Here is a 112,418-nt window from a genome sequence, read left to right as displayed (position 1 = left end):
GATCTATCTGATCGGCAGCCTGGCGCTGAACCTCGGGTTCTGCTGGCATGGCTGGTTGCTGAAGTATTCGGATCGACCCGGTCAGGCGATGCGCACCTTCCGCTTCTCCATCTATCACCTGATGTTGCTGTTTGGTCTGCTTATTCTGGATCACCACTGGCTGTGGCGGCTGTCGTAGGGGGAGGCATCTGGCAGGGGATTTGGGTCGTTGTTTGCGCATTTAGGCTGGCCCCGGGGCCAGCCTGAATCATGTTCAGAGCTTGACCATGATGTGGCGCGGCACCGTGTAATCCTCCAGGGCGTAGAGGGAGAGATCCTTGCCATAGCCGGACATCTTCATGCCGCCGTGGGGCATCTCCGAGGTGAGCATGAAGTGGGTGTTGATCCAGGTGCAGCCATATTGCAGGTGGCTGGCCACCTTGCTGGCCAGACTCAGATCCCGGGTCCAGACCGAGGAGGCGAGGCCGTAGTCCGAATCGTTGGCCCACTGCACCACCTGTTCGGCATCGTTGAAGCGGGTCACCGACACCACGGGGCCGAACACCTCCCGCCGCACTATTTCATCCTCCTGACGGGCATGGGCTATCAGGGTCGGCTCGAAGAAGAAGCCGTTGCCGGCGCGGATCTTGCCGCCAGTCGTCACCTCCACGTGACCGCTGCTCTGGGCCCGCTCCACGAAGCTGGCGACCCGGTTGCGCTGGCGGTCGGAGATGAGCGGCCCCATCTCCACCCCTTCTTCGCGCTGTCCTCCCACCTTGATAGAGGCCACTGCCTCCGTCATGGCGGCGACGAACTTGTCGTAGATCTTGCCCTGGGCATAGATGCGGCAGGCGGCGGTGCAATCTTGCCCGGCGTTGTAGAAGCCGAAGGTGCGAATGCCGGCCACCACCGCCTCCAGATCCGCATCGTCGAAGATGATGACGGGCGCCTTGCCACCCAGCTCAAGGTGGGTGCGCTTCATGGTGCGGGCGGCGCTCTGCAGTATCTTCTGGCCGGTGGCGATGTCACCGGTCAGCGACACCATGCGCACCAGCGGGTGTTCCACCAGCGGCGCCCCCACGCTCTCGCCCCGGCCACAGACGATGTTGATGACGCCGCGCGGGAAGAGCTCGCTGGCGAGCTCGGCGAGGCGCAGGGCGGTGAGCGGGGTCTGCTCGGAGGGTTTGAGCACCACCGTATTGCCTGCCGCCAGCACTGGTGCCATCTTCCAGGCCGCCATCATCAGCGGGTAGTTCCAGGGGGCTATGCTGCCCACCACCCCTATGGGATCGCGGCGGATCATGCTGGTGTGCCCCTCGATATACTCCCCCGCCAGCGGCCCTTGCAGGCAGCGGGCTGCCCCGGCGAAGAAGCGGAAGCAGTCCACCACCGCCGGCAGCTCGTCATTGAGCACCGCCAGATAGGGCTTGCCGCAGTTGAGGGATTCGAGTGCCGCGAACTCTTCGGCGTGGCGTTCGATGGCATCGGCCAGGCGCAGCAGCAGGATGCTGCGACTTGCCGGGGTGGTGCGGCTCCACTGGGCGAAGGCGCGCTGGGCGCCGTTCACCGCCCGGTTCACCTGCTCGAACGACGCCTCGGGCACAGAGGCGATCAGCTCCCCGGTGGCGGGATTGAGGATAGGCTCGGCCTGGCCGTCACCGGTCACGAACTGGCCGTCGATCAAGAGTTGGGTAGAGAATTTCATGGTTGCATCCTTGCGCAGGCGTTGAGTCATTATTTGCCACTGCCGGCGACGTCCTGGCCGTCGCGGGTGAGGTAGTAGGCAAGCAGAATGGGAATGGTGGTCACGGCCACTATGATGAGGGCCACCACGTTGGTGACGGGTCTGTCACGGGGACGGATCAGCTCCTGATACATCCAGATGGGCAGCGTGGTCTGCTGGCCCGCGGTGAAGGTGGTGACTATCACCTCGTCAAAGCTCAGGGCAAAGGCCAGCATGCCTCCCGCCAGCAGCGCGGTGGCGAGGTTGGGCAGGATGACATAACGCAGGGTCTGGAAGCCGTCGGCCCCGAGATCCATGGACGCCTCTATGAGGGACTGGTTGGTGCGGCGAAAACGGGCCAGGGCATTGTTGTAGACCACCACCACGCAGAAGGTGGCGTGGCCTATGACTATGGTCCAGAAGCTGAACGGGATCTCCATCAGGCCGTAGGCGGAGCGCAGCGCTATGCCTGTGACTATGCCGGGCAGGGCGATGGGCAGCACCAGCAAGAGCGAGACCACCTCCTGGCCGAAGAAACGGCTGCGGGCTATGGCTCCCGCCGCCAGGGTGCCGAGCACCATGGCCGCCAGGGTCGCCAGCCCGGCCACCTCCAGCGACAGCTGGATGGCGCGCCACACGTCGGGGCGGTTCAGGGTCACCTCGAACCACTTGAGGGTGAGTCCGGGGGGCGGAAACTGGTAGCTCTTGCTCTCGCTGGTGAAGGCGTAGAGGAAGATAAACAGAATGGGAAAGTGCAGGAACAGCAGACCGCCGATGGCCGCGTACTTGAGCAGGCCGGAGGGCTGGCTGCCATGATCCTGTTTTATTGAGGTATTAGAGCGCATCGAAGGCCCCCAGACGTTTGGCAATGGTCAGGTAGATGGCGATGATGAGGATGGGCACCAGTGAGAAGGCGGCGGCGAAGGGCAGGTTGCCCGCCGTGCCCTGCTGCATGTAGACCACCTGGCCTATATACATGGTCGAGTTGCCTATGATGCCGGGAATGATGTAGTCACCAAGGGTCAGGGAAAAAGTGAAGATGGAGCCCGCCACCACGCCGGGCAGTGCCAGCGGCAGTATCAGGGTGCGGAAGGTCTGGGCCGGAGTCGCCCCCAGATCGCTGCTCGCCTCCAGCAGGGAGCGCGGAATACGCTCCACCGCCGCCTGAATGGGCAGGATCATGAAGGGCAGCCAGACGTAGACGAAGACGATGAAGGTGCCGAGTCGCGAAAACGACAGGGAGGGGCCGCCAATCATCGGCAGGGAGAGGATGCCATCCAGCAGCCACTCCAGCCCCAGGCTGTCCGCCAGCCAGCTGATCACCCCTTCCTTGGCCAGGATCAGCTTCCAGGCATAGACCCGCACCAGATAGCTGGACCAGAGCGGCAGCATGATGCCCACGTAGAACAGCGCCCGGGTCTTGCCGCTGGTGTAGCGCGCCATGTAGTAGGCGATGGGGAAGCCGAGCAGGGCGCAGGCCAGGGTCACCAGCAGCGACATGCCGACGGTACGGCCGATGACGTCCAGGTTCTCCGGCCGCAGCAGGGCGATGAAATTTTGCAGCCCCAGCTCGTGACGCACCTGACCGCTGAACTCGTCCAGCCCGAAGAAGGCGTTGGAGAGCAGCATCAGCAATGAGCCCACATAGATGATGCCGAGCCAGAGCAGGGGCGGCCCCAGCAGTATTCCCAGCAGCAGGCCGGGACGGCCGTAGAGCAGGGTGGAGAGGCGCCGCAGCGGTCGCAAGCGTGCAGGTTCGGTGGCGTGGCTCATGGCAAGGCTCGCACTGTGGGGGAGGCTCATGGCTGAGCCCCCGATCCTGAGGCACTCAGGCGGTGGATGGCCTGCTCAGGCCAGCTGAGGCTGACCCGGGCACCACGGGCCAGACGGGCCTGTCCCTCGTTGGGGTGGTTGACGATGATCTCGAGCTGCTCTCCCAGACTGACCCGGTAGCGCACGAAGGGGCCCAGATACTCCACCTCGCAGATCTCGCCGGACCAGCCGGGCATGCCGGCCTCGCCGAGCCGGATCCGCTCAGGGCGCACCATCATCTGGTGCTCGTCACCGCACAGCCGTCTGGCCTGCTCCCCCTCGAACAGATTGACGGTGCCAACGAAACGGGCCACAAACGGTGTCGCCGGAGCATCGTAGATGGTATCCGGCGCGGCTATCTGCTCTATCTTGCCCTGACTGAAGATGCAGATGCGGTCGCTCATGGAGAGCGCCTCCTGCTGATCGTGGGTGACGAAGATGAAGGTGATGCCGAGCTGGCGCTGCAAGGCTTTCAGCTCAAGCTGCATCTGCTCGCGCAGCTTGAGGTCCAGCGCCCCCAGAGGTTCGTCCAGCAGCAGGATGTGCGGCTGGTTGATGAGGGCCCGGGCGATGGCGATGCGCTGGCGCTGGCCGCCGGAGAGCTGCCCCGGCTTGCGGCTGCCGACGCCGGGCAGGCGCACCAGCTCCAGCATCTCCTCCACCTTGCGGTGGCGCTCCGCCTTGGGCACACCCCTGATCATCAGGCCGTAGCCGATGTTGTCCCGCACATCCATGTTGGGGAAGAGGGCGTAGTCCTGGAACACGGTGTTGAGGTTGCGATCATAGGGTGGCACCCGGGAGCAGGGCTCGCCAAACAGCCGGATCTCCCCCGCGCTCGGGTACTCGAAGCCCGCGATCATCCGCAGGCAGGTGGTCTTGCCGGAACCGCTCGGGCCCAGCAGGGTGAAGAATTCTCCGGACGGGATCTGGAAGGAGATGTCGTCGACCGCCTTCACCTCGCCATAGTGGCGGCTGACCCGGTCAAATTGTACGGCTGTCATGGTACGTCCTTGTCATCGAACAGGGCCGGGTCTCCCCCCGGCCCGTGGTGGGGCGATTTGCTGGTGTGGGCTGCCTGGACTCAGCGGCCACCCAGGATGGCGATATAGTCAGACACCCAACGATAGTAGGGCACACAAGTCCCCTGGCTCTTGCACTGGGAGACTGGGGTACGCCAGAAGTGCACCTTGTCGAAGTTGTCTATGCCATTGGTCTTGCAGCCCTCTTTGCCCAGCAGGGCATTGCCCTCGCAGGCGGCTGGTACCACGGGCACAGAGCCGAACCAGGAGGCGAGATCCCCCTGCAGCTTGTTGTTCAGGGAGTGCTCCAGCCACTGGTAGGCACAGGTCAGGTTCTTGGCCTCGCTGTGCACCATGCTGGTGTCGGCCCAGCCGGTGACCCCTTCCTTGGGCACTGTGGTGGCGATGGGCTGCTTGTCGGCGATCAGGGCATTGGCCTGGAAGGGCCAGGAGCCGGAGGCCACCACCCCCTCGTTCTTGAAGTCATCTATCTGGACGAAGGCGTCGTGCCAGTAGCGCCCCACCAGCTGGCGCTGCTTGCGCAGCAGATCGAGGGAGGCCTTGTACTGCTCCTCGTTCAGCTCGTAAGGATCCTTGATGCCGAGTGCCGGCTGGTGGGTCATCAGATAGAGGGCGGCATCGGCGATGTGGATGGGGCCGTCGAACGCCTGGACCCGCCCCTTGTTGGACTTGCCGTCCGGCAGGGTCTGCTCCTCGAACACCACGGACCAGGAGTCGGGCGCCTTGGGGAACACCTTGGTGTTGTACATCAGTATGTTGCCGCCCCACTGGTAGGGGACGCCGTAGTGCTTGCCCTCCACTGTGTGCCAGGGAGCATTCTGCAGGCGGGGATCTATCTTGCCGTAACTCGGGATGAGGGCCAGGTTGAGCGGCTGCACCTTGCCCCCCGCGATGAGGCGCAGGCTGGCGTCGCCGGAGGCTGTCACCAGATCGAAGCCCCCCTCGTTCATCAGCGCCACCATCTCGTCCGAGGTGGCGGCCGTCTTGACGCTGACCTTGCAGCCGGTCTCCTTCTCGAAGCCGGTCACCCAATCGTAGTTCTTGTCGGTTTCGCCTCGCTCCACGTAGCCTGCCCAGGCCACGATATTGAGCTGGCCTTCACCCTTGCCGAGCTCGGTCGGGGCGGCCTGGGTCTGGCCTGCCAGCAGGGCGGGGATCAGGGCCAGGGTCAGGGGGGTCAGTTTCATCTTGCTCTCCTTGCATGATCTGGAGCCATGCGATACCGCAATGGCAATTAACATCCTGTTAACCAGTCATGAGCGTAGGAGAAGGCAGTGGTAATGAGAATTTCAATTTTTAACGCCAGAGGTATCTGTTAAATCTATATCGAGAGCAGATGAATCTTGTTTTTGATGGCAGCGTGGCGATCAGCCTGAGGGGGCCGGCTAGCGAGAGACCGGCTGGCGGGCCCGCAGCCGGCTCTGATCCCGCGCTATGTCGATGAACTCGCGGGCGGTCCAGTCGAGCCGCGAGCCGCGGCGCCACACCAGACCGATGTCGATGGCGGGGATGGGCTCCTTGATGGGGCGGGCCTCCACCCGCTCCTGCTCCAGGGACCAGGGGCGATAGGCAAAGTCCGGCAGCAGGGCGACCCCGAGCTGGCTCGCCACCAGGCTGCGCACCGCTTCCACCGAGGCGGTGCGCAGCACAGTGCGAGGGGAGATGCCGTAGCGGCGCAGGCCGGCCCCTATGATCTGATCCAGCTGATCGGCGGTGAGCGAGATCATGGGCTCGTCCCCCAACGCCTTGAGGGAGAGGGTCGATTCCGCGCAGAGGGGGTGGTTGGCGGCGAGCCAGAGCCGCAGGGGGGATCGGGTCAGCAGCTCGGTATCGAACGCCTCCTGGCGTATGGTGCGGTTGGTCATCAGTATCCCCACGTCCACTTCGCCGTTGACTATCTGATGCTCCAGAAACGGCTGCTCATCCTCCTTCACCTCGATGCGCACCGCCGGAAAGGCGCGGCGAAAGCGGCCGATCGCCTCCGACAGGTAGTAGCCGGCCACCAGCGTGGTCACCCCTATGGTGAGCTGCCCCTGATCCTGCTGGGCTACCGCCTTGAGGGACTGGCCGGCTTCGGTCATGGCGCCGAGAATGCGCCTGGCATGGAGCAGGAACTGGTGGCCCTGGGCCGTCAGGGTGACGCCGCGCGGGTTGCGTTCGAACAGGGCGGCGCCGAGCTCTGTCTCCAGCTCGCGGATGGCGCTGGTGACCGCCGACTGGGAGATGTGCAGTTCGGCGGCGGCGCGGCTCACGGAGAAGCTGTCGGCCACCGCCACGAAGTAACGGATCTGGCGAAAGGTAAAATTCATCTGGGCATCCTGCCACGGGCGACGAGGTTGGCTGCCAGCTTAACCCCGAACTTCCCCCAAGCAAAAGGCGCCGTGATGGCGCCTTTATCATTATTTTTCCTGCTGTTAGCGGGAGCTGGCCGCCTCGATCACCGGCACCCGGTTCACCGCCTTGCCCAGATAGGCGAGGGTGATGGTCACTATGATGCAGGTGAAGCTGAGCCACATGTAGGGCAGGTAGTCGAGGGTGGCGACCCCGAGCACTCCGGCCATGAAGATGCCGTTGTCGCTCCAGGGCACCATGCCGCAGGTGAGGGTGCCGCCGAACTCGGCATTGCGGGAGAGGTTCTTGCGCGCCAGCCCCAGCCGGTCGTAGTTCTTGGCCATGATCTTGGGGGTCAGGATCAGCGACACATACATGGCGGAGCCGAACACGTTGGCCAGGAAGGCGGTGCCTATGGTGTGGCTGGTCAGGCTGCCGACGCTGTTGATGCGCTTCTCGAAGGCGCCGGCGATCACCGCCAGTATGCCGACCTTCTCCAGCAGACCGCCAAACCCCAGACCGAAGATGATGACGGCCACCGAGCCCAGCATGGACTCCATGCCGCCGCGACCCAGGATGTTGTCGATGAAGTCGACCCCTGAGGTGATGGCGAAGGGGCTGTAGGCGGAGTGCATCGCCTTGACCGGGTCCATGTCCTGGAACAGGATGGCCCACACCAGACCCAGCAGGGCGCCGAAGCTGATCACCGGGAAGGCGGGTTTGCGGTTCGCCAGCAGGCCCAGCACCAGGATCACCGGCACTATGGCCAGCGGCGTGATGTTGAACTGCTTGTCGAGGGCCTCCATCACCAGATTGACCTGCTCCAGGCTGACGTTGCCGGAGTACTGCATGCCGACTAGGGTGAACAGGGCCGCCGTGATGACGTAGGAGAAGAGGCTGATGGGCAGCATCCCCTTGATGTGCTCCACCACGTCGACGTTGGACATGGTCGACGCCAGCACCACTGAGTCGGAGAGGGGGGATAGCTTGTCACCGAAGTAGACGCCGGAGAGCACGGCACCGGCCACCAGGGGCGCAGGCACCCCCAGGCTGTGGCCTATGCCCATCATGGCGATACCCGCCGTGGCGGCAGAGCCCCAGGAGGTACCAGTAGCCAGGGAGGTGAGGGAGCAGATGATCAGGGTCGCCAGCAGGAAGATGGAGGGGTGTATCACCTTGAGGCCGAAGTAGATGATGCTGGGGACTATGCCGCCGGCAATCCAGGTGCCGACCAGGGCGCCGACGGAGACCAGTATCAATATGGCGCCCATCCCCTTGGCGACACCGTCGACGGCGGCCTGCTCCAGGGACTTGTAATCATGGCCGAGCCGGATGCCGAGCCCCATGATGACGAACCAGGCGATGAACAGCGCCAGCTGGATCGGCAGATCGAGCACGCTGGTGAACGAAAAGGCCAGGGCCAGAAAAATGGCCAGGCAGGCAAACACCTGCGTCATGCCAGGCAATCGGATGTGGTTTTGTTGGTTTTGCATAGATACTTCCTAAACTCTTGCTCGCCAAGGTCGGTCCCTCTCGTCCTGTGGATACACGTATCCCGAGGGGCCGGCCCAAAAAGAGGCCGCAATCTACCACAAACCTGGGGCGCAAAATCCCAACTTATTTAGCAAAAATGCATTAATGTTTGATAAATCTACTCATTAGTTGATCTCATCGGCGCTTTTTTTTGAATATCAGGCCAATGCAGGACAAATAGCCAAAACCCATAGAGAAGTCCGATTGCACTCCCCATAATCACAAACGATAATCGTTATCGTTTGATTCTGTGGGTAGCATCATCATGATCTGGATAGTGCGGTGTCTCTTGCTGGCAGCCTTGCTGGCGGTGTTGGGTTGGGGTCAGGACAAGGCGTACGGCCTGTGGAGTCTGGGCTTCTTGCTGGCCGCCTGGGTCATGCTGGAACCCAGGCTGAGGCCGGCGCTGATCCTGCTGCCGGTCGCGGGCATGACGGGGGTCGTCACCCTGCTCTGGCAGCAAAGCTGGCTATAGGAGCCGTTCAGCGGGAAGGAACGGCCTGGATCTTGTCATAGGCCAGGCGCAGTGAGGTCATGACCTTCTGCTCCATCTCTGTGCGTTCGGCATCCGTGGTGAAGTAGATCATGTCGACGTTGTGACGTATGTAGTGAGAGGGGAGCTGATTGAGGGTAAGGCAGCAGAGATCGGCCAGCTGGTAGGGGGTCAGTCTCTGGTTAAGTCCCTGTTTTTCTATCTCTTTGAGCACCAGATGTTCATAGAAGTTATGAATGTCGGTATCCAGGATCATGGGAAAACCCCTGTGGTGGCATGGCATCCTCAACAGCATAGCCATGGCAGGGGCAAAAACAAAAGGCCCGTCACTTTCGTGATGGGCCTTTTGCAGAATGAATGGTGCGAAGAGAGGGACTCGAACCCTCACATCCGTGGGACACTAACACCTGAAGCTAGCGCGTCTACCAATTCCGCCACCTTCGCACACTGATTTTCTCCAGCTGGTTTTAAATGCGGTTGGAGCGCATTGCTCTGTGTTTACATGTCAGAATCATGGTGCGAAGAGAGGGACTCGAACCCTCACACCCGGGGGGCACTAACACCTGAAGCTAGCGCGTCTACCAATTCCGCCACCTTCGCACATTCGGGTTATCAGTCTGGATTTACATGCTGTCTGATAAAAGCATGGTGCGAAGAGAGGGACTCGAACCCTCACACCCGGGGGGCACTAACACCTGAAGCTAGCGCGTCTACCAATTCCGCCACCTTCGCACATTCGGGTTATCAGTCTGGATTTACATGCTGTCTGATAAAAGCATGGTGCGAAGAGAGGGACTCGAACCCTCACATCCGTGGGACACTAACACCTGAAGCTAGCGCGTCTACCAATTCCGCCACCTTCGCACATTGTCATCAATCTTGTTTTACATGCCATCGATGAAGCATGTTGCAGTATGGTGCGAAGAGAGGGACTCGAACCCTCACATCCGTGGGACACTAACACCTGAAGCTAGCGCGTCTACCAATTCCGCCACCTTCGCATCACTGCGGTGGGGGATTCTATAGAGTTTTGGGGGGCCGTCAACAGCCAAAGGGGACTTTTTTCGCTGTTGACGGATAAAGCCGTATCAAGGGCACAAAACTTCAGCAATCTGGGTCACGCCGGGGCCAGTGCGTCCTGATACATCTGCTCGTACAGGGGGACTGAGTCGGCCCAGTCGAAGCGGGTGTGCATGGCATTTTGCTGCACGCGGGCAAACCGCTCCGGTTCCTGCAGGTAGTGGAGCAGGCTGCGGCGCATGGCATCGAGCAAGGTGCTGGCGGTGGGATCGTTGAAGCAGAACCCGGTCGCGTGCTCCGGATCGGCGTCCCAGTCCACCACAGTATCCTTGAGCCCGCCGACGGCTCTCACCAGCGGCAGGGTGCCATAGGCCAGGCTGTACATCTGGTTGAGGCCGCATGGCTCGAACAGGGAGGGCATCAGGAAGAAATCGGAGCCCGCTTCCACCAGGTGGGCCAGACGGTCGTCATAGGCATTGATGAAGGCGAACCTGTCGGGATGTTGCTGGGCTATGGTCTGCAACTGGGCGGCGAGGGAGGGATCGCCGGAACCTACGATCACCACCTGCACCTGATGTTGCAAAAACTTGTCCAAGGCCGGGATCAGCAGGTGCACCCCTTTCTGCTCGGTCAGTCGGCACACCATGCCATAGATGGGCAAGTTGCCGACGGGCAGCCCCGTCTCCTGTTGCAGGGCCCGTTTGCAGGCGTGCTTGCCGGCCAGGTGGTCGGCGTCATAGGTGGCGGGCAGCAGGGGATCGAAGGCGGGATCCCAATCCTGATAGTCACAGCCGTTGAGGATGCCGCGCAAGTCGCTCGCCCGTTGCTGGAACACGCTGGCCATGCCGTGAGCACCCAGGTGCGTCAGCAGCTCGCTGGCGTAGTTGGGGCTGACCGCATTGATCTTGTCCGCATAGAGCACACCGCACTTGAGCAGGTTGATGTGACCGTAGTCGTAGTTGATGCGCTGCTCGTAGTCCTGGATCTCCGGCACGGCCCAGAACTGCTGGCGATCGAACACCCCCTGGAAGGCCGCATTGTGGATGCTGATGACCGACCGGGTGCGTTGGAAGAAGGGATTGTGAGCGTGGCGCGTCTTGAGCAGCAGCGGCAGCAGGCCGGTGTGCCAGTCGTTGCAGTGAACTATGTCAGGGGCGAAGTTCAGCTGCTCGCAGGCGTGCAGGGCCGCCGCCGCCAGGAAGGCGAAACGCTCGCCGTTGTCGGGGTAGGCCTGATTGTTCTCGGCATAGAGCTGGGGCCGCTCGAAATAGGGTGGGCAATCGAGCAGATAGACGCAGATCCCGTCCAGTTCCAGCTGATAGATGCGATAGCTGATGTCGTCCCGCCCCTGAGGGGTGGGCAACCAGCGCGAGGCGAGCAGTTTGGCCTCATCCCGGCGCTTGAGCGTCTTGTAGAAGGGCAGGATGATGCGAACGTCGTGACCCCCCCGGGCGAGATGCTGCGGCAGGGCCTTGGCCACATCCGCCAGGCCCCCGGTCTTCACCAGCCCCTCAACCTCAGAGGCTACAAACAGGACTTTCAGTGGGTTAATAGCCAACTCTTGCTCCCTTAGGTACCACGACGATTCCGCCTTCGGATACGGTAAATCGCTCTCTGTCATGGTCCAGATTCTCACCGATCACGGTGCCGGGTGCAATTTCAACGTTTTTGTCGATGATGGCGCGTCGAATTGAGCAGCCTTCACCTATCTTCACATCCCCGAGCAGCACGGATTCGCTGATGTGGCTGCAGGGGCCTATGTTGCAGCGAAAACCCAGGATGGATCGCTGGATCTGGCTGCCCTGAATGAAGCAACCGCCGGAGATCAAGGAGTTGGCAATCTTGACCTTGCACTCATCGGTGTCGATGAAGGTGGCGGGGGGCAGGGGCGGGTAGTGGGTGTGCAGCGGCCATTTGCGATTGTAGAGGGAGAAGGGGGCGTCGTCGGCCACCAGGTCCATGTGCGCCTGCCAATACGAATCCAGGGTTCCCACATCGCGCCAGTAGACGTTGGGCTTCTCACCGGGGATGACGTTGGTGCTGTAGTCGTAGACATAGACGGGGGCGCGGGGGAACAGGCTGGGGATGATGTCCTTGCCGAAATCGTGGCTGGAGTTTTCCTCGGCGGCATCGCGCTTGAGCTCGCGGTAGAGCGCCTCGGTCTCGAAGATGTAGTTGCCCATGGAGACCAGGGCCTGGGTAGGATCCCCGGGGATGGGTTTCGGATGCCTGGGTTTCTCTTCAAAACCTATCATGCGACCCTCCTGATCCACCTCGATCACCCCGAAGGCGCTCGCCTCCTCGATGGGCATGCGCAGGGCCGCGACCGTGAGGGCGGCGGCCTTCTGCTTGTGGAATGTAACCATCTGGCTCACGTCCATCTTGTAGATGTGGTCGGAGCCGAAGATGCAGACGTGTTCGGGGTCGGAGATCTCGATGAAGCGCAGGTTCTGATAGATGGCGTCGGCGGTGCCGTCATACCAGCGTTTGCCCATCCGCATCTGGGCCGGAATGGGATCGATGAAGCGATCCGTGATGCCGACTATGTTCCAGCCCTTCTTCATGTGCAGGTAGAGGGACTGGGACTTGAACTGGGTGAGCACATAGATGCGCAGGAAGTCGGCGTTGACGAAGTTGTTGAGCACGAAGTCGATCAAACGGTAGCTGCCGCCAAAGGGGACAGAGGGCTTGCTGCGGGTGGTGGTCAGTGGCTGGAGTCGGGTTCCTTCGCCGCCAGCCAATATCATGGTGAGTATGCCTGCCATCGTATTTCTCTCCCTGAATTCATACTTTGAAAAGGTTTTCATGTTGCCGCGAAAAAACACCCCTAAAGGGGTGGTAAACGTTTTCTTGGTACCTTAGCAGATCCCGTCTGGCACTCTCTACTTGTTTTATTACAACCGTTGCACTTATTTAGGCTTTGCTCAGATACACCTTGAATTTGCCATCGCTGGCGATCACTTCGGTCCGTTTGAAGTGCGTATCCAGTATAGGTTGGTAACGCAGGAAGGCATTGGCGACTATGGTCAGGGCGCCATCGGCGGTCAAAAACTCGGGGGCCCTTGCCAGGAAGGTTTCGGTGGCGGCATAGAAGGTCTTGAGCCCGGCATGGAAGGGGGGATTCGAGACGATATGTTGGAATCTTTCGGCAATATCGGAATAGACATCAGAGGCATAGACTCGTCCCTGCAAGCCGTTGACCGCCAGGGTGCGGCGGCTGGACTCGAGCGCCAGGGCGCTGATGTCTACCATGTTCACCGCTAATGCCGGGTTGCGTTTGGCCAAGATGGAGCCGATGACGCCGGCGCCACAGCCAAAGTCGAGCAGCTTGCCCTGCACGGGCGGGAGGCTCGCCAGCAGCATCTGGCTGCCGAGATCCAGGCCATCGGCGCTGAAGACCCCCGGCAGTGCCATGACGGTCAGCTCGGTATCCCCGGCCTTGCACTCATAGCGGCTGAACCAGGCATCCAGCTCGAAGGGGGCGACCGGCTTGCCGAGCTCGCCGTGATAGAGGGAGCAGCGGCGCGCCGAGTCGCGTTTTATCGGCTTCTCGCCATAGGGGGCCAGCAGCTTGTCTGCCCCGTTGATGCCACCCCGGTTCTCGCCGGCGAGGAACAGGTCTGCACCGCTTTCCAGCAGCGGCGCCATCATGGCCAGCAGGTATTGCGCCTCGGCCTTGGCCTTGGGCATCAGCAGCAGCAGGGCATCGAAACGAGGGGCACCGCCGAGCTGGTGATCGAACAGGATGCGCTCACCCAGGGCCGCCTGCTGGCTGAGGAAATAGCAGTAGTCTGTGGTGAAGACCGTCAGGGAGTCGGCCAGCTCGGCCAGCTGACGAGGGTAATCATCTTCCAGGGTGCCACACACCAACAGCCGTTTGCCGACAAAGAGGGCTTGATTACGTTCCAGCATCTGGCTGACGGCACTGACAGGACGGCTCATTGGGACTCTCCACGCTTTTTTGGGCGGCCATTATACATGGCCGCTTTCGCCTTGACATTTATGCTGTGTTCCCGAAATATGCCCAGACACCTTATTTATCCAGAGATGATGCAATGCGGTCATGCGTATCGGAACGAAAGCATAAACACAGCCTGACATTCGGGCCTGCTGGCGTGCGCGCGTAACCTCTCATCCCTGAGACGATTCAAGCCCCGGTAGCGACCCCCGTACCGGGGCTTTTTATTGACCAGTCCATCTGTTTAGGAGAAGGAAATCCCATGTTTCAAGGTTCGATAGTTGCCCTGATCACCCCATTTCGACAGGGCCAGCTGGACGAGGCCGCACTGGCACGTCTGGTGGAGTGGCACATAGAGCAGGGGACCCATGGCATAGTGCCGGTCGGCACCACGGGGGAGAGCCCGACCCTGACCCACGACGAGCATTGCCGGGTGGTGGAACTGGTGGTCAAGCAGGTGGCAGGACGGATCCCTGTCATCGCCGGTGCGGGGTCCAACAACCCGGTCGAAGCCATCGAATACACTCGTTTCGCCGAACAGATGGGGGCGGATGCCACCCTGCATGTGGCCGGTTACTACAACCGCCCGAATCAGGAAGGCTTGTTCCACCACTTCAAGGCGGTCCATGACGCCACCACCAAGCCCATCATCGTCTACAACATCCCGCCCCGCGCCATCGTCGATGTGCAGCCGGCGACCCTGGCCCGCCTGGCCGAGTTGCCGCGCATCGCCGGCGTGAAGGACGCCACCGGCGATCTGGCCCGCCCCTGGACCGAGCGCCAGCTCATCAAGAAGCCCTTTGCCTGGCTCTCCGGTGAAGACGCCACCGCCGTCGCCTACAACATCGGCGGTGGCCAGGGCTGCATCTCGGTGACGGCCAACGTGGCTCCCAAGCTGGTGGCCGAGGTCCAGAACCTGACCCTGGCCGGTGACTGGCAAGCCGCCCGCGAGCTGCAGGACAAGCTGATCCCGCTGCATCAGGCCATGTTCGCCGAGCCGAGCCCGGCCGGTGCCAAATACGCGGTCTCCCTGCTGGGTCTGTGCAGCGAGGAGTGCCGTCTGCCGGTGATGCCGCTGTCTGACGCTACCCGCGAGCGGATCCGCGCCGCCATGCAGGCGTTGAATCTGTTGTAAAAACTGGGCTCTGGATCTCGCTTTTGACTGCCAGGTCAATTAATGGCCAGGCTTTGCCGATATACTCGCTTGGATACAACCAAGGATGAATTGGCATGCAAGAATGGGATCCGGAGCACTTCACCAGTTTTGAACATCTCTGTGAAGTGACCTTGGCCGCGGTCAGAGAAAAGACCGAGGCCGAGCAGATCTATCTGTGGCTGCGGGCACCGACGCCCCAGCTCTATCACTACAGGCCCGAGCAGGGCTTGCTCTGCCTGAGCGCCGATCTGCTCAGCTCCCTCGACTTGCCCCTCCTCTTCATAGAGCGCTCCCTCGATCTCGGCCAGTTGCTGGTAGAGCCAATCGCGCCGTCCAGCGCCATCTGGGAGAGTGTCGAGCCTGAGGCCCCGCGTCTGCGTGCCTGCTTCCCGCTCAAACGCCACAAGGGGCTGGAGGCCGTGGTCTATCTGGAAACCCGGCGCCGCCTCGATCGCCTGCCAAGGCGCCAGCAGCAGAGCATACAACTGCTGATGCACTACCTCGCCGCCGAGCTGGAGAGCCGGCGGCTCGCCGGTCAGGTCAGTCTGGAGCGGGATCAGCGGATCCATACCCAGGCTGACCTAGTCCGCAGCCAGGCCTTGCAGGACTCCTTCCTCAGCATGTTGCAGGCGCTGCACCAGGTGGGGGTCAAGCTGTCGCGCTGTGACAGCGAGGATCGCCTGCTGCACGATGCCGTGGTGCTGGCGCGCCAGGAGTTGCAGTTCGATCGCATCGCCATCTTCCTGACGGACAGCGAATTCAAGACCATGCACGGGACCTGGGGCACCAACGAGGCGGGTGAGCTCATCGACGAGCGCCATTTCATCAGCCCCATTCCGGAGCACCCCACGGTGCAGGAGGCGCTGCGCCGCAAGGACTATGTGCTGGTGCTGGAAGATACCCCGCTCTATTACGAGAAGCAGGAGGTGGGGCGCGGCTGGAATGCCATGGTGTCGCTCTGGGACGGGGGTACCCCCATCGGCTGGATCGCCGCCGACAACCTGCTCTGGCGCCGCCCGCTCAAGGCGTATCAGAGCGAGATCTTCAAGCAGTATGCCGCCGTGCTCTCCCAGTTGCTGATCCGCCAGCGCACCCAGGCGGCGCTCGAGCGTTTCAACCGTGACCTGGAGCTGCGGGTGCAGGAGCGGACCCGGCAGCTTGCCGACACCAACCGGGCGCTGGAGGAGGCCAACCGGCGTCTTTCCTTATTGTCGCTGGAGGATCCCCTGACCGGGATCGCCAACCGCCGTCAATGGGACATCACCATGGAGCGGGAGTGGGAGCGGGCCCGTCGCCATCAGGGGGTATTGGCGGTGCTGATGATAGACGTGGATGAGTTCAAGTCCTACAACGACCACTTCGGCCACGGCAAGGGGGATCAGTGCCTGCAACGGGTCGCGGCCCTGCTGCAGGAGACGGAGCGGCGGCGCACCAATCTGGTGGCCCGCTATGGCGGCGAGGAGTTCGTGATCCTGCTGTGCGCCCCGCAACCCGGGGAGGCGGAGCGACTGGCGGAGCAGATCCACCAGGGACTGGAAGCCCTGCAGATCCCCCATCCGGCCTCCCGGGTGGCGACGACGCTCACCGTCAGCATCGGCTTCAGCTATCTGATCCCCTCCTCGGACAAGGGGTGGCAGACCCTGACCGAGCAGGCGGATCAGGCGCTCTATCACGCTAAATCGCAGGGGCGGGCCTGTACTCTGGCCTATCGCTGACTCGGGCCGGCCCTCCCTCCCTCCTTTGTCGCGGCATCAGGGCGGCGGCCCTCTTCCTCGGCATAAATGTGGTCGCAAGCGTTTCTCGCCCTCTGACGCATGGCGATGATCCCCGGGTCTGGCTAGAATGGGGGCCCATTTTCCACAGACAGATCCTGCACCATGACCCTCTCCGGATTTCAAGGCCTGGTCTTCGACCTCGACGGCACCCTGGTGGACTCCATGCCCCTGCACCTGGCCGCCTGGGAGCATACCGCCCGCGAGTTTGGCTTTCAGTTCGATGCCGACTGGTTTTATGAGCTGGGTGGCATGCCCAGTCGCAAGATAGCCTTGCTGGTGGCCGAGGTGCAGCAGATCGCGCTGGATCCGCTGGTGGTGACGCGTTGCAAGACGGAGCACTACGTGGCCAACCTGCACAAGGCGACCCCCTTCCCGGCCATGCTGGATCTGGTCAGGCGCTATCACGGCCTCATCCCCATGGGCATAGGCACGGGTTCACCCCGCATCAATGCCGAGGCCGTGCTGCGCAATACCGGGCTGGATCGCTACTTCCCCGTGGTGGTGACCGCCGACGATGTGGAGCTGCACAAACCCCACCCGGATACCTTCCTGCTGGTGGCACAGCGACTCGGAGTCGAGCCAAAGGGCTGTCTGGTGTTCGAGGACACTGGCATAGGGGCGCAGGCCGGTGAGGCCGCGGGCATGCGGGTATGCATGGTCAAGGAAGGGAAGCCGGTCGGATTGACCTACTGAGCAAACGGGTTGGCCATCGAGGCCGCCTGGGGGGAGAAGACCCACTCTCATACGGGACAGGCATGACATGAGAGTGGGGATGCGCGTCGTCACCGATTGACGCAGCGGCAAGCTCAGAGCGAGGAGGAGGCGAGCATCACTGCTCGCTGCTACCGCCCTGATTGTCGTCATAACGGCTCGGGCCGCCGTGGGGGCGCGGGGCCATGGAAACCCGTGGCTTGCGGGCGCGCTGGATGCTGACCGCCGGGCGACCTGAGTGCATGGCGATGGTGGAGATCTTGGCCTTGTAGACCAGTTGCTGATTGCCATGGGCATCGGTCAACAGCACGCTGTACTGGTCGAAGCCGCTGATGGTCCCCTCCAGCTTGATGCCGCTCACCAGGAAGATGGCGACCTGACTGCGGTTCTTGCGCAACCAGTTGAGGGCAGAATCTTGCCCGTTCCCAAGAGAGAAGGCCTGCTCGATGGTGGAGTAGCTTGGGGATTCAGTTGTCATAAATTATTGTCCCGCGGAAAAAAAGTGGCGTTTGATTGTGCTAAATGGTCACAGGCTTGTCAAAGTCATTCTCACCCCGCCGCCAAAGCATCGGTGAACAGGGGCTGATGTGCGGGGGCTTGAGCAAATCTGCAGATAAATATGCCCCTCTTCCCTGGATGCAGAGTCGATCGATGCAACAAGACCCCCATTCCAGGCCGCGCCTATGCCCATGTATCTCGCGTCCCTTAAGGCCCTGTACATGAACAGGGCTGGTGGTTAGCGGCGGTGGCTGCAATAATTGGCGCCTCTGGCCGTTCGCGGCCTCATGCTGGGGTCTTATCTTGCATCCGGTTTCACACCAACACCCAATTACCTATACCCATGACGCGACCGCGTGCGAAGAGTGTGACCTGCTGGTGCCGGCCACCGCGCTGGCCGTGGGGGAGACGAGCAGTTGTCCCCGTTGCGGTCACACCCTGAGTGCGCACCTGCCGCAACAGGAGCGCAGGCCCATCGCCTACGGCTTTGCGGCGCTAATTATGTTCGTGCTCTCCAACGCCTTCACCTTCATGTCCTTCTCGGCCAAGGGAGTGGGGCAGGAGATGACCTTCCTGCAATGCATCACCACCCTGGTGGATCAGGGCTATCTGTTTCTGGGGGCCGTGCTGAGCCTGACCCTGATCGGCCTGCCGCTGGTCTATATCGGCTCCATCATGCTGGTGCTGTGGCGGCTCGACAAGGATCTGCACAGCAATGCCCTGCGCTCCCTCGGCCGACTGCTGTGCCGGATCAAACCCTGGCTGATGGTGGATGTCTTCCTCATCGGGGTGCTCATCTCCCTGGTCAAGCTGATGGGCATGGCGGACGTCAAGATGGGGCTCTCGTTCTGGGCCTTCGTGGGCTACACCGTGCTGCTGATCAAGATGATCTCGTCCCTGGACCGGATGTGGCTGTGGCAGCGGCTGTTCGGCCCGACCGAAGCGAGGGAACTGGATCCCGAAGCCAGTGCCCTGGCGTGCGGGCTGGTGGGTTGCCACATCTGCGGCGCGCTCAATGACGGCGATGCCCACAGCTGTTCCCGTTGCGGCGATCATCTCCATCACCGCAAACCGGGCGGCCTGAACCGCACCTGGGCGCTGCTCATCACCTCGGTGATCCTCTATATCCCTGCCAACCTCTATCCCATCATGGACACCGTCTTTCTGGGGGACGACACTCCCTCGACCATCATGGGTGGTGTGGTGTTGCTCTGGGCCATGGGCTCCTACCCCATAGCCGCGGTGATCTTCTTCGCCAGCGTGGTGGTGCCCCTGGTGAAGATACTGGCACTGCTGTGGCTCTGCTACATGGTGCAGCGTGGCCGGGTCGGTTCTCCCCTTGGCAAGCTCAAGCTCTATCGCATGACCGAATTTGTGGGACGTTGGTCGATGATCGACGTCTTCGTGGTGGCCATATTGGCTGGCCTCATCCGGCTCGATAATCTGATGACCATCTACCCGGGCCCCGCGGCCATTGCTTTTGCCGGGGTCGTTTTGATCACCATGGTGGCCGCCATGAGTTTCGATTCCCGCCTGATCTGGGATTTACAACAAGGAGAGCGCGAACGTGAGTGAGCGTAAGACGAGGTGGAAACCGGGCTCTGACTTTATGAGCTCGGCCGCCGCTATCTGGATGGTGCCACTGCTGGCGCTGTTCATCGGAGCCTGGATGCTGTTCCAGCACTGGTATTCACAGGGCCCCAGCTTCACCCTGACGGTCGCCACCGCCGAGGGCATAGTGGCGGGCAAGACGGTGATCCGCTCCCGTGAGGTGGAAGTGGGTCGCATCGAGGCGGTGGAGCTCAGCGACGACTACAGCCATGCGGTGCTCAAGGCTCGTCTGACCAATGCCGCCGCCGGCATGCTCAAGAAGGACAGCCAGTTCTGGGTGGTCAAACCCAGGGTCGGACGGGAAGGGGTGTCGGGTCTTGGCACCCTGCTCTCCGGGGCCTACATCGAACTCGCCCCGGGCAAGAAGGGCAAGGCGCGCGGTGAATACGCCATGCTGGACAAGCCCCCGCTCGCCTCGGTGGACGCCAAGGGGCTGAGGCTCTCCCTCAGCAGCCGCGATGCGCGTGCCCTGGGGGTCGGCTCTCCCATCAGCTATCAGGGCTTCACCATAGGCCAGATAGAAGAGGCCAAGTTCCTGCCCGAGAAGAGCGAGATGCAGTACCAGCTCTTTATCAATGCCCCCTACGACATCCTGGTGAGCAGCAACTCCCGCTTCTGGCTGACGCCGGGCTTCGAGGTCTCCATGAGCAGTGAGGGGATGAAGGTGAAGATGGACTCGCTGGAGAGCCTGCTGGACGGCGGCATCACCATGGGGCTGCCGCCAGGCTGGACACCCGGTGAGCCGGTCAAGCAGATGGACAGCTTCACCCTGTTCCAGGACGAGGCGAGCGTGCTGGCCGGTAGCCTGGATCAGTTCATCGACTACGTCTTCCTGTTCGAGGACAACGTGGGTGGCCTGCACCCCGGGGCGGCGGTGCAGTACCGCGGCATCCGGGTCGGCACCGTCATCTCTGCCCCCTACCTCATCGACGACAAGGGAGTGCAGATCTTCAAGAGCCGGCAGATCCCCGTGCTGGCACGCATCGAGGTACAGCGCCTCTCCCATCGCTACGCCAACGCGGAGCGGGAGCAGTGGCGGGCCCTGTTCAGCAAGCAGTTCAAGGAGGGATTGCGGGCCAGCCTCAAGACGTCCAGTCTGCTGACCGGCGGCAAGGTGGTGGATCTCAACTTCTATCCGGATGCCCCTGCCTATGAGCCCATCAAGCTGGCAGGCTATCAGGTGTTCCCGACGGTGCAGGCCGGGCTGGATCAGATAGAGCGCAAGGTGAACCTCATCCTCGACAAGTTCGTCGACATGGACATGGCCACCACGCTGACGCAGGTGAATACCACCCTGGCTACCCTGGACAAGACCCTCAAGCACATCAAGGCCGTGAGTGCCAATCTGGAGCAGTTCACCGGTCAGCGTTCGACCCAGCAGTTGCCCGAGTCGCTCAACCAGAGTCTCAAGCAGTTGCAGGAGACCCTGCAGACCTATGATGCCGGTTCCCAGACCAACCAGGAGCTGCGTCAGTCGGTGCAGTCTCTCAATCAGCTGATGGGGGAGTTGCAACCCCTGGTCCATTCACTGAACGAGCAGCCCAGTTCGCTGATCTTCGACCGCTCCCGTCCCCAGGACCCTGAGCCCAAGCGAGGAAAATGATGATGTCCCTGACTTTGCCAACCCTTAATCGAGAGGCCAAACTCGTAGATCTTCGACCGCATCCATTCCCCCAGGATCCTGAGCCCAAGCGAGGAAAATGATGAAAAAACGGATGATGACCCTGGCCTTGCTGGGCCTGCTGGCGGGATGCAGCTCCGCCCCGACGGCACTGCACTACTACTCGCTGGACGCGGAGATCCCGCAGTCGAACGGCGTCCCGGCGCAGCCCCAGCACCAGCTGGTGCTGCGTCCCGTCGCCCTCTCTGGCCAGCTGGATCGGATGAGTCTGGTCTATCAGCTGGAGGGCAAGGAGCTGCACTTTGCCGAGTACCATCGCTGGGCGGGTTCGCTGGATGCCCAGCTGAACCAGCTTACCCTCAATGGCCTCTCCAGCAGGCTGCCGGGCTGGGTGATACGGCAGGATGGGGCCCGCCAGGGACCCGTGCTAACCATCTCGGTTGAACGCTTCCAGGGACGGCACGATGGCCGCGCCCTGCTGAGCGGTCGCTGGCGCTTGCTGACGGAGGAGGGAGTGGTACTGCGGGACGTACCCTTCCAGCAGGAGCGGGTCTTGCCGGCCGATGGGTATGGTGCCCTGGTCGACGAGCTGGGACAGGGCTGGCAGCAACTGCTCGATCAGATAGCGGCGGATGTGCGCACCCGCAGCTGAAAGGGGCAATGAAAAACGGGAGGCCTGGGCCTCCCGTTTTGTTATCTGACGCTGGGTTATTGCTGAACTTCCGATACCCCTTGTACCTTGACCTCTACCCGGCGATCCGGGGCCAGGCAGACGATCAGGTCACGCCTGGACTGGTTGGTGCAGCTCTCGCCGGTGACAGGAGAGCTCTCGCCGTGTCCTTCCACGTTGACCTTGCCGGCAGGCAGCCCCTTGCCAACCAGATAGTCGGCGACTGTCTGCGCGCGCTGCTCGGACAGCTTCTGGTTATAGGCATCGGAGCCGAGACGGTCGGTATAGCCGATGACGGTGGCAGAGCCATCCTTGGGTCTGGCTTCCTCAATCTGGGTGTAGAGGGTATCCAGTGCCTGGCCGGCTTCCGGCTTGAGGGTGGCCTTGTTGAAGTCAAACAGCACATCCGAACTCAGGGTGAACTGCTTGTCGACCACCACAGGCTCGGGAGCCGGGGCCGGGGCTGCAACCGGCATGGCCGGCGGGACCTGGCCGAAGCGATAGACTGCGGCCAGGGAGAGCAGGCCGTTGTCCATGCGCAGGCCTGTGTCTTCACGACTGCCGTAAGGGGTGCTGTATTGGTACTCGAGGCGAGCTGCCCAGTCCAGGTTGAAGGCGTACTCGGCGCCGAGCGCACCGACGAAGGTGAAGTCGTTGTCGTTGTCCAGCTTGTCACTGCTGGTCCAGCCGTAACCACCGCCGACGCGACCATAGAGATCCAGGTTTTCAGCTACCGGGAAGCCAAGCTTCAGCGTCAGCTGCGCCAGCTGCGCCTCGACATCGTCGTTGAAGACGGCCGCATTCCGGGTGCCGTTGTATTTGAGTTTGCCAAGGTAGTCGTAACCGAGCTCGATCCCCAGGTTCTGGTTGATCTGGTAACCGGCGAAGACACCGGCCCCCACTTCATCGTCATCCTTGTCTTCGGTGGAGATACTGTTGCTCTCGTCGACGCCGTAGAAGTTGGACCAACCCAGTTTGGCACCGCCATACCAGGTATTGTCTTGTCCGGCTGCCTGAGCGTTGGCCGCAAGCAAGCCTGAAACCAGCAAGGTAATCAGTGTTTTGTTCATATGAAGCCTCTGCAATTTGTCTGTGGGAGAGATCGAATGGATATCGCCTCGCCTCATGGGTTGGGCCTTTTTCGAGCCGCAACTCGCTTAAAAGTAGCTCGCTTTTTTAAAATCACAAGCAACTGATATAAAACATATTGTGATAACAATGTGCATCATAGAGGAGTCGGCTGATGACCGTGGGGGTATGACCCAATTCTGTGATGGGCGTCATGTGAGTTTTATTTTGTCGTTGTGGGAAACAACTGACACCATTAAAGAGGCCGACGTGAAGTCGGCCTTTTGCATCTGCTTGCCCATCACTGGGGGATGAACTCGTACTCCCGTTCGATGAAGGTGGCGGCGCGCTCGCTCAGGGCGGCGTGCACGGCCGTGGTCGGGTGGACCTGATCCCAGAACATCTTGCCTTCACAGTTGAGCTCGCTGGTGCTGCGGCGAGCCATCGGACTGGCAACGGCCTGGGCCAGCAAGGGGTTGCCGGCGATGGCGAGGCGCTCCTGCGCATTGAAGGAGGCAAGCTGGCTGTCGGTGGTGGCACTGCGGGACGAGAACGGCTTCCACACATAGCCCCCGCCGTAGCAGGCGTTCTCGGTGTCACTCAGGCCGAAGTTCTGCGGATCCCGCAGCATCTCGGCGAATTGCTTGTCGATCTCGAACAACTTCACCATGCCGGTAGGGGCCAGCTGGCGTGCCAGGTTCAGCAGCAGCTCGTTGTGATAGCGGGAGACATGGCTGGCCGCCTCCACCACCTTCTGGCTGCGAGCCGAGGGGTTCTGGCCCAGATCCGGCAGGTTGAACAGCAGGATCTGCTTTGCCCCATGAAGCACCATGCGGTTGGCCGAGTCACTGATGACGTCGCGCACCCGCTTGGCGTCCAGCTCGGTATTCCAGCCATAGGCCAGATAGTCGTTGGCGCCGACCCAGAGGATCACCAGATCGTCCTCCTTGAAGCTGTCCTTCTCCAGGAATTGGGTGATCTCATAGTCCAGATTGTTGATGACCTGATACTTGGGATTCCAGGAGATCTTGTTGTAAGCCACGGCAGTGGCACCGCCTTCCGCTTCATTGACTATTTTCAGCCCCGGGAACGGCTGGGTCAGCTGCTCCAGCCAGACGGGGCCGTTGGAGAAGCGGCCCTGGTAGTAGGGCGGGCTGGAGGGAAGATAACCGCGCATCTTGCCGTACATCTTGCCGGTGTCGGAGAGGCTGTCGCCGAACATCACTATGCGGGAGAAGGGGGGACGCGTCTCGGCGGCATGGGCCGTCAGGGCGAAGAGCCCCAGTAAACACAGAAGCCATTTGTTCATCTTGCTGTTCTCATGGAGTGGATGCAGGCGCTGCCTGCGGGCTGTTCCTCGAAGGCAAGGGGCTGGGGACCCCTGTTGCCAGGCTGCACGGTATCCACTCGAATACAATCTTGCAGCAAGCCATGGCCATTAAATCGATTGCGGTCACATTGGTCTCCCCTGGATGGGGGAGGCTTCACGTTTGTTTCACGCCAGCCCGGGCAAGATGCCTGCATACCCCAATGACAGGAGCGTGAAAATGAACAAAGCAAAGGTAATCGGCCTGGTGGCCCTGATGTCCGTCTCTTCTTTCGCCATGGCGGCCTATACCGGCCCCCAGGAGCAGAACAAGGTCTCGGTCGCGCAGTTGAAAGACGTGGCAGATGATCAGTGGGTGACCCTGGAAGGCAAGCTGGTCAAGCACCTTGGCGGCGAGAACTACACTTTCCGCGATGAGAGCGGCGAAGTGGAAGTGGAAGTGGACGGGGACGTGTGGCGCGGCGTCGAAGTGGGCCCGAACGATCTGATCCGCATCCGCGGCGAGGTTGACCACAGCTGGAACAAGACAGAGGTTGAGGTCGAGCACCTGGAGAAGGTAGGTGCCGCTCCCCAGAGCAAGGGCGGCTTCATCGCCAAGTAAGTTCGCAGACCATGCTGACAGCAAGGGCGCTACATAAGCGCCCTTGCTGTTTTTGTGGCTGCCGTCAGCCCGCCCGGACGGCGACGGTACGCTTGAACCCCTTCTCGGCCTGATTGACCTTGTAGAGGTAGCGACGGGCCTCCGCCTTGGGGTGCTGCTCGGTCAGCACCTGATAGACAGCCTCGGGAGAGAGGCGGTTGATCATGTCTGGGGCCGCCTTGCGGTTGCTGGAGAAGGTGTTGAGCACCCCGCCCGCCCCGCCGTTGTAGGCGGAGATCACCGCATAGCGACGGGATTGGGGATCCTGGATATCCGCCAGATAGACGGTCTGCAGCAGGTGCAGATAGGCAGTCCCCACGTCTATGTTGTAGGCCGGATTGAACAGATCCTCCCGGGTCGGCTGGCCGTTCTTGCCCTTGACCCTCACATAGACATCACGTCCGGCGGTGGCCGGGATCACCTGCATCAGGCCATAGGCATTGGCATGGCTGACCGCATAGGGGTTGAAGCTGCTCTCTGTCTTGATCACCGCATAGATCAGGCTTTCGGCGACCCCGTACTTGCGGGAGGCCTCGCGGATGATGCTGGCGTACTTGTAGCCGCGCTTGTCCTCATGGTTGGCCACCATGGGGATGTCGACGAAGAAGATGGTGCGAATGCCGAGGGTGCGCTTCTTCATCGCGCTGGCCAGCAGGTAGTCGGCATAGCGCTCCGCGCGCCAGCCGGAACGGATGGCCTGACCCTGGGTGTCCAGCACCTGGCCATAGAGGAAGGGCTCGCCACCCGGCATGATCTCCCTGTCCGAATAGAGATCCACTTCCGCCGGATCGTCCGGGGTCAGCAGCGTCTCTATGATGGCGCGGCGCAGGTGGGCGCGGGGATCTATGCCCGAGACAGTCTCCACCATGATGTGGCCGCTGGAGAAGTCGACGTGGGCCCGGCTCTTGTATTGATCCGTGTATTTGACGTAGTCAAACTTGCCCGCAAACAGTGCCTCGCGTCCCCATATCTCGTTCACGTTATGGGAGAGCGCACTGATCATGTGTTCGAAGCCGCGGATGTCCTTGCCGTTGACCAGATCCTCGTCTTCTGCCCCGGGTTTGGGAGAAGAGGAGCAGGCAGAGAGAAACAGCAGGGCGCACAGCAGCCAAAAAATTCGACCCATAAGATCCTCAAACTGGGCGGTGGGGCCGCCCGTCACTCATTTGCCTTGAACCAGAAGAGGGCCAGCCGTCGATGGGCACTCACCTGGATCACGGGGACAACGCATTGGCACCGGGGTGGGAACCGCATGGCCGCAGATGCCGGGCTTCGGCACTCTGCGCCCTGCTCGCCTACTCGGTTTACTGGCTGGGAGGGGTGTAACCGTCGATGGCCACTTCACCCGCTTCAAACAGGTAGTTCACCATCTCTTTTTCCAGCAGCTGGCGATGCTCGAGATTCATCATGTTCAGCTTCTTCTCGTTGATCAGCATCACCTGTTTCTTCTGCCATTCGGTCCAGGCTTCCTTGCTGATGTTGTCGAAGATCCGCTTGCCGAGTTCGCCGGGATAGAGTTGGAAATCCAGGCCAGGACCCTCTTTTTTCAGACGCTGGCAAAATACGGTACGGCTCATGTTGACCTCTGTGGTTGTAAGTCCGGGTAGGCGAGCAGGCGGGCCGTGGCGGCCGCCAATCCCACCTCGGCAGGATGGCGTAAGTTATACCAGAGTCGGGAATCCGCTTCCATGAGCAAGGGGGGCGGCGGGGCAGCCATTTCGATCAGCAAGGGCCGAATATCGAGGTGGAAGTGACTGAAAGTGTGGCGAAATCCAGCGAGCTCCCGGTAGTCGGTCTCATCGAGTCCCAGCCCCTGCAGGCGCCCTTCGATCTCGGCCAGGGACTCCACCTGGGGGAAGCAGTAGAGGCCGCCCCAGATCCCCTGGGGGGGACGCTTCTCCAACAGCAGCTGGTCACCGTGGCGAATGATCAGCATGATGCCGTTGCGGGCCGGAATGCTCTTCTTCGGTTTGCTGTTGGGGTAGGCGGTGGGGTTGCCCTGCGACAGCCCCTGGCAATCGGCCTGCACCGGGCAGCGATCACAGGCGGGCTTGCTGCGGGTGCAGACGGTGGCGCCCATGTCCATCATGGCCTGGTTGTAGTGGGCCACGCCTAGCCTTGGGGTGAGGCGGGTCGCCAGCTCCCAGAGATCGTTCTCCACCTGCTTCTGGCCTGGCCAGCCCGGCAGTGCCAGCCAGCGGGTGAGCACCCGCTTGACGTTGCCGTCCAGAATGGCGTGGGGCTGGCCGAGGGAGAGGGAGAGCACGGCACCTGCGGTGGAGCGACCTATCCCGGGCAGGGCCATCACCTCGTCCAGCCGCTCCGGAAACAGGCCGCCGTGCAGATCACGGATCTGCTGGGCCGCCTTGTGCAGGTTGCGGGCGCGGGCGTAGTAACCGAGCCCGGTCCAGTGGTGCAGCACCTCGTCGATGGGGGCGTCGGCCAGCGCCAGCACATCGGGGAAGCGGGCCATGAAGCGCTGATAGTAGGGGATGACGGTGGCGACCTGGGTCTGCTGCAGCATGATCTCGGAGACCCAGACCCGGTAGGGGGTCTTGTCCTCCTGCCAGGGCAGGGTCTTGCGGCCGTGGATCTGGTACCAGTCCAGGATCCGGGTGGCGAAAGTCGCGTTATCTGAGTTGCTCACATTACTCCCATGTTATTGATTTAAAACAAAATTAACCCACTTGTAGCGGTCTTTGTGCTGATACCAGTACAACGCCAGGGTGGCGAAAGTGCTGTTATCTGAATGGCTCACGGGGTTCTCATGTTTTGATTAAAAAGGGGAGCTCTCTGGCTCCCTCTTGAAATGCCGGCCAGGCCCGCAGGCCCGGCTTGCCATTGTGGCTCGCTCAGCCGCGCCAGTCCTGCAGCGCCTTGAGGCTGACATGCTGACCGCTGACCTGCAGGATGATGTAATCCTGGGCGATGGCGACCAGCAGCACCCCGGGGGCGATTTCGCTGCCCTCGTGCAACTCCCGCCCGTTGAGCACCACGGCGCGTTTGGCCGGGTCGGAGGAGAAGTTGTGGGCGCCATAGGTCAGGGGAGGCACCTGCTGCTTCAGCGCAGGATCCAGGGCGCTGATCGGCATGGCGCCGGACTGGGGCTGGGCCTGGGGCGCCGTCTCTTCCACCAGCGGGGTGTTGTTGAGGGCCATCATGATGCGCTCTGCCAGGCTCTGGGTGCCGTTGCCGTTGCTGGCGGTCGCCGTCGCGGGGGCGGCGGCAGCGGCTTTGGGCTGCACCACGGGTTCTGGCAGGGGCGGAGGCAGCGGGCGGGTGATCATGGGTCTGGGTTCGACCCGCACGAAGGGGGGCGTCACCACCTCCTTCACCTCGATCTGCTGTTCGATGGGCTTGAGATGATAGAGGTGCCAGCCATAGTTGGCTGCCGCCCCCATGATCAGGGCAAGGGGTGCCAGTACCCACCAGATCCAGCGACGGTTAGGCTCCTCCTCCTGGCTCACGGGCAGGCCCATGAGGGGCATGTGGGGGGTAAACTGGGGTTGATCGGCGCGGCGCAAGGCCTTGAGCAGGGTAGACATCAGGAGGCCTCCTCCACCAGGGGATCCATGGCGTCATCCGCCACGGCATCCAGATCGACAGGGGTGCTGGCCCGCAGGGATTCATCCTCCAGCCTCGGCATGGGTTCACCGGCCACCACATTCAGGCGCAGCAGGGTATTGCTGCCGGCGATGCCGTCCGGGGTCAGTCCCTGCTCGCGCTGGAACTGCTGCAGCTTGTCCTTGAGGGTGGCATCGAAGCGGCTCACCTTGCGATCCGGTTGCTGCATGGCGCGGCTCAGCGCATTGTCCAGCCACTGCACCTGGGTTGCACCGGCATTGCTGCCGATCAGGGTCACCCCGCCCTTGGGCATGCGCCACAGCAGGGTATAACTGCCCCCCCAGGCGTCGGAGAGCCACTGCCTGTCCACCTGCCAGCTCTGATTGCCGATGAGCAAGGAGGCCTTGTCCGGCCCGAGACTCACCAGGGTGGCATAGTAGAGGCCGCCGGTCTCGTCGGTCAGGCTGATGAGGGCCGGGTGTTGCAGGGCCTGCAGTTGTGCCAGGCTGGCTTCCCCCTCCTGGCAGCGCAGCCCGGCGCGGGGGGCGTCGTCACAGGTCGACTCCTCCAGCTCGGTCTGGTAGCCCCACACCCTGTAGAGATTCTGCATGGCCACACCGGGATCCAGTGCCTGATTGATGGCGCGGGTCAGCTGCTCCTGCTGCTCAGGGGTGTCATCCACCTTGACCGGCACTTCCACCTTGACCAGGGGGCGGGTCGGGAAGACCCCGAACCACTGCCAGCCCCACCAGCCGGTGGCGACCAGCAGGGCGCCGGCCAGCGCGACCAGCAGACCTGACTGCCAGGTGCCCTCGTCGCGGATGCCGCTCACCTCATAGGCCGACTGGCTGATGTCGCCGTGCACTATCTTGTGGCTGCCGCGGGCGAAGGCGGCGATCAGGGCGCGATCGCAGATGAGGTTGATGAGGCGCGGGATGCCGCCGGAGAGGCGATGCAGAGTCTGGATCGCCTTGGGGGTGAAGATGGGCTGGACGCAGCCTGCCACCTGCAGCCGGAAGCGCACATAGGCATCCACGTCCTGGCGGGAGAGCGGCAGCAGGTGATAGCGGGCCGTAATGCGCTGGGCTAGCTGGCGCAGCAAGGGCTGGCGCAACATCTGTTGCAGCTCCGGCTGGCCGATGAGCACCACCTGCAGCAGCTTCTTCTCGTCTGTCTCCAGATTGGTGAGCAGTCGCAACTGCTCCAACACGCCGGGGAGCAGATGTTGGGCTTCATCCACCAGCACCACGCTGCGCTTGCCCGCCGCCAGGTTGGCCAGCAGGTGATCGCGAATGAGATCGAACAGCTGCTTGAGGCTGGCCTCCTGGGCATAGGGCAACTGGAACTCGTCACAGATGGCTGCCAGCAGATCCCGCTCGGTCAGGGAAGGATTGAGGATGTAGGCGATCTCGGTCTCGGCGGGCAACTGCTGGAGCAGGCAGCGGGAGACTGTGGTCTTGCCCGTACCCACTTCCCCCGTCAGCAGCACGAAGCCGCCACCGTCCTGCAACCCGTAGTTGAGGTGGGCGAGGGCCTCCCCGTGACGTTCGCTCATATAGAGGTATTTGGGGTTGGGCGAGATGGAGAACGGGGGCTCCGACAGACCGAAGAACTGTGTGTACATAAGGATCCATTCCATTGTTATGGGCGGCAGGTTAAAGCCTCCCCAGAGGGATGTCAAAGACCCGGACGCCATAAGAGGGGCATCATAGCCGGTGCCCCAAATGCCTGGGGTGATCGCGCCCGGATTATGGCAATAAGCGGCCATCTTCCGGTGCTTTCTCCCGGGGCAGCGGGCGGGCCTCTTGCGGGCGCATCGTCTATGACGGCCAAAAGCGGTATCATCGAGGCAGGTTTATCGAGGGAGAGTGCGCGTGCAGATTTATCTGGTTGGGGGGGCGGTCCGTGACCGCCTGTTGGGATTGCCACAGGGGGACAGGGACCATCTGGTGGTCGGTGCCACTGTGGAACAGATGCTGAGCCTGGGATTCACCCAGGTCGGCCGCGACTTTCCGGTGTTTCTCCACCCCAGTACCCAGCAGGAGTACGCCCTGGCGCGCACCGAGCGCAAGCAGGGGCAGGGCTATACCGGCTTCGTCTGCCACGCCGCCCCCGAAGTGACGCTCGAACAAGATTTGCTGCGCCGGGATCTCACCATCAACGCCATCGCAGAAGACGAGAGCGGGCAACTGCACGATCCCTATGGCGGCCTCCGGGATCTGGAGGCGCGGCTGCTGCGCCACGTCTCCCCGGCCTTCGCCGAGGATCCCCTGCGCATCCTGAGGGTGGCGCGCTTCGCCGCCCGTTTCCATGAGCAGGGTTTCGTGGTGGCCCCCGAGACCCTGGCCCTGATGCGGGAGATGACCGACGCCGGCGAGCTCGCCCACCTGACCCCGGAGCGGGTCTGGAAGGAGCTGGAGAAGGTGCTGCTGGGGCAGACTCCCAGGGTCTTCTTCGAGGTATTGCGCGACTGTGGCGCCCTCAAGGCGCTCTTTCCCGAGCTGGATGCCCTGTTCGGGGTGCCGGCCCCCGCCAAGTGGCACCCTGAGATAGACACCGGCATCCACACCCTTATGGTGTTGGATCAGGCCTGCCAGCGTTCCCCGGATCTGCCGGTCCGCTTCGCCGCCCTCTGCCACGACTTTGGCAAGGGCCTGACCCCGCCCGCGTTCTGGCCGAGCCATCACGGCCACGGCCAGAAAGGGTTGCCGCTCATCCGGGATTTCTGCGAGCGGTTCAGGGTGCCGAACGACTGCCGCGACCTGGCCCTGCTGGTGAGCGATCTGCACACCCACATCCACATCGCCTTCGATCTCAAGCCGCCGACCCTGCTGAAGGTGTTCGACAAGGCGGATGCCTGGCGCAGGCCGGAGCGTTTCGCCCAGCTGCTGGATGCCTGCCGCGCCGACTTCCACGGCCGCACCGGTTTCGAAGAGAAGGTCTACAGCCAGCCGGACTATGTGGCCCAGGCCCTGGCGGCGGCCCAGGCTGTGCCGGTCAAGGAGATAGTGGCGGCGGGCTTCAAGGGGGAGGGGATCCGCGAGCAACTCGCCAAGCGGCGGCTCGATGCCATCAGCCGGGTGCGCGACGAGTGGACCTTTATCGACGAATAAGCGCCTCTGCAGGGTCGATGAGCTAAGCGCCAGCGACCGTTTGAGGCAACTCAGAGGCATAAAAAAGCCCGGGTCACTGACCCGGGCTTTTTGCTGTGAGGTTGCTTAAGAGAAGCAGGCCTGCAGCACGTAGAAGATGGCGATGGCCAGGATGGCACCTGCGGGCAGGGTGATGACCCAGGAGACCACTATGTTGCGCAGCACGCCCAGGTTCAGGGCGGCTATGCCACGGGCCAGACCCACCCCCATCACGGCACCGACCAGGGTCTGGGTGGTGGAGATGGGCAGACCTGTCCCCGAGGCGATCACCACAGTGGCGGCGGTGGCCAGCTGGGCGGCGAAGCCACGGCTCGGGGTCAGGTGGGTGATGCCGGTGCCGACGGTTGCCATCACCTTCTCACCCATGGTGGCCAGACCGATGACGATACCTATGCCGCCAAGGGGCAGTATCCACCAGGCGATGTGGGAATTGCCGGTGATCTGGCCGGCACTCTCGACTGTGGATACCACGGCGGAGAGCGGGCCAATGGCGTTGGCCACGTCGTTGGAGCCGTGGGCGAAGGCCATGGCGCAGGCGGTGATCACCATCAGGATGCCGAACACCTTCTCCACGTTGGCGAAGTGCATCTTGTTGTCATCCTGCGGGTTGTACTGCTGACCGCGAATGTAGAACCAGCCGCCGATGGAGAGGGTCACCGAGATGGCGATGGAGAGGAGTATCCCCTCGCCGTCGCTCAGGTGCAGACCGACGTGGGTCAGCCCCTTCTTGATGGTCACCAGACAGATGACCAGCGCGGTCAGGAACATGTAGAAGGGGACATAGCGCTTGGCGTTGGCCAGCGGGTTGTCGGTGTTGAAGATGAGCTTCTGCACGCTGATGAACATGAAGTAGGCGATGATGCCCGAGATGGCCGGTGTGACCACCCAGGAGCCGACTATGCCGCCAAACTTGCTCCACTGCACCGCTTCCGGGCCGACGCTCACCACGGCGAAACCGACGATGGCCCCTATGATGGAGTGGGTAGTGGAGACGGGCCAGCCGAAGTAGGAGGCCAGGATCAGCCAGAGGCCGGCCGCCAGCAGGGAGGCTATCATGCCAAGCACCAGCAGATCCGGGGTATCGGTGAAGGCATTGGTATCTATGATGCCGTTGCGGATGGTCGCCGTGACTTCGCCGCCGGCCAGATAGGCACCGGCGAACTCGAAGATCATGGCGATGATGATCGCCTGACGTATGGTCAGAGACTTGGTGCCGACCGATGTGCCCATGGCGTTGGCGACGTCGTTCGCACCTATGCCCCAGGCCATCAAAAAGCCGAACAAGGCCGCCACGAGCACCAGGGTGGTGCCGTAATTTGCGATAATGTCCATTAGTAGTGTTTACCCAGTCAGTCGATTACGAACGAGCCAGCATCAGTTCCAGACGGGCGCCAACGCGCTCGGCCTGATCAGCCAGGTCACCTACCCATTCGAGGATCTTGTAGAGGAACATAACGTCGATCGGATTGTATTTGTGCTCAACGGCTTGCAGCTGTTGGCGCAGCCCGATCTGCATGGTGTCAGTATCGTCCTCGATGAGATCCAGCTGGTGGATCATCTCGGCAACCATTTCAACTTCACGTCCTTTAAAGCCGGTTTCGAGCAGCTCATCGAGTTCTCCGATGGCTTTTTCGGCTTGGGCGGTCGCATCGATACAACGTTTGAGATAGGCCATGAAATCGGCACGCATCTCGGTGGGGAATTCCATTTTGCGGCCAAGCATGCGGCCGGAAATATCCTTGGCACGGTTGGCAATCTTGTCCTGTTGCGTCAGCAGTTCCAGCAGATCGGTACGGGCGACCGGCAGAAACAGACCGCGAGGCAGTTTGAGGCGAATTTCGCGTTTGAGAATGTCCGCTTCTTTTTCCAGCTGGGCTATCTGTTGCCGGATTTTCTCGGCATCTTCCCAACGGTCTTCGGCAACGGCATCAAAGAAGGGAACCAATTGCTGGGAGCACTGGTGAACCTTGACGATATGCTTCTGCAGCGGCTTGATGGGGGACTTGGCAAAAAGACCCAAAATAGTATTTACTGGCATGGCCAAACCTGTGTCGGTGAAAAAACACTCGATACGATTTTATGAGGGGCGCAGGATAACCGAACTGTGCCATCAATAAAACCGTGAATTAATCCTTATCTATCGCTGGCATTATATCCTCGCGACCCGGATCATGCCCCCCAAAGTTGCCTGCCTGCCCGGAATGACTATGCAAACTGAGATCGAGATAAAGTTTTTCGTCACCAGCAATATTCAAGAATCTCTCTCCAACTTTCTGAATTCACTTGAAATTATCTCCTCTGAGCAAGTCAGGCTCGGCAATGTCTATTTCGATACGCCCAAGCTGGATTTACGCCGGCTCGACATGGGATTGCGGATCCGCCGCAGCGACCATTTTTCCGAGCAGACGATTAAATGCCGTGGCCAGGTGGTCGGCGGGCTGCACGCCAGACCCGAATACAATGCCCCGGTGAGCGGGGATCTGCCGACCCTGTCCGCCTTCCCTGATGACATCTGGCCGAGTCTGGCCGTGCGCGACGAGATCCATTCCAGTCTGGTGGCCCAGTTCAGCACCGACTTCCTGCGCCGTCACTGGCTCATCGCCTTCGAGGGGGCCCAGATAGAGCTTGCCTGGGATCGAGGGGAGATTGTCGGCACCCTGGGGCGCAGCGAGATCGACGAGTTGGAGCTGGAGCTCAAGTCAGGCGACGCCCGCGCCCTGTTCGGGCTGGCGGCGCGGCTGGCGGAGCTGGGTGGCGTCCGGTTGGGGGCCCAATCCAAGGCGCAGCGGGGCTATCGGCTGGCGGGGCTCGGCAAGCCCCTGACGGCGCAACCCTTGCCGGATGTCGGCGGGCTCGATGGCAAGGCCTGCATCACGCTCGGTCTGCAGCTCTGGCAGCATCACGAGCAGCTCTGGCTGGAGTGCGGGGATGAGGAGCGGCCGCTGGCGCTGCAAGGAATGCTGCAGGGTTGTGACCTGGTGGCCGAGGCCGCCGAGAACCTGGCGCAGGTCCCTGCCTGGTTGCCCGCTCTTAGGGGGCAGCAGCGCTTGCTGGCAGAGGCTGAGGAGGAACGGCTTTCGGCCCTGCTGCACGGCGCCGATCTCGTGGGCCTGCAACTGGCCATAGCGGCCTGGTTGCACCTGGATTCTTGAGGGTTCAGGTTTGCACTGAATGCAAAAAAGGTGAGCCCAGGCTCACCTTTTTGTTTGCTGATGGAAAGCGCCCGCCGGGCTCAGTTCACCACGGCCACGTTGATGCTGCCATTGCCCTGGGTCATGCGGACCCGGGCGCCGGGCACAAAGGTGGGGCTGGCCTTTTGCACCACGACGATGGATTCGCCGGTCTCTTTCTTGATCTCGAGCTCGACGCCATCGACCTGGTTGAGCTTGTCACCGGCAGCCTTGCCGGCGGCGGCACCTGCGATGGCGCCCCCGGCGGCGGCGATGTCACTGCCGCGACCGCCCCCTATGGTGCTGCCGAGCAGGCCACCGACCACGGCGCCGCCTATGGTGCCGATCAGGGAGTTCTCATCGGCCTGGATCTTCACCGGACGGGTGGAGATGATGGTGCCGTAGCTGACGGTCTGGACCTGCTTGGCGCGATCCTTGGTGTAGACATCGCCGGAGTAGACGTCGCTGTTGGCACAGCCGGTGATGGCGGTGGTGGCGGCCAGCAGAGTGACGAGAGCGATACGTTTCAACATGATGGGCCTCCTGGGCGGGCATCGGGTTAATCGGTTTGATGCAATCCACTCTACGCCAACCGGATTGTGCATTAAACCCGCAAAGTGTAACCAATTATGTGACCTGAACGGCGGTCAGCCCACGAAACGGGTCAGGTCAGGGCCTTTTCCAGCAGCAGGCGATCCTCCCCGGGGCCGAAATAGCCGGGCTCCTCGGCTAGCAGGGCGTAGCCGAGGCGCAAGTAGAGGCGCTGGGCCGGATTGGCCGGATCCACCGTCAGCCTGACTCGCGCCACCTGCAGCTCCGCCAGTGCCTGCTCCACTCGCAGCATCATGCGCTCGGCCAGGCCAAAGCCGCGGGCCTCGGGCCGCACCGCCAGAGAGAGCAGCCAGCCCTGCGACCGATCCTGACCCAGGCCCCCCAGGGCATAACCCAGTAGCCTGCCCTCCAGTTCCGCCACGACCAGCAGGGCGGGCCACAGATCCATGGCCTGACGGAAGAAGAAGGCGGGGTAGACATCCTCCCCGAAGACGTCGGCGTCGATCTGCCAGATGGCGTGCATGTCGGCGTGGGTGGCAATGCGCAAAACGGGGGACGGCTGCATCTGGGCTCCTGTGATGGCGGCTGCCGGGGGGCAGTCAAAAAGAGGGCACAGGGTAGTGGGCCCGTCAGGCTGATGCAAGCGGGTCTGGTTCGGAGGGCGGGCAGGGGAGATGAACAGATCGCGCCTCCCGGCAGGGAGATATGCCGCTCTAAGGGCAAAAAAACAGGGCCCGCAGGCCCTGTTTCACCGGACAAACTCGGTTGTCTGCGATCAGATGAGGCGGGTCGCCTGCTCCAGCCAGGCGAGATCCTCGCCGTCCAGCAGCGGGCTCAGGCGGCGGTAGACCTCGGCATGGTAGTCGTTGATCCAGCGGAACTCGGCCTGGCTCAGCAGGCTGCGATCGATGAGGCGGGTATCGAACGGAACATAGGTCAGCCGTTCGAAGCCCAGCATCGCCAGCTCGCCCACCTGCTCCAGCTCGGTCACCACCACCAGGTTCTCGCAGCGGATGCCGAAGCCGTTTTCCCGGTAGTACCCCGGCTCGTTGGAGAGCACCATGCCCGGTTGCAGGGCCACCAGGCTGCCTTTGGGGGCGATGCGCTGGGGGCCTTCGTGCACGCTGAGGAAGTGGCCGACCCCGTGGCCTGTGCCATGGTCGTAGTTGTAACCGGCCTGCCACAGAGGCATGCGGGCCAGCACGTCGAGCTGGATGCCGGCGGTGCCACGGGGGAAGCGGGCCTGATCCAGGGCGATATGGCCCTGCAGCACCCGGGTGAACATAGCCTTGTGCTCGTCGGTGACTTCACCGACCTTGACGGTACGGGTGATGTCGGTGGTGCCGTCCAGATACTGGGCGCCGGAGTCCACCAGGTAGATGCTGTCCTGACCGAAGGGGCGCGGGGTGCCGTTGGTGTGACGGTAGTGACACATGGCGGCGTTGGGGCCCAGCGCCGATATGGTGTCAAAGCTCGGCTCGACGTAGTGATCCTGCTCGCGGCGGAAGGCTTCCAGGCGATCGGCCAGGGTGCCCTCATCCATATCCTGATAGTCGCCGGAGGCGATAAGGCGATCCAGCCAGGCGAGGAAGCGGGTGACGGCGACGCCATCGCGCAGATGGGCGCGCTGCATGCCGGCCAGCTCCACGGCGTTCTTGCACGCCTTGGGCAGCATGGTCGGATCCTGCCCTGCCACCAGGATGGCGCCCGCCTCCTCCATGGTGAGCTGGGTCCAGGCGTTGGCAGTGTTGGGGTCGGCCAGCACCTTCTGCTGATCCTCGCCGATGCGCTGCAGCACGTCACCCAGCTTGTCGATGGGGTAGACGGAGACATCCTGCCCCACGTGGCGGGTGAAGGCGATGCAGTCGATCTTGTCGGTGTCGACGAAGAAATCCATGCTGGTGTTGGCGTAGAGCACCGCAAAGCCCAGCACCACCGGCAGCCGCTCCACGTCGCGGCCACGCAGGTTGAGCAGCCAGTTGATTGGCTCTGCCTGGGTCAGCAGCACGGCATCCAGCCCGCGCTTGCGCAGATCTGCCGCCAGCAGCTCGCGCTTGGCCTGGCTGGACTGGCCCGCCAGCTCTTCGCTGTAGAGGATGACAGGGGTCTTGGTTGGGGCGGGGCGATCGCTCCAGTGCAGATCGATGGGGTTCTCTTCGACCCGAACCAGCGCTATGCCGCGCTCGGCCAGGATCGGCTTGGCACTCTGGTACCAGGCGAGGCTGTGCAGGCGGGGATCGAAGCCGACCCGGGCGCCGGACGGCAGTTGTTCTGCCAGCCACTGGACGTGGGGATCTTCGTTCAGGTGAAGAAACTCAAACAGCTCGGCCGGTGCCTGCATGCGGGCCTGCACCGTATAACGACCGTCGACGAACAGGGCCGCCCGCTGCGCCAGTATGATGGCGAGGCCGGCGGAGCCGTTGAAACCCGTGATCCAGTCCAGACGTTCGGCATAGGCGGGAATGTACTCCCCCAGATGCTCGTCGTCGTGGGGAACGATGAAGGCGTCCAGTTCCAACGTGGCCAGAGTGGCCCTGACCTGGGCGACGCGGGTTTCAATAATCTCGAAATGATTCATGTCGTTATTGCCAGATTGTGATGATGTGAGTGTTCACTGATTGTGGCCGCTTGCCAGGATCTGTCGGATCGACTGGCCTGCCGCCTCGATATGTTGCTTGAGCAGGACCACGGCCTCGTGCTTGCGGCGGGCGCGGCACAGCTCCAGCAGGTGGGCGTGTTCGCGCTCGGCCTTGTCCACGCCGCCCTGGGCGAACAGCAGTTCGAAGCGCACGTAGCGATCGCAGCTCAGATTGATCTGGGCGATGAGATCCAGTGCCTGGGGACGATTGGCGGCCTGATAGAGGGTGGCGTGAAAACTGTGGTTCAACTCGGCCCAGTGCTCGATCTGGGTGCCGGACTCCAGCGCCAGATCAAACTGGGCCAGGATGGCTTGCGCCTTGGCGAAGGTCTCCTCCGTCATCAGGTCGACGGCGTGGAACAGGGTATCGGCTTCCAGCAGCGCCCGCAAATAAAAGAGCTCCTCGATGGCCGAGGCGTCCAGCATGGTGACTACGGCGCCGCGATGGGCCTCGAACTTCACCAGCCCCTGGGCCTCCAGCTGCATCAGCGCCTCCCGCACCGGAATGCGGCTCACCGCCAGCTCCTTGGCGATGGCATCCTGGCGCAAGGGGGCGCCGGCGGGAAACTCCCCACGCAATATCCGGCCGCGGAGGTTCTCCATCACCATCTGGGTTCGGGTCTTGTAGGGTAGGGTCATGCTTGAGTCACGGGCAGGTTGCAAAATTGTATATTGTATAAAGTTTGGCTGAATCTAACGCGCAACCGCCTGCAAGGCAAGGTTTGGCGGGAGCCATATGCCGCCTGTCGGCCAAAAAAATACCGGCCAGCTGGGCTGACCGGTATGGGGTTGTCACCTGGACGGGGCGCAGCTTACAGCTGCGGGCCCGCAGCGACCAGGCGTTTGCCTTCGTCGTTGTCGGTGAAGCGCTCGAAGTTCTTGATGAAGCGCTGGGCCAGATCCTGGGCCTTGGCGTCCCACTCGGCCTGGTCGGCATAGGTGTCGCGCGGGTCGAGGATGGCCGGGTTCACATCGTGCAGCTCGGTCGGCACTTCCAGGTTGAAGATAGGCAGCACCTTGGTCGGCGCCTGCTCGATGGAACCATCCAGGATGGCATCTATGATGGCCCGGGTGTCCTTGATGGAGATGCGCTTGCCGGTGCCGTTCCAGCCGGTGTTCACCAGGTAGGCTTCGGCCCCTGAGGCTTCCATCCGCTTCACCAGCTCCTGACCGTACTTGGTCGGGTGCAGGCTGAGGAAGGCGGCGCCAAAGCAGGAGGAGAAGGTCGGCGTCGGCTCTGTGATGCCGCGCTCGGTACCGGCCAGCTTGGCGGTGAAGCCTGACAGGAAGTGGTACTTGGTCTGCTCCTTGGTCAGCTTGGCGACCGGAGGCAGCACCCCGAAGGCGTCGGCGGTCAGGAAGATCACCTTGTTGGCGTGACCCGCCTTGGAGACCGGCTTGACGATGTTCTCGATGTGATAGATGGGGTAGGAGACGCGGGTGTTCTCGGTCTTGGAGCCATCATCGAAGTCGATGGTGCCGTCGGCTGCGACCGTCACGTTCTCCAGCAGGGCGTCGCGACGGATGGCGTTGTAGATATCCGGCTCGGCCTCTTTGGAGAGCTTGATGGTCTTGGCGTAGCAGCCCCCTTCGAAGTTGAACACGCCGTGGTCGTCCCAGCCGTGCTCGTCGTCACCGATGAGCTGGCGCTTGGGATCGGTGGAGAGGGTGGTCTTGCCGGTACCGGAGAGGCCGAAGAAGATGGCCACGTCCCCATCCTTGCCCACGTTGGCGGAGCAGTGCATGGAGGCGATGCCGCGCAGGGGCAGGAAGTAGTTCATCATGGAGAACATGCCCTTCTTCATCTCGCCACCGTACCAGGTGCCACCGATGAGCTGCATCTTCTCTGTCATGTTGAAGGCGACGAAGTTCTCGGAGTTGAGACCCTGCTCCTTCCAGTTCGGGTTGGTGCACTTGGCACCGTTCATCACCACGAAGTCCGGCTTGAAAGTCTTGAGCTCTTCCTCGCTCGGGCGGATGAACATGTTCTTCACGAAGTGCGCCTGCCAGGCCACCTCTGTGATGATGCGCACCGCCAGGCGGGTGTCCGGGTTGGCGCCGCAGTAGCCATCCACCACGAACAGGCGCTTGCCGGAGAGCTGTTTGGTCACCAGGGATTTCAGATCTGACCAGACTTCCGGGGTGATTGCCTTGTTATCGTTCTTGCCCTGGTCAGACCACCACACAGTATCCTGGGTGGTGCCGTCCTTGACGATATATTTATCTTTCGGGGAACGACCGGTGAAGATGCCGGTGTTGACATTGACGGCGCCGAGTTCGGTAACGACGCCACGTTCGAATCCTTCCAGGTCTGGGCGGGTCTCTTCTGCGAAAAGCTGCTCATAGGAGGGGTTGCGAACGATTTCCTGGCTGTTTTTGATACCGTACTGGTCCAGTTTCAGTTGTTGTGCCAGGGCGGGTTCTACCACGATAGTCATTATGTTCTCCTGGGTTCAGAGGTGTGTAGGGTTCTATCTGGCGTCCATACTACTACCTAGGTGGTAGTTTTTAGCGATCGCCATCAAACTTTATAAAATAGGGTATTTTTTTGTTATTTAAGTTAAAGGCGGGTTTTGCCCGCCTTTATTTAGTGTAACTTGTTTGCATCATTACCGGGAGCCCCGCTGAACAGGGTTTCGATGTCTATTCCATCAAATTGGTAGTGAGCGCCGCAGTAATCGCAGTGCATGTCGATCTTGCCTAGCTCCTTCACCATGGCCACCGCTTCCTCCTTCTCTATCTGCAGCAGAGCCCCTTCGCAGCGAGCGCGGGAGCAGGTGCAGCGGAACTCGATCGCCTGGGGATCGAACACCCGTACCTTGTCCTGATGGTAGAGGCGGTAGAGGATCTCTTCGGCCTCCAGACCGAACAACTCTTCATCCTTGATGGTGCTGGTGAGCTGGATCAGGTGGTCGAAGTCGGCGCCGTGATCCTCGCTCCGGGCGGGCAACTCCTGCAGCAGTATGCCGGCAGCGCGGGGCTGGCCCTGGTGGTGGCCGGTGCGGATCCAGAGCCGGGTGGCGAGTTGCTCGGACTGGGCGAAGTACTGCTCGAGGCAGGTCGCCAGGGTGTCGGCCTCGAGGGCTATGATGCCCTGATAGCGCTCGCCCTCTTCAGGGGTGATGGTGATCACCAGCTGGCCGTTGCCTACCAGGCTCTGCAGCTTGTCGTCGGTCGGCAGCTCCCCTTCATAGCGGGCCACGCCGCGCAGTTGCTGGTTGTGATCGCCGTTGATCACCGCCAGACGCACCGGGCCGTCCCCTTGCAGCTGTACGGTGATCGAGCCTTCGAACTTGAGGGTGGCGGTCAGCAGGCTGGTGGCGACCAGCAGTTCACCCAGCAGTTTCTGTACCTGGACCGGGTAGTTCTGGGCATCGACGATGTGACGATAGGTACTATCCAGCTGGACCAGCTCCCCCCGGACTTCGTACTCTTCGAACAGATAGCGATACAGGAGATCTTGGTTACTCATCATGCTTTCCTAGGGTTTTCTGGGGGAAAAGATAAATACATTGTTAAACAGGTGGTTAGGAACTAATTCCCGCTCCTGTCGTCATAAAGGGGCCACAAGGGCGAGTCAGTATTGCTTGACCTTGATCAGCTGGCGTCGTTCCTGCTTGTCGGGGCGGCGCTCCGGGCTTGGGGCGAACTGGCTGTTGAAGCGCCTCGCCTCGCTGTTCTGGGCCCGTTTCTTCAGACTTTCCTCGGTCTCTTCATAGAGCTGCTGGGCCAGGGGGGCGGCCTTGCGCTGCTCGCTCACCTCGAGCACCCGCACCTCCCGTTCGTCCTGGCCCTGCCAGAAACGGACGAGGGCGCCGACCTCGACGGCCTTGCCCGGTTTGCTGCGCTGGCCGTTGTAGTGCACCTTGCCGCCGTCGATCTGATCCCGCGCCAGGCTGCGGGTCTTGTAGAAGCGTGCCGCCCACAGCCACTTGTCGAGGCGGACCTGAGTGCTGCTTTGTGCTGGATTCGACATGGATCGGCTCCGGGATGGCTGAAAAGGGAGCCTGATTATACCAGAGGCAGGGCCCGGGATAGAAACAGGGGGAAGCGGGGTGTGACGGAATCTGAATTTTCACAGCTTGATCCCATCCGGTCGGTTGTCTCTGGGTCCATTGCCGTACACAATAGCCAACCGATTTGGATGCCAGAATATTTTGATAAAGATGACGCTACCGTTCAGGGATGACTTGTTGAGCTCCCTTCTGGCTCGTTGCAAGTCAGTGCCACTCTCCCGTTTCAGCCAGCCTCTGTTCTGGCTGCTGCTGCTGTTGCTGGCCCAGCAGTGTGCCGTGCTCACCTGGCGTCTGTTCGATCTCACCCAATCCCCCCGGCCGCAGCCCTGGCAGCCTGCGGTCACTCCGGGCCAGGGCGCCGGACCTGCCCGCCTCGATCTTGGCAACCTCAGCCGTCTCTCCCTGTTTGGCAAGGCGCCGCAGCCGCAGGCCGACAAGGTGGCCCAGGCGGCCCTGATCGATGCCCCCAAGACCCAGCTCAATGCCCAGCTCAACGGGGTGCTGGCCAGTACAGAACCCAGCAAGTCCATCGCCATCATCGCCCACAACGGCCTGCAGAACTCCTATGGCATAGGGGATTACATCGACGGCACCCAGGCCAGGATCCGTCAGGTGTTTGCCGACAGGGTCATCATAGCCCGGGACGGCCGTGACGAGACCCTGATGCTGGATGGGGAAGAGTACGGCAAGCCGCTGCCCAAGGTGACGCGACAGGGGGCCGAGCTCTCCTCAGTTCGCAGCGAATTGATGAGCAATCCTGGCAAGATCACCGATTATCTCAATATTTCTCCGGTCCGGGTGGATGGTCGCATGGTCGGCTATCGCCTCAATCCGGGCAGCAATCCTGAAGTGTTCAATCAACTCGGACTGGTCGCCAACGATCTGGCGGTCAGCATCAATGGTCTGGATCTGCGGGACAACGCACAGGCCATGCAGGCGATGCAGCAAGTGGCGGGCGCCACGGAAATGACCGTCACCGTCGAGCGGCAAGGACAGCTCTACGACGTCTATGTCGGCTTGTCAGAATAATGAATTGGAGTAGCACCAAGAATGATAAATAAAGGGAAGGGCTGGCGTCTGGCCACTGTGGCGGCAGCCTTGATGATGGCTGGCTCTGCCTGGGCCACCGAGTATTCCGCCAGTTTCAAGAATGCCGACATCGAAGAGTTCATCAACACGGTCGGCAAGAACCTGAACAAGACCATCATCATAGAGCCCTCGGTGCGCGGCAAGATCAACGTCCGCAGTTACGATCTGCTCAATGAGGATCAGTACTACCAGTTCTTCCTGAGCGTGCTCGACGTCTATGGCTTCGCCGTGGTGCCCATGAACAACGGCGTGCTCAAGGTGGTGCGCTCCAAGGATGCCAAGACCTCGGCCATCCCTGTGGTGGATGACAGTAACCCCGGCGTGGGTGACGAGATGGTGACCCGGGTGGTGCCGGTGCGCAACGTCTCGGTACGGGAACTCGCGCCTCTGCTGCGCCAGCTCAATGACAACGCCGGTGGCGGCAACGTGGTGCATTACGAGCCCTCCAACGTGCTGCTCATCACAGGCCGCGCGGCCGTGGTGAATCGTCTGGTCGAGGTGGTGCGCCGAGTCGACAAGGCGGGTGATCAGGATATGGACGTCATCAAGCTGAAGTTCGCCTCCGCCGGCGAGATGGTGCGACTGGTGACCAACCTCAACAAGGATGGCAGCAATCAGGGGACCAACGCCTCCCTGCTGCTCTCCCCCAAGGTGGTGGCCGACGAGCGTACCAACTCAGTGGTGATCAGCGGTGAACCCAAGGCCCGTGCCCGCATCATCCAGATGGTGCGCCAGCTCGACCGGGATCTGCAGAGCCAGGGCAACACCCGGGTCTTCTACCTCAAATATGGCAAGGCCAAGGATCTGGTGGACGTGCTCAAGGGGGTCAGCTCCAGCATCGCCGCCGACAAGAAGGGCGGCGCGGCCACCACAGCCACCGGTGGTGGCGCCAGCATAGGGGGCGGCCAGCTCGCCATCTCCGCCGACGAGACCACCAATGCCCTGGTGATCACCGCCCAGCCTGACGTCATGGCCGAGCTGGAGCAGGTCATCGCCAAGCTCGACATCCGCCGCGCCCAGGTGCTGGTGGAGGCGATCATCGTCGAGATCCAGGATGGCGACGGCCTCAACCTCGGGGTGCAGTGGGGCAATGCCAACGGCGGCGGCACCCAGTTCACCAATACCGGTCTGCCCATAGGGCCGGCCATCATCGCGGGCAAGGATTACAAGGACAACGGCAACACAGACGGGCTCGAAAACCTGCTCGGTGATTTTAGCGGCATGGCGGCGGGCTTCTACAAGGGGGATTGGGCCATGCTGGTGACGGCGCTCTCCACCAACACCAAGAACGACATCCTCTCGACCCCGAGCATAGTCACCATGGACAACAAGGAAGCCTCCTTCAACGTCGGCCAGGAAGTGCCGGTGCAGAGCGGCTCCCAGAGCTCCACCACCAGCGACCAGGTGTTCAACACCATAGAGCGCAAGACGGTGGGCACCAAGCTGGTGGTGACGCCCCAGATTAACGAAGGGGATTCTGTGCTGCTCAACATAGAGCAGGAAGTCTCCAGCGTGGCCCAGACCCAGGCGACGGGTACCGCTAATCTCGGCCCCACCTTCGATACCCGTACCGTCAAGAACGCCGTGCTGGTGAAGAGTGGCGAGACAGTGGTGCTGGGCGGCCTGATGGACGAGCAGACCAAGGAGCAGATCTCCAAGGTGCCAATATTGGGGGATATCCCCGTGCTGGGCTACCTGTTCCGCTCCACCTCCAACACTACGGCCAAGCGCAACCTGATGGTCTTCATCCGGCCGACCATATTGCGCGATGCCAACGTCTATTCCGGGGTCTCCAGCAACAAGTACACCCTGTTCAGGGCCGAACAGTTGAACCTGGCGGCCGAGGAGGGCTATGCCACCTCGCCCCCCCGCCAGGTGCTGCCGGCTTATGGTCAGGATGTGATGCTCTCCCCCGAGGTGCAAAAGCAGATTGACCTGATGAGGGCCCAGCAGCAGTCCACCGCCACCGGGGCCAAAACCCAGGTGCAGGGGCAACCCTTCGTGCAGGGTCAACCCTGATGGCGAGCTACTCACTGGACGGGGTCGCGCAACCGGCGGCACTGCCCGAGCTGCCGTTTGCCTTCGCCCGCAACTTCGGGGTGATCCTGACCGAACGCCAGGGCGCCCCCGTGCTGCTCTGCCGTCAGGGGGTGACACCGCAGACCTTGCTGGAGGTGCGCCGGGTAGCGGGCTGCGCCTTCGCGGTGGAGCAGTTGGGTCATGACGAGTTTGAGACGCTCTTGATGGCCCACTATCAGCGCGACTCCTCCGAGGCGCGCCAGCTGATGGAGGATCTCGGCAACGAGATGGACTTCTTCGCCCTGGCCGAAGAGCTGCCCCAGAGCGAGGATCTGCTGGACGCCGACGACGATGCCCCCATCATCCGCCTCATCAACGCCATGCTGAGCGAGGCGATCAAGGAAGAGGCGTCCGACATCCACATCGAGACCTTCGAACGGGCCCTGGTCATCCGCTTCCGTATCGATGGGGTGCTGCGGGAAATACTGCGCCCCCATCGCAAGCTCGCCTCTTTGCTGGTGTCGCGCATCAAGGTCATGTCCCGCATGGACATAGCCGAGAAACGGGTGCCCCAGGATGGCCGCATCTCACTGCGCATCGGCGGCCGCGCCGTCGACGTGCGGGTCTCCACCATGCCGTCCAGCTACGGCGAGCGGGTGGTGCTGCGGCTGCTCGACAAGAACAACGTGCGCCTCGAGCTCAAGCAGCTCGGCATGACGCTGGCCAATCGCAACATCATCAGCGAGCTCATCCGCAAGCCCCACGGCATCATACTGGTGACGGGCCCGACCGGTTCGGGCAAGTCCACCACCCTCTATGCGGCGCTCTCCGAGATCAACTCCCGGGATCGCAACATCCTCACGGTGGAAGACCCCATCGAATATGACCTGGAAGGGGTCGGCCAGACCCAGGTCAACACCAAGGTCGACATGACCTTCGCCCGGGGCCTGCGCGCCATACTGCGTCAGGATCCGGACGTGGTGATGGTGGGGGAAATCCGTGACCTCGAAACCGCTCAGATCGCGGTGCAGGCGTCCCTCACCGGCCACCTGGTGATGTCGACCCTGCACACCAACACCGCCATCGGTGCCATCACCCGGATGCGGGACATGGGGATAGAGCCCTTCCTGCTCTCCTCATCCTTGCTGGCGGTGCTGGCCCAGCGGCTGGTGCGCACCCTCTGCCCGGATTGCCGTGCCCCGCATCCCATCTCGGAGCAGGAGCGGATCGCCATGGGCATAGAGCTGGCGCCGGATCAGCAGATGTGGCGCCCGGTAGGCTGCGAGCAGTGCAACCACACCGGCTATCGCGGCCGGACCGGCATCCACGAGCTGGTGGTGATCGACGAGGCGGTGCGCGAGGCGATTCACAGCGCCAGCGGCGAGCTGGCCATAGAGCGCCTGATCCGGGGCCATACCCCCAGCATACGCCGCGACGGCATCGACAAGGTGCTCCAGGGGCAGACCAGCCTCGAAGAGGTGCTGCGTGTGACCCGGGAAGACTAAGATGGCTGCGTTCGAATACAAGGCCCTCGACCCCAGAGGCAGACAGAAGTCCGGGGTGATGGAGGGGGATTCCGCCCGTCAGGTGCGCCAGCTGCTGCGCGAGCAGGGGCTGACCCCCCTCGAGGTGAACGAGACCACCGAGAAGGCGAAGCGGGAGGCCAACCGCTTCGTGCTGTTTCGCCGTGGTGCCTCCACCTCGGAGCTGGCCCTCATCACCCGTCAGCTGGCGACCCTGGTGGGCGCAGGGCTGACCATAGAAGAAGCGCTGCGGGCAGTGGCCGAGCAGTGCGAGAAGGCCCACCTGCGCAGCCTGGTGGCCACGGTGCGCAGCAAAGTCGTAGAAGGTTACTCGCTGGCCGATTCGCTGGGGGCCTTCCCCCATGTGTTCGATCAGCTGTTTCGCTCCATGGTGGCGGCCGGTGAGAAGTCGGGTCACCTGGAGAAGGTGCTCAACCGCCTCGCCGACTACACCGAGCAGCGCCAGCACATGCGCACCAAGCTGCTGCAGGCGATGATCTACCCCATAGTCCTCACCCTGGTGGCCGTGGGCGTCATCTCCATACTGCTCACCGCCGTGGTGCCCAAGGTGGTGGCCCAGTTCGAACACATGGGCCAGCAACTGCCCGCCACCACCCGCTTCCTCATCGGTACCAGCGAGCTGATGCAGCACTACGGCCTCTGGTTCCTGGTGCTGCTCGGCATCGGTGGCCTGGTCTGGCGCTGGTGGCTCACGGACGCCGGACGGCGCCGCCACTGGCATCAGGTGGTGCTGCGCCTGCCGGTCATCGGCCGGGTCAGCCGCGGCCTCAACACGGCCCGTTTCGCCCGCACCTTAAGCATCCTCAACGCCAGCGCGGTGCCGCTGCTGGAGGGGATGAAGATCTCGGGGGAGGTGCTCTCCAACGACTTTGCCCGCCACCGCATCGGCGAGGCGACCGAGCGGGTGCGCGAGGGGACCAGCCTGCGCAAGGCGCTGGATGAAACCAAGATTTTCCCGCCCATGATGCTGCACATGATCGCCTCCGGCGAGCAGAGCGGCGAGCTCGACAGCATGCTGGAGCGGGCGGCGGACAACCAGGACAGGGAGTTCGAAACCCAGGTGAATATCGCCCTCGGCGTGTTCGAGCCCATGCTGGTGGTCTCCATGGCCGGGGTGGTGCTCTTTATCGTGATGTCGATCCTGCAGCCGATCCTCGAACTCAACAATATGGTCAATCTCTGATGGCCTGCGCCATCTCATTTCGTTAGGGAGTAAGTCATGCAAAAGCGTCGTCAATCCGGTTTCACCCTGCTGGAAGTCATGGTGGTCATCGTGATCCTGGGGATCCTGGCCAGCCTGGTGGTGCCCAATCTGATGGGCAACAAGGAGAAGGCGGATCAGCAGAAAGCCGTCTCCGACATAGTGGCGCTGGAAAACGCCCTCGACATGTACAAGCTGGACAACAACCGCTACCCGACCACAGAGCAGGGGCTGGATGCCCTGGTCAACAAGCCGACCGCGTCGCCTGAGCCGCGCAGCTACCGTGAAGGGGGCTACATCAAGCGCCTGCCGCAGGATCCATGGGGCAACCAGTACCAACTGCTGAGCCCGGGCCAGTTCGGCAAGCTCGACATCTTCAGCATGGGGCTGGACGGCGAAGCCGGGACGGATGACGACATAGGCAACTGGAACCTGAAGGATTTCCAATAAGTGTCTGAGCGCCCGCTGAACCGGATCCTGTGCCCATGAGGCGCCATCGTCAGGCGGGCTTCACCCTGCTGGAGGTCTTGCTGGTCGCCATGTTGATGGGGTTGGTGGCCACCGCCGTCGTCCTCAGCATGGGGGGCGCCAGGAGTGACAGGGAGCTCGACAAGCAGGCGCGTCGTCTCATGGCGACCCTGCAACAGGCGCAGGAGTATTCGGTGATGGATGGCCGGCTGCTGGGATTGAGAGTCGAGGAGAGCGGCTGGCAGTTTATGTCCCGCAACCCCAAGGATCGCAAGTGGCAGGCACTGACCGGCGACAAGCTGCTGGGGCCGGTGCAACTGCCGGAGGGGATCACCCTGGCCGTCGAGCTGGAGGGGTTCAGCTGGCGCACCGAGTCGGACGAGAAGAGCGAGCAGGGCCGCGACGAGAAGGAGCGCAGGCCCCAGATCTTCATCTTTCCGGGGGGAGAGCTCACCCCCTTCGTGCTGACCCTGAGCCAGCAGGACGAGGATCTGAGCTACCTGCGCACCCTCAAGGGGGACGAGTTCGGTCGCCTCTCTCTGTTGCAAGACGAAGAGGAAGAAGAGTGACGGGCACCAGCGCAGGCGGCGAGGGAGTTCGCAGCGTCACCCCGGCGGGCGGGCCCGCCAGGGCGCGCGGCATGACGCTGCTGGAGGTCATGGTGGCGCTGGCGGTATTTGCCATCGCCGGCCTTGCGGTGATGAAGACCGCCAGCGAGCACCTCTCCGGCCTCAACTACCTGGAGCAGAAGACCCTGGCGACCTGGGTGGTGGAAAACCAGCTGGTGCAGCAGAAGCTCGAGGGCAAGTGGCCGGGAGACAGCTGGGTGGAGGGGGACGAGGAGATGGCCGGGCAGACCTGGTACTGGCGCTATCGTGGCGTCGCCACCAGCGACAACAACTTCAAGGCCCTGGACGTGGAGGTGCGCACCGCGCCCAAGGCAGAGAGCCCTGTGGCCATGATGCGGACCTATATCAGCCGATGATCCCGAGCAACACCCGCCTTTCCCGCCACAGTGGCTTTACCCTGCTTGAGAGGTTGCTGCGGCCATCGCCCATGTCGGTGACCTCAGGCCGACGCTCTGTCCGCCAGGCCGGCTTTACCCTGCTTGAGATGCTGGTGGCCATCGCCATCTTCGCCAGCCTCAGCATGGGGGCCTATCAGGTGCTGCAGGGGGTGCTCACCAGCGACGAGGTGGCCAAGCGCAAGGAGGTTCGCCTCTCCGAGCTGCAGCTCGCCTTCAGCCTGCTGGAGCGGGACATCACCCAGATGGTGCCGCGCAGCGGCCGTATCGACGGCGAGAACAACAAGGTGCTGCTGGCGGCCTCCCGCTTCGGCCAGCAGAGCGATGACTGGGGCATGGCCTTCATCCGTGGCGGCTGGCTCAATCCGGACGGCATGCTGCCGCGATCCGGCTTGCAGCGGGTGGGCTGGCGACTCAAGGAGCAGACCCTGGAGCGGCTCAGCTACCTCTACCCGGACCCTGCGATCGGCACAGAGCCGCGCATTCAGCCGGTGCTGACCGGGGTGACGGCCCTGCGGCTCTATTTCTACGACAAGGGCATGTGGAAGGAGGAGTGGACCCAGCGCGACCTGCTGCCCTATGGGCTGGCGGTGGAGCTGGATCTGGCGGATTACGGCACCATTCGTCGCCAGTTCCTGATCGGGGCCGGTGGTCAGAGGGCGACAAATGAAAACTGATCAGTGTTTCCCTCTATTCGTCACAACGGATAACGGTACCCTTAGTCGCCGCCAGTTCCTGATCGGGGCCGGTGGCCAGAGGGCTGAAAATGGTAATTGATCGTTATGTCTCCCCGACCGTCATGGCGGATGACGGTACCCTTAGTCGTCGTCAATTCCTGATCGGGGCCGGCGGCCAGAGGGCTGACAATGGTAGCTAGGCGTCGCTCCCGCCCCGGCCGGCAAGGGGGCATGGCCCTGCTGGTGGTGCTGCTTATCCTGTCGGTGATGGTGATCATCGCCAGCAACATGAGCGGCCGGTTGCAGCTGGAGCTGCGCCGGACCAGCAACCTCACGGCTGGCAAGCAGGCCTGGTGGTATGCCATGTCGGCGGAGGCGCTGGTGATCAAGGTGCTCAACCAGGACTTCAAGGATGACCCCGATGTGGTCAACCTGGGCCAGAACTGGGCACGGCAGGATGCCGTCTTCCCGGTGGATGACGGAACCCTGTCCGGGCGGGTGCGGGATCTGCAATCCTGTTTCAACCTCAACAGCCTGAGCCTGGCCCTGAAAGAGGGGGAGAGCGGCGATGACCTCGATGCGCAACCCTATCAATTCAAGGCGTTCCGGGCGCTGCTCGAGGCGCTGGAGGTGGATGAGTACGAGGCGGTGCAGCTCACCGACGCCATCCGCGACTGGACCGACAAGAATACCCAGCTGGTCTCGAGCAACGGGGCCGAGGATGCCTATTCCGAGGGGCTCAATCCCCCCTATCTGGTGGCGAACCAGTGGCTGCTGGGCACGGACGAATTGCGGGCCGTGCGCGGGGTGAGCAGCGAGCTCTACGCCCGGCTCGCCCCCTATGTGTGCACCCTGCCAAACGACAAGCTGGTGGTGAACATCAACACCATCAAGCCGGAGCAGGCGGCCCTGCTGGTGGGGCTCTACCAGGGCAAGATAGGGCTGGACGATGCAAAGCGGGTGCTGACCAACCGCCCCAAGAAGGGGTGGAAGGAGAAGAAGGAGATGACGGATGAGCTGTCGATACAACCGGGCAGCATCACTGGGCTGGACGGCGCGCTGGACATCAAGAGCAGCTTCTTCGAGGCCCGTCTGCTGGCCGAGGTGGGTGATGTGCGGGCCCGGCTGGAGACTGTCTTCCAGCGCGGCAAGGACAACAAGCTGGTGATGCTGCGCCGTCTGAACGACGGTGCCGAATAACAGGGAGATGGCAGGCCTCTGGCCCCCTCTGTCCCGCCCCTTATATCTGGACTGCAGCCGACGGCTGCGGCCCCGCCCATCGACGAGGATGCTGGCGGGCATGGCAGGAGAATTATTTGTGAGCGAGAGTCTGGTCATCCGTCTGGGGACCAATGCGCAACAGCCGGTGCACTGGCTGGTGTGGTCGACGCAGGAGCAGGAGATCATCGCCTCCGGCACCCTGGCTTCGGCCCATGCCCTGGGTGAGCTGCAGGAGCGTGCCGGTGGTCGCCCCGTGGTGACCCTGGTGCCCGGCAGCGATCTCATCTTCCGGCGGGTCAGCCTGCCGGGCAAGTACAGTCGTCAGGCCGCGGCGGCGTTGCCCTATCTGCTCGAGGAGCAGATCGCCTCCGACGTGGATGAGCTGCATCTGGTGGTGCTGGGTCATCAGGGGCAGGACGTGGATCTGATGGCGGTGGACAAGGCGAAGATGCAGGAGTGGCTGGCGTGGCTGCAGCAGGCGGGGCTCAAGACCCTGCAACTGCTGCCGGACGTGCTGGCCCTGCCGCCCGCCGCCGAGGGGTGGTCTGCCCTGCAACTCGGCGCCGAGTGGCTGATCCGCCAGGGCCCTGTCCAGGGGATAGTCGCCGACGAGCCGCTGCTGGCCATGCTGCTGGCGGCCCAGTCCGACCCCGTCACCATCCATAGCCATACCCCGGCTCCTGCCATCGCGGCCGCCAACTGGCAGGCGGCGGATCCCGAACTGCCCATGCTGCTGCTGGCGAAAGGGGCGATCGCTTGCCAGGCGAACCTGTTGCAGGGGCCCTATCGACCCCAGACCGAATACGGCCGTTACTGGCTGCAGTGGCGCAAGGTGGCGGTGCTGGCGGGGATACTGCTGCTGGTCGCCCTGGCCCAGCGCGGGGTGCAGCTCTATCAACTGGCGGAGCAGGACAAGGCCCTCAAGGCCGAAATCCGGCAGGTCTATACCCGGATCTTCCCGGGGGAAACCCGGATCGTCAACGTTCGCAGCCAGATGAACCAGCACCTCAAGTCCCTGGGGCAGGCCCCGCAGGGTGGGGTCCTGCTGCTGCTGACCGAACTGGCGCCTGTGTTTGCCGAGGTGCCCGGTCTCAAGCCCGAAGTGATGCGTTTCGACGCGGCCAGGGGCGAGCTCAGGTTGCAGGTCACGGCCCCCGGTTTCACCGAGATAGAGCGTTTTCGCGAGCTGGCGGGCAAGCGCTTCGAGGTGCAGCAGGGTGAGGTGCGAAGCCATGAGGGCAAGGTGGAAGGGGCGCTGGTGCTGAAGGGGAAATCATCATGATGGACAAACTGCAAGGCTGGTGGCGTGGCATCAGCCCCCGCGAACAGCGGCTGGTGGCGGTGGGGGGTTGCGCTCTGCTGATCGGGCTCTGCTACTGGGTCATCTGGCAGCCCGTCGCCAATCGCATCGACGAGCGGCAGCGGCAGGTGGCCAACCAGCAGCAGACGCTCGCCTGGTTGAAAGAGAAGGGGCAGGAGGTGCTGGCGATGCAGGGGGGCCAAGGCCGCCAGATCGACACCAGCGGCACCCTGGACGGGGTGGTGAACCGCACTGCCTTCAACCAGAAGATCAAGATAGCCCGGCTGCAACCCCAGGGGCAGGAGCTGCAGGTGTGGATAGACACAGTCCCGTTCGAGGATCTGCTGCTCTGGCTCGCGACCCTCTCCGATCAGTATGGAGTCCAGGTGCAGATCATAGAGGTGGCCCGGGAGGGGCTGGCGCCCGGCCTGGTCAAGGTCAGGCGTTTGCAGTTGAGCCGTCCCCAATGACACCAAACGTACCGAGCGCCGTCCGGTTTTTGGCATGGCGCTCCGTGTTGGCTCCTGGCTTGGCCCGGGCCGGATCCTTGCAGTCGAGTCCTGTTCTATGAAACAAAAAGTCCTGATCGCCGCCCTGTTTCTGGTGGCCTATCTCGGTTTCCTGCTGGTGAAGTTGCCAGCCACCCTGGTGGTGCGCCATCTGCCGCTGCCCCCCAACCTGGTGCAGCTGGAAGGGGTGAGCGGTACTCTCTGGAGCGGCCAGATTGCCCGGCTGCAATATGCCAGCGAGTCCCTGACCCAGCTGCGCTGGGAGCTCGACGGCTGGTCGCTGCTGCGTCTGGCTCCCGAGGTGTCGGTGCGTTTCGGCGATCGAGCCGGCCTCAACGGTCAGGGGGTGATCGGCTGGAATGGCGCCGCCTTTGGTCGTGACATCACCCTCAACGCTCCCGCTCCCTGGCTGCTGGCGCGGGTGCCCACGCGCCTGCCCTTCCCCCTGACGGCGGCGGGTCAGCTGCAACTCAAGGTCGATCAGTTCGCCCAGGGCAAGCCCTGGTGTGAGGAGCTCTACGGCAACCTCAACTGGTACGGCGCCGAGGCCGACACCCCGGCGGGCAAGCTGCTGCTGGGGGACCCAGAGCTCAAGCTGACCTGTCTCGATTCCCGTCTGGTGGCCGAGCTCAGGCAGGCCTCCGAGGCGGTGCAGGTGCAGGGCAAGCTGGAGTTGCAGGCCAATCGCCAGTACCTGTTCCAGGGCACCCTCAAGCCTGGCCCTGCACTGCCGGATCAGATGAAGCAGGGGCTGCCCTTCCTCGGTCAACCCGACGGCCAGGGCCGCTTCCCGCTGCGCTATCAGGGTCGGATCTGAGGGCGCTGTTCTTGGCAGACCACACCCCGCTTCGGCGGGGTGTGGTCGTTATGGGGGGGCGTCTCTGGTGCGCCGCTCAGGGGCGTGGTGATGAGGTGGTTCAGAAAGAGGCTGAACAGCTCGGCCCGGGAGCCGAGGCGCAGCTTGCCGTAGAGGTGCTTGCGGTGATTCTTCACTGTGCCGCTGCCGATGCCGAGTTCGGCGGCAATGGCCTCGGTATCCAGCCCCTGCAGCAGCAGGCTCGCCACCTGCCGCTCCCGGCGGGTGAGCCTGTCACCACCCACGCTGGTCATTGCCTGCTCCACCGCGGCCTTGAGGCTGGCGCCGTCCAGGCTTGCCGGTGCGCCCTGCACCGTATCCTTCGCCGTACTCTTCGCAGCCCTTTTCGCCGTACTATCCGTGGCCCTCATCGCCGCGCTCTGGGCCAGCAGCGGTACCGCCTCCCGCCACTGCTGGCGGCACAGGGAATGCACCAGGGGGAACAAGACTTCCAGCCTGGCGCGCTCCTTTGGGCGAAGGCTCTGGCGCTTGTCGAGGCGCCCCAGAAACAGCATCAGGGTGAGACCGCCGCGCACCGGCAGGATCAGCCCCACCTCCTCCTGCCAGCCGGTGGCCTGATAGAAGTGGTGGCGGTATTCGGGATCCAGCCGCCCCTTTGATACCTGCGCCAGGGTCCAGACTCCGGCGGGGAGGCCGTCCTTGAGCGCCTGCATAAAGGGATCCTGACTGAAGTGACTGGTGAGGTAGCTGTCAAACAGCAGGGCTCGCTGATGGTTGAGGTTGTCGTAGAGGTAGACGGGCCGCTGCCCCACCCCGAGCAGCAGGGCGCAGTCGAACGCTACCTGCTGCTGGATGAGGCGCACCAGGGCCGCCGCAAAGGCCGGGCTGTGCAGGGCATCGACGACGGCGGTCAGGCTCTGGGTCAGCGAATCTGTGGCGAGGGGCTGGCTCATGGCGACGGGCTCCGGGTGGCGGGGACAGGCTCCCCGATATGGGCGGGATGCTAGCACGAGAGTGGTAAAACTGTCCCCTGGGGGACATATCTGCCACGGGCCAGAACGGCGAGTATGGCGACTTTCCCCTGCTGTTGGAGACCCCATGATCGACCCCCATTTGCTCACCGACCTGACCGAGCGTGGCCTGGTGGCCCAGATGTCCGACCCGGCGGCCCTGGCCTCCCACCTCGCCACGGCGCGCACCCTCTACTGCGGCTTCGATCCCACCGCCGGCAGCCTGCACATAGGCCACCTGGTGCCGCTACTGATGTTGCGCCGCTTCCAGCTGGCGGGCCACACCCCTGTGGCCCTGGTGGGCGGTGCCACCGGCCTCATCGGTGATCCCAGCTTCAAGGCGACCGAGCGCAGCCTCAACAGCGCCGAAACCGTGCAGGGCTGGGTGGCCAGCCTGTCGGCCCAGATCCGGGCGCTGCTGCCCGCGAGCGAGGGGCTGGCGGCGCCTGTGCTGGTCAACAACGCCGACTGGATGGGGCAGATGTCCGCCCTCGATTTTCTGCGGGACATCGGCAAGCACTTCTCGGTCAACGCCATGCTGGCGCGGGAATCGGTGCGCCAGCGGCTGGCCCGCCCGGATCAGGGGATCTCGTTCACCGAGTTCTCCTATGCCCTGCTGCAATCCCAGGATTTCGCCGTGCTCAACCAGCGCCTCGGCTGCACCCTGCAGATCGGCGGCAACGATCAGTGGGGCAACATCACCAGCGGCATGGATCTCACCCGCCGGCTGCATCAGGCCCAGGTCCATGGCATGACGCTGCCCCTCATCACCAAGGCGGACGGCACCAAGTTCGGCAAGACCGAGGGGGGCGCCATCTGGCTGGATCCGGCGCTCACCTCACCCTATGCCTTCCATCAGTTCTGGCTCGGTACCGCAGACGAGGATGTCTACCGCTTCCTGCGCTACTACAGCTTTATGCCGCTGGTCGAGATTGCCGCGCTGGAGGCGGAAGATGCCAAGCGGCAGGGGCGCAAGCAGGCCCAGCAGGTGCTGGCGGACGAGCTGACCGAACTGGTGCACGGCAAGGGGGCGCTGGCGGCGGCGCGGCGCATCGGCGAGCTGCTGTTTTGCGGCGATGTGGCCCGCCTGGGGGAAGCCGATCTCGCCCAGCTGGCGCAGGATGGCATGCCGAGCTGCCGTATCGAGGAGGAAAGGGATCTGGTGACCCTGCTGGTGGAGAGCGGCCTGGCGAGTTCGAAGCGGGTGGCCCGCGAGCTGCTGGGGGCGGGCGCCATCAACCTCAACGGCGAGATAAGACAGGATGAGCAACTGAGCGCAGAGGATCGGCTGTTTGAGCGCTACCTGCTGCTGCGCCGGGGCAAGAAGCAGTACCGGCTGGTGGAGTGGGTGGACTAGCTCGCCCGACATCAATGAGAAAGGGCTGCCCAGGCAGCCCTTTTCATTGTGCGTCTCGGCCCCTCAGCTGCCCGGTATGCAGGGGGGGGAGGCCCTGCCTAAGGATCAAAGGGTCAGCGGCAGCAACTCGGCGTAGTCGCGGAACATGCAGGGGAAGGTGGTCAGTGGTTTCCCCATCGCTGCGCTGCGCCAAATGCCGAATCAAAGGGTCAGCGGCAGCAGTTCGGCATAGTCGCGGATCGCCGGGAAGGCGGTAATCTGCTGTTCCGGCTGGCGACTGTCCGGGTTCTGGATGGCGAGCTGATAACCGATGCCGTAGTCGGCGGCGGCGCGCAGGATACGCTCGCTGTCATCGACAAACAGGGTGCGGGCCGGATCGAACGCCAGTCGCTCGGCCAGCGCCTGCCAGCAGTGCTGGCTCTCCTTCGACCAACCCAGCTCGTGGGTGCTCACCATAAGATCCAGATGCTCGGCGAGGCCGAGCCGCGCATCCTTCACCGACAGGCTGGCGGGGTGGGCATTGGTGAAGAGCACCAGCTGCTTGCCCGCCGCCCGCAGGGCGGCCAGGAAGGGGATGACATGGGGCCGCCACTGGATCTTGTCCAGGATCTCCTGCTTGAGGGCGCGAATGTCGAGCCCGAGGGTCTGGCTCCAGTAATCGACGCAGTACCAGTCGAGGGTGCCGCTGACGGCCTGATAGTGGGCCTCGATCTGCGCCTTGGCGTCGGCCAGCGGCAGGCCGAGGCGCGCGGCGTAGCGTTCGGGCACCAGCTGCTGCCAGAGGTGGCTGTCAAAATGAAGGTCGATCAGGGTGCCATCCATGTCGAGCAGAACTGTGTCTATCTGGTGCCAGGGCAGTGGGGTGGGCATGGGGCCTCTTTGTGTCGGACTGGGTGGGGAAAACGGGGCGCATTATAACGGATTTTTCAGGCACCTTTCCGGCCCTTGCACCGTGGTGTTCCCTCGGGGAGTCGTTTACTCTTGAAGCACTCTTTTTTAACGAGCAGTCAGCCCCGATGAGTGACCCCCACAAGTGCAAACCCGAACACGTCCGCGTCGAGGCCATGGCCCACGACAAGCGTAAGCCGGAGATCATCAAGGCCGAGCTGGTGGCCGAGAGTCGGCTGTTCAAGGTGGAATCCCTGCATCTGAAATTCAGCAATGGGGAGGAACGGGTCTACGAGCGGATGCGCGGCGGCAACAGAGGCGCCGTCATGGTGGTGCCCCTGTTCGATGCCCACACCCTGCTGCTGGTGCGCGAATACGCGGCAGGCACTCACTCCTACGAGCTGGGCTTTCCCAAGGGGCTGATCGATCCCGGCGAAGATGCCTTCGAGGCGGGCAACCGGGAGCTGATGGAGGAGGCGGGCTTCGGGGCCCGTGACCTCATTCCCCTCAAGCAGGTCTCCCTGGCTCCCGGCTATTTTTCCAGCAGGATGGACATACTGCTGGCGCGGGATCTCTACCCCGAGCAGCGGATCGGCGATGAGCCCGAGCCCCTCGAGGTGATCCCCTGGCCCCTCAATCGCATCGACGAATTGCTGGCGCGACCCGACTTCACCGAGTCGCGCAGCATCAGTGCCCTGCTGCTGGCCAGCAAATGGCTGGCGGAACAGGAAAGCTAGCCCAAGCCTGGGCAAAGGTAATAAAAACAGAGGATAACAAGATGCAGGAGTTGTTGGCCTGGATACCTGGGGTCAAGGAGATAGCCCGCGAAGCGGGACGTATCCTTCACGAAATCTATCACGGCGGTCAGTTCGAGCGTCAGCTGAAGGAGGATGCGACCCCGGTCACCAGTGCCGATCTTGCTGCCGATGCCTACCTCAAGCAGGCGCTGTCGGCGCTCACCCCCCATGTGCCCGTGCTGACCGAAGAGGCGGCCGATGTGCCCTTCAGCCAGCGTGCCAACTGGCGGCAATACTGGCTGGTGGATCCCCTGGACGGCACCGGCGAGTTCATCGCCGGCAGCGGTGACTTCGCCACCCTGATCGCCCTGGTGCGGGACAATGTCCCCGTGCTCGGCGTCATCTATGCCCCCGAGGCCGACGTGCTCTACTGGGCGGTGCGCGGCCACGGCGCCTTCAAGGAGGTGAACGGCGAGGTGCATCCCATCAGCGCCATGCACCACGAGCACGACCAGCCCGACTCCCTGGTGGTGGCCATCAGCCGCCGCCAGAAGCTGGAGAACCTGACCCGCCGCCTCAACCCGGCCATCAACTACGAGCTGATCCCGCTTGGCTCCAGCTCCCTCAAGTCCTGCCTGGTGGCCGAAGGGGCGGCAGACTGTTATGTGCGGCTCGGCCCCACCGGCGAGTGGGACACCGCCGCCGCCCAGTGCATCGTCGAGGCGGCGGGGGGGCGCATCCTCAGCCTGGCGTTGCAGCCGCTCAGCTACAACGAAACCGAGTCGCTGGAGAACCCTGACTTCATAGTGATGGGGGACCCGGATCTCGCCTGGGGCAAGATCCTGACTCACTGAGCCGGTTGAAATGTAGCCGAATCATCCAATCAGGCGGCCTCGTGGCCGCCTGATTGCTTGGTGTGATCCGCTGGCTTGCAACGGCATATTCAGGTGTATTCGCTACTTTAATGGATTGCTGTAGTGGATCATCACAGCTAAACCCAAAGTGCTGGCATCTCTTTTCAGGTAATTCTGAAAACTTAGAATTGGCCGAAATAAAAAATCGAACAGTGGTGATATTTTGGTTTTATATTTCGTAAAATTGCCTTTTTAAAGGTTTATCAGAACGAGGTGGGCTGGAAATTCCGCCCAATCTCACTGGCTGAACCGAGCTTTGCCAGTGAGATCTGCCAATGCCGATTTTTGAGAATTAAATGCTAAAGGAGCACAATATTCTTAGATTTTAATACTATATGTAAGTGGTTTATCAATGAGTTCATCTGCAGAGGTCTCCCGGGAGTTATCCGGTTCCCACTCCACCACTGCCAGCACCACCCGCTGGCGTCGTCACGACACCCACTGGGTCATCAGCCTGTTTGGCACCGCCGTTGGCGCCGGCATCCTCTTCCTGCCCATCAACCTGGGTCTGGGGGGCATCTGGCCCCTGGTTATCGTCGCCGTGCTGGCCGGCCCCATGACCTTCCTGGCCCACCGCGGGCTGGCGCGCTTCGTGCTCTCTTCCTCCCGCCCCCACGCCGACTTCACCGAGGTGGCGGAGGAGCACTTCGGCAAGATGGCCGGTCGCCTCATCTCGGCGCTCTACTTCCTCTCCATCTTCCCTATCCTGCTCATCTACGGCGTCGGGCTGACCAATACGGTGGAGAGCTTCATGATCAACCAGCTCGGCATGGATGCCCCGAACCGGGTGATGCTCTCCGGCCTGCTGGTGTTCGCCATGATCGCCGTGATGATGGCGGGGGAGAAGGCGATGCTGCGGGCCTTTGCCTTCATGGTCTACCCGTTGGCGGCCATTCTGGCGGCGCTCTCCTGCTATTTGATCCCCCAGTGGCAGTGGCCACAAATGACCGCCTTCGAGGGTGGCAGCTTCCTCAACACCGTCTGGCTGGCGCTGCCGGTGACAGTGTTCGCCTTCAGCCACGCCGCCGCCATCTCCGGCTTTGCCAACGTGCAGCGCCGTGAATATGGCGAGCAGGCGGAGGCCAAGAGCGGCCTGATCCTGCGCAACACCACCGTCATGCTGGTGGGCTTCGTGCTCTTCTTCGTCTTCTCCTGCGTGCTGAGCCTCTCCCCGGCCCAGCTGGCCGAGGCCAAGGCCCAGAACGTCTCGGTGCTCTCCTATCTCGCCAACATCACAGACAACCCTGTGATAGTGACCCTGGGGCCGCTCATCGCCTTCATCGCCATCAGCTCCTCCTTCCTCGGCCACTTCCTCGGGGCCCGGGAGAGCCTGAAAAGCCTGATCGCCAAGCCCACAGGGCTGTCGCTGGCCAAGGCGGACAAGCTCGGCATAGCTCTTATGTTCTTCGCCATCTGGGGGGCTGCTGTCATCAACCCCGGCATCCTGGGTCTGATGGAGACCCTCTCCGGCCCCGTCATCGCCATGATCCTCTTCATCATGCCGGTGATTGCGATCTACAAGGTCGAGGCGCTGGCCCGCTTCCGCCAGGGCTGGGTGAACGGCTTTATCCTGCTGACCGGCTCGCTGGCGGTCTCGGCCCTGGTCTTCAGCCTGCTTAAGTAACAGCGGCGCTGCGGCCAGAAAAAGAAGAGGCGACCCTTGGGTCGCCTCTTCTCATTTCATGGGGCACAGGGCCTCAGCCCAGCTTGGCGCCGTTCTCCACCGCCTGCTCCGGGATGGCCATCACCACGGCGCCATCGGCCCGGTAGAAGCCGGTCAGCAGAAACTCCGACTGTATGGGACCTATCTGCTTGGCCGGGAAGTTCACCACGGCGACGATTTGGCGCCCCACCAGCTCTTCCGGCTGATAGAGATCGGTTATCTGGGCGCTGCTCTTGCGCACCCCGAGCTCGGGGCCGAAATCCGCCCACACCTTGTAGGCAGGCTTGCGCGCCTCGGGGAAGGGTTCGACCCGTACCAGGGTGCCCACTCTCAGCTCCACCATCTCGAACTCTTGCCAGCTTATGGTCTGCATCTTGGCTCCTCCTTTCACACACCTTGCATTGGCCCCAGCATGCCTCGAAACGGCAGCCCCTGTCTTCGGCAAGGGGCCGGACTGTTATGGCTGCGGGCCGTTTTGCTGGCGCCAGCGCGACGGGGTCAGCCCCGTCTCGGCCAGGAAGCGCTCGGCGAAGGCGCCCTGATCCTGGTAGCCACAGCGGCTGGCCACTTCCCCTATGGGCAGGGCACTGTGGGCCAGCAGGGTGCGTGCCAGCGCCATGCGCCGCCCGCGGATGTAGTGGGAGGCGCTCATGCCGAACTGCTGGCGAAAGGCGTGCTTGAACTGGCTCTGGCCGAGGCAGGCAACAGCGGCGAGCCGCTCGTTGCCAAGGGGCTCGGCGAGGTGTGCCTCGATGTGGCGCTGCACTCTTGTCATGCGCGGAGCCAGGGCGGGGCCCATACCCTGACCCTGGGCCAGGAGGTTCAGCCAGATCTGCTCCATGCCGGCCACATGGCGACCCTGGCGCACCATCTGATGCAGGAAGGCGAGATAGTGGCGCTGGGGCTCGTCCAGGGGGATGAAGGGGCGCTCGCCGAGCGCCTCGGGCAGCCAGTGGCTCTCCTGCACCAGGAAGGAGAGCGCTGGGTCGGCGGCGTAGTCGTGACGTTCACCTGGGGCTATGACGCAGGCAAAGCCAGGGGCGAGGCGGCGCCCCTGGCCCTGCACCTCGATCTCGAGGGGGCCGTCCAGGGGGATCACCAGCTGGGCGAAGTCGTGACTGTGGCTGCTGATGTCGCTCTGGTAGTGGCGCAGGCTGAACGGGCAGGGGGCGGATAGGGATGACGCGGCACCGGGCCGCGTCATCGAAGAGGGGGGATTATGTGCCATGGGCCGCCGTATTACTCGGCGTCGAAATCTTCGATCTCTTTGCCCAGCGCCTCCATGATGGCGCGCGCCTCGGCGGGGACGCTGTCCGGATGATCCTTGCGCAGATCGTCGTCACAGGGCAGCGGTTGACCGGTGAATGCGTGCAGGAAGGCCTCACAGAGCAGCTCGCTGTTGGTCGCATGACGCAGGTTGTTCACCTGGCGACGGGTGCGCTCATCGGTCAACACCTTCAGCACCTTGAGCGGGATCGAGACGGTAATCTTCTTGACCTGTTCGCTCTTCTTGCCGTGCTCCGCATAGGGGCTGACGTAGTCGCCGTTCCACTCTGTACCCATGTTCCACCTGTTCTCGTTTGGCCGTGAGCGCGGATTTTAACCCTTAAGGAATTCAATGGCAATCCAACAGCAAAGCCATTTAGACGTCTAGAAGTGTTGACGGCTTTTTTGAGGTGGCGTAAGGTGGTTCACCATAGGCCAGCAATGGCAGGATAGCCGTGGCAGAGGCACAGCGGCCATCGTCCAGAGACACTTCAAGGAGAGCGGAAATGACCCACAAGGCCACCCTGGCGGTACGTTGTATCGGACATAGAGACAGATCAACTGCACAGTCACAGCGCCAAGGAGAGCATCATGAGTCATAAGGCCACCCTGGCGGTACGCACCGGGATTGAGACAGACACACAGCACGGTGCCGTGGTGCCCCCCATTTACCTCTCCAGCAACTACACCTTTGCCGACTTTGGCGAGCCCCGTCAATACGATTATGCCCGCTCAGGCAACCCGACCCGCACCAATCTGGCGGACGCGCTGGCGGCACTGGAAGGGGGCGCCGGCGCCGTGGTGACCGGCACCGGCATGGGAGCCGTCCATCTGGTGACCACGGCCCTGCTCAAGGCGGGGGATCTGCTGATCGCCCCCCACGACTGCTACGGCGGCACCTGGCGCCTGTTCGAGTATCTGGCGGCCAAGGGCCACTACAGGGTGCAGTTCGTCGATCAGGGGGATGAGGCTGCGCTCGCCGAGGCCCTGGCGCAGCAACCGGCCCTGGTGTGGGTAGAGACCCCCTCCAACCCGCTGCTGAGGGTGGTGGACGTGGCCGCCATCGCCGCCGCCTCCCATGAGGTGGGTGCCAAGGTGGTGGTGGACAACACCTTCCTCTCCCCGCTGCTGCAACAGCCGCTCTCGCTCGGTGCCGATGTGGTGGTGCACTCCACCACCAAGTACATCAACGGCCACTCCGACGTGGTGGGCGGGGTAGCGATCGCCAAGGATCAGACGCTGGCCGAGTCCCTGGTGTGGTGGGCCAACTGTCTGGGGCTCACCTCCGGCGCCTTCGATTCCTACCTCACCCTGCGTGGCCTGCGCACCCTGGCGCCGCGCCTGCGTGCCCATCAGGAGAACACGGACAGGATCCTCGCCTTCCTGCAGCAACAGCCGCTGGTCAAAAAAATCTATCATCCCAGCCTGCCTAGCCACCCGGGCCACGAGATTGCGCGTCGTCAACAGTCCGGCTTCGGCGCCATGCTAAGTTTTGAACTCGATTGCAACGAGACGGGGCTGCGTGCCTTCCTCGCGGCGCTGCGGCTGTTCTCGGTGGCGGAGTCCCTCGGCGGGGTGGAGAGCCTGGTGGCCCATCCGGCCAGCATGACCCACAGGGCCATGACTCCGGCGGCGCAGCAGGCGGCGGGCATCAGCGCCCAGTTGCTGCGCCTCTCTGTGGGCATAGAACACGGTGAAGACCTGGTGGCCGATCTGGCTCAAGGCTTTGAACAGGCGCAGTTGGCACAACAGGCAGAACAGGTGAAGTAATGGAACAGCAACAACAGGGAGAGAGTGCGGTGGCGGCAGAGAGAGCCTTGAAGCGGCGTCATGTGCACAAGTTTGGCGGCAGCAGTCTGGCGGATCCTGTCTGCTATCGCCGGGTCGCCAGCATTCTCGAACAGCAGGCCGAGCAGCAGGGCGGGGGCAGAGAGCTGGTGGTGGTCTCCGCCGCCGGCAAGACCACCAACCGGCTGATCCAGCTGGTGGAGCTGGCCGAGGCGGGTGACGAGGCCGCGGGCGAAGCCATCACTGCCCTGCACGCCTACCAGCAGAGTCTGATCGACGGCCTGCTGGAGGGGGAGTTGCTGCTCGACTTGAGCAAGCAGCTGACCGATGACATGCAGCAGATCGCCAAGACCCTGGAAGGGCAGTTTGATCGCTTCGAGCGCAACGGCTTGCTGGCCTTCGGCGAGGTGTGGTCGGCGCGCCTGCTGGCCGCCCTGCTCACCAGCCGTGGCGACAAGGCCATCTGGCTCGACGCCCGCAGCTTCCTGCGCGCCGAGGATGGCGCCCTGGTCAAGGTGGATGCCGCCATCTCCGGCGAGCTGCTCAAGGCGCGTCTGGCGGAGCACCCCGGCCGCATAGTGGTGACCGGCTTCATCGCCGCCGACATGGAGGGGCGCTCCCTGCTGCTCGGCCGCAACGGCTCCGACTACAGCGCCAGCCTCTTGGCCGCCCTGGCGGACGGGGAGTCCACCACCATCTGGAGCGACGTGGCCGGTGTCTACAGCGCGGATCCTCGCCGGGTGAAGGAGGCGCGCCTGCTGGAGCGCCTGAGTCTGGCGGAGGCCAACGAGCTGGCCCGCCTCGGCTCCTCCGTGCTCCATTCCCGTACTCTGCAACCCGTGGCCGACAGCCGCCAGCGCCTCACCCTGCGCTGCAGCTACAACCCGGACGAGGGCTGCACCCACATACTGCGCCGGGCACCGCGCTCCGGCGGGGCGCGCATCGTCTCCTCGGTGGATCAGATTGCCCTCATCGAACTCAAGGTGCTGCCCCAGACAGGTTATGAGCAGACGGTGGCCGCCATCGAGGCCCATCTGGCCCGTCATCGCCTCAACCCGCTCACCCTGCAGCGTCAGCCGGATCGGCGGGTGCTGCGCCTGGCCTACACCCTGGAAGTGGCGGAAGGGGCCTTCGAGATACTGCGCGACTTCCAGCTGCAGGGCAGCTTCACCGGTCTCATCCAGAAAGAGGGATTCAGTCTGGTGGCTCTGGTGGGGGCTGGCGTGACCGACAACGCCGAGCAGTGTCACCGCTTCTATCAGCTGTTGGCGGATCAACCCCTGGAGTTCGTCCAGGTGGCCAGAGATGGCCTGAGTCTGGTGGCCGTGGTGCGCCAGGTGGTGCTGGAGCCCCTGCTCATCGCCCTGCACAGCGCCCTGTTCAGCCGCCCGACCCGGGTCGGACTGGTGGTGTTCGGCAAGGGCAATATCGGCGGTCACTGGCTGGCGCTCTACGCCCGCGAGAAGGCGCGGCTCGAGCACGAGCTCAATATGGCGCTCACCCTCTACGGGGTGTTCAGCTCGGAAGGGGGCCTGCTGGATGAAGAGGGGCTGGATCCCCTCAAGGTGCGCGACAACTTCAATCCCAGGCCGCTGATCTGGCCGGAACTGCTGGGTCAGCTGGAGCAGCACGGCTTCGATGCGCTGATTGCGCTGGACATGACCGCCAGCGAGACGGTGAGCCGCTACTACCCGGATTTTGCCCAGCTCGGCATCCACATCATCGCCGCCAACAAGTTTGCCGGTGCCGCCGACAGCGAGTTCTACCAGCGCATCAAGCAGAGCTGCCGCGATCATCAGGTGCAGTGGCGTTACAACGCCACCGTCGGTGCCGGGCTGCCTATCCAGTCCAGCATCCAGATGCTGCGCCAGAGTGGCGACCGCATCCAGGGGGTCTCCGGCATCTTCTCCGGCACCCTCTCCTGGCTGTTCCAGCAGTATGACGGCACGCGCCCCTTCTCCGAGCTGGTGGACGAGGCCTGGCAGCACGGCCTGACCGAGCCGGATCCTCGCGAGGATCTCTCCGGCCAGGACGTGCGCAGGAAGCTGCTCATTCTGGCGCGGGAGGCGGGCTTCGAGCTCGACTCCGCCGACATCGAGCTGGAGAACCTGGTGCCCGTCTCCCTGCGCAAGGTGAGCACGGATCAGTTCATGGACAGGCTGAAAGATCTGGATGATCCCATCCAGACCGCGTTCGAGGGGGCCCGCCGGGTCGGCAAGGTGCTGCGCTACGTCGCCCGCTTCGAGCACGACGGCAAGGCGCGGGTCGGGCTGGAGACCCTGGAGCCCCACCATCCGTTCGCAAACCTCTTGCCCTGTGACAACGTGTTCGCCATCGAGAGCGACAGCTATCGCACCAACCCCCTGGTCATTCAGGGGCCGGGGGCGGGGCGCGAGGTGACCGCAGCCGCCATCCAGTACGATCTCTGGCAGATCTGCGCCAGCCTTTGAGAGCCTGGTGGATGACACAAAGAAGAGGCGCCCCTGGGCGCCTCTTCTCATTGGTGGTCACGATGCCTTACCAGAACAGCTTGCCCAGCAGGGGGGCGAGCAGCACTGTGGCCATGCCGGCTATCATCATCACCATACTGGAGACTACCCCCTCCTCGTTGCCCATCTGATAGGCCCGGGCCGTGCCGGCCCCGTGGGCCGAGGCGCCAAAACCCGCCCCCTTGCCGAGGCGGCTGCGGATGGCGAGCACCGTCAGCACGCTCTCCCCGACCGCCATGCCGATCACCCCGGTCAGCACCACGAACAGGGCGGTGAGATCGGCGTTGCCGCCCACAGATCGAGTCGCCTCCACCGCGAAGGGTGTGGTGATGGATCTCATGGCCATGCTGCGCTGCAGCAGCTCTGAGAGGTTCAGCCAGCGCGCCAGCAGCACAGTGCTGCCCACCGCCATGAGCACTGAGGCAAATACCCCCACCGACAGGGAGAGCCAGTGGCGGCGCATCAGCGCGCGGTTCTCGTAGACGGGCACCGCGAAGGCGACGGTGGCCGGGCCCAGCAGCCAGAGCAGCCAGTGAGATTCGGCCATGTAGTCCTGATAGGGGATGTGGAACAGCATCACCACCGCCACCAGCAGGGCGGGGGCCAGCAGCAGCGGCATCAGGGGCAGGATGCGCTTCTTGCCATAGAGCCACTTGCTGGCGTAGTAGAACAGCAGGGTGAGGGCGAAGCAGAGCAGGCCGAGCAGGGTGTCAGACATGGCGGCGACTCCGGCGGGCCAGCTTCAGTTCCAGGCGATAGACCCTGTCCACCACCAGGGCCGTGGTGCCGAGCACCAGCACAGTGCTTGTCACCAGCACCACCATGATGCGCCACCCCTCCTGCAACAGCAGCTCCTGATAGTTGACCACGGCCACCACGGCGGGCACGAAGAACAGCAGCATCTCCGCCAGCAGCCAGCGGGCACCTGCGCTGAACCACTGGGCCTTGACCACCCCGAGAAGGATGCAGATGAGCAGCAGCAACATGCCGGTAAGGTTGGCGGGCAGGGGCAGGTGGAAGGTGCGTACCGCTGTGTCGGCCAGCAGCCAGATGGCGGCCAGCAGGGCGATTTGGAAGGGGGTTTGCAACCAGCGAAGGCAGAAGGCTTTCATGATGGGCGTCTTTCTGTGAACCTGGTCACAGTATAAGTGGGGGCCAAACCTGCAAAAAATGAATTTAAATTATGAAAAATATGCCAAATTGGCATTATTTGGCGATCACCCCAGACGAGCGTCCCATGGATATCCGAGCCCTGCGTTACTTTGTCGAACTGGTGCGGGAGAAGAGCTTCACCCGCGCCTCCGAGAAGCTGTTCGTCACCCAGCCCACCATCAGCAAGATGATCCGCAGCATGGAGGAGGAGTTGGGCCAGCCCCTGCTCAATCGGGAGGGGCACAGCTTCACCCTGACCGACAGCGGCCAGGTGCTGTTTGCCCGTGGCCAGCTGATCCTGGCCCAGATGCAGCAGCTGGAGGCTGAGCTCGCGGATCTGCAGAGCCTGCAGCACGGGCGCCTGGCGCTGGGCATCCCCCCCATGGTGGGTCACGTCTATGCGGATCTCATCCGCGCCTACCGCAGCCGCTACCCCAAGGTGGAGCTCTCCATAGTGGAGTACGGCGGGCGCCGCATCGAGCAGGCGGTGCTGGAGGGGGAGCTGGATCTCGCCATCACCATGCTGCCGACCAAGGAAGAGGGGGTACTGAGCGCCCTGGAGCTGGACTGCTATCCCATTCAGGTGGTGCTGCCGGACCTGCCGCGCTGGCGCGGGGGCAGCGAGATCCGGTTGGGGGACTTGAAAGAGGAGCCCTTCCTGCTCTACACCCAGGCCTTCACCCTGAGCGAGCGGCTGGAGCAGGCCTGCCAGCAGGCGGGTTTCGTGCCCCAGGTGGCGGCGCGCAGCAGCCAGTGGGATTTTCTCACCGCCATGGTGCGCAGCGGCATGGGGGTCGCCTTCCTGCCCGAGCCCATCTGCCGGCGGCTGACCCCGGACGGCCTGGTGCTGCGCCCCTTGTTGCCGGAGCTGAGCTGGCGTCTCGGAGTGATCTGGCCGAGTCGGCGCTACCTCTCCCGCACCGCCGAGGCCTGGCTCGCCCTGTGTCGCGAGCAGGGGGCGCGGGGCTAGGCGCTACTTGCCGACCCTGTCCGCCTTGTCGTGGGGAGGCATGCCGAAGGCATCCCGGGCCGGATCATAGAGATAGGAGCTGTAGTCGCTCCCCTCGCCGGGCAGCTGGGGGTTGCTCAGCCTGAACAGCTGGCGCGAGGCCAGTTGGGTGAACGCCAGGGAGGGTTGGAAGTGCTGGCGCCAGAGCCGCTTGAGGGAGCCGTCCTGCCAGGCCAGCCGCAGGCCGAGCTGGATGCGTTCGCGCTCCTTGTGGTAGGTGGCATGGCTGTAGAAGGCGTGGATCAGCGGGTAGAAGAGGGCCACATGGGGATCGACGGTGAGGGTCGGCAGCCTGGGGTGGTGGGTCTCCCACTCCGCCAGTATCTCGTTGGCGCCGCGACAGAAAAGATCGACCCTGCCACGGGCCACCATGCGAAACAGCGACTCGTAGTTGTCCACCTCCTGCACCTGGAAGCCGTTGTGGCGCAGGATGTCGGCATCCTGCCACCCCTTGCCACTCCCCTGACTGAACGCCTGAAGCTGGGCCAGGGTACGGACCCCGGCCAGGGCATCCGCACGGTCGGCACCGACGAAGCAGACCCGGTAACCGAGAATGCCGAGATCGATGGGGAAGGGGATCAGGCTGACCTCGGAGTGAGGAGTCTTCTGGGGCCAGCTGTCGACGATGAAGAGGGCACTCTTGCCCGGTTTTTGCACCTCGAGCCGCATCCGCGCCTTGTTCATCTTGAGGGAGTCGCGCAGCTCGTAGTCGCCATATTGCTGGCGGGTCTTCTCCAGCGCCAGCCGCATCGCCTCCCGGTAGTAGTCCATGCGGGCATCCTGTTCGTTTTCCGGGCTGAGCAGGGTAAATCGGGTGGCCGCCATCGGGGAGGAGGAGAGGGAGAGCGTGAGGAGCAGGAGCAGGAGTCGATACATCTTGGCCGGGTTCTACAACGGGATTGTGCCCATTATAGTTCGGTGCCCCAGCGGCGACACAGCACTAATGGCCCCCGGCTCCTCTGACCTCTGGGCCTGGTCTCAGACGGTTTCCATCAGCGCGCCCAGCTGGCGACACAGCTGGCGCAGGGTCTGGTTGTCGAGGCAGCCGAAGCCGAGCAGCCAGCCCTCCCGGGTAGGAGGGGCGAGGTGATACTGGTGCAGGGGGCGCAGCCCCAGCCCCCGGGCGTTGGCCGCCTCGGTCCAGCGGGCCTCGCCCCCGGAGGGAAGCAGCACGGCGCACTGCAACCCGGCGCCGCTGTGAATGGGGGTGAGCTGGGGGCAGTGCTCGGCCAGCTCGGCCAGCAGCAGATCCCGCCGGCTCTGGTAGACGAGGCGGCTCTGGCGCAGGTGGGTGGCGAAGTGCCCGGCGCGGATGAAATCCGCGGTGACCGCCTGCTGCAACTGGTTGCTGTGGCCATCGACGGCGGCGCGGGCCCGGCTGAAGGCCTCCATCAGGGGGCGTGGCAACACCAGGTAGGCGAGGCGCAAGGAACCAAACAGCACCTTGCTGAAGGTCCCCACATAGAGGACGCGCCCCTGGCTATCCAACCCCTGCAGGGCGGGGAGCGGCCGCTGATCGTACTGGTACTCCCCGTCGTAGTCGTCCTCCAGGATCCAGGCCCCGCGTCGCTCGGCCTCGGCCAGCAGTGCCATGCGGCGCGGCAGGCTCATGGGCACGCCCAGGGGGTACTGGTGGGCCGGGGTGCAGTAGATGAGCCTTGGGCTGGGGTGTTCACCGGCAGGGTTGAGCCCCTCCTCGTCCACCGGCACCGGGTGGATACGGGCGCCGGCGCTTTCCATGGCGGTACGGGCGCCGGGATAGCCAGGATCCTCCACCCAGACGGTGTCACCGGCATCGATGAGCAGCTGGGTCGCCAGCAATATGCCCTGCTGGGAGCTGGTGAGGATCAGGATCTGCTCCGGTTCGCACACCACGCCCCGCGACTGCACCAGGTAGCTGCTGATGGCGGCGCGAAGCTCCCCCAACCCCTGGGGATCCCCGTAATTCATCCAGTCGCTGGCACCCTGGCGCCACTGCTGCTGCATCAGGCGACCCCAGAGCGCCTGGGGAAAGAGGCGGGGATCCGGCTGGCTGGAGGCAAAGGAGCTGCCTACCTCGGGCACCTCGTGGCAGGCCCCCCCTTGCGCCATCTCCTGACCACGGCGAGAGAGACCCGCCGCCGACTGGGGCGGGCGCGGCGCGGGGCGCACCGCCGCCAGGGCGACGAAGCTGCCGGCCCCCACCTTGCGCACCAGATACCCCTCCGCCTCCAGCCGGCCATAGGCTAGCTCCACTGTGCTGCGGGAGACGCCGAGATCCCGGGCCAGCATGCGGCTGGCCGGCAGCCTGCCGTGCAGCGGCAGATGGCCCGCCAGTATGGCTTCACGCAGGGTACGCACCAGCTGTTCGTGCAGGGGAAGATCGTTTTGTTGCTGGTCGGCAAAGAGGGTCGGCAGGACAGTCATGACTGGCCTCCGCTGGGCTGGGGCAGATGGCCCCCCCATCCGGACATGGCCTCCCGCAGGGTGCGCACCAGCTGTTCGTGTAGGGGAAGATCGTTTTGCTGCTGGTCGGCAAAGAGGGTCGGCAGGACAGTCATGATTGGCCTCCGCTGGGCCGGGGCAGATGGCCCCCCCATCCGGACATGGCCTCCCGCAGGGTGCGCACCAGCTGTTCGTGCAGGGGAAGATCGTTTTGCTGCTGGTCGGCAAAGAGGGTCGGCAGTACTGTCATGGCACTTCCCGTTGCGGATAAATTGGTCTGCCCATATTGGCAAAATTGGTCGGCGTGGCAAGGCCATTTTGTCGCTACATTGGTGGACAAGGCAGTGAAGCAATCCCATTGGCAACACACATTGGTCACAGAAGGAGTCTGCATGTCGGAATACAGCGCCACCATCAGCTGGCAGCGAGGGGCCAGCGAGCCCTTTGTCGATCAGCGCTACAGCCGGGCCCATGAGTGGGCGTTTGACGGCGGAGTCAGGGTGCCCGCCTCCTCCTCCCCCCAGGTGGTGCCCTTGCCCTTTTCGGTGGCGGAGCACGTCGATCCGGAGGAGGCCTTCGTCGCATCCCTCTCCAGCTGTCACATGCTGACCTTCCTCTGGCTGGTCGCCAGGGCGGGTTATCTGGTGGAGAGCTACCGGGATGAGGCGGTCGGCGTCATGGAGAGAAACGAACGGGGTCGCCAGTCCATCACCCGGGTCACCCTGCGCCCCAGGGTGCGGTTTGGCGGCGAGCGTCAGCCCGATCTCGCCGCGCTGGAGCGGCTGCACCACCAGGCCCACGAGGAGTGCTTCATCGCCAACTCGGTCAACACAGTCGTCACCACAGAGATAGCGCTCTAATCACAAGGAGGTTCAGGATGAGTCATGTATTGAGTACCGGGGTCGCGAGCCCGCAGGAAGCCAGCGCCTTCTTCGAGGCCCAGTTGAAGTTTCGCACCGATCCGGCGGATCTCGCCGCCGATCTGCTGGCCGGGGAGGCGGCTGAGGGGGGCAGCATAGTGGTCATCGACACCCGCTCCCCCGCGCACTACGCCGAGGGTCATATTCCCGGTGCCATCTCCTTCCCCCATAGCACCATGAGCCCGGCGACCACGCAGGGGCTGTCGCGGGACAAGGTCTATGTCTGCTACTGCGATGGCATCGGCTGCAACGGCTCGACCCAGGGGGCGTACAAGCTGGCGGCCCTGGGCTTCAGGGTCAAGGAGCTGATCGGCGGCCTGCACTGGTGGCGCCAGGACGGCTTCGCCGTCACCACCGGCAGCGAGGCCGGTGTGCTGCTGGAAGGGGGGATCGCCTGTGCCTGCTGACCCCGTCTTCAACGGCCATGGCCAGCCCCTGGGCGAGTCTCTGCCCGACTGGCGTGGCGCCGAGTTCCCCCCTCACCGGATGCTGAGCGGCTGGGGCTGCCGGCTGGAGCCGCTGGACCCTGAGAGCCACGGCACCTCGCTCTGGCAGGCGTTCGGCGCCGACGATGGGACCATGTGGACCTATCTCACCAGCGGCCCCTTCGCGGATGAGGCGGCCATGCTGGCCTGGCTGCGAGGGGTCGCCGCCAGGGTCGATCCCCAGTTCTATGCCATTGTCGATGAGAGGAGCGGCCGGGCGCTGGGGCTTGCCAGCTACCTGCGCATCGACCCCGCCGCGGGCTGCGTGGAGGTGGGCTGGCTGCACTTCTCGCCGGCCCTGCAGCAGTCGCGGCTGGCGACGGCGGCCATGGCGCTGATGATGGCCAATGCCTTCGCCCTGGGCTATCGCCGCTACGAGTGGAAGTGCAATGCCCTGAATCGGCCCTCCTGGCAGGCGGCGCTGCGCCTTGGCTTTTGTTATGAGGGGACTTTCCGCCAGGCCCGGGTGGACAAGGGGCACAGCCGGGATACCGCCTGGTTCTCTGTGATAGACGGCGAGTGGCCCGCCCTGAAGGGCTGTTTCGAGCGCTGGCTGGCGGATGCCAACTTCGACGAACAGGGGCGCCAGCGGCTGCGGCTCTCAGAGCTGACCGCCGCCTGCCGGATGACGCCATAAGCCTGTGCTCCCTTGGGCCTGACTGGCAAAACGAGAGAGGCCCCGATTGCGGGGCCTCTCTCATGCTGGATCTTGCTTAACGAGTGGCCTTATTCATGGTGCTCGTCCCTTAGTGTTCACCGATGGGCGCGGCGATCCACTTCAGCAGGGTCAGCATGTCTTGTGGCGCCACCCCGACCGAGAGGCCGCGTTTGCCGCCGCTCACCAATATCTCGTCAAACGCCATGGCGGAGTCGTCCAGCACTGTCGGCAGCAGCTTCTTCTGAGCCAGCGGGCTTATGCCCCCCACCTTGTAGCCGGTCAGCTTCTCGGCCTCGGCCGGTTTCATCATCTCCACCTTCTTGAGCCCGGTGGCCTTGGCGAGCTGCTTGAGACTGCACATGCCGGAGGAGGGGACTATGGCGACCACCGCCTGCTTGTCGTGGTGGGCCAGCAGGGTCTTGAACACCTGAGCCTGGGGCAGGCCGAGCTGGGTCGCGGCATGCTTGCCGAAATCGTCGTGGGCCTCGCACTCGTAGGGGTAGAGCTTGTGGGGGATCTTGAGCTTCTTCAGCAGGTTGATGGCAGGTGTCATGGGGTCTCCTCGGGCCTAAACAAGGCCAGACAGTCTGCGCCCGGGCGGCGGGCATGGCAAGTGGCCCTCCTCGATGGTGCTCATCTTGGGGGTGACCCCATATTCGCGAAACGGCCGCCTCACACCTATGATCTGGGGCTGTCTCTCCCCCTGCCTATACTGGCTGTGAGCAGGTGTTGGCGATCGAAAGGAATCCTGGCCATGAATACCCCGGTAAACAGCTTCATCGACATGGGCACCCTGGGGCGTTATGACGCCCTTGCAAGGCTGACCGCCCTGGACCGAGCCTATGGCATAGCCGAGTTCGATCTCGATGGCCGCATGGTGTCGGTGAATGGACTGTTCTGCGACCTCATCGGCTATGCCTCCGAGGAGCTGATAGGCCAGTCTCACCTGTTGCTGCTTCCCCCCGAGCAGCAGGAGGAGCACGATAGCTTCTGGCAAGGGGTGCTCAGCGGCGAGATCCGCTCGGGGTCGTTTCGCCGCATCATGCGCGGGGGCGGCAGTGTCTGGATCCACGCCACCTACATGCCCATTACCAATGAGGCGGGGACCCTGCTCGGAGTGATCAAGCTGGCCCACGACATCACCCCCGAAGTGCTGGCGGAGCAGCGCGTCGAGCAGCAGAGCCAGTTGTTCGACATAGTGGTGGCCGCCCACCAGAGCTTTCTGCTCGATCGCAATCTCGGCTCCGCCTGCGACACCGTCTTCGAGCGGTTGCTGAGCGTGAGCCAGAGCGCCTATGGCTTCATCGGCATCATCCAGTATGAAGAGGAGCGTCCCAGCCTCTACATCCCCTCCATCTCCAACATCTCCTGGGACCAGGCCACCCACGCCTGGTACGAGCAGCAACGCCAGAGCAGAGGGGGGCTCATCTTCAACAAGCTCGACAACCTGTTCGGCCACGTGGTCACTCACAACACCCTGGTGTGCTGCAACGATCTGCCGAGTCATCCGGCGAGTCGCGGCGTCTCTCCCCGGGGTCATCCCCATCTGGACAGCTTTCTCGGCATTCCCATACGCCACAAGGGGGAAGCCATCGGCATGATAGCCCTGGCCAACCGCCCGGGCGGCTTCGACGAAACCCTGGTGAGCTTGCTGGAGCCGCTTACCACTGCCCTGGGCACCCTGATCCACGCCCGCAATCTGGAGGACGAACGCAGCCACATGGAGCGGGTGCTGCGCTTCAACGCCGAACACGACTTTCTCACCAAGCTGCCCAACCGCAGCAGCTTCTTCAGTCAGGCCAATGTGCTGCTCGAGCACATCCAGCGCCATCCGGCCGAGGGGGAAGCCTGTTGCCTGGCCCTGATCGACATCGATTTCTTCAAGCAGATCAACGATGAGCATGGTCACCTTGCCGGGGATGCGGTGCTCGAGGAGCTGGCCCGTCTGCTGATGCAGGCGGTGCGCAGCCAGGATCTGGTGGCGAGGTTCGGCGGGGAGGAGTTCATCATGCTGCTGCGCGGCACCACCCAGGAGGAGGCCCGCGGCATCATGGATCGCACCCGCCAGCAGATAGAGCAGCACCCCTTCTTGCATCAGCACCAGCCAATAGCCGTCACCATCAGCGTGGGCCTTACCCCCTATCAGATGGGCTACCGCTGCATGGATGACTGGCTGCTGTGCGTGGATCAGCGCCTCTACGAGGCCAAGCGCCAGGGACGCAACCGTATTGCCTAGGGGCTGAATAGCCAAAATAGAAAGGGCGCCATATAGGCGCCCTTTTATGTCAGGAAGTGAAGCTGGATAGCCCGGCCATCAACCCGTGTTGCGCATGCCTGCGGCTATGCCGGCTATGGTGACCATCAGCGCCTGATCCAGCTCGGGGTGCAGGGTCTCCGGGTTCTTGCGCGAGCGACCAAGCAGCTCGACCTGCAGCACGTTGAGCGGGTCTGTGTAGGGGTTGCGCAGCTTGATGGACTCCTTGATCCAAGGCTGGTCGTCCAGCAGGTCACCCTGCGGGCGCAGCTCCAGCACCACCTGGATGGAGTCGGCAAGCTCCTGACGCAGCTGCTTGCCGAGGGCCCACAGCTCTTGCGGCACCAGGCGGGTGTCGTAGTACTCCGCCAGCCAGAGGTCGGCCTTGAGGAACACCATCTCCAGCATCTCGAGGCGGGTGCGGAAGAAGGGCCACTGGCGGCTCATCTCGTCCAGCACGCTCTTCTGGCCGTCATCTATGGCCTGCTGCAGGCCCTTGTGGGCACCGAGCCAGGCCGGCAGCATCAGCCGGTTCTGGGTCCAGGCGAAGATCCAGGGGATGGCGCGCAGGCTCTCGACGCCGCCGTTGGGCTTGCGCTTGGCGGGACGGGAACCGAGCGGCAGCTTGCCGAGTTCCATCTCAGGGGTGGCGGCGCGGAAGTAGGGCACGAAGTCCGGGTGGCCGCGCACTATGCTGCGGTAGTGATCGCAGGAGACGGTAGCCAGCTGCTCCATCACGGCGCGCCAGCACTCCTTCGGCTTGGGCGGCGGCAGCAGGTTCCCCTCCAGCACGGCGCTGGTGTAGAGGTTCAGGCTGTGGATGGCCACCTTGGGCAGGCCGAACTTGAAGCGGATCATCTCCCCCTGTTCGGTGACCCGCAGACCACCGCGCAGGGATCCCGGCGGTTGGGACAGGATCGCCTGATGGGCGGGGGCGCCGCCACGACCGACGGTACCGCCACGGCCATGGAACAGGGTGAGGCGGATGTTGTTGGCCTCAGCCAGCCCCACCAGGGATTCCATGGCGGCGTACTGGGCCCAGCCGGCGGCCATCATGCCCGCATCCTTGGCGGAATCCGAGTAGCCGATCATCACGTACTGGCGACCCTGAATGTAACCGCGATACCAGTCCACCGACAGCAGGCGATCCATCACGGCGGTGCCCGCCATCAGATCTTCCTGGGTCTCGAACAGCGGCGCGACCGGCATGCGGAACTTGCAGCCGGCTTCCTTCAGCAACAGCTGCACCGCCAACACGTCGGAGGGGGCGCCGGCCATGGAGATGATGTAGATGCCGAACGCATCGGGGTCGTGACCGGCGATCACCCGGCAGGTGTCTATGGTCTCGCGGGTCTCGTCGCTCGGTGCCCAGTCGGTGGGGATCAGCGGGCGGCGGGAGTTCAGTTCGTTGAGCAGGAAGGCCTGCTTGTCATCCTCGCTCCACTCGGCGTAGTCCCCCATGCCGAGGTAGCGGGTCAGCTCGGAGAAGACCTGACCGTGACGCTCGCCATCCTGGCGTATATCCAGCTTGACCAGGTGGATGCCGAAGCAGGCCAGCTTGCGCAGCACATCCAGCAGCATGCCGTCGGCTATGTTGCCCATGCCGCAGGCGTGCAGGGAGTGATAACAGAGCTCCAGCGGCTCGCGCAGCTGGGCGGTGGTCTTGATGAGATCGCGGCTCTCGCTCGCCTGACCCTGCACCTTGGCGGTGAGGAATTCCTGGGTCTCGCGCAGCGCTTCGCGCAGCTCGCGCACCAGGGCGCGGTAGGGCTCGGGGTTGTCACCGACCCGGGCGCGCAGTGCCTCGGTACAGTCGGCCATGGAGAGCTCGGAGGTGAGCTCCTTGATGTCCTTGTAGAACAGGTTGACCGCCATCCAGCGGCCCAGCTCCAGTACCTCGGCGGTCACCTTGGCGGTGACGAAGGGGTTGCCGTCGCGGTCACCGCCCATCCAGGAGGTGAACTTGACCGGCGCGGCATCCAGCGGCAGGCGCACACCCAGGTGGTGTTGCAGACGCTCGTCCAGGTTGCGCATGAATTCGGGAATGGCCGGCCACAGGCTGTTCTCCACCACGGCGAAGCCCCACTTGGCTTCGTCTACCGGGGTCGGGCGCTGTTCGCGGATCTCGTTGGTGTGCCAGGCCTGATTGACCAGCTGTTCGATGCGATTGAGGATCTTGTCCCGCTCGCGGGGCAGCAGATCGGAGAGCTCCAGCGCTTCCAGGCAGTCGTTGAGCTGGACGTGCTTGTGGATCAGGGTGCGACGGGTCACCTCTGTGGGGTGGGCGGTCAGCACCAGATCGATGTCCAGCTCGCGCACCGCCTGGATGATGGCCTCCTGGGAGAGGTTGGACGCCTTGAGCTTGGCGAACATCTGCTCCAGGGGATCCGGCGTGCACTCCTGCTCTTCGCAGCGACGGGAGATGGTGTGGAACTGCTCCGCCACGTTGGCCAGATTGAGGAACTGGCTGAAGGCGCGGGCCACCGGCAGCAGCTCGTCATCGGAGAGGGTACGCAGGGTCTCGAGCAGGCGTTCCCGGTCTGTCTCGTTGCCCTTGCGGGAGGACTTGGCCAGTTGACGAATGGTCTCAATCTTGTCGAGGAAGGCTTGACCCTGATGATCCTTGATGGATTTACCCAGCAGTTGGCCCAACATGCCTACGTTGGCCCGTAGTGCGGCGTACTTTTCGTTCATTCCACATCCTTATTTTTGTTGGTGCCCCTTGACCTTCCGGGGGGAGAGGCAGCCTCACTTATTGTTGTGCGATTACAACATATGCTCCGTCATCTTAGGGGGACAATCTACCCAGATTGTCTGCGCAAGGTCAAATAACAAGCCGATTCAGAACATGTATTTCCCTCACCTGTCCCGAGGCGGCTTGTCATGTAACTTACTTACATTCCCGTCGAGCTAGACGCAGAAACGCCGGATCAGGTGCTGCAGCACCGCCGTGGTCGGTTTGACGAACGACAGATCCAGGTACTCGTCCGGCTGATGGGCCTGGGTGATATGGCCCGGGCCCATCACTATTGTCTGGCATCCCAACTGCTGGATAAAGGGGGCCTCGGTGCAATAGTTCACGGACTCGGCGGCGCGGCCGCTCGCCTTCTCGGCTTCCCGTACCAGATCTGAGCCCTCCTCGCAGGCATAGGCCGGGATGGGTTCGTGCAGGTGCTGCAGGTGCAGGCAACCTGGCTGGTGGATTTCGATGGGGGAGAGCGCCTCTTTCAGCATGCCCATCAGCTCATCCGGCCCAACTTGCGGGGTTGGCCTCATGTCGATGTGCAGCTCGCAGCAGCCGCAGATGCGGTTCGGGCTGTCACCCCCCTGGATGTAGCCCAGGTTCAGGGTGGGTTGCGGCACCGCGAACCTGTGGTCGGCGTAGCGCTCCTTGAGATCCCGCTGCAGCTTGAGCACCTGGCCCATGGCTTTGTGCATGATCTCCATGGCGTTGACCCCGTTGGCGGGATCCGAGCTGTGGCCGCTCTTGCCCGTGATGCGGATGGCCTCCGACATGTGGCCCTTGTGAGCCACCACGGGCACCAGGCCGGTGGGCTCACCTATCACCGCATAGTCGGGTTTGATCTCGGCGGCCGCGGCGATGGCACGGGCCCCCGCCATGGTGGTCTCCTCGTCGGCGGTGGCCAGGATGCGCAGCGGCTTGCGGAGCGTCTTGAGATCGACCTCCTTGAGCGCCTCCACGATGAAGGCGAAGAAGCCCTTCATGTCGATGGTGCCGAGCCCGTACAGGCGGTTGCCCTCCTCGGTCACCTTGAAGGGATCCTTGCTCCAGCCCCCCTCGTCGAAGGGCACGGTATCGGTGTGGCCCGCCAGCAGCAGGCCGCCTTCCCCCTGGCCATAGGTCGCCACCAGGTTGAACTTGCCCGGCAGGTCGGGCAGCGCCGTCACCTCGCACTGGAAACCCAGCTGGCCGAACCAGTCGGCCAGCAGCCGGATCACCGCCTCATTGCTCTGATCCCAGCGGGGATCCGTGCTGCTGATAGAGGGAATCGCAATAATATTCTTATAAAGTGAAAAAAAATCCAGATTGGCCATCAGCTGCTCCTTGCGTCCCCGGAGTGTTTCTGTTAGAAAATACAAATGCAAAGTGAGTGCATGAATATTCTGTTCGAGCGCTCATTAACAAGGCTTCTAGTTGTAAGGGAAAGTTAATGTTCTGTCACCTGATCTGTAACCGACGACGCATATCCGCCTGAATTGCCCCTCCGCACTCGTTGCATCTAAGGGGCGATAGCCGACCCCTTGCACCGCAGCACCACGCTGTGAATTTCGAACCCAGACTTGGAATACTCAAACATGCTCAATACCGTTATCGTCGGTGCCAGTGGCTACGCGGGGGCCGAACTGGCCGCACTGGTCCAGAACCATCCAGAGCTCAAGCTGTTCGGCCTCTATGTCTCCGCCGGCAGCCAGGACGCACACAAGCGCTTCTCTTCCCTCCATCCCCAGTGGGTCGGTGAGCTGGATCAGCCGCTGCTGCCGCTGGACGAGGACGGCATGACCCGGATCCTGACCCAGGCCGATCTGGTGCTGCTGGCCACCGCCCACGAGGTGAGCGCCGAGCTTGCCCCCAAGTTCCTGTCCAAGGGACTGCCGGTGTTCGATCTCTCCGGTGCCTTCCGGGTCAAGGATCAGGGGTTCTACTCCTCCTTCTACGGCTTCACCCACGACAGCGAGCAGTGGCTGGAACAGGCCGTCTACGGTCTGGCCGAGTGGAATGCCGATGCCATTGCCGCCGCCCAGCTGATTGCGGTGCCCGGCTGCTACCCGACCGCCTCTCTCTGCGCCCTCAAGCCGCTGCAGCAGGCCGGTCTGATTGCCGAGGGATGGCAGCCCATCATCAACGCTGTGTCCGGTGTATCCGGGGCCGGTCGCAAGGCCGCTATCAACACCAGCTTCTGCGAAGTGAGCCTGAGCCCCTACGGCACCTTCAATCACAGACACCAGCCGGAGATCAGTCACCATCTGGGCAAGGGGGTGCTGTTCCAGCCCCACCTCGGCAACTATGTGCGGGGCATACTGGCCACCATCTATGTGCAGCTGGCGGATGGCGTGACGCAGACCCAGGTGGATCAAGCCTATCTCAAGGCTTATGAAGGCAAGCCCCTGGTGCGCCTCACCGGCCAGATGCCCTCCATCCGTGGTGTGGCCAATACCCCTTACTGCGACCTCGCCTGGCAGCAGCAGGGCAACATGCTGGTGGTGGTGTCCGCCATCGACAACCTGCTCAAGGGCGCCGCCTCCCAGGCGATGCAGTGCATAAATATCAAGTTTGGTTTTGAACCGGCCACCGGCCTGATTTAACGCTTTAAGGAAGGATCGAGAAGATGGACAAGCAGACGCTGGTAATCAAGTTGGGCGGCGCCCTGATCGAGAACGACGAGGCCCTGACCGCCCTGTTCGCTACCCTGAAAACCTTCCTAGACGATCAGCACCGTCCCCTGGTGCTGGTGCACGGTGGTGGCTGCCTGGTGGATGACCTGCTCAAGGGGCTGGGGATGACCTCCACCAAGAAGAACGGCCTGCGGGTCACTCCGTTCGAGCAGATCCCCTTCATCGCCGGGGCCCTGGCGGGTACGGCGAACAAGATGATGATGGCCAAGGCCATCGCCACCGGCATCCCGGCGGTGGGTCTCTGCCTCGCCGACGGCGGCCTCTGCCAGGTGACCCAGCTCGACCCGGATCTCGGCGCGGTCGGTGACTGCCAGCCGGGCAACCCGGCGCTGGTGGCCGGCATCTTGGGGCAGGGCTTCCTGCCGGTGGTGAGCTCCATCGGCATTACCGCAGATGGCCAGCTGATGAACGTCAATGCGGATCAGGCGGCCACCGCCATTGCCGAGGCTCTGGGCGCCGATCTGGTGATGCTGTCGGACGTGAGCGGCATCCTGGATGGCAAGGGCAAGCTGGTACCGCAACTGGACAAGCAGAGCGCGCTGGACCTGATGGAGAAGGGCGTTATTACGGACGGCATGGCGGTCAAGGTGAAGGCAGCCCTGCACGCCGCAGAGACCCTGGGCAAACCTGTCTGTGTCGCCAGCTGGCGCTACCCGGATCAGCTGCTCAAGCTGCTGGCGGGCGGTGCCGTCGGCACCCAAGTCACCCTCTAACCCTGGCCGGAAAAAGGAACATCCGATGCAACATCTTCTGAAAGACAGCGACTTGAGCAAGGCCCAGATCGAGGCGCTGATAGCTCTGGGCAAATCGGTCAAGGCCGACCCGAAGAAGTACGGCCAGGCGCTGGCGGGCAAGAGCGTGGTCACCCTGTTCGAGAAGCCTTCCCTGCGCACCCGGGTCACCTTCGACATCGGCATCGCCCGGCTCGGTGGCCACAGCGTCTATCTGGATCAGCAGAACGGCGCGCTCGGCAAGCGGGAGTCAGTGAAGGATTTCGCCGCCAACCTGTCCCGCTGGTGTGACGCCATAGTCGCCCGGGTGTTCGATCACCAGACCCTGGTCGAACTGGCCGAACATGGCACAGTGCCGGTGGTGAACAGCCTGTGCAACCTCTACCACCCCTGCCAGGGGCTGGCGGACTTCATGACCATCAGCGAGCACTACAGCGATCTCTCCAAGGTGAAGCTGGCCTACCTCGGCGATGGCAACAACGTCAGCCACTCCCTGCTGCTGCTGGGGGCGACGCTCGGCACCGATGTGACTCTGGTCTGCCCCAAGGGCCATGGCCCGGATACCCAGCTCTTCCTGCAGGCCCAGGCGCTGGCGGCGCAATCCGGTGCCCACATCAACATCAGCGATGACGTGGGCGCCATCGAAGGCTTTGACGTGGTTTATACCGACACCTGGGTCTCCATGGGTGACAACACACCAATGGAGCAGGTAAAAGATATCTTCATGCCTTATCAGATCAACCAGGCCCTGCTCGATCGCACCGGCATCCAGCATGTGCTGCATTGCCAGCCGGCGCACCGGGAGCTGGAGATCACCTCGGAGGTCATGGACGGACCAGCCTCCCTCATCATGGATGAGGCAGAAAACCGGATGCATATCCAGAATGCCGTGCTGCTGACCCTGCTAGGTCATAAATAAGCCGGCGACCGACCCTGAATCACAACCTTATCGAATCATCACGGAGAGAAGTAAATGAGCGGAATCAACAAGATCGTACTGGCTTACTCGGGCGGACTGGATACCTCGGCCATCATTCCCTGGCTGAAGGAGAACTACGATGCGGAGATCATCGCCTTCGTCGCCGATGTCGGTCAGGAGCGTGACGATCTGGAAGGGATCGAGCAAAAAGCCATCGCCTCCGGCGCCACCAAGTGCATCGTCAAGGACCTGCGCGAAGAGTTCGTCAAGGAGTACGTCTATCCGACCCTGAAGACCGGCGCCGTCTACGAAGGCACCTACCTGCTGGGTACCTCCATGGCCCGTCCCATCATCGCCAAGGCGATGGTGGAAGCGGCCCTGGCGGAAGGGGCAGACGCCATCTCCCACGGCTGCACCGGCAAGGGCAACGATCAGGTGCGTTTCGAAGGGGCCGTGGCCGCCCTGGCGCCCCAGCTGAAAGTGATCGCCCCCTGGCGTCTGTGGGACATGCGCTCCCGGGAAGATCTGCTGGCCTATCTGGAAGCCCGCGACATCCCCTGCAAGGCAACCCTGAAGAAGATCTACAGCCGCGACGCCAACGCCTGGCACATCTCCACCGAGGGTGGTGAGCTGGAGAGCACCTGGAACGAGCCGTCCGAAGCTGTCTGGCAGTGGACTGTCTCCGCCGAGCAGGCACCGAACGAGCCGGAATACGTCAAGCTGACCGTGGCCCAGGGCGAAGTGGTGGCCGTTGACGACCAGCCGCTGACCCCGCACCAGATCCTGATGACCCTGAACGAGCGTGCCGGCAAGCACGGCGTGGGCCGCATCGACATCACCGAGAACCGCATGGTGGGCATGAAGTCCCGTGGCTGCTACGAGACCCCGGGTGGCACCGTCATGGTCGCCGCACTGCGCGCCGTGGAAGAGCTGGTGCTGGACAGACCGACCCGCGCCTGGCGCGAGAAGCTGGGTGCCGAGTTCTCCCACCTGGTCTATGACGGTCGCTGGTTCACCCCGCTGTGCAAGGCCATTGTCGCCTCCGCCAACGCCATCGCCGAGGATCTCGACGGTGAAGTGGTGCTGAAGATGTACAAGGGCCAGGTCACTGCAGTGCAGAAGAAGTCGCCGAACAGCCTCTACTCCGAAGACTTCGCCACCTTCGGCGCCGACGAGGTGTACGACCAGAGCCACGCCGAAGGGTTTATCCGTCTCTACACCTTGGCCAGCCGGATCCGCGCCATGAAGGAGCAGCATCAGGCCATCGGCGGTGACCACACCCACGGTTGATCTGAAGACATGATCCGTTGATACCGGTGAGGGGGCTTTGCCCCCTCCTTTATAAACGGCGCGTTGTACCTTCGCTCAGCACGGGGGAGGGCTACGAGAGCGGCTGCGCCTTGGCCGCTTCTGTGAGATAACAGGCTCGCAGAAAAACAGGGCACGATTTCAGGCTCGGGGGCCAAAGCGCCGCCGACAACGCATTCAAGGAGAGCAGTATGGCACTTTGGGGTGGACGCTTCAGTCAGGGAGCCGATAGCAGGTTCAAGCAGTTCAACGATTCGCTGCGGTTCGATTACCGCCTGGCGGAGCAGGATATCCAGGGCTCCATGGCCTGGGCCAAGGCGCTGGTGAAGGTGGGCGTATTGACCAGCGATGAGCAAGGCAAACTGCAGCAGGCGATGGAGGTGCTGCTGGCCTCGGTGCAGCAGGATCCCCAGCAGATCCTGAGCTCGGATGCCGAAGACATCCACTCCTGGGTCGAGGGCAAGCTCATCGATGCCGTCGGCACCCTGGGCAAGAAGCTGCACACCGGCCGCTCGCGCAACGATCAGGTCGCCACCGACCTCAAGCTCTGGTGCAAGGCCCAGGGCGAGCTGCTGCTCGGCTCTATCACGGCGCTGCAACAGGGGCTGGTCGCTTCCGCCCGTGCCAACCAGGCCGCGGTGCTGCCGGGTTACACCCACCTGCAGCGCGCCCAGCCGGTCACCTTCGCCCACTGGGCGCTGGCCTATGTGGAGATGCTGGAGCGGGATCACTCCCGTCTGCAGGATGCCCTGAAACGCCTCGACACCAGCCCGCTGGGCTGCGGCGCACTGGCCGGTACCGCTTACGCCATCGACCGGGAGGTGCTGGCGCTGGACATGGGCTTTAGCGGCGCGACCCGCAACAGCCTGGACTCGGTCTCCGACAGGGATCATGTGGTGGAGCTGATGCACGTGGCGTCGCTGTCCATGGCACACCTGTCGCGTTTTGCGGAAGATCTTATCTTCTACAACACCGGCGAGGCGGGCTTCGTCGAGCTCTCCGATGCGGTCACCTCGGGGTCGTCGCTGATGCCCCAGAAGAAGAACCCGGATGCGCTCGAGCTGATCCGCGGCAAGACCGGCCGGGTGGTCGGCGCCCAGATGGGCATGCTGATGAGCCTGAAGGCGCTGCCGCTCGCCTACAACAAGGACATGCAGGAAGACAAGGAAGGGCTGTTCGATGCCCTCGACACCTGGCACGACTGCCTCGACATGGCGGCCCTGGTGCTGATCGATCTGAAGGTCAATGGCGAGCGCACCAGGGCGGCGGCCCAGGGCGGCTATGCCAACGCCACCGAGCTGGCGGACTATCTGGTGGCCAAGGGGATCCCCTTCCGCGAGGCGCACCACATCGTCGGCGAGACTGTGGTCTACGCCATCAGTGTGAAGAAGCCGCTGGAGGAGCTCTCTTTGCCTGAGTTCCAGCGCTTCAGCCCTGTGGTAGGGGAGGATGTCTACCCGAACCTGGAGCTGGAAGCCACCCTGGCCAAGCGGGTCGCCAAGGGCGGCGTCGCCCGCGAGCAGATAGACGCTGCGCTGGTCGCCGCCGAACAGTGGTTGGCCAAGCGCGCTGGCTGAATGGCAGCGGCCAGGGTCCCATGAGCAGAAAACGGCAACCTCGGGGTTGCCGTTTTTTTATGTGCCCTATTGTGCGGGCTAGTCTGCGGCTATGTCAGCGAGGGTCCTCAGCCCTTGCTGGCACTGGCCTGATGCACGGCATCGGTGAGCAGGGTCTGCAACTGGTGCTCGGCCTCATTGGGTTCATTGCCCGCCCTCAGCAGGGCAATCCCCAGGGTGCCCGGCGATGGCAGCACATCGGTCAAGGGGGATAGGGTGGCCGGCATGCCTAGGGTGGAGCGCACCGTGAGCCCGAGCCCTGCCTGCAAGGCCGCCCAGATGCCCGCCAGACTCTGGCTGGTGAAGGCGATGCGCCAGGGGATCCCGGCCTCGTCGAGGGCCCGGGTGGCCCGTGATCGCATCAGGCAGGGGGCATCGAAGACCACCAGGGGCAGAGGCTCCCCCCGAGCCAGCAGAGGGGCGAGATCCCAGTCCGGGTGCGCTATCCATTGCAGTGGCACCAGGTCGATGAGCCGGGCATCCATGCCCTCATCTTGTGGCTGCCAGGTCAGGGCCATGTCGAGGCTACCCTCCCTGATCCCTTTCGTCAGCGGCCCATTGCGATCGATACGGGTCGTCATGCGAAGCCCGGGATGCAGGCGACAGAAGGGCCCCAGCACGGCCGGCAGCAAAGACTCGCCAAAGTCCTCCTGTACTCCCAGCCTGATCTCCCCTTGCAGCAACTCCCCCTTGAGGGCGCGCATGGCCTCGTCATTGAGATCCAGCAGCCGTTTCCCATACCCCAGCAGCAGCTCGCCCTGGGGGGTCGGGATCAGGTGGCGCCCGCTGCGAGCGACCAGCGCCGTGCCGCATTGCTGCTCGAGTTTTTTCAACTGGGCGCTGACCGCCGAGGTGGAACGACACAGCCGCTGCGCCGCCAGCGCAAAGTTGCCGCACTCCATGCCGACGACATAGCTGCGCAGGGCATCGAGATCCAGGTTCAGGGGAAGGGGCGTCATAATTGTCCTGATAATCGGGATTATTGGTCTTTGATATTTCGATTTTATAAATTGTAGCAGTGGGAGAGAGTGGCTTCACCATCCAAGGAGATTGCCATGACCCATCCTGTTCTTGATCGTGACGAGTTGGCGCTGGTGGCGCCGAGACTGTCCCAGTTGGCACAAGAGACGCTGTTTGGCGATATCTGGCAGCGACCCGCCCTGTCAGCCCGCGAGCGCAGCCTGATCACCCTGGCCATACTGGCGTCGCTGGGCCGGGTGCAACAGTTGCCCTGGCACATAGCGTTCGCCCAGCAAAACGGTCTGACACGGGATCAGCTGGAGGAGCTGTTCACCCATCTCGCCTTCTACGCCGGCTTGCCCGCCGCTGTCACCGCAGTGAGTCTGCTGCCCGCCCGCGAGGAGGCCAACCCATGCCGCTGACCCGCATCACAGTGCGCGAGGGGATGAGCGACGCGCGCCTGCAACAGCTCTCCGCGCTCTATCACCAGACCCTGGTGGAGGTGTTTGATGTGCCGCCGGAGGACAAGTTCCAGATCCTGGAGGCCTTGCCGGCCAGGGCCCTCGTCTATCACCCCCACTACCAGACCGGCCGCCGGGACGGCGACTTCATCCTGTTCCAGATCCTGGCGGGAAAGCCCCGCAGCACTGCGGTCAAGCAGCGGCTCTATGAGCGGCTCGCCGAGCGCCTGCATGCGGACTTGGGCATCCATCCCGACAACCTCATGGTGGTGATCCAGCTGAACGGCAGCGAGGAGTGGAGCTTCGGACGGGGTCTGATGTTTCGGCAGGAGGTGAGCTTATGATCGCCATGCACTACAGATTCACCCTGCCGGCGGACTACGACATGGGGCTGATCGAGCAGCGGATCGCCAGCAATGGCGCCAGACTCGACGGCTTCCCCGGCTTGCTGTTCAAGGCCTATCTCTATGGCCGCCATGACGAGGCCGCGCTGCCATGCCGGGAGAATCGCTATGCCCCCTTCTATGTGTGGCAAAGCGCCGAGGCGATGCGCAGCTTCATTGTCAGCGAGGGCTTTGCGGCGCTCACCAGGCATTTCGGCTGGCCCCATATCGAGACCTGGCAGCTGCTGTCAGCCCCGCAGATGGAGGATCTTGAGCAGGCCAGGGTGGCCATCTTGCGGCGCACTCCCATTGCCCCCCATTCCAGCCTGGCCGAGCTGCGCACCGGGGCCATGGTGAGCGGATGGGACCTCTCCCGCTGGCAGTGGCTGGAGGTGGATCTCCTGGCGTCGCTCCCACAGGCGATACCGGCAGGGGCCGATGCCTATCGCATCGGTTATCTGGCCAAAGGGAGCCCTTTGCCCTGAACGGGTGACAGCGGATATCCGGTGGCGGCCAAGGCTTTCTTCGGTGGCGCTCGGCAGGCAAACTCGAGATGATGCTTTCCCGCCATGGGATCATCTCGACGGGTTTAGTACGGACACACCATCACGGATAAAGGAGCCTGCATGTACCTGCCACCCCATTTCGAAGCCACAGATCCCGCCTCTTTGCATCGGCTGATGCGCGCCCATCCCCTGGGGGCCCTGGTCACCCAGGGCGAGCAGGGGCTGGATGCAAACCACCTGCCGTTCGAGTTCGATGCCGATGAGGGGGAGCATGGGATCTTGCGGGCCCATGTGGCGCGCAACAATCCGCTCTGGCAGGAGGTGAAGGAAGGGCAGGAGGTGCTGGTGATCTTCAGGGCCGTCGAGGGCTACATCTCCCCCAACTGGTATCCAAGCAAGCAGGTGCACCACAAGCAGGTGCCCACCTGGAACTATGCCGTGGTGCATGCCCACGGCCGCATCCGGGTGCGGGACGATGCCCGCTTCGTGCGTCGCCTGCTCGCCACCCTGACCCGCACCCAGGAGGCTGCCGAGCCCGCTCCCTGGAAGATGGCGGACGCGCCCAGAGACTATATCGAGGCCATGGTGCAGGCTGTGGTGGGCATAGAAATAGAGATCGACCAGCTGGTCGGCAAGTTCAAGCTGAGTCAGAACAAGGAGGAGGGGGACCGGCTGGGGGCCGTCGATGCTTTGCAGGCCAAGGGCCAGACGGCGCTGGCAGCGGCGATGCAGGATCCCCCCTCGTCTGTGTAGCGCTATCTCACCCCGTCATAAAACGAAAACGGCAACCCATGGGTTGCCGCTTGCGTAATACATTCTCTGTCTCTTGGCCGGATATCATCAGCCTCTCGGGCTCACAGATCCCTGAACGGCTTGCGCTTCTCCTCTTCGAGCACTATGGCCTCCAGATTGGCGACCCGCTCCTGCAACTCCTTGATGATGAGATCCTGCTTGCCGAGGCGATCCGTGATGCGGGCATCCCCCAGCTGGTAGCGGGCGCGTTTGCCAAGATAGCCGAACAGCACGCTGATAAAGACGATCAGGACTATGCCTGTCCACAGACTCATATTGCCTCCCTGTCATCTGTTCCCCGTCGGGGTGAGTAGAGCCATTTTGTCACCCTGGGGGAACCTTGCCCAGTGACCGGTCGGGGTGACGGCGATTTGTAAGCATCTGGTTACAAAAAGCCCGCCAATTGCCTCGACCCTGGCGCGCCTGTGCTGGTAACTTAGGGCCGATCTTCGTAGCCAGATTGATAATGCCATGGACAGTAAAGTCATTCTCATCGTCGATGACAGCCAGGCGCTGACCGATACCCTCACCGAGTATCTGGGCCGTGCGGGCTTCGAGGTACGCACCGCCTGCGATGGCGAGGCCATGTGGCAGCAGGTGCGCCAGGGCATGCCGGATCTGGTGATCCTGGACGTGATGCTGCCGGGGGATGACGGCTTCACCCTCTGTTCCCAGCTGCGCCGCCTCTCCAACGTGCCCATCATGATGCTGACCGCCGTGACCGAAGATGCGGATCGCATCGCCGGGCTCGAGATAGGGGCGGATGATTACCTCACCAAGAGTTTCAATCCCCGCGAGCTGCTGGCCCGGATCAAGGCACTGCTGCGGCGCAGTCGCCTCACCCAGCAGGCGGCGACCGCCAGGCGCATCAGCTTCGGCCCCTGGACCCTGGACAGCGTGACTCGCCAGCTCTCCCGAGTGGGGGAGGCGCCACGGCAGTTGTCGGGGGCCGACTACACCCTGCTCGGCCTCTTCATTCGCCACCCCAACGAGTTGCTCAGCCGGGATCTCATCTCCCAGGAGATCTGGGGGCGGGAGAGCGACCCCTTCGAGCGGGGCATAGACGTGCAAGTCTCCCGGCTGCGCCAGGCCCTGGATGACAAGGATCGCACCCTGATCATGACGGTGCGCAACAAGGGTTACATGCTGGCGACCGAGACCGTCTATGAGGCCTAACCGGGGCTGGGGGCCCCGCTCCCTGGCCAGCCGTACCAGTCTGTTTCTGCTGTGCGTCATACTGGCGGCCGAACTGTGCGCCGGTTTTTTCTGGTATCGCCACAGCAATCAGGCCCAGGAGCAGGGCTTGATCAGCACTGTGCGCAGCATGGCCCTGAGCGCCTCCTCCACCATCGCCTTCTTTCGCAAGCTGCCCCAGGATTATCGTCATCTGGTGCTGGAGCAACTGCGCAACATGGGGGGCACCCGCTTCTTCGTCTCCCTCAACAACCACCCGCTGCCGGTGACCCCCATCTCGGGTTCGTCCCGCCGGGCGCAGATGGTGGGGGAGGTGGAGCGGGTACTACAACAGGAGCTGGGGCGGGAGGTGACCACCCGGGTCGACTTCACCAGTCGCGCCGAGCTGCGGGTATTCAACACAGAAATCCCCATCGACGATCTGCCCCTGAACTGGGCTCACTACAGCCTGGCCCTGGGTGAGCTCAATCCGCCGATCCTGGTGATCCAGATTGCCGTCGCGCCCGGCGCCTGGTTCTATCTTGCGGCGGCTCTACCCGCCCCTTACGAGAGCCTGGATCCCCGTTTCTTTACTCCGAGCCAGCTGGGTTTCATGCTGGGGTCGGCGCTGATCATCCTGATCGCCACCTGGTGGGTGGTGCGCAAGGAGATAAGGCCCATCCGCAACCTGGCGCGGGCTGCCACCCTGCTCGACAGCAAGCGCGAGGTGCCCGAGGTACAGGAGGAGGGGAGCAGCGAGACCCGGGCTGCCATCCATGCCTTCAACAAGATGCAGCGACGCATCCGCAGCCATCTGCACGAGCGGGACCTGCTGTTCAGCGCCATGTCCCATGATCTCAAGACCCCGCTGGCCTGTCTCAAGCTGCGCACCGAGATGCTGGCGGACCCAGTGGAGCAGAGCAAGTTTGCCGCCCACCTGGACGAGATGGAACTGATGGTGAAGGGGGCCCTGCAGTGCATGAAAGAGACCCACATTCACGAGGAGATAGAGGCGCTGGATCTGATGCAGATCTTGCGCCGCTGCGGCGAGCTCCATAACCACGATGAGCTGAGGATGACGCTGCAAGGGCCCCCCAGCCTGATGCTGGTCGGCAAGCCGCTGGCCATCAAGCGCTGTCTGCAAAACATCATAGATAACGGCATCAAGTACGGAGAGCGCCTGCGGGTGCAAGTGACGCATCAGGGGGACAAGGTGAGGATCGCGTTCAGCGACCAGGGGCCGGGCATCAGTCCGGCGCTGATGGAGCGGGTATTTGACCCCTACTTTCGAGTCGCGTCGACCAAGGCCCTGCCCGGCAGCGGACTCGGCCTCACCATAGCCCGCCACATCGCCCGTATCCACGGCGGCGACATTCATCTTCACAATCATCAACCCCATGGTCTGACCCTGGTACTGGAGCTCAATCTTGACTGATTCCCTACGGGCCCTGCCCGGCAGCTCACCATCGCCCGCATCCACGGCGGTGACACTCATCTTCACAATCATCAACCCCATGGTCTGACCCTGGTACTGGAGCTCAACCTTGACTGATTCCCTGCGGGCCCTGCCCGGCAGCTCACCATCGCCCGTATCCACGGCGGCGACATTCATCTTCACAATCATCAACCCCATGGTCTGACCCTGGTACTGGAGCTCAACCTTGACTGATTCCCTGCGCGCCCTGGCCTGGTTGCTGGCCCTGCCGCTCCATGACGCCCTGGCCGGCGAGGTGGAGATGTTGCACTGGTGGACTTCCCCGGGGGAGCAGGCCGCCTTCGCCGTGGTGACGACCCAGTTGCAAGGGGCCGGAGTGGAGCTCAAGAATGCCGCCATCCTTGGCGGCGGGGGCAACAGCGCCATGGAGGTGCTGCAGGCCAGAGCCATCGCGGGCAATCCCCCGGCCCTGGCTCAGCTGGAGGGGCAGGCCATCGCCTCCTGGACCCTGCTCGGCTTCATCCAGCCCCAGGACGAGGTGGCGGGTGAGCAGGAGTGGGATCGGCAACTGTTGGGGGTGGCCCCCAGGGTCAACAAGATAGGGGGGCACTACATGGGGATCCCGGTCAACGTGCATCGTCTCAACTGGATGTGGGTCAACCGCGCCCTGCTGGCCCGCCTCGACATGGATCCCCCCACCGACTGGCCCGGCTTTCTCGATGCGGTGCGGGCCCTCAGGGCCAAGGGCATCAAACCGCTGGCGCTCGGCAACGACCCCTGGCAGGTGGCCCTGCTGTTCGAGAGCCTGGCGCTGGGGATGGGGGGCAAGGAGTATTACCAGAAGGCCTTCGTCGAGCTGGATCCGGTGGCGCTCGGCAGCGACACCAGTCGTCAGATCCTGGACCGCTTTCGCGAGCTGAGCGAGCTGGTGCTGCCCACCCTGAGCGGCCAGAGCTGGGATCAGGCCACCGCCGATCTCGCCGAGGGCAGGGCGGCTTTCCAGTTGATGGGGGACTGGGTGCTGGGGGATCTGCTGGCCCGTGGCGTGGCCGTGCCCGAGCAGGTGCAATGCCTGCCAGCCCCTGGCACCCAGGGGCTCTATGTCTACAACATGGACAGCTTCGTGATGTTCAACGCCAACCTGCCCAAAGATCATCTGACCATTGCCCGGGCCCTGGCGAGCCCGGATTTTCAGCTCGCCTTCAACCGGGCCAAGGGGTCTATCCCGGTGCGCAGGGATCTCTCCTTGGCTGACTTCAACCCCTGCGCCCAGCTGTCGCGCATCGACTATGACAGGGCGGAGGCCGCCGGCAACCTGATGCCGAGCGTGGCAGACTCCATGGCCCTGCATCCCCTCTATCAGAAGGCGGTGGAGAGCGAGCTCTATCGCTTCTTCAATCAACCCGAGCTCGACAGGGAGGGGGTGATCCGCCGCCTCGGCGCCGTGGCGCGCAGCGCCTCCTCCAAGGGATGAGGCATCCCTTTTGTAAGTGTTTGATTACAATTCCATAGCCTATTGATACTCATGGCCAGCGCCGACCCTATACCCTGTTCTGGACAACCATCAAAGAGGAATTGAGACATGTCCGGATCATTTTTTTCCCAGGCGCAGCGGGTCGGGCGCAGCCTGATGCTCCCCGTGGCGACCCTGCCTGCCGCCGGTTTGATGCTGGGGATAGGCAACTTCGGTGCCCAGGGGCACCTCTTCCTGCCCCCCTCCTTCTGGAGCGTGCTCATGGTGTCGGGGGACTGGATCTTCGGCAACATGCCGCTGCTGTTTCTGATCGGCATCGCCATCGGCCTTGCCCGCAACAACGACGGCACCGCCGCCCTGGCCGCCGTGGTGGGCTTCATCACCATGAATGCGGCCCTCGGCAAGACGGTGGTGTTGCGCGGCCTGGAGACCAACACAGAGGTGCTGAGCATTCCGACCCTCAACATGGGGATCCTCGGCAGCATCTTGATGGGATCCCTGGCGGCCTACTTCTTCAATCGCTTCCACACCCTGAAGTTGCCCGAATACCTGGGCTTCTTCGCCGGCAAGCGTTTCGTGCCCATCATCACCGGCTTTAGCGGCATCTTCCTAGGGGTCATGCTCGGCTTCATCTGGCCCGTGGTGGGCAGCGCCATCTTCGAGTTCACCGCCTACCTGGGCACCTTGAACAAGTCGGTCACCTTCGGCCTCTATGGCCTGGTGGAACGCGCCCTGATCCCGACCGGCCTGCACCATATCTGGAATGCCTTCTTCTTCAACGAGCTGGGCAGCTGGACCAATCCCCAGACCGGGGAGGTGGTGACCGGGGAGCTGGTGCGCTTCTTCAAGGGAGACCCCAGTGCCGGTGGTCTGGCCGGTGGTTACATGTACTCCATGTGGGCTCTGCCTGCCGCAGCTTTGGCGATCTATCGCTGCGCCAGCCCGGAGAAACGCAAGTTGGTGGGGGGGCTGATGCTGTCTGCGGCCTTCACCTCCTGGTTGACCGGGATCACCGAACCGGTGGAGTTCGCCTTCCTGTTCGTGGCTCCCATGCTCTATGTGATCCACACCCTGCTGACCGGGGTGGCCTTCGCGCTGACCAACTATTTGGGGATAGTGCACAGCACCGACTTCGCCCATGGCGCCTTGCAGTTCTTCCTCTACCTGAACCTGCCCCAGACCCACAACACCTGGTGGTTCCTGATCATTGGGCCGCTCTGGGCGCTGCTCTATTTCAGCCTGTTCAGCTTCCTCATCCGCAAATTCGACCTCAAGACCCCGGGGCGGGAGAGCCAGCCGCTGCAGACGGTGGACATCAAGGAGCAAGACGAGTTGGCGCTGGATCTGGTCGAGGCTATGGGCGGGGCGGCGAACATAGTTCATCTGGATGCCTGCATCACCCGGCTGCGGGTCAGCCTGCATGACATCAAGCTGGCGGATATTCCGCGCATCAAGGCCCTTGGCGCCATCGACGTACTGGTGGTGGGCAACAACCTGCAGGCCATCTTCGGCACTCGATCCGACAACATCAAGACCGAGATGTCGGCGGCGCTGGCGGTGTGAATGTGGTTGCCGCGCCGACCCTGCCAGGGCCGAGAGGCCCGGGCGGTCGGCGGGTGTTGATGCATTCGCAATGACGAGAGGGCCCAACCCCATGGTTGGGCCCTCTCTGTGTTTGTGGTGCGGGGAAAAGGGGGTCAGGCCTGCCAGAGCGGCCGGCTGACCCAGAGCCCCCACAGGCTGAGGTGCAGCAGCACGATAAACCAGAACACCAGGCGGTAGCTGCCCTTCTGGGTCTTGTGGCGCAGCCAGTGGCGGGCCACCAGGGCGCCGGGCCAGCCGCCGAGCAGCTCCAGCAGGTGCAGGCGGGATTCCGGGATGCGCCAGCCGCCGCGCACCGCCTGGCGCTTGTCCCAGGCGTAGGCGGCCAGGGTCAGCAGGCTCATCAGCACTATCAGGCCAAGGGGCCACCAGAGGCCGCTCTGCACGCCAAGCCAGCTGGCCCAGCCAAGCGGGATCAGGGCCAGCCCCATCATGACAGCAGCGCCGGATCCCGGGGCTCGTCCGGGCTTAATGTGCGGATCACCCGGGCCGGGTTGCCCACCGCCAGTGAGTCCGCTGGTATGTCCCGGGTCACCACGGCGCCTGCCCCTATGATGGAGCGCGGCCCTATGGTGACACCGGGGCAGATGATGGCGCCGCCGCCAATCCAGCAGTCATCGCCGATGCGCACCGGCTTGTTGTAGGCGGTCCAGTTGCGGCGCTCCAGATAGTCCATGGTGTGGGTGGCGGTGTAGATCTGCACGTTGGGGGCCAGCAGCACATGGCTGCCGATGTGCACCTCGCCCACGTCCAGTATGGTGACATTGAAGTTGAAGAAGGTCTTCTCCCCCAGATGGATGTTGCGGCCAAATTCGCAGATGAAGGGGGAGCTTATCCAGCAGGAGTCGGGGCAGTGGCCGAACAGCTCGGCGCACAGGCTCTGGCGCCCCTGGTGATCCCCCGCCGGTGTGGCGTTGAGTCTCGCCAGCAGCGCCTGGCCGCGAATGCGGTCGTTCGCTATCTCCTCGCTCTGGCTGTTCAGGGCGCCTCCCGCCAGTACCTTGTCCCAGTCGCTTGCCATGCTCACCTCCTCTCATGTGCCAAGAGGCGCCAGTATACGTGACGGGCAGGGCGGCGTCAGGGGATCCCTGATGACCAGGTCAGCCCAGCCAGAGGAGGGGCAGGATCAGCAGTACGGAGAGGAGGTAGGGCAGCATGACCCTCAGCCCCAGACGGCGGCCGCCGATCACCAGGGCCAGCAGCCCCTTCACCAGGGAGTTGACCAGCCCGGCCAGCAGAATGGCCCGGGCCGCCACCTCCAGGGCCAACTCCTTATGGGAGAGCTGGGAGAGAGACAAGGTGATGGCGTCCACGTCCGTGATGCCGGAGACCAGCGCCAACAGATAGACCCCGGAGTTGCCCACCTTGCTCTGCAGCAGTGTGGCCATGAAGCCGATCAGCGCCAGCAGCAGGCCGAACTTGATGGCGGTGGCGAGATCCAGCGGATTGCGGGTTTCGGGCTGCACCGGGTTGTCGGTCATTTCTTCGCGCTGGCGCCAGAACCAGAAGGCGAAGCCGTAGACGATGGCCGCCAGCAGCAGCAGGGGGAGGGCCAGACGCATGGCCAGTTCGTTGTGAATGAGCAGCACCAGCACCAGCAGTCGCAACCACATGGTGGCGCCCGCCAGCAGTATGCCGGTGGCCAGCAGCCGCTCCAGCCCGGGCTGCTCCTTGTTGAGGCGGGCAAACTGCAGAGTGAGGGCGGTGGAGGAGGCGAGCCCCGCCAGCATGCTGGTGAGCACCAGGCCGGCGCGGGTGCCGAGCAGGCGTACCGCGAAGTGGCCCGAGAAGGAGATGCCGGCGATCACCACCACCATCAGCCAGATCTTGAAGGGGTTGAAGGCGTTGAGGGGGCCCATCTCGACGTCGGGGAGCACCGGCAGCAGCACCAGAGAGATGAGCAGGAAGCGCAGGGTGGCGTGAAATTCCGTCTCGCTCAAAAACAGCATGCCCTGCTGGATCTGGCCCTTGAGCCCCATCAAGAGCGCCGCCAGCACGGCGCAGGCCACCGCCTCGCTCGGGCTTTGCAGCACAGACATCAGCCCCAGCAGGTAGGTGAGCACCATGGCCACCGAACTGGTGAGGCCAAATTCCCCCTGCCAGCGCTGGGCCAGCCAGACCGAGAGGCCGCAGCCAGCCACCACAGCCAGCAGGCCGAGCAGGGCCAACCAGGATCCCAGGGTTGGCAGCAGCAGGGCGCAGACGCCGCCGAGCAGGCCGATGAGACCATAGGTCCGCATCCCGGCGATGCGCTGGTTGTCCCCCAGCTGGCGCACCTGCCAGCCCCGCTCCAGTCCTATGATGAGCCCTATGGCCAGTGACACCAGGGCGCCGTAGACGGGTTCGGCCTCGATCCACATGGGGTTCTCCTCTCATTGCTGTCCATGTCAGGATGGCACAGACGGTGCGCCAGCAGGGGGAGCTGGCTCACAGAGCGGGCGCGCCGCCTGGCGCCTGCCCGATACGCAAAAAAAGGCGCCACCCTGAGGGGACGCCTGAAAACCAAACCTTGCGGTTTGAAGACCAACGGAACCAAAGATCACACACTCAGCGCAGCCTGGGGTGGCAGGGCTCAACCCTGCCATTTGCCTCCTTCCACTATCACATCGTTGGGATCTGTATCGGCGCTCAACTTGTCGCGCACATACTGGTCATAGAGTTTCAGCAGGTACTTCTCTTCCCCCAGCCTGGCGAGACGGTCGTTGACCCAGTCCCGCAGCTCGAGGTTGCCCTTCTTCACCGCCGGCGCGATCGGGTCTTCCGAGCCCAGCTTCTCGGGCAGTACGCGGTAGCCCGGATTCTCCTTGGCCCAGCTGAAGAGCACCAGGTTGTCCTGGGCGTAGGCATCGCCGCGCCCCTGCGCCAGGGCCTGCAGGGATTCGCTGTTCTTCTCGAACTTGAGCAGCTTCCAGTCCGGGTGGTTGCGGGTCAGCCAGATGTCCGCCGTGGTGCCCGTGGTGACGATAAGCCGCTTGCTGGCCAGATCGTCGAGCTTCTTGGCCTGGCTCCCTTGTGGCACCAGTACCTGTACCGCGACCTTGAGGTTGGGATTGGTGAAGTCCACCACCTGCCGCCGCTCCGGGGTCACCGTCATGTTGGCGAGGATCAGATCCACCTTGTCGCTCTGCAGGAAGGGGATGCGGCTGGCGGGTTCCACCGCCACGAACTCGACCTTGTTCTCGTCCCCCAGCAGATCCTTGGCGAAGCGGCGGCCGAGATCCGTGTCAAAGCCGACGTAGTTGCCCTTCTCGTCCACATAGCCGAAGGGGGGCTTGTCGGTGAAGACGCCGACGATGAGCTTGTCGCGGGCCTTGATCTTGGCAAGGGATCCCTCTTCTGCCTGGGCGGCGCCGCTGGCGAGGCCCAGCCCGATTAGGGCGCTAAACAGAACCGAAGTGATTATTTTCATGCTGACTCCTTTCGTTTGATGACAGTTGTATAAGAAAACTTGGCGAGGAACTGGCGCGCCCGCTGGCTCCTGGGGTTGTCGAAGAACTGGTGGGGGCAGCCCTGCTCCAGGATCTGGCCCTTCTCCATGAAGACGATGCGATCCGCCACCGCCCGGGCGAAGGCCAGCTCGTGGGTGACGATGAGCAGCGTCATGCCGCTGCCGGCGAGATCCCGGATCACGTCCAGCACCTCCTGCACCATCTCGGGATCCAGGGCTGCGGTCACCTCGTCAAACAGCATCACCTGGGGGTTCATGCACAGGGCCCGCACTATGGCGATGCGCTGCTGCTGGCCGCCGGAGAGCTCGCGGGGGTAGGCGTGGCGCTTCTCCCAGAGGCCAACCCGGGTCAGCAGCTGCTCTGCCTGCAGCAGGGCCTCGGCCCGCTCCCGTTTTTGCACCTGCAGGGGGCCCAGCAGCACGTTCTCCAGCACCCTCAGGTTGGGGAAGAGATGATAGTTCTGGAACACCATGCCGATGCGCTGGCGCAGCCGCTGCCAGTCGGTATTGGCATCCAGCAGCTGCCCGTCGAAGCGGATCTCGCCCCCCTGAATCGGCTCTAACCCGTTGAGGGTGCGCAGCAAGGTGCTCTTGCCGCAGCCGCTTGGCCCCAGGATGACGATTACTTCCCCGGGGTTCACCGTGAGGCTGACCCCGTCCAGTACCCGGTTTTGACCGAATTGTTTGCTGACAGCATTGAGCTCAAGCAGAGGTGTCATACCGCATTACCCCATTTTTGCTCCAGCCGGCGCGAGGCAAGCGAGAGCGGATAGCAGACCAGAAAAAAGAACAGGAACAGCAGGCCGTAGATGAGCAGCGAGGCATAGGTGCGCTCTATGATCTGCTGGCCCACCTTGATCACCTCCACCACCCCGATCAGCACCGCCAGTGAGCTGGTCTTGATGATGCGGGTATGGATGTTGATGGTGGGCGGTGTCAGCCGCTGCAACGCCTGGGGCAGCAACACGTGGCGATAGAGCTGCCAGCGGGAGAGTCCCAGCGCCAGCCCGGCCTCCTGCTGACCGCGGGAGAGCGACTTCAGACCGCCGCGCACCACTTCCCCCACCTCGCTGCCCCCCCAGAGGGAGAGCACCAGCACGGCGCACCAGAAGGCCGGGATATCGAGCCCGAAGACGATGGGCAGCCCGAAGAAGAAGAGGTAGAGCCACACCAGCACAGGCACCACCCGAAACAGCTCCAGATACACCCGCAGCACTCCCCGCGTCAGCCTCCCCCCTTGCTGGGCCAGCACGCCGTAACCGACGCCGCCCAGGGTGGCGAACAGGATGGCGAGCAACGAGATGGCGAGGGTCTGACCCGCGCCCACCGCCAGCAGCGGCAGCGCCTGCGCCAATAACTCAGAAACCGGAGTGGCCATCATGATCCCTCCTTTCCAATACGTGCGGGTGACGGCAGCGGCAGAAAGATCAGTGCCCACATCGGGATCCGCGCCTGCATCAGCGACTCAGTGACCGAACTGACCATGTTGCAGCCTCCTTTCAACGATTCGCAGGGCAAGGGACAGCGGCAGAAAGATCAGCACGCACATCAGGGTCAGCACAGCCAGCATCTCGTAGGTCTTGTAGTAGAGGGCTATGTAGTTCTTGGTGGTGTAGAGGAGCTCGGGCACCGCCACCGCCGAGGCCACAGTGGTCTCTTTCAGCAGGAAGATGAAGTTGGCAAAGAGCGCCGGCAGGCTCGCAAGCCAGGCCTGGGGCAGCTGCACGTGGCGCAGCAGTTGCCAGCGGGAGAGACCTATGGCCCGGCCCGCCTCCAGCTGGCTGGCGGGCACAGCCCCTATGCCGGCCCGCAGCGCCTCGGTGAGGTAGCCGCCGCCGAGGAAGGTCATGGCGATCACCGCAGTGGCAAAGCCGGAGAGCGACAGGCCCAGCGCCGGCAGCCCGAAGTAGAGAAAGAACAGCTGGATCAGCAGCGGCGTGTTGCGGGCCAGCTCCACATAGGCGCGGATCACTCGGGTCAGCCAGGGCCTGTGCAGGCCGAGCAGCGTCACATTGAGCAGGGCGACCGCAAGGGAGGTGAGGATCACCAGGGTGCCGAGTTGCAGGGTGACCCAGACCGACTCGCCGAAGGCCGGCATGGTGCTGAGGACAAAGGACCAGTCGAAGCTCATGCGGGGATACTCCCGTCACGGCGCAGCCGCTGGGGCAGCACTGTGATGGCGTCCGGGTACTTTATGCCGGCGCCTGTGTTGAGCACCACCACCCGCTCGCCCCCCTGGATCCAGCCCGATTCCCGCAGCTGGCGGGCGGCGGCGAAGGCGGCCGCCCCTTCCGGGCAGACGAAGCTGCCTTCCCGGGAGGCGAGCTGGCGGATCTCTGCCTGGATGGCTCTGTCGTCCACTGCTATGGCGTAGCCCTCGGTGCGATAGAGGGCGTCCAGCACCAGAAAGTCCCCCAACGCCTTGGGCACATTGATGCCAAAGGCCAGGGTCTGGGAGTCGGGCCAGAAGCGCGACTCGTGCTCTCCCTGCTGCCAGGCCTGGACTATGGGGGCGCAGCCGCTCGCCTGCACCGCCACCAGCCGCGGCAGCGGCCCCTGCACCCAGCCCAGCTCCTGCAACTCCCGCAGCGCCTTGTAGATGCCGATGAGGCCGACCCCGCCTCCCGTGGGGTAGAGGATCACGTCCGGCAGGGTCCAGCCGAGCTGTTCGGCGATCTCCAGCCCCATGGTCTTCTTGCCCTCGATGCGATAGGGCTCCTTGAGGGTGGAGGCATCGAACAGCCCCTGCTCCGCCACCGCCTGGGCCACCTGGCGACCGGCGTCGCTGATGAGGCCGTCCACCAGATAGAGGCGGGAGCCGGCGAGAGATGTCTCCAGCCTTGTGATGGCGGGGGCTGCTTGCGGCATGACTATGGTGCTGCGCAGCCCGGCGCGAGCGCCGTAAAGCGCCCAGGCCGCACCGGCGTTGCCGTTGGTGGGCATGGCAAAATGGGTGACGCCTAGCTCCCGGGCGCGGGAGACCCCGACCGCGGCGCCCCGGGCCTTGAAGGAGCCGGTGGGGATGACGCTCTCATCCTTCATCCAGAGATCCGGAATGCCGATCTGCTTGCCCAGAGTAGGCAGGGGCAGCAGGGGGGTGAAGCCTTCCCCCAGGGTGACCACCTGGGCGGGATCGCGCACCGGCAGCAGCTCGTGATAGCGCCACAGGCTGGCAGGGCGACCCAGCAGGGCGGCCGGGTGCCAGGCCTTCTTCAGGGCCTCGAGATCGTAGCTGGCCAAGAGCGGCGCCCCCGCCCGGCTCAGTTGCTGGGGTTGGTCGGCATCATGGGTCTCGCCCGTCTTGCTGCAACGCAGATGTGAGAGGTAGCTGTACGGCATGGGTTATCCTGAGCGGGTCGCTGTGGTCAGTGGCTTATGCCATCCTGTGACCCAAGCGCCGGATAACAAACAAAATAATGCGGCAAACTTAAGCGAAAAAATTCATATGACTCCCGCTGGATAAGGGGGGGGCGGCAGGGCGACGGGTCGGGCCCCCCTGGGGGGTTGGGCCACCTGGTACTCTTTGTTACCCTGCCCGCTTCACCCAAACCGCAGGGAGCCGCCTCGATGCGAGCCATTGTCAGCCTGCTGGCCCTGTCACTGCTGAGTGGCTGCAGCGGCCAGCCAACCAAAGAGGATGCCATGTCAGGGAAAGCGCGCCTTCACTACCCCGCCACCCGCCAGAGCGAGCAGGTGGATCACTACTTCGGCCAGGCCGTGGCCGATCCCTATCGCTGGCTGGAGGACGATCGCAGCCCCGAGACCGAGGCCTGGGTCAAGGCCCAGAACGCTGTGACTCAGGAATACCTCGCCCGCATTCCGTTTCGCGCCGCCATCAAGGAGAAGCTGGCCTCTTCCTGGAACTACGCCAAGGAGGGGGCGCCGTTTCGCGAGGGGCGCTACCACTACTTCTTCAAGAACGACGGCCTGCAGAACCAGAACGTGCTGTGGCGTCAGCTGCCGGGCAAGCCGGCGGAGGTGTTCCTCGATCCCAACCGCTTGAGCCCCGATGGCACCACGGCGCTGGATCAGCTGAGTTTCTCCCGCGACGGCCGCATCCTGGCCTACTCCCTGTCCCTGGCCGGCAGCGACTGGCGCGAGATCCACCTGATGGACGTGGAGAGCAAAGAGCCGCTGGAGGCGCCCCTCAAGGACGTGAAATTCAGCGGCATCAGCTGGATCGGCAACGAGGGCTTCTTCTACTCGAGCTACGATAAACCCGACGGCAGCGAGCTGTCGGCCAAGACCGATCTGCATAAGCTCTATTTCCACCGGCTCGGCACGGCGCAGCAGGAGGACCGGCTGGTGTTCGGCGCCATCCCGGCCCAGCAGCACCGCTACGTGGGGGCCAGCGTCACCGAGGATGATCGCTTCCTGCTCATCTCTGCGGCGAACTCCACCTCGGGCAACCGCCTCTATGTGAAGGATCTGAGTAAGGAGAATGCGCCGCTGCTGACGGTGCAGGGGGATCTGGAGGCGGACGTGAGCCTGGTGGACAACAAGGGCGGCACGCTCTACCTGCTGACCAACCGGGACGCCCCCAACCGCCGTCTGGTGAGGGTGGAGGCCGACAACCCGGGCCCCGAGCACTGGCGCGATCTCATCCCCGAGCGCCAGCAGGTGCTGAGGGTGCACAGCGGCAGCGGCTATCTGTTTGCCGAGTACATGGTGGATGCCACCGCCCGGGTCGAGCAGTTCGACCATGAGGGCAAGCTTGTGCGCGAGGTGGCGCTGCCGGGGCTCGGCAGCGTCAGCGGTTTTGGCGGCAAGCAGGATGATCCCGCCCTCTACTTCGGCTTCGAAAACTATGCCCAGCCGCCCACCCTCTACCAGTTCGAGCCAAAGAGCGGGGCCATCAGCCTCTATCGGGCCTCGGCTGCCCCGTTCAAACCTGCGGATTACGTCTCTGAGCAGCGCTTCTACCGGAGCAAGGACGGCACCCGGGTGCCGCTCATCATCAGCTACCGCAAGGGGCTCAAGCTCGATGGCAGCAACCCGACCATTCTCTACGGCTATGGCGGTTTTGATGTGAGCCTGACCCCGAGCTTCAGCGTATCGGTGGCCAACTGGCTGGATCTGGGGGGCGTCTACGCGGTGGCCAACCTGCGGGGCGGCGGCGAGTACGGCCAGGCCTGGCACCTGGCGGGCACCAGGATGAACAAACAGAACGTGTTCGACGACTTCATCGCCGCGGCCGAGTACCTGAAGGCCGAGGGCTACACCCGCACCGAGCGGCTGGCGATCCGCGGTGGCTCCAACGGCGGTCTGCTGGTGGGGGCCGTCATGACCCAGCGCCCGGATCTGGTGCGGGTCGCCCTGCTGGCTGTGGGGGTGCTCGACATGCTGCGCTACCACAGCTTCACCGCCGGGGCGGGCTGGGCCTATGACTACGGCACCAGCGCCGACAACGAGGCCATGTTCGACTATCTGAAGGGCTACTCGCCCCTGCACAAGGTCCGGCCCGGGGTCAGCTACCCCTCGACCCTGGTGACCACGGCGGATCATGACGATCGGGTGGTGCCGGCCCACTCCTTCAAGTTCGCCGCCACCCTGCAGGCCGACGACGCAGGCCCCCATCCCCAGCTCATCCGCATCGAGACCAATGCCGGGCACGGGGCGGGCACGCCTGTGGCCAAGCTGATCGAGCAGAGCGCGGATATCTATGCCTTCGCCTTGTACGAGATGGGCTACCGGCAACTGCCGACCGTCCAGTGAGACCAGGGCCCTGCGGGGCCCTTTTTTTGTGGTGGGGCAGGCGGGCGCGACCATCCCTGTCTCGCCATTTGCCCGTTTTGGGGCCTGTACAGCCTGCGCCGCGCCCCCGGTGGTATAGTCAGCCACAGGATCTGCATTGAGGAGTTTGTCGTGAAAAAGATCATCTACATACTGCTGGGGTTGGCGCTGGCGGCCGTGGTGGCCATCGCCGCCCTGGTGTCGCTGATTGACCCCAATCAATTCAAGCCCCAGCTGGCGGAGCAGGTGCGCAAGAGCACGGGCCGCGAGCTGGTGATGGAAGGGGAGATCGGCTGGCGCTTCTGGCCGAGCCTCGGCCTCTCCCTCGAGAAGGTGCAACTTCGCAACCCCGTCGGCTTTGCCGAGCCGGACCTGCTCCGCTTCACGCAGGGTGACGCCTCTGTCGCCCTGCTGCCGCTGCTCTCCCACCGGCTGGAGATTGGCAAGGTGACGCTCAGTGGCGCCCATCTCTTTATCCAGACCAAAGCCGACGGCAGCTCCAACCTGAACGGTCTGGTCAAGACAGCTACTGCCGACAAGGGCGCTGGCGCTCAATCTCCTGCCGGTGATAGCCAGCCCGCCGTCACTGAAGAAAAACCCTGGCAGATCAGCCTGCAAGGGGTGGCACTTGTCGAGGCCAGCGCCCTGGTGCGGGACGATCGCAGTGGCGCCGTCTCCCGTCTCGACAGGCTGGATCTGGATCTGGGTCAGCTGACCCCGGGTGAGTGGGTGCCGGTGACCCTGGCCGCCAAGGGAGCGCAGGGGGAGAGGGCCTTCGATCTCAAGGGACAGGCCCAGCTCAAGCTGGCCCGGGAGCTCAAGGCCAGCGAGCTCAAGGAGCTGACCCTTGGCGGCAGCCTGAGCGAGCCGACACAGCGGCTCGATGCCTTCTCCCTCAAGGCCGACCGGCTGGTGCTGGGGCAGTGGAGCAGCCTCGCACTGAGCCTGAGCGGCGCACAGGGGGCGGCGGACCAGCCGACCCTGGCGGGCACCCTGGAGGGGACCCTCAAGGCGCGGATCGATCAGGGGCTGCAACTGGTGGAGGTATCGGACGCCGTGCTGGCCGCCAGGCTGAGCGGCGACAGCCTGCCGCGCCCGCAGATGAACCTCAAGCTCGCGGGCTTTGCCCGTGCCGAGCTGGACAAGCAGACCATCACCCTCAGCAACCTGGTGATGGGGGCCGATGATGCCCTGCTGAGCGGCAGCGGTGCCGTCCACCTGGGGGCCGTCCCCAAAGTGGAGTTCGACCTCAAGGGGGAGAAACTCGATCTCGACGCCTGGCTCGGTCAAGCTGCCCCGGCCAAGGCCGCCGCCGCGCCCGCCGCCCCTGCGAAAGGGGGAGACAAGGGGGCCGCCCCCGCCGCCAAGGCGCTCTCCACCATGGAGCCCGATCTCGCCGCCCTCAAACGGGTGGACCTGGCCGGTCGACTGCAACTGGGCAGCCTGCGGGTGAAGGGGCTGGATCTGAGCGCCGTGGATCTGCAGCTCGTCCTGGCCGGTGGCCAGCTCAGCCTCAAGCAGTTCAGCGCCGGGGTGGCTGGTGGTCAGGTGACGGCGAGCGGTGTGCTCGATGCCCGCCAGCAACCCGCCCGCTATCAGGTGCACAAGCGGGTGCAGGGTGTCGATGTGCGGCCCCTGTTGCAGACCCTGGCCCAGAACGATCGACTGGAAGGCAAGGGGGATCTCGAGGTGCAGGTGCAGGGCACAGGCCTCTCCGAGCAGGCCCTGCGCAGCCAGATGCAGGGCAAGCTGAGCCTCAGGCTGAGCGACGGCGCCCTGCACGGCATCAACCTGGCGGAGATGATCCGCGAGGCGCGGGCCACCCTGACCGGCAAGGGGGCGGATCAGGTCAAGGAGGCGCGCAAGACCGACTTCAGCGCCCTGACCGCCAACTTCCAGATCGCCAATGGCGTGGCTCGCAGCGACGACATCCAGCTGCTCGCGCCCGCCCTGCGGGTGAAGGGCCAGGGCCAGAGTGCCCTGGTGCCCGAGACCCTCGACTTCCTGTTCCTCACCTCTGTGGTGGAGAGCAGCAAGGGCCAGGGGGGCAAGAGCGTGGATGAGCTCAAGGACGTCACCATACCGGTGCGCATCGGCGGCCACTGGCAGGCCCCGAGCTACCGGCTCGACGTGAAGGAGCTGCTTAGCAACAACAAGGTGCTGGAGGAGAAGGCCCGCAAGGAGGCAGAGCGCGGCCTCAAGAAATTGCTGGGAGACAAGGCCGACGACGAGCAGATCAAGGGGGTGGCGGATCAGCTGCTCAAGGGGTTGTTCAAATAACTCTGGCCCCGCGTCTTATCACCATAAAGAGCCCGCCCAGTGCGGGCTCTTTGTTGCCGAACATAGCGCTATGGGGCCAGGCATTGCCCCCGAGGATGGGGTAATATCCGGGTCGAGACGAGAGACAAGGAACAGGGAGCGTCCATGAACAAGCAGGTGCTGATCACAGGTGGCAGCAGGGGGATAGGGGCGGCGACGGCCCGCTATCTGGCGGGGCAGGGGTATCACCTCTGCCTCAACTATCGCCATGACAGGGCGTCCGCCGAGGCGCTGGTGGCCGAGATCCGGGCCCGCCATCCGGTCTCCTGCATAGCGGTGCAGGCGGATGTCAGCGTGGAGACCGAGGTGGTGCGCCTGTTCGAGGAGATGGACGCGCGGCTCGGGGTGATCACCCATCTGGTGAACAACGCAGGCATCTTGCAGCCCCAGATGAAGGTGCTGGAGATGAGCGCCGAGCGCATCAACAAGACCCTGACCACCAATGTGACCGGCTACTTCCTCTGCTGCCGGGAGGCGGTGCGCCGCATGACGAGCGGGGGCGTCATCGTCAACGTCTCCTCGGCCGCCGCCCGCCTCGGCTCGGCGGGGGAGTATGTGGACTACGCCGCCTCCAAGGGAGCCATAGACGTACTGACCAGAGGCTTGTCCCTGGAGGTGGCGGCCCAGGGGATCCGGGTCAACGGGGTGCGCCCGGGCTTTATCTATACCGAGATGCACGCCGATGGCGGCGAGCCCGGTCGGGTGGACAGGATCAAGGGCAATATTCCGCTGCAACGGGGCGGCCAGCCGGTGGAGGTGGCTGCCGCCATCGCCTGGCTGCTGTCGGACCAAGCCTCCTATGCCACCGGCACCTTTATCGATCTGGCCGGGGGGCGCTAGGGGCGGAGTCACACTATTCCGACAGCAACAAGGGGCGCCATGGCGCCCCTTGTTGCTGATGTGGCGAGCGCCTTACTCCCCCAGCAGCTGTTGCCAGACCGCCAGCACATGGCCCCGCTCGGTCAGCAGCTGATCGTCCCCCACCTTGCGGGAGATCTCCGAGAGGTTGAGGCGATGGCCCTGGTTGCGGATCTCCAGATAGGCGTGTTTCAGCCCCTCCGCCTGCTCCAGGGTCAATACCCCCGCCATCACGCACTCGTCGAAGATGCGCACGTTATCCGACCAGCGGGTCAGGGCCTCAGGCTCGCCACAGGCGTGGGCCAGCACCAGGTACTGGGCGATGAACTCTATGTCCACCATGCCGCCGGGGGACTGCTTGAGATCGAACTCCCCCTCGCTCGCCTTGAGCAGGTGATCCCGCATCTTGTGGCGCATCTCGCGCACCTCGCGGGCCAGGGTAGGGAGGTCGCGCTCCTTGGCCAGCACGGCGCGGCGGATGCGGGCAAAGTCGGCGATGACACCCTCGTCCCCATAGATGGGGCGGGCCCGCACCAGGGCCTGATGCTCCCAGGTCCAGGCCTCGTGCTGCTGGTACTGCTCATAGGCGGCGAGAGAGGAGACCAGCAGGCCGGCGTCGCCGGAGGGGCGCAGCCGCATGTCGATCTCGTAGAGGATCCCCGAGGGGGTGCGGGTGCTGAACAGGTGCAGGATCCGCTGGGCCAGGCGCAGGTAGAACTGGCGGCTGTCGATGGGCTTGCGCCCGTCGGTGTAGCCGTTGGGGTCACCGCCGTGCAGGAAGACGAGATCGAGATCCGAGCCGTAGCCCAGCTCTATGCCGCCCAGCTTGCCATAGGCCACCACGGCAAAGCCGCGCTGGCCGCTCAGTGCCACCTCGGGGGGCACCCCGTAGCGCTCGCTCATCTGGGCCCAGGCCTGATTGACCACCTCTTCGGTGATGGCCTCCGCCAGCCAGGTGAGGTGGTCGCTCACCTTCATCAGCGGCAGGGCGCCGGCGATGTCGGCGGCGACTATGCGCAGCAGCTGTACCTGCTTGAACTGGCGCAGCGCCTCCATCTGCTGCTCCACGTCCTCTTCGGGGATGCGCAGCAGGAACTGGCGCAGCTGGGGCTTGTACTGATCCAGCGGGGTGGGGTGGTAGAGGTGCTGGGGATCCAGCAGCTCGTCCAGCAGTATGGGGTAGCGGGCGAGCTGCTCGCTCACCAGGTTGCTCTCGTCGCACAGGCGCACCAGCTGGCGCAGGGCGGCGGGGTTTTCCGCCAGCAGTTGCAGGTAGGCGCTGCGGGTGAAGATGCGGGTCAGCAGGGTGCAGACCCGCTCGAACAGGCGGGCAGGCTCACGGCTCGCCACCACCAGTCGCAGCAGCTCGGGCATCAGCCAGTCCAGGGCGATGCGCCCCTGGGGCCCGACCTGGCGGCGCTTGTACTCCTCCTTGAAGCGCAGCAGGGCGGCGCAGAGAGGAGCCGGATCGCTAACTCCCTGTGTAGTGAGCAGTTTCTCCAGCTCACCGGCATCGAGCTCGGTGCGCCAGAGATCGAGCCAGAGCTGCTCCAGGTGAGCGGGGGCTTCTTTCTCTTCCCCCACCACGGCGACAAACTCCTGATGAACTATGGCCATCTCCTCGTCGAGGTGCGTCATGAAAAGCTTCCAGTCGGCGAAGCCGGTGGCGGCGATCAGTCGCTGGCGATCCCGCTCCTCGGTGGGCAGGGTCTGGGTCTGCTGATCCCCTATCTCCTGCAATATGTTCTCGACCCGGCGCAGGAAGCGATAGGCCTGGAGCAAGCGCGCGCAGCGCTCCTCATCGAGGGCGCCGCTTTGGGCGATGGCCGCCAGCGCTTCGGGCAGGTGGCGCACCCGCAGGGCGGGCTCGCGGCCGCCACGGATGAGCTGCAGCGCCTGGGCGATGAACTCCACCTCGCGGATGCCGCCGGCCCCCAGCTTGATGTTGCCCTCCAGCCCCTTGCGGCGTACCTCGGCAGCGATCATCGCCTTCATCTGGCGCAGGCCGTCGATGACGCCAAAGTCGATGTAGCGGCGGAACACGAAGGGGCGCAGCAACTCGGTGAGGGCCTGGGCGTGTTCGCACTGGGGCCCCAGCACCCGCGCCTTGACCATGGCGTAGCGCTCCCAGTTGCGGCCATGGTGCTGGTAGTAATCCTCCATGGCGGCAAAGGAGATGGCGAGCGGCCCCGCCTCGCCGAAGGGGCGCAGCCGCATGTCGACTCTGAACACCTGACCATCCTGGGTGGGCTGGTGCAAGGCGTTGATCAGGCGTTGGCCCAGCTTGATGAAAAACTGCTGGTTGGCCAGCTCGCGTCGTCCGCCGACCGTGTAGCCGTTGTCGGGGAAGGTGAAGATGAGGTCGATGTCCGAGGAGAAGTTCAGCTCGCCGCCCCCCAGCTTGCCCATGCCGAGGATGAGCAGGGGTTGAGGGTCGCCGTTGCCGTCCATGGGGGTGCCGAGCTCGGCGCACTGTTTGGCGTAGAGCCAGTCCCGGGCGCTACAGATCAGCGCGTCCGCGAGCCTGGTGAGATGGATGAAACTCTCTTCGACCTGGGCCTGACCCAGCAGCTCGCGCCAGGCGATCACCAGCATGCGGCTGCGTCTGAACTGGCGCAGCACCCGCTTGAGCGCCTCCTCGTCATGGACTTCGGCGAGCAGGGCCGCCAGATCGCCCTGGTAGGCGGGCCAGCGCTCGGACAGCGCCAGATCCCCGGAGGCCAGGGTCTGTGCCAGCAGCTCGGGCTGCTTGATGAGGGAGTCGGCGACGAAATCCGAGAGGCCAAACAGGGTCAGCAGGGTCTGCTGCTCCATCGCGGGCAAATCGCCATAGTCGGGGGCCAGCGCCAGCAGCCGTTGCCACTGGCGCCCGGCCTGATCCTGCAGCAGGGGTGACAGAGTGGAGAGGGATGCCGGAGATGGGGGAAGAGAAGAGGAATGCTGGGCCACGGTTGCCGTCCTTGTGATTAACGGGTCTGCAGAGGGAATGAAAACACCGGCAGCCAATCTAGCATTGTCCCGCGCCTGCGTCACAGCCCGGGAGAGAGAAGCATGAGCCGGCGGGGAAAATGGGCCGCCGGCGTAGGCTCAGGGGCGCTGATAGATCTCGGGGGCGTATTTTTCCATCAGGCTGCCAGGGGCGCGGGGCGGCGCGAAGCCAAAACCGGCATAGAGGCCCTGGGCATCCGAGGTGGCCAGCATGAGGCGGCGCAGCCCCTGCAAGGCGGCATGGTCGATAATGGCCGCCATCAACGCCTTGCTATAGCCACGTCCGCGATGGGCGGGCAGCACGAACACATCGGACAGATAGCCGAAGGTGGCTTTGTCTGTGATGACCCGGGCGAAGGCTACCTGCTGGCCGTCGACATAGCCGCCGAAGCACAGCGAATGATTGATGGCCCGCTGCACCGTGGAGAGGGGAATGCCGAGGCTCCAGTAGGCCTCCTCGGACAGGAAACGGTGAATGAGGGGGACATCGAGCCGTCCCTTGTCGTCGCTGATCTCCAGTGGGGATTGGGTGTGCTGCATCCTGGCTCCTTGCCGTGACATGAGATGAAAAAAGGCCCCTCGCGGGGCCTTCCAGTTTACTCAATTCACGACCTCAGGCCAGCCTGAAGGTCTGGGTGGCATGGATGTCCAGGGTCTGGCTGTGTCTGACACCTTGCTGTGATATCAATAACAAAGGCCCCTGATGGGGCCCTTGTACGTACCAGGTTGATGCCATCAGGCCAGCTTGAAGGCCTGGATATGGGTATCCAGCGTCTGGCTGTGTCTGACACCTTGTTGTGATATCAATAAGAAAGGCCCTTGACGGGGCCCTTGTGCGTACCAGGTTGATGCCATCAGGCCAGCTTGAAGGCCTGGGTGGCATGGATGTCCAGGGTCTGGCTGTGTCTGACACCTTGCTGTGATATCAATAACAAAGGCCCCTGACGGGGCCCTTGTGCGTACCAGGTTGATGACATCAGGCCAGCTTGAAGGCCTGGATATGGGTATCCAGCGTCTGGCTGTGGTGCTCCACCAGTTCGGAGGCATCTTTCAGCTCCCGCAGCACCACCACGGATCCTTCCACCACCTGCTTGACCTGCTCCAGGTTGGCGTTCATCTCTTCGGCCACCGAGCTCTGCTGCTCGGAGGCTGCGGCGATCTGGCGATTCATGTCGGCCACCCCCTGTACCCGCTGCACTATGGTGGCGAGCTGATCACCGGCCTGGGTCACCTGCTCGACCCCCTTGTCCGCCTGCTGCACGCTCTCTGCCATCAGGCCGACGGCCTGGCGGGCATTGCCCTGCAGCAGCTCGATCATCTTCTGGATCTCGACGGTGGCTGCCTGAGCCCGGTTCGCCAGTTCGCGCACCTCTGAGGCGACCACGGCGAAGCCGCGTCCCGCCTCGCCGGCACGGGCGGCCTCGATGGCGGCGTTGAGGGCCAGCAGGTTGGTCTGCTCCGAGATGCTGCGGATGGTGTCCACCACGGAGCCGATGCGATCGACCCCGTGCTCCACCTCGTTGACCACGGCGGAGGAGCGCTGGATGTTGCCGGAAAGGGTGTCTATGGTGCTGACGGTGGCGGCCACGCAGCGGCTGCCTTCCTCGGCCAGGGCGCTGGCGTCGGCGGTGGCGTGGGAGGCTTGCTCCGCATGGTTGGCCACCTCGCGAATGGCGCCCACCATCTGGCTCATGGCGCTGGCGAGTTGCTCTATCTGGGTGAACTCTTCGTTGATCGCCTCGTTGGCTTCATCCATGCACAGAGTCACCTGGGAGGCGATGTCGTTGAGCTCCTTGCAGGCGGCGCGCTGGGTGCCGAACACCTCCTTGAGGTTCTCCTGGGAGTGGGCGACCGCCTTGGCGATGTCACCGAACTCGTCCCGGGACTTGAGCAGCACGCTGTGGCTGAGATCCTTGCGGGCGAAGCGCTCCAGCAGCCCCACCAGGTAATGCACCTGCTTGACCATGAGGCGGGAGCCGGTCAGCAGCAGCACCACGAAGACGACCCCCATCAGCGCCGTCTCCATCAGACCGGTCCAGAGCAGACGATCGGCAATGGCATTGGCCTTGGCGGCGTCTATGCCCTCGCCGAGCAGGGTGGCTTCCAGGTTGCTGGCATCGAACCAGAGCTTGGCCAGCAAGAGCAGCGTGCTGAACACCATGAGCAGCACCACCTTGGGCACCAGTCGGATGTTGCTCATTCGCCTCTCCAGCGAGTTTAACTGCATAACCTTTCTCCTTCTTAATGGCCATTTTTCCTTTGTCCTCAGGACTATCGGCATTATCTTCCGTTTTATTAATTCGCACTGTGCCTAAAGTAGGAAAATGTATGCGACATCACTCTTCTGGCCTGAGATCCATGGATCTGCTGATGGCGTTTCTGTCGGTGATCTCCGTTTGTCTGGTCTGCGCCCGCTGGTGGGGTCACCGCGAGTGGAGCCCGCAGACCCTGCAACTCTTCTATGACGTCGACAGCCTGATCTGCTATTTCTTCCTCGCCCACTTCGCCTACGGCTGGGTGAGGGCCCCCGATCGCATGGCCTTCTTCAAGGCCAACTGGTTCTATCTGCCGGGCAGCCTGCCCATGGTGGAGCAGCTGCGCTGGGCACGGCTGATCCAGCTGTGGCGGGTCTATCAGCTGCTGCGAGACAGGCCGGACCTGCTGGTCATGTTTCGCCGGGAGCGCAACGAGACCACCTTGTCCGGCATCCTCTTCCTCTTTTTCCTGCTGCTGGGGGTGGGTTCCGGCGTCATGTACTGGCTGGAGACGGGCCAGCCAGGGAGCCTGATCCAGACGCCCTACGATGCCTTCTGGTGGACGCTCGTGACACTGTCTACCGTGGGCTACGGGGATCTGGTGCCCAGGACGGAGGAGGGGCGCTTCGTCGCCAGCCTGCTGATCCTGTTTGGTGTGGGTCTGTTCGGTGCCCTCAGCGGTTTCATGGCCAGCCTGTTCGTGCATCCCGGCAAGACCAACGACGACACCACACTGTGGCGGCGTCAGCAGAGCGAGCAGCAGGCGCAACTGCTGCAGGAGCTCAGGGCCCTGCGCGCCGAGGTGAAGGCATTGCAACAGAAGTAGCCTGCGGCGTCTGGAATGGTCGCGTGGCAAACGGGAGAAGCCGTGAGACGCCTCTCAGTCAGGGGGGCGCCGTTTTTCTTTGCTTGTCCTTTGACCCGCTGGCGGCTTAACATTCGGCCTGCAACCTAATTCAACGAAGAGAATCGATCGACCATGCGCGCCCTTCTCGGGATCTTGATCTGCTTGTGTGCCCAACAGGTACTGGCCGATACCCGTTATGTCTCAGACAACATCTTTACCTATATCCACAACGGTCCTGGCACCCAGTACCGGAT

Annotated in this window: 107 protein-coding genes and 5 tRNA genes (2 of these 112 running past the window's edge); 52 read left to right on the top strand and 60 right to left on the bottom strand. The window is 63.5% G+C overall.

Annotation, left to right across the window (positions count from 1 at the left end):
- Positions 1-178: the 3' end of a heme o synthase gene (cyoE, locus tag OC537_RS13710; protein WP_262112004.1), read on the top strand. 728 nt of this gene lie to the left of the window's left edge; the window shows 178 of its 906 coding nt (coding positions 729-906); its start codon lies off the left edge, out of view; its stop codon occupies positions 176-178.
- A 75-nt stretch (positions 179-253) separates the two neighbouring features.
- Here cyoE and OC537_RS13705 read toward each other — a convergent pair whose 3' ends face one another.
- The 7 genes from OC537_RS13705 to nhaC form a co-directional block, all read right to left on the bottom strand.
- Positions 254-1,684: a gamma-aminobutyraldehyde dehydrogenase gene (locus OC537_RS13705; protein WP_262112002.1), complete on the bottom strand. Its 1,431-nt coding sequence runs from the start codon at positions 1,682-1,684 to the stop codon at positions 254-256.
- A gap of 29 nt (positions 1,685-1,713) precedes the next feature.
- Positions 1,714-2,529, bottom strand: coding sequence for an ABC transporter permease (locus OC537_RS13700; RefSeq protein ID WP_408780801.1), 816 nt, complete (start codon positions 2,527-2,529; stop codon positions 1,714-1,716).
- A gap of 7 nt (positions 2,530-2,536) precedes the next feature.
- On the bottom strand, positions 2,537-3,505 hold the full coding sequence (locus OC537_RS13695; RefSeq protein WP_106885711.1) for an ABC transporter permease: 969 nt from the start codon (positions 3,503-3,505) through the stop codon (positions 2,537-2,539).
- Positions 3,502-4,515, bottom strand: a complete 1,014-nt coding sequence (locus tag OC537_RS13690) for an ABC transporter ATP-binding protein (RefSeq protein WP_262111997.1) — start codon at positions 4,513-4,515, stop codon at positions 3,502-3,504. Before OC537_RS13690 ends, OC537_RS13695 begins: the two co-directional genes overlap by 4 nt.
- A gap of 80 nt (positions 4,516-4,595) precedes the next feature.
- Positions 4,596-5,741 carry an ABC transporter substrate-binding protein gene (locus OC537_RS13685; RefSeq protein ID WP_262111995.1) on the bottom strand — a complete coding sequence of 382 codons (1,146 nt, stop codon included), beginning with the start codon at positions 5,739-5,741 and terminating at the stop codon, positions 4,596-4,598.
- Positions 5,742-5,939: 198 nt separating this feature from the next.
- Entirely contained in the window at positions 5,940-6,863 is a 924-nt protein-coding gene (locus OC537_RS13680) for a LysR family transcriptional regulator (protein ID WP_106885714.1), read from the bottom strand.
- A 105-nt stretch (positions 6,864-6,968) separates the two neighbouring features.
- Complete coding sequence (gene nhaC / locus OC537_RS13675) at positions 6,969-8,378, bottom strand: Na+/H+ antiporter NhaC (protein WP_262111992.1); 1,410 nt, start codon at positions 8,376-8,378, stop codon at positions 6,969-6,971.
- A 305-nt stretch (positions 8,379-8,683) separates the two neighbouring features.
- On the opposite strand from nhaC, the gene OC537_RS13670 reads away from it, so the two are divergent.
- Positions 8,684-8,893, top strand: coding sequence for a hypothetical protein (locus tag OC537_RS13670; RefSeq protein WP_041206801.1), 210 nt, complete (start codon positions 8,684-8,686; stop codon positions 8,891-8,893).
- A gap of 7 nt (positions 8,894-8,900) precedes the next feature.
- Here OC537_RS13670 and OC537_RS13665 read toward each other — a convergent pair whose 3' ends face one another.
- The 9 genes from OC537_RS13665 to rsmC form a co-directional block, all read right to left on the bottom strand.
- Positions 8,901-9,167 carry a late competence development ComFB family protein gene (locus OC537_RS13665; protein WP_106885716.1) on the bottom strand — a complete coding sequence of 89 codons (267 nt, stop codon included), beginning with the start codon at positions 9,165-9,167 and terminating at the stop codon, positions 8,901-8,903.
- A 102-nt stretch (positions 9,168-9,269) separates the two neighbouring features.
- Positions 9,270-9,355, bottom strand: a tRNA-Leu gene (locus OC537_RS13660).
- A gap of 70 nt (positions 9,356-9,425) precedes the next feature.
- Positions 9,426-9,511, bottom strand: a tRNA-Leu gene (locus OC537_RS13655).
- A 46-nt stretch (positions 9,512-9,557) separates the two neighbouring features.
- Positions 9,558-9,643 (bottom strand) — tRNA-Leu (locus OC537_RS13650).
- 46 nt (positions 9,644-9,689) lie between these two features.
- Positions 9,690-9,775 (bottom strand) — tRNA-Leu (locus OC537_RS13645).
- A 51-nt stretch (positions 9,776-9,826) separates the two neighbouring features.
- Positions 9,827-9,912 (bottom strand) — tRNA-Leu (locus OC537_RS13640).
- A 116-nt stretch (positions 9,913-10,028) separates the two neighbouring features.
- Positions 10,029-11,489 carry a glycogen synthase GlgA gene (gene glgA, locus OC537_RS13635; RefSeq protein WP_262111988.1) on the bottom strand — a complete coding sequence of 487 codons (1,461 nt, stop codon included), beginning with the start codon at positions 11,487-11,489 and terminating at the stop codon, positions 10,029-10,031.
- Positions 11,479-12,738 (bottom strand): glucose-1-phosphate adenylyltransferase, encoded by a 1,260-nt coding sequence (glgC, locus tag OC537_RS13630; RefSeq protein ID WP_259334511.1) that lies wholly within the window; start codon positions 12,736-12,738, stop codon positions 11,479-11,481. Before glgC ends, glgA begins: the two co-directional genes overlap by 11 nt.
- Before the next feature lie 106 nt (positions 12,739-12,844).
- The gene (gene rsmC / locus OC537_RS13625) at positions 12,845-13,873 is read right to left on the bottom strand and encodes a 16S rRNA (guanine(1207)-N(2))-methyltransferase RsmC (protein ID WP_262111985.1); all 1,029 of its coding nucleotides are present in this window, start codon (positions 13,871-13,873) and stop codon (positions 12,845-12,847) included.
- A 278-nt stretch (positions 13,874-14,151) separates the two neighbouring features.
- Here rsmC and dapA point away from each other — a divergent pair, with 278 nt between their 5' ends.
- The 3 genes from dapA (at position 14,152) to OC537_RS13610 (ending at position 17,513) form a co-directional block, all read left to right on the top strand.
- Positions 14,152-15,024 (top strand): 4-hydroxy-tetrahydrodipicolinate synthase, encoded by an 873-nt coding sequence (gene dapA / locus OC537_RS13620; protein ID WP_262111983.1) that lies wholly within the window; start codon positions 14,152-14,154, stop codon positions 15,022-15,024.
- Between the two features lie 95 nt (positions 15,025-15,119).
- Complete coding sequence (locus tag OC537_RS13615; RefSeq protein WP_262111981.1) at positions 15,120-16,760, top strand: GGDEF domain-containing protein; 1,641 nt, start codon at positions 15,120-15,122, stop codon at positions 16,758-16,760.
- 162 nt (positions 16,761-16,922) lie between these two features.
- Complete coding sequence (locus OC537_RS13610) at positions 16,923-17,513, top strand: HAD family hydrolase (protein ID WP_171276898.1); 591 nt, start codon at positions 16,923-16,925, stop codon at positions 17,511-17,513.
- 136 nt (positions 17,514-17,649) lie between these two features.
- On the opposite strand, the gene hfq is transcribed toward OC537_RS13610, so the two are convergent.
- The gene (hfq, locus tag OC537_RS13605; protein WP_106885723.1) at positions 17,650-18,009 is read right to left on the bottom strand and encodes an RNA chaperone Hfq; all 360 of its coding nucleotides are present in this window, start codon (positions 18,007-18,009) and stop codon (positions 17,650-17,652) included.
- A gap of 323 nt (positions 18,010-18,332) precedes the next feature.
- Between hfq and OC537_RS13600 the strand changes: the two genes are divergently transcribed.
- The 3 genes from OC537_RS13600 (at position 18,333) to OC537_RS13590 (ending at position 21,913) form a co-directional block, all read left to right on the top strand.
- Positions 18,333-19,604 carry a paraquat-inducible protein A gene (locus tag OC537_RS13600; RefSeq protein ID WP_262111974.1) on the top strand — a complete coding sequence of 424 codons (1,272 nt, stop codon included), beginning with the start codon at positions 18,333-18,335 and terminating at the stop codon, positions 19,602-19,604.
- A complete protein-coding gene (gene pqiB / locus OC537_RS13595; RefSeq protein ID WP_163154617.1) occupies positions 19,597-21,243 on the top strand; it encodes an intermembrane transport protein PqiB in 1,647 nt (548 codons plus the stop codon). Before OC537_RS13600 ends, pqiB begins: the two co-directional genes overlap by 8 nt.
- A 100-nt stretch (positions 21,244-21,343) precedes the next feature.
- Positions 21,344-21,913 (top strand): membrane integrity-associated transporter subunit PqiC, encoded by a 570-nt coding sequence (locus OC537_RS13590; RefSeq protein ID WP_262111968.1) that lies wholly within the window; start codon positions 21,344-21,346, stop codon positions 21,911-21,913.
- Positions 21,914-21,969: 56 nt separating this feature from the next.
- On the opposite strand, the gene ompA is transcribed toward OC537_RS13590, so the two are convergent.
- Together ompA and OC537_RS13580 are read right to left on the bottom strand one after the other, a co-directional pair.
- Complete coding sequence (ompA, locus tag OC537_RS13585; protein ID WP_163137597.1) at positions 21,970-23,001, bottom strand: porin OmpA; 1,032 nt, start codon at positions 22,999-23,001, stop codon at positions 21,970-21,972.
- A gap of 299 nt (positions 23,002-23,300) precedes the next feature.
- Positions 23,301-24,308 (bottom strand): SGNH/GDSL hydrolase family protein, encoded by a 1,008-nt coding sequence (locus tag OC537_RS13580; protein ID WP_262111966.1) that lies wholly within the window; start codon positions 24,306-24,308, stop codon positions 23,301-23,303.
- Positions 24,309-24,546: 238 nt separating this feature from the next.
- Here OC537_RS13580 and OC537_RS13575 point away from each other — a divergent pair, with 238 nt between their 5' ends.
- Positions 24,547-24,927 carry a YgiW/YdeI family stress tolerance OB fold protein gene (locus OC537_RS13575; protein WP_106885729.1) on the top strand — a complete coding sequence of 127 codons (381 nt, stop codon included), beginning with the start codon at positions 24,547-24,549 and terminating at the stop codon, positions 24,925-24,927.
- Positions 24,928-24,991: 64 nt separating this feature from the next.
- Here OC537_RS13575 and mltC read toward each other — a convergent pair whose 3' ends face one another.
- The 5 genes from mltC to OC537_RS13550 form a co-directional block, all read right to left on the bottom strand.
- A complete protein-coding gene (gene mltC, locus OC537_RS13570; RefSeq protein WP_106885730.1) occupies positions 24,992-26,092 on the bottom strand; it encodes a membrane-bound lytic murein transglycosylase MltC in 1,101 nt (366 codons plus the stop codon).
- A gap of 178 nt (positions 26,093-26,270) precedes the next feature.
- Complete coding sequence (locus tag OC537_RS13565; RefSeq protein ID WP_025328361.1) at positions 26,271-26,543, bottom strand: oxidative damage protection protein; 273 nt, start codon at positions 26,541-26,543, stop codon at positions 26,271-26,273.
- The gene (gene mutY / locus OC537_RS13560; RefSeq protein ID WP_262111961.1) at positions 26,540-27,613 is read right to left on the bottom strand and encodes an A/G-specific adenine glycosylase; all 1,074 of its coding nucleotides are present in this window, start codon (positions 27,611-27,613) and stop codon (positions 26,540-26,542) included. The genes OC537_RS13565 and mutY overlap by 4 nt, the downstream gene beginning before the upstream one ends.
- A gap of 205 nt (positions 27,614-27,818) precedes the next feature.
- Positions 27,819-28,511 (bottom strand): GspB family T2SS assembly factor variant ExeB, encoded by a 693-nt coding sequence (gene exeB, locus OC537_RS13555; RefSeq protein WP_262111959.1) that lies wholly within the window; start codon positions 28,509-28,511, stop codon positions 27,819-27,821.
- Complete coding sequence (locus OC537_RS13550; protein ID WP_262111957.1) at positions 28,511-30,154, bottom strand: ExeA family protein; 1,644 nt, start codon at positions 30,152-30,154, stop codon at positions 28,511-28,513. Before OC537_RS13550 ends, exeB begins: the two co-directional genes overlap by 1 nt.
- 250 nt (positions 30,155-30,404) lie before the next feature.
- Between OC537_RS13550 and OC537_RS13545 the strand changes: the two genes are divergently transcribed.
- A complete protein-coding gene (locus tag OC537_RS13545; protein WP_139745302.1) occupies positions 30,405-31,643 on the top strand; it encodes a multifunctional CCA addition/repair protein in 1,239 nt (412 codons plus the stop codon).
- Positions 31,644-31,748: 105 nt separating this feature from the next.
- Here OC537_RS13545 and OC537_RS13540 read toward each other — a convergent pair whose 3' ends face one another.
- Positions 31,749-33,014 (bottom strand): inorganic phosphate transporter, encoded by a 1,266-nt coding sequence (locus OC537_RS13540; RefSeq protein ID WP_106885734.1) that lies wholly within the window; start codon positions 33,012-33,014, stop codon positions 31,749-31,751.
- A gap of 25 nt (positions 33,015-33,039) precedes the next feature.
- A complete protein-coding gene (locus OC537_RS13535; RefSeq protein ID WP_025328355.1) occupies positions 33,040-33,720 on the bottom strand; it encodes a TIGR00153 family protein in 681 nt (226 codons plus the stop codon).
- Positions 33,721-33,889: 169 nt separating this feature from the next.
- Between OC537_RS13535 and OC537_RS13530 the strand changes: the two genes are divergently transcribed.
- Complete coding sequence (locus tag OC537_RS13530; protein ID WP_262111952.1) at positions 33,890-34,834, top strand: inorganic triphosphatase; 945 nt, start codon at positions 33,890-33,892, stop codon at positions 34,832-34,834.
- Positions 34,835-34,914: 80 nt separating this feature from the next.
- Here the strand turns inward: OC537_RS13530 and OC537_RS13525 are convergent, their stop codons facing one another.
- From OC537_RS13525 to hslR, 7 genes are all read right to left on the bottom strand, one after another.
- Positions 34,915-35,385, bottom strand: a complete 471-nt coding sequence (locus OC537_RS13525; protein WP_111910541.1) for a glycine zipper 2TM domain-containing protein — start codon at positions 35,383-35,385, stop codon at positions 34,915-34,917.
- A gap of 131 nt (positions 35,386-35,516) precedes the next feature.
- On the bottom strand, positions 35,517-35,969 hold the full coding sequence (locus tag OC537_RS13520; protein WP_111910540.1) for a GNAT family N-acetyltransferase: 453 nt from the start codon (positions 35,967-35,969) through the stop codon (positions 35,517-35,519).
- A gap of 210 nt (positions 35,970-36,179) precedes the next feature.
- Positions 36,180-37,982 (bottom strand): aminopeptidase P family protein, encoded by a 1,803-nt coding sequence (locus OC537_RS13515; RefSeq protein WP_171276889.1) that lies wholly within the window; start codon positions 37,980-37,982, stop codon positions 36,180-36,182.
- A 33-nt stretch (positions 37,983-38,015) separates the two neighbouring features.
- The gene (locus OC537_RS13510) at positions 38,016-38,681 is read right to left on the bottom strand and encodes a GntR family transcriptional regulator (protein WP_106885739.1); all 666 of its coding nucleotides are present in this window, start codon (positions 38,679-38,681) and stop codon (positions 38,016-38,018) included.
- A gap of 173 nt (positions 38,682-38,854) precedes the next feature.
- A complete protein-coding gene (gene pckA / locus OC537_RS13505; RefSeq protein ID WP_106885740.1) occupies positions 38,855-40,480 on the bottom strand; it encodes a phosphoenolpyruvate carboxykinase (ATP) in 1,626 nt (541 codons plus the stop codon).
- Between the two features lie 149 nt (positions 40,481-40,629).
- Positions 40,630-41,514, bottom strand: a complete 885-nt coding sequence (gene hslO / locus OC537_RS13500; protein WP_262111946.1) for an Hsp33 family molecular chaperone HslO — start codon at positions 41,512-41,514, stop codon at positions 40,630-40,632.
- Between the two features lie 105 nt (positions 41,515-41,619).
- On the bottom strand, positions 41,620-42,018 hold the full coding sequence (gene hslR, locus OC537_RS13495; RefSeq protein WP_111910536.1) for a ribosome-associated heat shock protein Hsp15: 399 nt from the start codon (positions 42,016-42,018) through the stop codon (positions 41,620-41,622).
- Between the two features lie 217 nt (positions 42,019-42,235).
- Here hslR and exeC point away from each other — a divergent pair, with 217 nt between their 5' ends.
- From exeC to exeN, 12 genes are all read left to right on the top strand, one after another.
- On the top strand, positions 42,236-43,087 hold the full coding sequence (gene exeC, locus OC537_RS13490) for a GspC family type II secretion system variant ExeC (protein ID WP_303807833.1): 852 nt from the start codon (positions 42,236-42,238) through the stop codon (positions 43,085-43,087).
- Between the two features lie 21 nt (positions 43,088-43,108).
- Complete coding sequence (gene exeD, locus OC537_RS13485) at positions 43,109-45,166, top strand: GspD family T2SS secretin variant ExeD (RefSeq protein ID WP_168235855.1); 2,058 nt, start codon at positions 43,109-43,111, stop codon at positions 45,164-45,166.
- Positions 45,166-46,671: a GspE family T2SS ATPase variant ExeE gene (exeE, locus tag OC537_RS13480; protein ID WP_025328344.1), complete on the top strand. Its 1,506-nt coding sequence runs from the start codon at positions 45,166-45,168 to the stop codon at positions 46,669-46,671. The genes exeD and exeE overlap by 1 nt, the downstream gene beginning before the upstream one ends.
- A gap of 1 nt (position 46,672) precedes the next feature.
- On the top strand, positions 46,673-47,893 hold the full coding sequence (gene exeF / locus OC537_RS13475) for a GspF family T2SS innner membrane protein variant ExeF (RefSeq protein ID WP_106885746.1): 1,221 nt from the start codon (positions 46,673-46,675) through the stop codon (positions 47,891-47,893).
- 36 nt (positions 47,894-47,929) lie between these two features.
- On the top strand, positions 47,930-48,361 hold the full coding sequence (gene exeG / locus OC537_RS13470; protein ID WP_106885747.1) for a GspG family T2SS major pseudopilin variant ExeG: 432 nt from the start codon (positions 47,930-47,932) through the stop codon (positions 48,359-48,361).
- 35 nt (positions 48,362-48,396) lie between these two features.
- Positions 48,397-48,948 (top strand): GspH family T2SS minor pseudopilin variant ExeH, encoded by a 552-nt coding sequence (gene exeH / locus OC537_RS13465; protein ID WP_262111940.1) that lies wholly within the window; start codon positions 48,397-48,399, stop codon positions 48,946-48,948.
- Positions 48,945-49,364, top strand: a complete 420-nt coding sequence (gspI, locus tag OC537_RS13460; protein WP_338120492.1) for a type II secretion system minor pseudopilin GspI — start codon at positions 48,945-48,947, stop codon at positions 49,362-49,364. Before exeH ends, gspI begins: the two co-directional genes overlap by 4 nt.
- Positions 49,365-49,435: 71 nt before the next feature.
- Positions 49,436-50,080 (top strand): GspJ family T2SS minor pseudopilin variant ExeJ, encoded by a 645-nt coding sequence (exeJ, locus tag OC537_RS13455; protein WP_163147235.1) that lies wholly within the window; start codon positions 49,436-49,438, stop codon positions 50,078-50,080.
- Positions 50,081-50,269: 189 nt separating this feature from the next.
- Positions 50,270-51,280: a GspK family T2SS minor pseudopilin variant ExeK gene (gene exeK, locus OC537_RS13445; protein WP_262111938.1), complete on the top strand. Its 1,011-nt coding sequence runs from the start codon at positions 50,270-50,272 to the stop codon at positions 51,278-51,280.
- 118 nt (positions 51,281-51,398) lie between these two features.
- Entirely contained in the window at positions 51,399-52,583 is a 1,185-nt protein-coding gene (gene exeL / locus OC537_RS13440) for a GspL family type II secretion system protein ExeL (RefSeq protein WP_262111936.1), read from the top strand.
- Positions 52,580-53,071 carry a GspM family type II secretion system protein ExeM gene (gene exeM / locus OC537_RS13435; RefSeq protein WP_106885752.1) on the top strand — a complete coding sequence of 164 codons (492 nt, stop codon included), beginning with the start codon at positions 52,580-52,582 and terminating at the stop codon, positions 53,069-53,071. Before exeL ends, exeM begins: the two co-directional genes overlap by 4 nt.
- Positions 53,072-53,168: 97 nt before the next feature.
- Complete coding sequence (exeN, locus tag OC537_RS13430; protein WP_262111933.1) at positions 53,169-53,927, top strand: GspN family type II secretion system protein ExeN; 759 nt, start codon at positions 53,169-53,171, stop codon at positions 53,925-53,927.
- Here exeN and OC537_RS13425 read toward each other — a convergent pair.
- Positions 53,912-54,880, bottom strand: coding sequence for a helix-turn-helix transcriptional regulator (locus tag OC537_RS13425; protein ID WP_262111931.1), 969 nt, complete (start codon positions 54,878-54,880; stop codon positions 53,912-53,914). The genes exeN and OC537_RS13425 overlap by 16 nt on opposite strands.
- A 145-nt stretch (positions 54,881-55,025) precedes the next feature.
- On the opposite strand from OC537_RS13425, the gene tyrS reads away from it, so the two are divergent.
- A complete protein-coding gene (gene tyrS / locus OC537_RS13420) occupies positions 55,026-56,294 on the top strand; it encodes a tyrosine--tRNA ligase (RefSeq protein ID WP_262111930.1) in 1,269 nt (422 codons plus the stop codon).
- Between the two features lie 201 nt (positions 56,295-56,495).
- Here tyrS and yrfG read toward each other — a convergent pair whose 3' ends face one another.
- The gene (yrfG, locus tag OC537_RS13415; RefSeq protein WP_262111929.1) at positions 56,496-57,164 is read right to left on the bottom strand and encodes a GMP/IMP nucleotidase; all 669 of its coding nucleotides are present in this window, start codon (positions 57,162-57,164) and stop codon (positions 56,496-56,498) included.
- 146 nt (positions 57,165-57,310) lie between these two features.
- On the opposite strand from yrfG, the gene nudE reads away from it, so the two are divergent.
- The 3 genes from nudE (at position 57,311) to OC537_RS13400 (ending at position 60,457) form a co-directional block, all read left to right on the top strand.
- The gene (gene nudE, locus OC537_RS13410) at positions 57,311-57,919 is read left to right on the top strand and encodes an ADP compounds hydrolase NudE (protein WP_162520147.1); all 609 of its coding nucleotides are present in this window, start codon (positions 57,311-57,313) and stop codon (positions 57,917-57,919) included.
- A 41-nt stretch (positions 57,920-57,960) separates the two neighbouring features.
- Positions 57,961-58,773: a 3'(2'),5'-bisphosphate nucleotidase CysQ gene (gene cysQ / locus OC537_RS13405; RefSeq protein WP_106885762.1), complete on the top strand. Its 813-nt coding sequence runs from the start codon at positions 57,961-57,963 to the stop codon at positions 58,771-58,773.
- A 412-nt stretch (positions 58,774-59,185) separates the two neighbouring features.
- Complete coding sequence (locus OC537_RS13400; protein ID WP_234676755.1) at positions 59,186-60,457, top strand: aromatic amino acid transport family protein; 1,272 nt, start codon at positions 59,186-59,188, stop codon at positions 60,455-60,457.
- A 73-nt stretch (positions 60,458-60,530) separates the two neighbouring features.
- Here the strand turns inward: OC537_RS13400 and OC537_RS13395 are convergent, their stop codons facing one another.
- The 3 genes from OC537_RS13395 to metJ form a co-directional block, all read right to left on the bottom strand.
- Positions 60,531-60,869, bottom strand: a complete 339-nt coding sequence (locus OC537_RS13395; protein WP_234676754.1) for a tRNA-binding protein — start codon at positions 60,867-60,869, stop codon at positions 60,531-60,533.
- Positions 60,870-60,953: 84 nt separating this feature from the next.
- A complete protein-coding gene (locus OC537_RS13390) occupies positions 60,954-61,700 on the bottom strand; it encodes an AraC family transcriptional regulator (protein WP_262112236.1) in 747 nt (248 codons plus the stop codon).
- 35 nt (positions 61,701-61,735) lie between these two features.
- The gene (gene metJ / locus OC537_RS13385) at positions 61,736-62,059 is read right to left on the bottom strand and encodes a met regulon transcriptional regulator MetJ (protein ID WP_005327165.1); all 324 of its coding nucleotides are present in this window, start codon (positions 62,057-62,059) and stop codon (positions 61,736-61,738) included.
- A 294-nt stretch (positions 62,060-62,353) separates the two neighbouring features.
- Between metJ and metB the strand changes: the two genes are divergently transcribed.
- Both metB and OC537_RS13375 read left to right on the top strand, forming a co-directional pair.
- Positions 62,354-63,532: a cystathionine gamma-synthase gene (metB, locus tag OC537_RS13380; protein ID WP_111910522.1), complete on the top strand. Its 1,179-nt coding sequence runs from the start codon at positions 62,354-62,356 to the stop codon at positions 63,530-63,532.
- On the top strand, positions 63,532-66,000 hold the full coding sequence (locus tag OC537_RS13375) for a bifunctional aspartate kinase/homoserine dehydrogenase II (RefSeq protein WP_262111923.1): 2,469 nt from the start codon (positions 63,532-63,534) through the stop codon (positions 65,998-66,000). Before metB ends, OC537_RS13375 begins: the two co-directional genes overlap by 1 nt.
- A 67-nt stretch (positions 66,001-66,067) precedes the next feature.
- Here the strand turns inward: OC537_RS13375 and OC537_RS13370 are convergent, their stop codons facing one another.
- Positions 66,068-66,757 carry an LrgB family protein gene (locus tag OC537_RS13370; protein WP_111910520.1) on the bottom strand — a complete coding sequence of 230 codons (690 nt, stop codon included), beginning with the start codon at positions 66,755-66,757 and terminating at the stop codon, positions 66,068-66,070.
- Entirely contained in the window at positions 66,750-67,151 is a 402-nt protein-coding gene (locus tag OC537_RS13365; RefSeq protein WP_262111920.1) for a CidA/LrgA family protein, read from the bottom strand. Before OC537_RS13365 ends, OC537_RS13370 begins: the two co-directional genes overlap by 8 nt.
- Before the next feature lie 125 nt (positions 67,152-67,276).
- Here OC537_RS13365 and OC537_RS13360 point away from each other — a divergent pair, with 125 nt between their 5' ends.
- Positions 67,277-68,161, top strand: a complete 885-nt coding sequence (locus OC537_RS13360) for a LysR family transcriptional regulator (RefSeq protein WP_262111918.1) — start codon at positions 67,277-67,279, stop codon at positions 68,159-68,161.
- A 3-nt stretch (positions 68,162-68,164) separates the two neighbouring features.
- Here OC537_RS13360 and OC537_RS13355 read toward each other — a convergent pair whose 3' ends face one another.
- The 4 genes from OC537_RS13355 to OC537_RS13340 all read right to left on the bottom strand — a co-directional run bounded on the left by OC537_RS13355 (position 68,165) and on the right by OC537_RS13340 (position 70,874).
- Positions 68,165-69,076 carry a hypothetical protein gene (locus OC537_RS13355; protein WP_262111916.1) on the bottom strand — a complete coding sequence of 304 codons (912 nt, stop codon included), beginning with the start codon at positions 69,074-69,076 and terminating at the stop codon, positions 68,165-68,167.
- Between the two features lie 102 nt (positions 69,077-69,178).
- The gene (locus OC537_RS13350) at positions 69,179-70,606 is read right to left on the bottom strand and encodes a PLP-dependent aminotransferase family protein (RefSeq protein ID WP_262111914.1); all 1,428 of its coding nucleotides are present in this window, start codon (positions 70,604-70,606) and stop codon (positions 69,179-69,181) included.
- Positions 70,603-70,740, bottom strand: a complete 138-nt coding sequence (locus tag OC537_RS13345; protein ID WP_163137619.1) for a hypothetical protein — start codon at positions 70,738-70,740, stop codon at positions 70,603-70,605. Before OC537_RS13345 ends, OC537_RS13350 begins: the two co-directional genes overlap by 4 nt.
- A complete protein-coding gene (locus OC537_RS13340; RefSeq protein WP_262111910.1) occupies positions 70,737-70,874 on the bottom strand; it encodes a hypothetical protein in 138 nt (45 codons plus the stop codon). The genes OC537_RS13345 and OC537_RS13340 overlap by 4 nt, the downstream gene beginning before the upstream one ends.
- Positions 70,875-71,016: 142 nt before the next feature.
- Here OC537_RS13340 and OC537_RS13335 point away from each other — a divergent pair, with 142 nt between their 5' ends.
- From OC537_RS13335 to OC537_RS13325, 3 genes are read left to right on the top strand one after another with little or no spacing between them, the layout of a single operon-like run.
- Positions 71,017-71,484, top strand: a complete 468-nt coding sequence (locus OC537_RS13335) for an OsmC family protein (protein WP_262111908.1) — start codon at positions 71,017-71,019, stop codon at positions 71,482-71,484.
- 17 nt (positions 71,485-71,501) lie between these two features.
- Complete coding sequence (locus tag OC537_RS13330) at positions 71,502-71,951, top strand: rhodanese-like domain-containing protein (protein ID WP_262111907.1); 450 nt, start codon at positions 71,502-71,504, stop codon at positions 71,949-71,951.
- Entirely contained in the window at positions 71,941-72,666 is a 726-nt protein-coding gene (locus OC537_RS13325) for a GNAT family N-acetyltransferase (protein WP_262111905.1), read from the top strand. The genes OC537_RS13330 and OC537_RS13325 overlap by 11 nt, the downstream gene beginning before the upstream one ends.
- 109 nt (positions 72,667-72,775) lie before the next feature.
- Here the strand turns inward: OC537_RS13325 and ybaK are convergent, their stop codons facing one another.
- On the bottom strand, positions 72,776-73,240 hold the full coding sequence (ybaK, locus tag OC537_RS13320) for a Cys-tRNA(Pro) deacylase (RefSeq protein ID WP_106885775.1): 465 nt from the start codon (positions 73,238-73,240) through the stop codon (positions 72,776-72,778).
- A gap of 201 nt (positions 73,241-73,441) precedes the next feature.
- On the opposite strand from ybaK, the gene OC537_RS20625 reads away from it, so the two are divergent.
- A complete protein-coding gene (locus OC537_RS20625; protein ID WP_316044156.1) occupies positions 73,442-74,923 on the top strand; it encodes a diguanylate cyclase in 1,482 nt (493 codons plus the stop codon).
- Positions 74,924-75,001: 78 nt separating this feature from the next.
- Here the strand turns inward: OC537_RS20625 and ppc are convergent, their stop codons facing one another.
- Together ppc and argE are read right to left on the bottom strand one after the other, a co-directional pair.
- Positions 75,002-77,635, bottom strand: coding sequence for a phosphoenolpyruvate carboxylase (gene ppc, locus OC537_RS13305; RefSeq protein ID WP_111910512.1), 2,634 nt, complete (start codon positions 77,633-77,635; stop codon positions 75,002-75,004).
- A 216-nt stretch (positions 77,636-77,851) separates the two neighbouring features.
- Positions 77,852-78,997 carry an acetylornithine deacetylase gene (gene argE / locus OC537_RS13300; protein WP_262111901.1) on the bottom strand — a complete coding sequence of 382 codons (1,146 nt, stop codon included), beginning with the start codon at positions 78,995-78,997 and terminating at the stop codon, positions 77,852-77,854.
- A 261-nt stretch (positions 78,998-79,258) separates the two neighbouring features.
- Between argE and argC the strand changes: the two genes are divergently transcribed.
- From argC to argH, 5 genes are all read left to right on the top strand, one after another.
- Positions 79,259-80,266 carry an N-acetyl-gamma-glutamyl-phosphate reductase gene (gene argC / locus OC537_RS13295; protein ID WP_234676745.1) on the top strand — a complete coding sequence of 336 codons (1,008 nt, stop codon included), beginning with the start codon at positions 79,259-79,261 and terminating at the stop codon, positions 80,264-80,266.
- Between the two features lie 23 nt (positions 80,267-80,289).
- A complete protein-coding gene (gene argB / locus OC537_RS13290; RefSeq protein WP_171276872.1) occupies positions 80,290-81,069 on the top strand; it encodes an acetylglutamate kinase in 780 nt (259 codons plus the stop codon).
- A 25-nt stretch (positions 81,070-81,094) separates the two neighbouring features.
- Positions 81,095-82,006, top strand: coding sequence for an ornithine carbamoyltransferase (locus OC537_RS13285; RefSeq protein WP_262111896.1), 912 nt, complete (start codon positions 81,095-81,097; stop codon positions 82,004-82,006).
- A gap of 54 nt (positions 82,007-82,060) precedes the next feature.
- Entirely contained in the window at positions 82,061-83,296 is a 1,236-nt protein-coding gene (locus tag OC537_RS13280; RefSeq protein ID WP_005324853.1) for an argininosuccinate synthase, read from the top strand.
- 209 nt (positions 83,297-83,505) lie between these two features.
- A complete protein-coding gene (argH, locus tag OC537_RS13275) occupies positions 83,506-84,891 on the top strand; it encodes an argininosuccinate lyase (protein WP_262111895.1) in 1,386 nt (461 codons plus the stop codon).
- Positions 84,892-84,998: 107 nt separating this feature from the next.
- Here argH and OC537_RS13270 read toward each other — a convergent pair whose 3' ends face one another.
- Positions 84,999-85,889 (bottom strand): LysR substrate-binding domain-containing protein, encoded by an 891-nt coding sequence (locus OC537_RS13270; protein WP_262111892.1) that lies wholly within the window; start codon positions 85,887-85,889, stop codon positions 84,999-85,001.
- Positions 85,890-85,985: 96 nt separating this feature from the next.
- Here OC537_RS13270 and OC537_RS13265 point away from each other — a divergent pair, with 96 nt between their 5' ends.
- From OC537_RS13265 to OC537_RS13250, 4 genes are all read left to right on the top strand, one after another.
- The gene (locus tag OC537_RS13265; protein WP_262111891.1) at positions 85,986-86,312 is read left to right on the top strand and encodes a carboxymuconolactone decarboxylase family protein; all 327 of its coding nucleotides are present in this window, start codon (positions 85,986-85,988) and stop codon (positions 86,310-86,312) included.
- Complete coding sequence (locus tag OC537_RS13260) at positions 86,303-86,695, top strand: tautomerase family protein (protein ID WP_234676739.1); 393 nt, start codon at positions 86,303-86,305, stop codon at positions 86,693-86,695. The genes OC537_RS13265 and OC537_RS13260 overlap by 10 nt, the downstream gene beginning before the upstream one ends.
- Positions 86,692-87,219 (top strand): DUF4865 family protein, encoded by a 528-nt coding sequence (locus OC537_RS13255; RefSeq protein WP_262111888.1) that lies wholly within the window; start codon positions 86,692-86,694, stop codon positions 87,217-87,219. The genes OC537_RS13260 and OC537_RS13255 overlap by 4 nt, the downstream gene beginning before the upstream one ends.
- Before the next feature lie 141 nt (positions 87,220-87,360).
- Complete coding sequence (locus OC537_RS13250; RefSeq protein WP_262111887.1) at positions 87,361-87,993, top strand: FMN-binding negative transcriptional regulator; 633 nt, start codon at positions 87,361-87,363, stop codon at positions 87,991-87,993.
- Positions 87,994-88,094: 101 nt separating this feature from the next.
- Here the strand turns inward: OC537_RS13250 and OC537_RS13245 are convergent, their stop codons facing one another.
- Positions 88,095-88,307 (bottom strand): hypothetical protein, encoded by a 213-nt coding sequence (locus OC537_RS13245; protein WP_262111885.1) that lies wholly within the window; start codon positions 88,305-88,307, stop codon positions 88,095-88,097.
- A 196-nt stretch (positions 88,308-88,503) separates the two neighbouring features.
- On the opposite strand from OC537_RS13245, the gene OC537_RS13240 reads away from it, so the two are divergent.
- From OC537_RS13240 to ptsG, 4 genes are all read left to right on the top strand, one after another.
- A complete protein-coding gene (locus OC537_RS13240; protein ID WP_262111883.1) occupies positions 88,504-89,208 on the top strand; it encodes a response regulator in 705 nt (234 codons plus the stop codon).
- Entirely contained in the window at positions 89,198-90,640 is a 1,443-nt protein-coding gene (locus OC537_RS13235) for a sensor histidine kinase (protein ID WP_262111881.1), read from the top strand. Before OC537_RS13240 ends, OC537_RS13235 begins: the two co-directional genes overlap by 11 nt.
- A 226-nt stretch (positions 90,641-90,866) precedes the next feature.
- Positions 90,867-92,114: an ABC transporter substrate-binding protein gene (locus OC537_RS13230; RefSeq protein WP_262111878.1), complete on the top strand. Its 1,248-nt coding sequence runs from the start codon at positions 90,867-90,869 to the stop codon at positions 92,112-92,114.
- Positions 92,115-92,222: 108 nt separating this feature from the next.
- Positions 92,223-93,677, top strand: coding sequence for a glucose-specific PTS transporter subunit IIBC (gene ptsG, locus OC537_RS13225; protein WP_262111876.1), 1,455 nt, complete (start codon positions 92,223-92,225; stop codon positions 93,675-93,677).
- A gap of 134 nt (positions 93,678-93,811) precedes the next feature.
- On the opposite strand, the gene OC537_RS13220 is transcribed toward ptsG, so the two are convergent.
- The 8 genes from OC537_RS13220 to OC537_RS13185 form a co-directional block, all read right to left on the bottom strand.
- Entirely contained in the window at positions 93,812-94,150 is a 339-nt protein-coding gene (locus OC537_RS13220; RefSeq protein ID WP_262111874.1) for a DUF1294 domain-containing protein, read from the bottom strand.
- Positions 94,147-94,737 carry a sugar O-acetyltransferase gene (locus OC537_RS13215; protein ID WP_111910500.1) on the bottom strand — a complete coding sequence of 197 codons (591 nt, stop codon included), beginning with the start codon at positions 94,735-94,737 and terminating at the stop codon, positions 94,147-94,149. The genes OC537_RS13220 and OC537_RS13215 overlap by 4 nt, the downstream gene beginning before the upstream one ends.
- Before the next feature lie 79 nt (positions 94,738-94,816).
- Positions 94,817-96,076: an MgtC/SapB family protein gene (locus OC537_RS13210; protein WP_163137637.1), complete on the bottom strand. Its 1,260-nt coding sequence runs from the start codon at positions 96,074-96,076 to the stop codon at positions 94,817-94,819.
- A gap of 212 nt (positions 96,077-96,288) precedes the next feature.
- Positions 96,289-97,125 (bottom strand): transporter substrate-binding domain-containing protein, encoded by an 837-nt coding sequence (locus OC537_RS13205; RefSeq protein ID WP_262111870.1) that lies wholly within the window; start codon positions 97,123-97,125, stop codon positions 96,289-96,291.
- Entirely contained in the window at positions 97,122-97,883 is a 762-nt protein-coding gene (locus OC537_RS13200) for an amino acid ABC transporter ATP-binding protein (RefSeq protein ID WP_262111868.1), read from the bottom strand. Before OC537_RS13200 ends, OC537_RS13205 begins: the two co-directional genes overlap by 4 nt.
- A complete protein-coding gene (locus OC537_RS13195; RefSeq protein WP_262112232.1) occupies positions 97,880-98,542 on the bottom strand; it encodes an amino acid ABC transporter permease in 663 nt (220 codons plus the stop codon). The genes OC537_RS13200 and OC537_RS13195 overlap by 4 nt, the downstream gene beginning before the upstream one ends.
- 87 nt (positions 98,543-98,629) lie before the next feature.
- Positions 98,630-99,295, bottom strand: coding sequence for an amino acid ABC transporter permease (locus OC537_RS13190; protein ID WP_262111866.1), 666 nt, complete (start codon positions 99,293-99,295; stop codon positions 98,630-98,632).
- Positions 99,292-100,503 (bottom strand): threonine synthase, encoded by a 1,212-nt coding sequence (locus OC537_RS13185; protein WP_262111864.1) that lies wholly within the window; start codon positions 100,501-100,503, stop codon positions 99,292-99,294. Before OC537_RS13185 ends, OC537_RS13190 begins: the two co-directional genes overlap by 4 nt.
- Positions 100,504-100,731: 228 nt before the next feature.
- On the opposite strand from OC537_RS13185, the gene OC537_RS13180 reads away from it, so the two are divergent.
- The 3 genes from OC537_RS13180 (at position 100,732) to OC537_RS13170 (ending at position 106,056) form a co-directional block, all read left to right on the top strand.
- A complete protein-coding gene (locus OC537_RS13180; RefSeq protein ID WP_262111862.1) occupies positions 100,732-102,879 on the top strand; it encodes a prolyl oligopeptidase family serine peptidase in 2,148 nt (715 codons plus the stop codon).
- Positions 102,880-103,029: 150 nt separating this feature from the next.
- A complete protein-coding gene (locus OC537_RS13175) occupies positions 103,030-105,177 on the top strand; it encodes an AsmA family protein (protein ID WP_262111860.1) in 2,148 nt (715 codons plus the stop codon).
- A gap of 144 nt (positions 105,178-105,321) precedes the next feature.
- Positions 105,322-106,056 carry an SDR family oxidoreductase gene (locus tag OC537_RS13170; protein WP_262111858.1) on the top strand — a complete coding sequence of 245 codons (735 nt, stop codon included), beginning with the start codon at positions 105,322-105,324 and terminating at the stop codon, positions 106,054-106,056.
- Between the two features lie 72 nt (positions 106,057-106,128).
- On the opposite strand, the gene glnE is transcribed toward OC537_RS13170, so the two are convergent.
- From glnE to OC537_RS13155, 3 genes are all read right to left on the bottom strand, one after another.
- A complete protein-coding gene (glnE, locus tag OC537_RS13165; protein ID WP_262111856.1) occupies positions 106,129-109,023 on the bottom strand; it encodes a bifunctional [glutamate--ammonia ligase]-adenylyl-L-tyrosine phosphorylase/[glutamate--ammonia-ligase] adenylyltransferase in 2,895 nt (964 codons plus the stop codon).
- Between the two features lie 138 nt (positions 109,024-109,161).
- Complete coding sequence (locus OC537_RS13160; protein WP_262111855.1) at positions 109,162-109,602, bottom strand: GNAT family N-acetyltransferase; 441 nt, start codon at positions 109,600-109,602, stop codon at positions 109,162-109,164.
- Between the two features lie 436 nt (positions 109,603-110,038).
- The gene (locus OC537_RS13155; protein WP_262111854.1) at positions 110,039-111,289 is read right to left on the bottom strand and encodes a methyl-accepting chemotaxis protein; all 1,251 of its coding nucleotides are present in this window, start codon (positions 111,287-111,289) and stop codon (positions 110,039-110,041) included.
- A gap of 32 nt (positions 111,290-111,321) precedes the next feature.
- On the opposite strand from OC537_RS13155, the gene OC537_RS13150 reads away from it, so the two are divergent.
- Together OC537_RS13150 and OC537_RS13145 are read left to right on the top strand one after the other, a co-directional pair.
- A complete protein-coding gene (locus OC537_RS13150) occupies positions 111,322-112,143 on the top strand; it encodes a potassium channel family protein (RefSeq protein ID WP_262111853.1) in 822 nt (273 codons plus the stop codon).
- Between the two features lie 153 nt (positions 112,144-112,296).
- On the top strand, positions 112,297-112,418 hold the start of the coding sequence (locus OC537_RS13145; RefSeq protein ID WP_025328281.1) for a TIGR04211 family SH3 domain-containing protein. It continues 484 nt past the right edge of the window; 122 of the gene's 606 nt are visible here — the first part of the coding sequence; its start codon is at positions 112,297-112,299; its stop codon lies off the right edge, out of view.

Source organism: Aeromonas sp. Marseille-Q5825 (genome assembly GCF_946892685.1).
Classification (GTDB): Bacteria; Pseudomonadota; Gammaproteobacteria; order Enterobacterales; family Aeromonadaceae; genus Aeromonas; species Aeromonas rivipollensis.
This window is presented reverse-complemented; position numbering and strand designations above follow the sequence as displayed.

What these genes read in the sequence shown, in the direction of transcription:
- OC537_RS13705 (WP_262112002.1), bottom strand. Translation starts at nt 1,684, where the DNA reads ATGAAATTCTCTACCCAACTCTTGATCGACGGCCAGTTCGTGACCGGT.
- OC537_RS13695 (WP_106885711.1), bottom strand. Translation starts at nt 3,505, where the DNA reads ATGAGCCTCCCCCACAGTGCGAGCCTTGCCATGAGCCACGCCACCGAA.
- OC537_RS13690 (WP_262111997.1), bottom strand. Translation starts at nt 4,515, where the DNA reads ATGACAGCCGTACAATTTGACCGGGTCAGCCGCCACTATGGCGAGGTG.
- OC537_RS13685 (WP_262111995.1), bottom strand. Translation starts at nt 5,741, where the DNA reads ATGAAACTGACCCCCCTGACCCTGGCCCTGATCCCCGCCCTGCTGGCA.
- OC537_RS13680 (WP_106885714.1), bottom strand. Translation starts at nt 6,863, where the DNA reads ATGAATTTTACCTTTCGCCAGATCCGTTACTTCGTGGCGGTGGCCGAC.
- nhaC (WP_262111992.1), bottom strand. Translation starts at nt 8,378, where the DNA reads ATGCAAAACCAACAAAACCACATCCGATTGCCTGGCATGACGCAGGTG.
- OC537_RS13670 (WP_041206801.1), top strand. Translation starts at nt 8,684, where the DNA reads ATGATCTGGATAGTGCGGTGTCTCTTGCTGGCAGCCTTGCTGGCGGTG.
- OC537_RS13665 (WP_106885716.1), bottom strand. Translation starts at nt 9,167, where the DNA reads ATGATCCTGGATACCGACATTCATAACTTCTATGAACATCTGGTGCTC.
- glgC (WP_259334511.1), bottom strand. Translation starts at nt 12,738, where the DNA reads ATGAAAACCTTTTCAAAGTATGAATTCAGGGAGAGAAATACGATGGCA.
- rsmC (WP_262111985.1), bottom strand. Translation starts at nt 13,873, where the DNA reads ATGAGCCGTCCTGTCAGTGCCGTCAGCCAGATGCTGGAACGTAATCAA.
- dapA (WP_262111983.1), top strand. Translation starts at nt 14,152, where the DNA reads ATGTTTCAAGGTTCGATAGTTGCCCTGATCACCCCATTTCGACAGGGC.
- OC537_RS13615 (WP_262111981.1), top strand. Translation starts at nt 15,120, where the DNA reads ATGCAAGAATGGGATCCGGAGCACTTCACCAGTTTTGAACATCTCTGT.
- OC537_RS13610 (WP_171276898.1), top strand. Translation starts at nt 16,923, where the DNA reads ATGACCCTCTCCGGATTTCAAGGCCTGGTCTTCGACCTCGACGGCACC.
- hfq (WP_106885723.1), bottom strand. Translation starts at nt 18,009, where the DNA reads ATGACAACTGAATCCCCAAGCTACTCCACCATCGAGCAGGCCTTCTCT.
- OC537_RS13590 (WP_262111968.1), top strand. Translation starts at nt 21,344, where the DNA reads ATGAAAAAACGGATGATGACCCTGGCCTTGCTGGGCCTGCTGGCGGGA.
- ompA (WP_163137597.1), bottom strand. Translation starts at nt 23,001, where the DNA reads ATGAACAAAACACTGATTACCTTGCTGGTTTCAGGCTTGCTTGCGGCC.
- OC537_RS13580 (WP_262111966.1), bottom strand. Translation starts at nt 24,308, where the DNA reads ATGAACAAATGGCTTCTGTGTTTACTGGGGCTCTTCGCCCTGACGGCC.
- OC537_RS13575 (WP_106885729.1), top strand. Translation starts at nt 24,547, where the DNA reads ATGAACAAAGCAAAGGTAATCGGCCTGGTGGCCCTGATGTCCGTCTCT.
- mltC (WP_106885730.1), bottom strand. Translation starts at nt 26,092, where the DNA reads ATGGGTCGAATTTTTTGGCTGCTGTGCGCCCTGCTGTTTCTCTCTGCC.
- OC537_RS13565 (WP_025328361.1), bottom strand. Translation starts at nt 26,543, where the DNA reads ATGAGCCGTACCGTATTTTGCCAGCGTCTGAAAAAAGAGGGTCCTGGC.
- exeB (WP_262111959.1), bottom strand. Translation starts at nt 28,511, where the DNA reads ATGTCTACCCTGCTCAAGGCCTTGCGCCGCGCCGATCAACCCCAGTTT.
- OC537_RS13550 (WP_262111957.1), bottom strand. Translation starts at nt 30,154, where the DNA reads ATGTACACACAGTTCTTCGGTCTGTCGGAGCCCCCGTTCTCCATCTCG.
- OC537_RS13540 (WP_106885734.1), bottom strand. Translation starts at nt 33,014, where the DNA reads ATGGACATTATCGCAAATTACGGCACCACCCTGGTGCTCGTGGCGGCC.
- OC537_RS13535 (WP_025328355.1), bottom strand. Translation starts at nt 33,720, where the DNA reads ATGCCAGTAAATACTATTTTGGGTCTTTTTGCCAAGTCCCCCATCAAG.
- OC537_RS13530 (WP_262111952.1), top strand. Translation starts at nt 33,890, where the DNA reads ATGCAAACTGAGATCGAGATAAAGTTTTTCGTCACCAGCAATATTCAA.
- OC537_RS13525 (WP_111910541.1), bottom strand. Translation starts at nt 35,385, where the DNA reads ATGTTGAAACGTATCGCTCTCGTCACTCTGCTGGCCGCCACCACCGCC.
- OC537_RS13520 (WP_111910540.1), bottom strand. Translation starts at nt 35,969, where the DNA reads ATGCAGCCGTCCCCCGTTTTGCGCATTGCCACCCACGCCGACATGCAC.
- OC537_RS13515 (WP_171276889.1), bottom strand. Translation starts at nt 37,982, where the DNA reads ATGAATCATTTCGAGATTATTGAAACCCGCGTCGCCCAGGTCAGGGCC.
- OC537_RS13510 (WP_106885739.1), bottom strand. Translation starts at nt 38,681, where the DNA reads ATGACCCTACCCTACAAGACCCGAACCCAGATGGTGATGGAGAACCTC.
- pckA (WP_106885740.1), bottom strand. Translation starts at nt 40,480, where the DNA reads ATGACTATCGTGGTAGAACCCGCCCTGGCACAACAACTGAAACTGGAC.
- hslO (WP_262111946.1), bottom strand. Translation starts at nt 41,514, where the DNA reads ATGAGTAACCAAGATCTCCTGTATCGCTATCTGTTCGAAGAGTACGAA.
- hslR (WP_111910536.1), bottom strand. Translation starts at nt 42,018, where the DNA reads ATGTCGAATCCAGCACAAAGCAGCACTCAGGTCCGCCTCGACAAGTGG.
- exeD (WP_168235855.1), top strand. Translation starts at nt 43,109, where the DNA reads ATGATAAATAAAGGGAAGGGCTGGCGTCTGGCCACTGTGGCGGCAGCC.
- exeE (WP_025328344.1), top strand. Translation starts at nt 45,166, where the DNA reads ATGGCGAGCTACTCACTGGACGGGGTCGCGCAACCGGCGGCACTGCCC.
- exeF (WP_106885746.1), top strand. Translation starts at nt 46,673, where the DNA reads ATGGCTGCGTTCGAATACAAGGCCCTCGACCCCAGAGGCAGACAGAAG.
- exeG (WP_106885747.1), top strand. Translation starts at nt 47,930, where the DNA reads ATGCAAAAGCGTCGTCAATCCGGTTTCACCCTGCTGGAAGTCATGGTG.
- exeH (WP_262111940.1), top strand. Translation starts at nt 48,397, where the DNA reads ATGAGGCGCCATCGTCAGGCGGGCTTCACCCTGCTGGAGGTCTTGCTG.
- exeJ (WP_163147235.1), top strand. Translation starts at nt 49,436, where the DNA reads ATGTCGGTGACCTCAGGCCGACGCTCTGTCCGCCAGGCCGGCTTTACC.
- exeK (WP_262111938.1), top strand. Translation starts at nt 50,270, where the DNA reads ATGGTAGCTAGGCGTCGCTCCCGCCCCGGCCGGCAAGGGGGCATGGCC.
- exeM (WP_106885752.1), top strand. Translation starts at nt 52,580, where the DNA reads ATGATGGACAAACTGCAAGGCTGGTGGCGTGGCATCAGCCCCCGCGAA.
- exeN (WP_262111933.1), top strand. Translation starts at nt 53,169, where the DNA reads ATGAAACAAAAAGTCCTGATCGCCGCCCTGTTTCTGGTGGCCTATCTC.
- OC537_RS13425 (WP_262111931.1), bottom strand. Translation starts at nt 54,880, where the DNA reads ATGAGCCAGCCCCTCGCCACAGATTCGCTGACCCAGAGCCTGACCGCC.
- tyrS (WP_262111930.1), top strand. Translation starts at nt 55,026, where the DNA reads ATGATCGACCCCCATTTGCTCACCGACCTGACCGAGCGTGGCCTGGTG.
- yrfG (WP_262111929.1), bottom strand. Translation starts at nt 57,164, where the DNA reads ATGCCCACCCCACTGCCCTGGCACCAGATAGACACAGTTCTGCTCGAC.
- nudE (WP_162520147.1), top strand. Translation starts at nt 57,311, where the DNA reads ATGAGTGACCCCCACAAGTGCAAACCCGAACACGTCCGCGTCGAGGCC.
- cysQ (WP_106885762.1), top strand. Translation starts at nt 57,961, where the DNA reads ATGCAGGAGTTGTTGGCCTGGATACCTGGGGTCAAGGAGATAGCCCGC.
- OC537_RS13400 (WP_234676755.1), top strand. Translation starts at nt 59,186, where the DNA reads ATGAGTTCATCTGCAGAGGTCTCCCGGGAGTTATCCGGTTCCCACTCC.
- OC537_RS13395 (WP_234676754.1), bottom strand. Translation starts at nt 60,869, where the DNA reads ATGCAGACCATAAGCTGGCAAGAGTTCGAGATGGTGGAGCTGAGAGTG.
- OC537_RS13390 (WP_262112236.1), bottom strand. Translation starts at nt 61,700, where the DNA reads ATGACGCGGCCCGGTGCCGCGTCATCCCTATCCGCCCCCTGCCCGTTC.
- metJ (WP_005327165.1), bottom strand. Translation starts at nt 62,059, where the DNA reads ATGGGTACAGAGTGGAACGGCGACTACGTCAGCCCCTATGCGGAGCAC.
- metB (WP_111910522.1), top strand. Translation starts at nt 62,354, where the DNA reads ATGAGTCATAAGGCCACCCTGGCGGTACGCACCGGGATTGAGACAGAC.
- OC537_RS13375 (WP_262111923.1), top strand. Translation starts at nt 63,532, where the DNA reads ATGGAACAGCAACAACAGGGAGAGAGTGCGGTGGCGGCAGAGAGAGCC.
- OC537_RS13370 (WP_111910520.1), bottom strand. Translation starts at nt 66,757, where the DNA reads ATGTCTGACACCCTGCTCGGCCTGCTCTGCTTCGCCCTCACCCTGCTG.
- OC537_RS13365 (WP_262111920.1), bottom strand. Translation starts at nt 67,151, where the DNA reads ATGAAAGCCTTCTGCCTTCGCTGGTTGCAAACCCCCTTCCAAATCGCC.
- OC537_RS13360 (WP_262111918.1), top strand. Translation starts at nt 67,277, where the DNA reads ATGGATATCCGAGCCCTGCGTTACTTTGTCGAACTGGTGCGGGAGAAG.
- OC537_RS13355 (WP_262111916.1), bottom strand. Translation starts at nt 69,076, where the DNA reads ATGTATCGACTCCTGCTCCTGCTCCTCACGCTCTCCCTCTCCTCCTCC.
- OC537_RS13350 (WP_262111914.1), bottom strand. Translation starts at nt 70,606, where the DNA reads ATGACTGTCCTGCCGACCCTCTTTGCCGACCAGCAACAAAACGATCTT.
- OC537_RS13345 (WP_163137619.1), bottom strand. Translation starts at nt 70,740, where the DNA reads ATGACTGTCCTGCCGACCCTCTTTGCCGACCAGCAGCAAAACGATCTT.
- OC537_RS13340 (WP_262111910.1), bottom strand. Translation starts at nt 70,874, where the DNA reads ATGACAGTACTGCCGACCCTCTTTGCCGACCAGCAGCAAAACGATCTT.
- OC537_RS13335 (WP_262111908.1), top strand. Translation starts at nt 71,017, where the DNA reads ATGTCGGAATACAGCGCCACCATCAGCTGGCAGCGAGGGGCCAGCGAG.
- OC537_RS13330 (WP_262111907.1), top strand. Translation starts at nt 71,502, where the DNA reads ATGAGTCATGTATTGAGTACCGGGGTCGCGAGCCCGCAGGAAGCCAGC.
- ybaK (WP_106885775.1), bottom strand. Translation starts at nt 73,240, where the DNA reads ATGACACCTGCCATCAACCTGCTGAAGAAGCTCAAGATCCCCCACAAG.
- OC537_RS20625 (WP_316044156.1), top strand. Translation starts at nt 73,442, where the DNA reads ATGAATACCCCGGTAAACAGCTTCATCGACATGGGCACCCTGGGGCGT.
- ppc (WP_111910512.1), bottom strand. Translation starts at nt 77,635, where the DNA reads ATGAACGAAAAGTACGCCGCACTACGGGCCAACGTAGGCATGTTGGGC.
- argE (WP_262111901.1), bottom strand. Translation starts at nt 78,997, where the DNA reads ATGGCCAATCTGGATTTTTTTTCACTTTATAAGAATATTATTGCGATT.
- argC (WP_234676745.1), top strand. Translation starts at nt 79,259, where the DNA reads ATGCTCAATACCGTTATCGTCGGTGCCAGTGGCTACGCGGGGGCCGAA.
- argB (WP_171276872.1), top strand. Translation starts at nt 80,290, where the DNA reads ATGGACAAGCAGACGCTGGTAATCAAGTTGGGCGGCGCCCTGATCGAG.
- OC537_RS13285 (WP_262111896.1), top strand. Translation starts at nt 81,095, where the DNA reads ATGCAACATCTTCTGAAAGACAGCGACTTGAGCAAGGCCCAGATCGAG.
- OC537_RS13280 (WP_005324853.1), top strand. Translation starts at nt 82,061, where the DNA reads ATGAGCGGAATCAACAAGATCGTACTGGCTTACTCGGGCGGACTGGAT.
- argH (WP_262111895.1), top strand. Translation starts at nt 83,506, where the DNA reads ATGGCACTTTGGGGTGGACGCTTCAGTCAGGGAGCCGATAGCAGGTTC.
- OC537_RS13270 (WP_262111892.1), bottom strand. Translation starts at nt 85,889, where the DNA reads ATGACGCCCCTTCCCCTGAACCTGGATCTCGATGCCCTGCGCAGCTAT.
- OC537_RS13265 (WP_262111891.1), top strand. Translation starts at nt 85,986, where the DNA reads ATGACCCATCCTGTTCTTGATCGTGACGAGTTGGCGCTGGTGGCGCCG.
- OC537_RS13260 (WP_234676739.1), top strand. Translation starts at nt 86,303, where the DNA reads ATGCCGCTGACCCGCATCACAGTGCGCGAGGGGATGAGCGACGCGCGC.
- OC537_RS13255 (WP_262111888.1), top strand. Translation starts at nt 86,692, where the DNA reads ATGATCGCCATGCACTACAGATTCACCCTGCCGGCGGACTACGACATG.
- OC537_RS13250 (WP_262111887.1), top strand. Translation starts at nt 87,361, where the DNA reads ATGTACCTGCCACCCCATTTCGAAGCCACAGATCCCGCCTCTTTGCAT.
- OC537_RS13245 (WP_262111885.1), bottom strand. Translation starts at nt 88,307, where the DNA reads ATGAGTCTGTGGACAGGCATAGTCCTGATCGTCTTTATCAGCGTGCTG.
- OC537_RS13240 (WP_262111883.1), top strand. Translation starts at nt 88,504, where the DNA reads ATGGACAGTAAAGTCATTCTCATCGTCGATGACAGCCAGGCGCTGACC.
- OC537_RS13235 (WP_262111881.1), top strand. Translation starts at nt 89,198, where the DNA reads ATGAGGCCTAACCGGGGCTGGGGGCCCCGCTCCCTGGCCAGCCGTACC.
- ptsG (WP_262111876.1), top strand. Translation starts at nt 92,223, where the DNA reads ATGTCCGGATCATTTTTTTCCCAGGCGCAGCGGGTCGGGCGCAGCCTG.
- OC537_RS13220 (WP_262111874.1), bottom strand. Translation starts at nt 94,150, where the DNA reads ATGATGGGGCTGGCCCTGATCCCGCTTGGCTGGGCCAGCTGGCTTGGC.
- OC537_RS13215 (WP_111910500.1), bottom strand. Translation starts at nt 94,737, where the DNA reads ATGGCAAGCGACTGGGACAAGGTACTGGCGGGAGGCGCCCTGAACAGC.
- OC537_RS13210 (WP_163137637.1), bottom strand. Translation starts at nt 96,076, where the DNA reads ATGTGGATCGAGGCCGAACCCGTCTACGGCGCCCTGGTGTCACTGGCC.
- OC537_RS13205 (WP_262111870.1), bottom strand. Translation starts at nt 97,125, where the DNA reads ATGAAAATAATCACTTCGGTTCTGTTTAGCGCCCTAATCGGGCTGGGC.
- OC537_RS13200 (WP_262111868.1), bottom strand. Translation starts at nt 97,883, where the DNA reads ATGACACCTCTGCTTGAGCTCAATGCTGTCAGCAAACAATTCGGTCAA.
- OC537_RS13195 (WP_262112232.1), bottom strand. Translation starts at nt 98,542, where the DNA reads ATGGCCACTCCGGTTTCTGAGTTATTGGCGCAGGCGCTGCCGCTGCTG.
- OC537_RS13190 (WP_262111866.1), bottom strand. Translation starts at nt 99,295, where the DNA reads ATGAGCTTCGACTGGTCCTTTGTCCTCAGCACCATGCCGGCCTTCGGC.
- OC537_RS13185 (WP_262111864.1), bottom strand. Translation starts at nt 100,503, where the DNA reads ATGCCGTACAGCTACCTCTCACATCTGCGTTGCAGCAAGACGGGCGAG.
- OC537_RS13180 (WP_262111862.1), top strand. Translation starts at nt 100,732, where the DNA reads ATGCGAGCCATTGTCAGCCTGCTGGCCCTGTCACTGCTGAGTGGCTGC.
- OC537_RS13170 (WP_262111858.1), top strand. Translation starts at nt 105,322, where the DNA reads ATGAACAAGCAGGTGCTGATCACAGGTGGCAGCAGGGGGATAGGGGCG.
- OC537_RS13160 (WP_262111855.1), bottom strand. Translation starts at nt 109,602, where the DNA reads ATGCAGCACACCCAATCCCCACTGGAGATCAGCGACGACAAGGGACGG.
- OC537_RS13155 (WP_262111854.1), bottom strand. Translation starts at nt 111,289, where the DNA reads ATGCAGTTAAACTCGCTGGAGAGGCGAATGAGCAACATCCGACTGGTG.